This is a genomic window from Paraburkholderia tuberum STM678 (assembly GCF_902833905.1).
In the GTDB taxonomy this organism is placed as follows: Bacteria; Pseudomonadota; Gammaproteobacteria; order Burkholderiales; family Burkholderiaceae; genus Paraburkholderia; species Paraburkholderia tuberum.
Genome location: NZ_CADFGP010000022.1, coordinates 1 through 114,847, shown reverse-complemented (window position 1 = coordinate 114,847; position 114,847 = coordinate 1). Strand labels below are relative to the sequence as shown.

At 65.1% G+C, this 114,847-nt stretch carries 100 protein-coding genes (1 of these 100 cut by a window edge); 41 read left to right on the top strand and 59 right to left on the bottom strand.

Annotation, left to right across the window (positions count from 1 at the left end; all coding sequences use genetic code 11):
- On the top strand, nt 1–497 hold the 3' portion of the coding sequence (locus tag HWY30_RS20520) for an enoyl-CoA hydratase (RefSeq protein WP_090805587.1). It extends 274 nt beyond the left edge of the window; 497 of the gene's 771 nt are visible here — the last part of the coding sequence; its start codon lies beyond the left edge, outside the window; it ends in the stop codon at nt 495–497.
- 67 nt (nt 498–564) lie between these two features.
- Here HWY30_RS20520 and fdhD read toward each other — a convergent pair whose 3' ends face one another.
- Complete coding sequence (fdhD, locus tag HWY30_RS20515) at nt 565–1,449, bottom strand: formate dehydrogenase accessory sulfurtransferase FdhD (protein WP_090803018.1); 885 nt, start codon at nt 1,447–1,449, stop codon at nt 565–567.
- A gap of 158 nt (nt 1,450–1,607) precedes the next feature.
- Between fdhD and HWY30_RS20510 the strand changes: the two genes are divergently transcribed.
- Both HWY30_RS20510 and HWY30_RS20505 read left to right on the top strand, forming a co-directional pair.
- Nucleotides 1,608–2,084: a nitrate reductase associated protein gene (locus HWY30_RS20510; RefSeq protein ID WP_090803019.1), complete on the top strand. Its 477-nt coding sequence runs from the start codon at nt 1,608–1,610 to the stop codon at nt 2,082–2,084.
- 211 nt (nt 2,085–2,295) lie between these two features.
- Nucleotides 2,296–5,496 (top strand): sensor domain-containing protein, encoded by a 3,201-nt coding sequence (locus tag HWY30_RS20505; RefSeq protein WP_090803021.1) that lies wholly within the window; start codon nt 2,296–2,298, stop codon nt 5,494–5,496.
- 55 nt (nt 5,497–5,551) lie between these two features.
- Here the strand turns inward: HWY30_RS20505 and HWY30_RS20500 are convergent, their stop codons facing one another.
- Together HWY30_RS20500 and HWY30_RS20495 are read right to left on the bottom strand one after the other, a co-directional pair.
- Nucleotides 5,552–6,163, bottom strand: a complete 612-nt coding sequence (locus HWY30_RS20500) for a glutathione S-transferase family protein (RefSeq protein ID WP_090803022.1) — start codon at nt 6,161–6,163, stop codon at nt 5,552–5,554.
- A gap of 123 nt (nt 6,164–6,286) precedes the next feature.
- On the bottom strand, nt 6,287–6,682 hold the full coding sequence (locus tag HWY30_RS20495; protein WP_090803024.1) for an acyl-CoA thioesterase: 396 nt from the start codon (nt 6,680–6,682) through the stop codon (nt 6,287–6,289).
- Between the two features lie 206 nt (nt 6,683–6,888).
- Between HWY30_RS20495 and HWY30_RS20490 the strand changes: the two genes are divergently transcribed.
- Nucleotides 6,889–8,787, top strand: coding sequence for an ABCB family ABC transporter ATP-binding protein/permease (locus HWY30_RS20490; RefSeq protein ID WP_090803025.1), 1,899 nt, complete (start codon nt 6,889–6,891; stop codon nt 8,785–8,787).
- 3 nt (nt 8,788–8,790) lie between these two features.
- Here the strand turns inward: HWY30_RS20490 and murU are convergent, their stop codons facing one another.
- Nucleotides 8,791–9,498, bottom strand: a complete 708-nt coding sequence (murU, locus tag HWY30_RS20485) for an N-acetylmuramate alpha-1-phosphate uridylyltransferase MurU (RefSeq protein ID WP_425199388.1) — start codon at nt 9,496–9,498, stop codon at nt 8,791–8,793.
- A 9-nt stretch (nt 9,499–9,507) separates the two neighbouring features.
- On the bottom strand, nt 9,508–10,575 hold the full coding sequence (locus HWY30_RS20480; protein WP_090803028.1) for an aminoglycoside phosphotransferase family protein: 1,068 nt from the start codon (nt 10,573–10,575) through the stop codon (nt 9,508–9,510).
- A 224-nt stretch (nt 10,576–10,799) separates the two neighbouring features.
- Here HWY30_RS20480 and HWY30_RS20475 point away from each other — a divergent pair, with 224 nt between their 5' ends.
- From HWY30_RS20475 to rsmA, 4 genes are all read left to right on the top strand, one after another.
- Nucleotides 10,800–13,172 carry an LPS-assembly protein LptD gene (locus HWY30_RS20475; RefSeq protein ID WP_090805589.1) on the top strand — a complete coding sequence of 791 codons (2,373 nt, stop codon included), beginning with the start codon at nt 10,800–10,802 and terminating at the stop codon, nt 13,170–13,172.
- A gap of 65 nt (nt 13,173–13,237) precedes the next feature.
- On the top strand, nt 13,238–14,602 hold the full coding sequence (locus HWY30_RS20470; protein ID WP_176078922.1) for a peptidylprolyl isomerase: 1,365 nt from the start codon (nt 13,238–13,240) through the stop codon (nt 14,600–14,602).
- 13 nt (nt 14,603–14,615) lie between these two features.
- Nucleotides 14,616–15,626, top strand: a complete 1,011-nt coding sequence (gene pdxA / locus HWY30_RS20465; protein ID WP_090803030.1) for a 4-hydroxythreonine-4-phosphate dehydrogenase PdxA — start codon at nt 14,616–14,618, stop codon at nt 15,624–15,626.
- Nucleotides 15,627–15,734: 108 nt separating this feature from the next.
- The gene (gene rsmA, locus HWY30_RS20460) at nt 15,735–16,577 is read left to right on the top strand and encodes a 16S rRNA (adenine(1518)-N(6)/adenine(1519)-N(6))-dimethyltransferase RsmA (RefSeq protein WP_090803032.1); all 843 of its coding nucleotides are present in this window, start codon (nt 15,735–15,737) and stop codon (nt 16,575–16,577) included.
- Between the two features lie 41 nt (nt 16,578–16,618).
- Here the strand turns inward: rsmA and HWY30_RS20455 are convergent, their stop codons facing one another.
- Both HWY30_RS20455 and gloA read right to left on the bottom strand, forming a co-directional pair.
- Nucleotides 16,619–17,566 carry a DMT family transporter gene (locus HWY30_RS20455; RefSeq protein ID WP_090803033.1) on the bottom strand — a complete coding sequence of 316 codons (948 nt, stop codon included), beginning with the start codon at nt 17,564–17,566 and terminating at the stop codon, nt 16,619–16,621.
- 227 nt (nt 17,567–17,793) lie between these two features.
- Nucleotides 17,794–18,180: a lactoylglutathione lyase gene (gloA, locus tag HWY30_RS20450; protein WP_090803035.1), complete on the bottom strand. Its 387-nt coding sequence runs from the start codon at nt 18,178–18,180 to the stop codon at nt 17,794–17,796.
- Between the two features lie 351 nt (nt 18,181–18,531).
- Here gloA and HWY30_RS20445 point away from each other — a divergent pair, with 351 nt between their 5' ends.
- The 5 genes from HWY30_RS20445 (at nt 18,532) to HWY30_RS20425 (ending at nt 22,401) form a co-directional block, all read left to right on the top strand.
- Nucleotides 18,532–19,368, top strand: a complete 837-nt coding sequence (locus tag HWY30_RS20445; protein WP_090803036.1) for an ABC transporter substrate-binding protein — start codon at nt 18,532–18,534, stop codon at nt 19,366–19,368.
- Nucleotides 19,369–19,419: 51 nt separating this feature from the next.
- Nucleotides 19,420–20,136, top strand: coding sequence for an amino acid ABC transporter permease (locus tag HWY30_RS20440; protein WP_090803038.1), 717 nt, complete (start codon nt 19,420–19,422; stop codon nt 20,134–20,136).
- Nucleotides 20,137–20,157: 21 nt separating this feature from the next.
- Nucleotides 20,158–20,802 (top strand): amino acid ABC transporter permease, encoded by a 645-nt coding sequence (locus HWY30_RS20435; RefSeq protein ID WP_090803040.1) that lies wholly within the window; start codon nt 20,158–20,160, stop codon nt 20,800–20,802.
- A complete protein-coding gene (locus HWY30_RS20430; protein ID WP_090803041.1) occupies nt 20,799–21,551 on the top strand; it encodes an amino acid ABC transporter ATP-binding protein in 753 nt (250 codons plus the stop codon). The genes HWY30_RS20435 and HWY30_RS20430 overlap by 4 nt, the downstream gene beginning before the upstream one ends.
- Nucleotides 21,552–21,651: 100 nt before the next feature.
- Nucleotides 21,652–22,401: an IclR family transcriptional regulator gene (locus HWY30_RS20425; RefSeq protein WP_090803043.1), complete on the top strand. Its 750-nt coding sequence runs from the start codon at nt 21,652–21,654 to the stop codon at nt 22,399–22,401.
- Nucleotides 22,402–22,410: 9 nt separating this feature from the next.
- Here the strand turns inward: HWY30_RS20425 and HWY30_RS20420 are convergent, their stop codons facing one another.
- The 8 genes from HWY30_RS20420 to HWY30_RS20385 form a co-directional block, all read right to left on the bottom strand.
- Nucleotides 22,411–23,304: a M48 family metallopeptidase gene (locus HWY30_RS20420; protein WP_090805591.1), complete on the bottom strand. Its 894-nt coding sequence runs from the start codon at nt 23,302–23,304 to the stop codon at nt 22,411–22,413.
- Between the two features lie 48 nt (nt 23,305–23,352).
- Nucleotides 23,353–24,111 carry a lysophospholipid acyltransferase family protein gene (locus tag HWY30_RS20415; protein WP_090803045.1) on the bottom strand — a complete coding sequence of 253 codons (759 nt, stop codon included), beginning with the start codon at nt 24,109–24,111 and terminating at the stop codon, nt 23,353–23,355.
- Between the two features lie 39 nt (nt 24,112–24,150).
- Nucleotides 24,151–24,705 (bottom strand): D-glycero-beta-D-manno-heptose 1,7-bisphosphate 7-phosphatase, encoded by a 555-nt coding sequence (gene gmhB, locus HWY30_RS20410; protein WP_090803046.1) that lies wholly within the window; start codon nt 24,703–24,705, stop codon nt 24,151–24,153.
- Between the two features lie 10 nt (nt 24,706–24,715).
- Nucleotides 24,716–26,815 (bottom strand): glycine--tRNA ligase subunit beta, encoded by a 2,100-nt coding sequence (gene glyS / locus HWY30_RS20405; protein WP_090803048.1) that lies wholly within the window; start codon nt 26,813–26,815, stop codon nt 24,716–24,718.
- Between the two features lie 15 nt (nt 26,816–26,830).
- Nucleotides 26,831–27,838, bottom strand: coding sequence for a glycine--tRNA ligase subunit alpha (gene glyQ, locus HWY30_RS20400; protein ID WP_008921090.1), 1,008 nt, complete (start codon nt 27,836–27,838; stop codon nt 26,831–26,833).
- A 181-nt stretch (nt 27,839–28,019) separates the two neighbouring features.
- Entirely contained in the window at nt 28,020–29,630 is a 1,611-nt protein-coding gene (locus HWY30_RS20395; RefSeq protein WP_090803050.1) for an FMN-binding glutamate synthase family protein, read from the bottom strand.
- A gap of 264 nt (nt 29,631–29,894) precedes the next feature.
- Complete coding sequence (mnmA, locus tag HWY30_RS20390) at nt 29,895–31,148, bottom strand: tRNA 2-thiouridine(34) synthase MnmA (RefSeq protein ID WP_090803052.1); 1,254 nt, start codon at nt 31,146–31,148, stop codon at nt 29,895–29,897.
- A gap of 58 nt (nt 31,149–31,206) precedes the next feature.
- Nucleotides 31,207–31,686, bottom strand: a complete 480-nt coding sequence (locus HWY30_RS20385; RefSeq protein WP_090803053.1) for an NUDIX hydrolase — start codon at nt 31,684–31,686, stop codon at nt 31,207–31,209.
- 251 nt (nt 31,687–31,937) lie between these two features.
- Between HWY30_RS20385 and HWY30_RS20380 the strand changes: the two genes are divergently transcribed.
- From HWY30_RS20380 to HWY30_RS20370, 3 genes are read left to right on the top strand one after another with little or no spacing between them, the layout of a single operon-like run.
- Nucleotides 31,938–33,080 (top strand): Re/Si-specific NAD(P)(+) transhydrogenase subunit alpha, encoded by a 1,143-nt coding sequence (locus HWY30_RS20380; RefSeq protein ID WP_090803055.1) that lies wholly within the window; start codon nt 31,938–31,940, stop codon nt 33,078–33,080.
- Nucleotides 33,081–33,093: 13 nt separating this feature from the next.
- Nucleotides 33,094–33,420, top strand: a complete 327-nt coding sequence (locus HWY30_RS20375) for an NAD(P) transhydrogenase subunit alpha part 2 (RefSeq protein WP_018419437.1) — start codon at nt 33,094–33,096, stop codon at nt 33,418–33,420.
- On the top strand, nt 33,421–34,872 hold the full coding sequence (locus tag HWY30_RS20370) for an NAD(P)(+) transhydrogenase (Re/Si-specific) subunit beta (protein WP_090803056.1): 1,452 nt from the start codon (nt 33,421–33,423) through the stop codon (nt 34,870–34,872).
- A 445-nt stretch (nt 34,873–35,317) separates the two neighbouring features.
- On the opposite strand, the gene HWY30_RS20365 is transcribed toward HWY30_RS20370, so the two are convergent.
- The 7 genes from HWY30_RS20365 to HWY30_RS20335 form a co-directional block, all read right to left on the bottom strand.
- Complete coding sequence (locus tag HWY30_RS20365; RefSeq protein ID WP_090803058.1) at nt 35,318–36,061, bottom strand: helix-turn-helix transcriptional regulator; 744 nt, start codon at nt 36,059–36,061, stop codon at nt 35,318–35,320.
- Between the two features lie 40 nt (nt 36,062–36,101).
- Complete coding sequence (locus HWY30_RS20360; protein ID WP_090803059.1) at nt 36,102–36,485, bottom strand: VOC family protein; 384 nt, start codon at nt 36,483–36,485, stop codon at nt 36,102–36,104.
- A 228-nt stretch (nt 36,486–36,713) separates the two neighbouring features.
- The gene (locus tag HWY30_RS20355; protein ID WP_090803061.1) at nt 36,714–38,000 is read right to left on the bottom strand and encodes a THUMP domain-containing class I SAM-dependent RNA methyltransferase; all 1,287 of its coding nucleotides are present in this window, start codon (nt 37,998–38,000) and stop codon (nt 36,714–36,716) included.
- A 180-nt stretch (nt 38,001–38,180) separates the two neighbouring features.
- Complete coding sequence (locus tag HWY30_RS20350; RefSeq protein ID WP_090803063.1) at nt 38,181–38,942, bottom strand: PqiC family protein; 762 nt, start codon at nt 38,940–38,942, stop codon at nt 38,181–38,183.
- Nucleotides 38,939–40,600: a PqiB family protein gene (locus HWY30_RS20345; protein WP_090803064.1), complete on the bottom strand. Its 1,662-nt coding sequence runs from the start codon at nt 40,598–40,600 to the stop codon at nt 38,939–38,941. Before HWY30_RS20345 ends, HWY30_RS20350 begins: the two co-directional genes overlap by 4 nt.
- Nucleotides 40,593–41,243 carry a paraquat-inducible protein A gene (locus HWY30_RS20340; protein ID WP_090803066.1) on the bottom strand — a complete coding sequence of 217 codons (651 nt, stop codon included), beginning with the start codon at nt 41,241–41,243 and terminating at the stop codon, nt 40,593–40,595. Before HWY30_RS20340 ends, HWY30_RS20345 begins: the two co-directional genes overlap by 8 nt.
- 7 nt (nt 41,244–41,250) lie before the next feature.
- Nucleotides 41,251–42,042, bottom strand: a complete 792-nt coding sequence (locus tag HWY30_RS20335; RefSeq protein WP_090803068.1) for a paraquat-inducible protein A — start codon at nt 42,040–42,042, stop codon at nt 41,251–41,253.
- 448 nt (nt 42,043–42,490) lie between these two features.
- Between HWY30_RS20335 and HWY30_RS20330 the strand changes: the two genes are divergently transcribed.
- The 4 genes from HWY30_RS20330 to HWY30_RS20315 all read left to right on the top strand — a co-directional run bounded on the left by HWY30_RS20330 (nt 42,491) and on the right by HWY30_RS20315 (nt 45,847).
- Nucleotides 42,491–43,051 carry a cytochrome b gene (locus tag HWY30_RS20330; protein ID WP_090803069.1) on the top strand — a complete coding sequence of 187 codons (561 nt, stop codon included), beginning with the start codon at nt 42,491–42,493 and terminating at the stop codon, nt 43,049–43,051.
- An 8-nt stretch (nt 43,052–43,059) separates the two neighbouring features.
- Complete coding sequence (locus HWY30_RS20325; RefSeq protein WP_090803071.1) at nt 43,060–43,623, top strand: YceI family protein; 564 nt, start codon at nt 43,060–43,062, stop codon at nt 43,621–43,623.
- A 111-nt stretch (nt 43,624–43,734) separates the two neighbouring features.
- Nucleotides 43,735–44,304 carry a YceI family protein gene (locus HWY30_RS20320; RefSeq protein WP_090805592.1) on the top strand — a complete coding sequence of 190 codons (570 nt, stop codon included), beginning with the start codon at nt 43,735–43,737 and terminating at the stop codon, nt 44,302–44,304.
- A gap of 265 nt (nt 44,305–44,569) precedes the next feature.
- Nucleotides 44,570–45,847 carry an MFS transporter gene (locus tag HWY30_RS20315; protein ID WP_090803073.1) on the top strand — a complete coding sequence of 426 codons (1,278 nt, stop codon included), beginning with the start codon at nt 44,570–44,572 and terminating at the stop codon, nt 45,845–45,847.
- A 96-nt stretch (nt 45,848–45,943) separates the two neighbouring features.
- On the opposite strand, the gene secF is transcribed toward HWY30_RS20315, so the two are convergent.
- The 5 genes from secF to queA form a co-directional block, all read right to left on the bottom strand.
- Nucleotides 45,944–46,894, bottom strand: a complete 951-nt coding sequence (secF, locus tag HWY30_RS20310) for a protein translocase subunit SecF (protein WP_090803074.1) — start codon at nt 46,892–46,894, stop codon at nt 45,944–45,946.
- Nucleotides 46,895–46,912: 18 nt separating this feature from the next.
- On the bottom strand, nt 46,913–49,012 hold the full coding sequence (gene secD, locus HWY30_RS20305) for a protein translocase subunit SecD (RefSeq protein WP_090803076.1): 2,100 nt from the start codon (nt 49,010–49,012) through the stop codon (nt 46,913–46,915).
- A gap of 116 nt (nt 49,013–49,128) precedes the next feature.
- Nucleotides 49,129–49,458: a preprotein translocase subunit YajC gene (gene yajC, locus HWY30_RS20300; protein WP_090803078.1), complete on the bottom strand. Its 330-nt coding sequence runs from the start codon at nt 49,456–49,458 to the stop codon at nt 49,129–49,131.
- A gap of 195 nt (nt 49,459–49,653) precedes the next feature.
- A complete protein-coding gene (gene tgt, locus HWY30_RS20295; RefSeq protein ID WP_090803080.1) occupies nt 49,654–50,844 on the bottom strand; it encodes a tRNA guanosine(34) transglycosylase Tgt in 1,191 nt (396 codons plus the stop codon).
- Nucleotides 50,845–50,958: 114 nt separating this feature from the next.
- Nucleotides 50,959–52,029, bottom strand: a complete 1,071-nt coding sequence (gene queA, locus HWY30_RS20290; RefSeq protein WP_090803081.1) for a tRNA preQ1(34) S-adenosylmethionine ribosyltransferase-isomerase QueA — start codon at nt 52,027–52,029, stop codon at nt 50,959–50,961.
- 189 nt (nt 52,030–52,218) lie between these two features.
- On the opposite strand from queA, the gene recG reads away from it, so the two are divergent.
- The 6 genes from recG to ubiA all read left to right on the top strand — a co-directional run bounded on the left by recG (nt 52,219) and on the right by ubiA (nt 59,515).
- Complete coding sequence (gene recG / locus HWY30_RS20285; protein WP_090803083.1) at nt 52,219–54,555, top strand: ATP-dependent DNA helicase RecG; 2,337 nt, start codon at nt 52,219–52,221, stop codon at nt 54,553–54,555.
- 102 nt (nt 54,556–54,657) lie between these two features.
- The gene (locus tag HWY30_RS20280; RefSeq protein WP_090803085.1) at nt 54,658–55,617 is read left to right on the top strand and encodes a LysR substrate-binding domain-containing protein; all 960 of its coding nucleotides are present in this window, start codon (nt 54,658–54,660) and stop codon (nt 55,615–55,617) included.
- A gap of 411 nt (nt 55,618–56,028) precedes the next feature.
- The gene (locus HWY30_RS20275) at nt 56,029–57,483 is read left to right on the top strand and encodes a catalase (protein ID WP_090803086.1); all 1,455 of its coding nucleotides are present in this window, start codon (nt 56,029–56,031) and stop codon (nt 57,481–57,483) included.
- A 107-nt stretch (nt 57,484–57,590) separates the two neighbouring features.
- Entirely contained in the window at nt 57,591–57,767 is a 177-nt protein-coding gene (locus tag HWY30_RS20270; RefSeq protein WP_167368619.1) for a hypothetical protein, read from the top strand.
- 153 nt (nt 57,768–57,920) lie between these two features.
- Nucleotides 57,921–58,418 (top strand): Dps family protein, encoded by a 498-nt coding sequence (locus HWY30_RS20265; protein ID WP_090803087.1) that lies wholly within the window; start codon nt 57,921–57,923, stop codon nt 58,416–58,418.
- A 233-nt stretch (nt 58,419–58,651) separates the two neighbouring features.
- A complete protein-coding gene (gene ubiA, locus HWY30_RS20260) occupies nt 58,652–59,515 on the top strand; it encodes a 4-hydroxybenzoate octaprenyltransferase (RefSeq protein ID WP_090803089.1) in 864 nt (287 codons plus the stop codon).
- Nucleotides 59,516–59,646: 131 nt separating this feature from the next.
- On the opposite strand, the gene proC is transcribed toward ubiA, so the two are convergent.
- From proC to HWY30_RS20230, 6 genes are all read right to left on the bottom strand, one after another.
- Nucleotides 59,647–60,462 (bottom strand): pyrroline-5-carboxylate reductase, encoded by an 816-nt coding sequence (proC, locus tag HWY30_RS20255; RefSeq protein WP_090803091.1) that lies wholly within the window; start codon nt 60,460–60,462, stop codon nt 59,647–59,649.
- A 76-nt stretch (nt 60,463–60,538) separates the two neighbouring features.
- On the bottom strand, nt 60,539–61,237 hold the full coding sequence (locus HWY30_RS20250) for a YggS family pyridoxal phosphate-dependent enzyme (protein ID WP_090803092.1): 699 nt from the start codon (nt 61,235–61,237) through the stop codon (nt 60,539–60,541).
- A gap of 36 nt (nt 61,238–61,273) precedes the next feature.
- Complete coding sequence (gene glcF / locus HWY30_RS20245) at nt 61,274–62,500, bottom strand: glycolate oxidase subunit GlcF (protein WP_090803094.1); 1,227 nt, start codon at nt 62,498–62,500, stop codon at nt 61,274–61,276.
- An 8-nt stretch (nt 62,501–62,508) separates the two neighbouring features.
- A complete protein-coding gene (gene glcE, locus HWY30_RS20240) occupies nt 62,509–63,597 on the bottom strand; it encodes a glycolate oxidase subunit GlcE (RefSeq protein WP_090803095.1) in 1,089 nt (362 codons plus the stop codon).
- A 182-nt stretch (nt 63,598–63,779) separates the two neighbouring features.
- On the bottom strand, nt 63,780–65,273 hold the full coding sequence (locus HWY30_RS20235; protein ID WP_090803097.1) for an FAD-linked oxidase C-terminal domain-containing protein: 1,494 nt from the start codon (nt 65,271–65,273) through the stop codon (nt 63,780–63,782).
- A gap of 153 nt (nt 65,274–65,426) precedes the next feature.
- On the bottom strand, nt 65,427–66,845 hold the full coding sequence (locus HWY30_RS20230) for an FAD-linked oxidase C-terminal domain-containing protein (RefSeq protein ID WP_090803098.1): 1,419 nt from the start codon (nt 66,843–66,845) through the stop codon (nt 65,427–65,429).
- Nucleotides 66,846–67,116: 271 nt separating this feature from the next.
- Between HWY30_RS20230 and HWY30_RS20225 the strand changes: the two genes are divergently transcribed.
- Nucleotides 67,117–67,671 carry a cob(I)yrinic acid a,c-diamide adenosyltransferase gene (locus HWY30_RS20225; protein ID WP_090803100.1) on the top strand — a complete coding sequence of 185 codons (555 nt, stop codon included), beginning with the start codon at nt 67,117–67,119 and terminating at the stop codon, nt 67,669–67,671.
- Nucleotides 67,672–67,725: 54 nt separating this feature from the next.
- On the opposite strand, the gene HWY30_RS20220 is transcribed toward HWY30_RS20225, so the two are convergent.
- The 6 genes from HWY30_RS20220 to HWY30_RS20195 all read right to left on the bottom strand — a co-directional run bounded on the left by HWY30_RS20220 (nt 67,726) and on the right by HWY30_RS20195 (nt 76,926).
- Nucleotides 67,726–68,058, bottom strand: coding sequence for a helix-turn-helix domain-containing protein (locus HWY30_RS20220; RefSeq protein WP_090803102.1), 333 nt, complete (start codon nt 68,056–68,058; stop codon nt 67,726–67,728).
- Nucleotides 68,055–68,399, bottom strand: a complete 345-nt coding sequence (locus HWY30_RS20215) for a type II toxin-antitoxin system RelE/ParE family toxin (RefSeq protein ID WP_090803103.1) — start codon at nt 68,397–68,399, stop codon at nt 68,055–68,057. The genes HWY30_RS20220 and HWY30_RS20215 overlap by 4 nt, the downstream gene beginning before the upstream one ends.
- A gap of 203 nt (nt 68,400–68,602) precedes the next feature.
- Entirely contained in the window at nt 68,603–69,676 is a 1,074-nt protein-coding gene (aroG, locus tag HWY30_RS20210; RefSeq protein WP_090805593.1) for a 3-deoxy-7-phosphoheptulonate synthase AroG, read from the bottom strand.
- Nucleotides 69,677–70,092: 416 nt separating this feature from the next.
- A complete protein-coding gene (gene tldD, locus HWY30_RS20205) occupies nt 70,093–71,559 on the bottom strand; it encodes a metalloprotease TldD (RefSeq protein ID WP_090803105.1) in 1,467 nt (488 codons plus the stop codon).
- Nucleotides 71,560–71,646: 87 nt separating this feature from the next.
- Complete coding sequence (locus HWY30_RS20200) at nt 71,647–72,510, bottom strand: carbon-nitrogen hydrolase family protein (protein WP_090805595.1); 864 nt, start codon at nt 72,508–72,510, stop codon at nt 71,647–71,649.
- Nucleotides 72,511–72,663: 153 nt separating this feature from the next.
- Entirely contained in the window at nt 72,664–76,926 is a 4,263-nt protein-coding gene (locus tag HWY30_RS20195) for a YhdP family phospholipid transporter (RefSeq protein ID WP_090803107.1), read from the bottom strand.
- Nucleotides 76,927–77,190: 264 nt separating this feature from the next.
- Between HWY30_RS20195 and glnE the strand changes: the two genes are divergently transcribed.
- Complete coding sequence (gene glnE / locus HWY30_RS20190) at nt 77,191–79,986, top strand: bifunctional [glutamate--ammonia ligase]-adenylyl-L-tyrosine phosphorylase/[glutamate--ammonia-ligase] adenylyltransferase (RefSeq protein WP_090803108.1); 2,796 nt, start codon at nt 77,191–77,193, stop codon at nt 79,984–79,986.
- A 105-nt stretch (nt 79,987–80,091) separates the two neighbouring features.
- Here glnE and recN read toward each other — a convergent pair whose 3' ends face one another.
- Nucleotides 80,092–81,759, bottom strand: coding sequence for a DNA repair protein RecN (gene recN, locus HWY30_RS20185; RefSeq protein WP_090803110.1), 1,668 nt, complete (start codon nt 81,757–81,759; stop codon nt 80,092–80,094).
- Between the two features lie 66 nt (nt 81,760–81,825).
- Nucleotides 81,826–82,728, bottom strand: a complete 903-nt coding sequence (locus HWY30_RS20180; RefSeq protein WP_090803112.1) for an NAD kinase — start codon at nt 82,726–82,728, stop codon at nt 81,826–81,828.
- A gap of 210 nt (nt 82,729–82,938) precedes the next feature.
- On the opposite strand from HWY30_RS20180, the gene hrcA reads away from it, so the two are divergent.
- The 3 genes from hrcA (at nt 82,939) to HWY30_RS20165 (ending at nt 85,626) form a co-directional block, all read left to right on the top strand.
- Nucleotides 82,939–83,958, top strand: coding sequence for a heat-inducible transcriptional repressor HrcA (gene hrcA / locus HWY30_RS20175; protein ID WP_090803113.1), 1,020 nt, complete (start codon nt 82,939–82,941; stop codon nt 83,956–83,958).
- A gap of 181 nt (nt 83,959–84,139) precedes the next feature.
- Nucleotides 84,140–85,210 carry a ferrochelatase gene (hemH, locus tag HWY30_RS20170; protein WP_090803115.1) on the top strand — a complete coding sequence of 357 codons (1,071 nt, stop codon included), beginning with the start codon at nt 84,140–84,142 and terminating at the stop codon, nt 85,208–85,210.
- A gap of 8 nt (nt 85,211–85,218) precedes the next feature.
- Nucleotides 85,219–85,626 (top strand): RNA-binding S4 domain-containing protein, encoded by a 408-nt coding sequence (locus HWY30_RS20165; protein ID WP_018419480.1) that lies wholly within the window; start codon nt 85,219–85,221, stop codon nt 85,624–85,626.
- Here the strand turns inward: HWY30_RS20165 and HWY30_RS20160 are convergent.
- The gene (locus tag HWY30_RS20160; protein ID WP_167368620.1) at nt 85,598–85,759 is read right to left on the bottom strand and encodes a hypothetical protein; all 162 of its coding nucleotides are present in this window, start codon (nt 85,757–85,759) and stop codon (nt 85,598–85,600) included. The two genes, HWY30_RS20165 and HWY30_RS20160, sit on opposite strands and share 29 nt — an antisense overlap.
- 364 nt (nt 85,760–86,123) lie before the next feature.
- Here HWY30_RS20160 and grpE point away from each other — a divergent pair, with 364 nt between their 5' ends.
- The 4 genes from grpE to pabB all read left to right on the top strand — a co-directional run bounded on the left by grpE (nt 86,124) and on the right by pabB (nt 92,310).
- Nucleotides 86,124–86,711: a nucleotide exchange factor GrpE gene (gene grpE, locus HWY30_RS20155; RefSeq protein ID WP_090803117.1), complete on the top strand. Its 588-nt coding sequence runs from the start codon at nt 86,124–86,126 to the stop codon at nt 86,709–86,711.
- A gap of 332 nt (nt 86,712–87,043) precedes the next feature.
- Nucleotides 87,044–88,996: a molecular chaperone DnaK gene (gene dnaK / locus HWY30_RS20150; protein ID WP_090803118.1), complete on the top strand. Its 1,953-nt coding sequence runs from the start codon at nt 87,044–87,046 to the stop codon at nt 88,994–88,996.
- Nucleotides 88,997–89,265: 269 nt separating this feature from the next.
- Entirely contained in the window at nt 89,266–90,405 is a 1,140-nt protein-coding gene (gene dnaJ, locus HWY30_RS20145) for a molecular chaperone DnaJ (protein WP_018419484.1), read from the top strand.
- Between the two features lie 18 nt (nt 90,406–90,423).
- Nucleotides 90,424–92,310, top strand: a complete 1,887-nt coding sequence (gene pabB / locus HWY30_RS20140) for an aminodeoxychorismate synthase component I (protein ID WP_090803120.1) — start codon at nt 90,424–90,426, stop codon at nt 92,308–92,310.
- A gap of 48 nt (nt 92,311–92,358) precedes the next feature.
- On the opposite strand, the gene panB is transcribed toward pabB, so the two are convergent.
- From panB to HWY30_RS20105, 7 genes are all read right to left on the bottom strand, one after another.
- On the bottom strand, nt 92,359–93,174 hold the full coding sequence (panB, locus tag HWY30_RS20135) for a 3-methyl-2-oxobutanoate hydroxymethyltransferase (protein WP_090803121.1): 816 nt from the start codon (nt 93,172–93,174) through the stop codon (nt 92,359–92,361).
- A 37-nt stretch (nt 93,175–93,211) separates the two neighbouring features.
- Nucleotides 93,212–93,892, bottom strand: a complete 681-nt coding sequence (locus HWY30_RS20130) for a deoxynucleoside kinase (RefSeq protein ID WP_090803123.1) — start codon at nt 93,890–93,892, stop codon at nt 93,212–93,214.
- Nucleotides 93,889–94,431 (bottom strand): 2-amino-4-hydroxy-6-hydroxymethyldihydropteridine diphosphokinase, encoded by a 543-nt coding sequence (gene folK / locus HWY30_RS20125; protein ID WP_090803125.1) that lies wholly within the window; start codon nt 94,429–94,431, stop codon nt 93,889–93,891. The genes HWY30_RS20130 and folK overlap by 4 nt, the downstream gene beginning before the upstream one ends.
- A 51-nt stretch (nt 94,432–94,482) precedes the next feature.
- Nucleotides 94,483–96,099 (bottom strand): polynucleotide adenylyltransferase PcnB, encoded by a 1,617-nt coding sequence (gene pcnB / locus HWY30_RS20120; protein ID WP_090803126.1) that lies wholly within the window; start codon nt 96,097–96,099, stop codon nt 94,483–94,485.
- Complete coding sequence (locus tag HWY30_RS20115; protein WP_090803128.1) at nt 96,096–96,782, bottom strand: histidinol-phosphatase; 687 nt, start codon at nt 96,780–96,782, stop codon at nt 96,096–96,098. Before HWY30_RS20115 ends, pcnB begins: the two co-directional genes overlap by 4 nt.
- Nucleotides 96,775–97,527, bottom strand: a complete 753-nt coding sequence (gene hda / locus HWY30_RS20110; protein ID WP_090803130.1) for a DnaA regulatory inactivator Hda — start codon at nt 97,525–97,527, stop codon at nt 96,775–96,777. The genes HWY30_RS20115 and hda overlap by 8 nt, the downstream gene beginning before the upstream one ends.
- 74 nt (nt 97,528–97,601) lie before the next feature.
- Nucleotides 97,602–97,805 carry a hypothetical protein gene (locus HWY30_RS20105; RefSeq protein ID WP_143037138.1) on the bottom strand — a complete coding sequence of 68 codons (204 nt, stop codon included), beginning with the start codon at nt 97,803–97,805 and terminating at the stop codon, nt 97,602–97,604.
- Here HWY30_RS20105 and purM point away from each other — a divergent pair.
- A complete protein-coding gene (purM, locus tag HWY30_RS20100) occupies nt 97,804–98,871 on the top strand; it encodes a phosphoribosylformylglycinamidine cyclo-ligase (RefSeq protein WP_090803131.1) in 1,068 nt (355 codons plus the stop codon). The two genes, HWY30_RS20105 and purM, sit on opposite strands and share 2 nt — an antisense overlap.
- 127 nt (nt 98,872–98,998) lie before the next feature.
- Here purM and miaA read toward each other — a convergent pair whose 3' ends face one another.
- Both miaA and mutL read right to left on the bottom strand, forming a co-directional pair.
- A complete protein-coding gene (gene miaA, locus HWY30_RS20095) occupies nt 98,999–99,940 on the bottom strand; it encodes a tRNA (adenosine(37)-N6)-dimethylallyltransferase MiaA (RefSeq protein ID WP_090803133.1) in 942 nt (313 codons plus the stop codon).
- Between the two features lie 47 nt (nt 99,941–99,987).
- Nucleotides 99,988–102,087, bottom strand: coding sequence for a DNA mismatch repair endonuclease MutL (mutL, locus tag HWY30_RS20090; protein ID WP_090803134.1), 2,100 nt, complete (start codon nt 102,085–102,087; stop codon nt 99,988–99,990).
- Between the two features lie 194 nt (nt 102,088–102,281).
- On the opposite strand from mutL, the gene HWY30_RS20085 reads away from it, so the two are divergent.
- Nucleotides 102,282–102,953: a VTT domain-containing protein gene (locus HWY30_RS20085; protein WP_176078921.1), complete on the top strand. Its 672-nt coding sequence runs from the start codon at nt 102,282–102,284 to the stop codon at nt 102,951–102,953.
- A 118-nt stretch (nt 102,954–103,071) separates the two neighbouring features.
- Here HWY30_RS20085 and HWY30_RS20080 read toward each other — a convergent pair whose 3' ends face one another.
- From HWY30_RS20080 to HWY30_RS20070, 3 genes are all read right to left on the bottom strand, one after another.
- A complete protein-coding gene (locus tag HWY30_RS20080; protein WP_090803136.1) occupies nt 103,072–103,896 on the bottom strand; it encodes a mechanosensitive ion channel family protein in 825 nt (274 codons plus the stop codon).
- 193 nt (nt 103,897–104,089) lie between these two features.
- A complete protein-coding gene (locus tag HWY30_RS20075; protein ID WP_090803137.1) occupies nt 104,090–104,464 on the bottom strand; it encodes a hypothetical protein in 375 nt (124 codons plus the stop codon).
- A 235-nt stretch (nt 104,465–104,699) separates the two neighbouring features.
- A complete protein-coding gene (locus HWY30_RS20070) occupies nt 104,700–105,359 on the bottom strand; it encodes a hypothetical protein (protein WP_090803139.1) in 660 nt (219 codons plus the stop codon).
- Nucleotides 105,360–106,089: 730 nt separating this feature from the next.
- Here HWY30_RS20070 and HWY30_RS20065 point away from each other — a divergent pair.
- Nucleotides 106,090–106,413 (top strand): hypothetical protein, encoded by a 324-nt coding sequence (locus HWY30_RS20065; RefSeq protein ID WP_090803141.1) that lies wholly within the window; start codon nt 106,090–106,092, stop codon nt 106,411–106,413.
- A 60-nt stretch (nt 106,414–106,473) separates the two neighbouring features.
- On the opposite strand, the gene HWY30_RS20060 is transcribed toward HWY30_RS20065, so the two are convergent.
- From HWY30_RS20060 to HWY30_RS20040, 5 genes are all read right to left on the bottom strand, one after another.
- Nucleotides 106,474–107,538, bottom strand: a complete 1,065-nt coding sequence (locus tag HWY30_RS20060; protein ID WP_167368621.1) for a YncE family protein — start codon at nt 107,536–107,538, stop codon at nt 106,474–106,476.
- A gap of 100 nt (nt 107,539–107,638) precedes the next feature.
- Nucleotides 107,639–108,367 carry a TonB family protein gene (locus HWY30_RS20055; RefSeq protein ID WP_090803144.1) on the bottom strand — a complete coding sequence of 243 codons (729 nt, stop codon included), beginning with the start codon at nt 108,365–108,367 and terminating at the stop codon, nt 107,639–107,641.
- 1 nt (nt 108,368) lies between these two features.
- On the bottom strand, nt 108,369–108,767 hold the full coding sequence (locus HWY30_RS20050; RefSeq protein WP_090803146.1) for an ExbD/TolR family protein: 399 nt from the start codon (nt 108,765–108,767) through the stop codon (nt 108,369–108,371).
- 2 nt (nt 108,768–108,769) lie between these two features.
- Nucleotides 108,770–109,459: a MotA/TolQ/ExbB proton channel family protein gene (locus HWY30_RS20045; RefSeq protein WP_090803148.1), complete on the bottom strand. Its 690-nt coding sequence runs from the start codon at nt 109,457–109,459 to the stop codon at nt 108,770–108,772.
- A gap of 14 nt (nt 109,460–109,473) precedes the next feature.
- Complete coding sequence (locus HWY30_RS20040; RefSeq protein ID WP_090803149.1) at nt 109,474–111,645, bottom strand: TonB-dependent receptor; 2,172 nt, start codon at nt 111,643–111,645, stop codon at nt 109,474–109,476.
- Nucleotides 111,646–111,932: 287 nt separating this feature from the next.
- Between HWY30_RS20040 and HWY30_RS20035 the strand changes: the two genes are divergently transcribed.
- From HWY30_RS20035 to HWY30_RS20025, 3 genes are all read left to right on the top strand, one after another.
- On the top strand, nt 111,933–112,400 hold the full coding sequence (locus HWY30_RS20035; RefSeq protein ID WP_167368622.1) for an acid phosphatase: 468 nt from the start codon (nt 111,933–111,935) through the stop codon (nt 112,398–112,400).
- Nucleotides 112,401–112,548: 148 nt separating this feature from the next.
- Nucleotides 112,549–113,271, top strand: coding sequence for a response regulator transcription factor (locus tag HWY30_RS20030; protein ID WP_090803152.1), 723 nt, complete (start codon nt 112,549–112,551; stop codon nt 113,269–113,271).
- Nucleotides 113,249–114,631, top strand: coding sequence for a sensor histidine kinase (locus HWY30_RS20025; RefSeq protein ID WP_167368623.1), 1,383 nt, complete (start codon nt 113,249–113,251; stop codon nt 114,629–114,631). The genes HWY30_RS20030 and HWY30_RS20025 overlap by 23 nt, the downstream gene beginning before the upstream one ends.
- Nucleotides 114,632–114,847: the final 216 nt, after the last annotated feature.

Sequence of the window (114,847 nt, the reverse complement as noted above, 5' to 3'; positions counted from 1 at the left end):
AAAAACCGGTGGTGGCGGCGGTCGCGGGGCCGGCGGTCGGCGTCGGCACGACGCTGCTGCTGCATTGCGATCTGGTCTACGCGGCCGACACCGCGAGCTTTTCGCTGCCGTTCACGCAGCTCGGGCTGTGCCCGGAAGCAGCGTCGAGCCTGTTGCTGCAGCGCGTGGCCGGCTACCAGGCGGCGGCGGAAAAACTGCTGCTCGGCGAGGCGTTCGACGCGGCCGAAGCGCACCGCATGGGCTTCGTGAATCGCGTGCTGCCGGCGGGCGAAGTCGACGCGTTCGCGGCGTCGCAGGCCGCGAAGCTGGCGGCGCTGCCGGCGTCGTCGTTGCGCGTGACGAAGAGCCTGATGAAGCGCGCGAGCCAGCAGGAACTGCAGACGCAGATGACCGAGGAAGCCGTGCATTTCGGCAAGATGCTGCTTGCGCCCGAAGCGCGCGAGGCGTTCAAGGCGTTCTTCGAGAAGCGCAAGCCGGATTTCCGGCCGTTCGACTGAGGGGTGTGCGACGCAGGCGGGCTTCGGGTGGGTTAGCCGTGAATCGTCGCTGCGCCGCTTCAATCGCTCAAGCTTGCTGCTGCCAGGTGTCGTAATCGACGTAGCTGCCTTCGCGGCAGAAGCTCACGAGCCGCACGCCCGCCTCACGCGCGATCGCAATTGCGAGCGACGACGGCGCCGAGATCGTCGCGACCATCGGCACGTCGACGCGCGCGGCCTTGCGCACCAGCTCGTAGCTCGCGCGGCTCGACAGAAACACGAAACCGTCGCGCGTATCGGCGCGGTCGAGCACGAGCTGGCCGATCAGCTTGTCGAGCGCGTTGTGGCGGCCGACGTCCTCGAACGCAGAGTGGATCGCGCCTTGCGCATCACACCACGCGGCCGCGTGGAGGCCGCCCGTCAAACGAGTGAGCGCCTGGTGCTCGGGCAGCGCGCGCGCGGCGCGTGCGATCGCATCGGGCGCGAGCCGCTGCAAGAAGCCAGTGTCGGGTACACGCTGCGGTTTCAGATCCAGCAGATCGATGCTTTCGATGCCGCACACGCCGCAGCCGGTGCGCCCGGCGAGCGCGCGGCGCTTTTCCTTCAAACCGGCGAACGCCTGCTGCACGACCTGCAATTGCACCTCGGCATGCGGCAGCTCGCCGTGCCCGTGCAATTCGACCTCGATGTCCTGAATGTCGCTGCCGCGCTCGACGATCCCCTCCGAAATCGCGAAGCCGACCGCGAACGCTTCGAGATCGCGCGGCGTGCACATCATCACCGCGTGCGAGATGCCGTTGAACACGAGCGCGACCGGCCACTCCTGGCCGACGTGATCGGTGGCGGTTTCAACCGCCGCGCCGCGATGGCGGCGCACTTCGAGTTGCACTACGCCGGGTTGTTCGTCGCTGTCGAGGGCGTGGGGCTGGCCGTCCGCCCGCCCGGTTTGGCGCCCGTTTTGCTGTCCGTTCAAGCTGCTTCACTCCTGTACCATGCCGCGCGTCAAAGGGTGCGCCGGGCTCGCCGTGTGCTTCGCGGCGGCCGCCGCGCAGGGCGCCGTCGCGCGAATAAGGTTCTAAAATACCTCAAGCGACGCCCGCACGCTGTCCGCCACCGACAAGGAGCACTGACATGGGACTCAACGAAGCACCGCTTCTGTTCGACTTCGAGGTCGCGTCTTCGGAGAATTTCACTTATATCCCGATGTCGGTGCGCTTCAATCTCGACCGTTTCGGGCTGCGCATCACGCTCGCGCAGTGGCAGCAACTGCCGCTCGAAGATCGCAAGCTGCTCGCGCGTTTCCCGGTCGAAGAAGACACGCAGATCGAACCGAATTTCGATCACGCGCTGTTCGAGATGCTGCGCACGCACTCGAACGTCGAACCGGAGTGGTTTACGCCGGAGGAGTCGCCGGCCTGGCGTCAAACCGACAGCGTGCCCGACGGTGTCGCGCATCAGGCGGGGCTGGCCGGTCTCGCCGCGCCGAGCGTCGCGCGCTGGGCCGAGCTCGATCCTTTCAAGCGCTATGTGCTCGCGAAGCTGTCGCGCAAGCCCGAGGCGAGCCACGATTTCGTCCCGGCGATGAAGGAATTTGAAGCGGCCGGCTAGGTGCGGCCGGTTAGCCGCCCCCAGCCAGGCGCCCCCACCAACTCGCAGCCTTCCCCCAAATCATCAGATTTTTTTCACGCCGACCCTCAACCCGCTTCCGATCGCTGCCGATATCCAAAGGATGGCGCGTAAAAGACTTGCATCGATGCGGCCCGACGCACCGGCAGCGAGCGCGCTCTCCCGCCCTCGGAACGATTGACGTTCGGAACCCATGAATCCTTTTCTATCGAAGCGACTGCTGATCAATATTGCGGTCGTGGTCGTCGCGGTCGGTGCAAACGCGTTCGTCGCGTACACGCAGATTCGCGGGCAGCGCGACGCCGATGCGCGCCTCGCGCGCTCGACCAGCGTGCGCCAGAACCTCGATGCGTATCACGCCGCGCTCGATAACGCGCTCGCCGCTCTGCACCGCCTGAAAGAATCGGGCAAGCCGGTGCCGCCCGACGCGGCCGCTTCGATGACGAACACACTCGCGAGCCGCGAGCAATCACTGCGCGAGGAGCTCGCGAGCGAGCCGTACATGTCGGGGGCGCTTGCCAGCCTGAGCGCGGCGCGGCACGCGTTGCAGCACGATCTCGAGGACACGCTGCGCAACCATGCGAGTGACCTGCCCGGAGCGGCAAGCGCGGCGTCGGGGGCGGCGTCGGGCGTGGCGCACGCGGCATCGACCGAAGCACCGGGGGCGGCCCCCCTCGACGCGCCATTCGAGGCATCCCTCGACCCTGCGCCGTCGAACTCGCATCTTGCCCCCGCGCTAGAGCGTGTCGAAGCCGCGCTCGCCACGTTGCGCAGCGAGGAAAACCGCTCGTTGCAGATCTCGCTCGCGGCATCGGCGAGCGACAGCGAGCGCGCGATGTTCGTGCTGCTCGTGACGATGCTCACCGGCAGCGTGCTGCTGTTCCTCACGTTCGGCGTGCGCGAGAACAGCGCGCGCGAAAAACTCCGCAGCGCCCGCGCGCTGGTGCGCAACGACGAGCGTTTTCGCAGCCTGTTCGACGATCACACCGTGCCGATGTACATCTTCGATCGCGACACGCTGTGCTTTCTCGCCGTCAACAAGGCCGCGATCCAGCAATACGGCTACACGGAAGACGAGTTTCTCGGCATGACGATCCGCGCGATCCGCCCGAACTCGGAAATCGGCCGCCTGGAGACGCATCTGCAGCGTAGCGCCGACCTCCGCCAGAGCCACACGATGGCGGGCATCTGGCGGCATCGGCGCAAGGACGGCTCGATCCTCAGCGTCAACGTGTCCTATCACGCACTGAACTTCATGGGCCGCGACGCCTTGTTCGTGTTGGCGGACGACGTGACCGACCAGATCAACGCCGAAGCCGAAGCGCAGCGCTCGAATCAGATGCTCGAAGCGGTGATCGACAACATTCCGCAGCGCATCTTCTGGAAGGACCTGAACTCACGCTATCTCGGCTGCAACATGGCATTCGCGCGCGATGCGGGGCTCGCGTATCCCGAACAGGTGGTCGGCAAGAGCGACGCCGACCTGGCGTGGCGCGCGTTCGCCGACCTGTTGACCGAGCACGATCGCGAAGTCGTGAGCACCGGCGTGCCCAAGATGAACTTCGAGGTCGACTTCGTGATCGACGGCTTGCACCGCACGACGGTCACGAGCAAGCTGCCCTTCACCGACGGCGGCGGTCAGGTGATCGGCGTGCTCGGCTCGTACACCGACATCACCGAGCGCAAGCGCGCCGATCTCGCGCTGCGTCTGCAAAGCCGGGCGCTCGACGCGAGCGTCAACGCGATCCTGATCACCGCGCCGTCGCCGTCGGGCAATCTGATCGAATACGTGAATCCGGCGTTCATGCGCATCACCGGCTACGATCCCGCCGAGGTGATCGGCCACGACTGCCGCGTGCTGCAACGCGACGACCGTGACCAGGAAGGCGTCGCGTTGATCCGCGAGGCGCTCGCGGCGAATCGCGAGGTCAGCGCGGTGTTGCGCAACTATCGCAAGGACGGCGCGCTGTTCTGGAATCAGCTGTTCATCGCGCCGGTGCCGAACGCGGAAGGCGTGATCACCCATCATATCGGCGTCATCAACGACGTGACCGAGCTGATCCGCTATCAGGAGCAGCTCGAATACCAGGCCAACTACGACGGCCTTACGCGGCTGCCGAACCGCAACCTGCTGCGCGACCGGCTCGAACATGCGCTCGTCGTCGCGCAGCGGCATCATTCGGGCGTCGCGGTCGTGTTCCTCGATCTCGACGGCTTCAAGAACGTCAACGACAGCCTCGGCCATAGCGTCGGCGACCGGCTGCTCGGGGTGGTCGCCGAACGGCTCGCGCGCTGCTCGCGCACCAGCGACACGGTTGCGCGTCACGGCGGCGACGAGTTCGTGATCGTGATGACCGACACCGTCGACGAGCAATCGCTGATCACGTGGATGGAGCGCGTGCGCGCGTCGATCGCCGAGCCGGTGTGGCTCGACGGCACCGAGCTGTACGTCGGCTGCAGCATGGGCGCGAGCCTGTTCCCGCAGGACGGCGAGGATGCCGAAACGCTGATGAAGAAGGCCGACGTCGCGATGTATCGGGCGAAGGACATGGGGCGCAACACGTTCCAGTTCTATCAGCCGGAGATGAACGCGAGCGCGGGCGCGCGCCTGAATCTCGAACGACGCCTGCGCCGCGCGCTGCGCGACAACGAGTTCCTGCTGCACTATCAGCCGCAAGTCGATATCGGCAGCGGACAGATCGTCGGCATCGAGGCGCTGGTGCGCTGGCACGATCCCGAGGTCGGGCTCGTGCCGCCGTCATCGTTCATTCCGCTCGCCGAGGAAAGCGGGCTGATCGGGCCGCTGTCGGAGTGGGTGCTGCGCGAGGCGTGCCGGCAGAACAAGGCGTGGCAGGATCAGGGCTTGCCGCCGGCGCGCGTGTCGGTGAATCTGTCGGCGCGGGTGTTCCAGCAGCGTGACATCGCGAAGCTCGTGATGCAGGTGCTCGACGAGACCGGACTCGAACCGAAGTACCTCGAACTCGAGTTGACCGAAAGCACGATCATGCGCAACGCGGAAGAAGCAGTGTCGATGCTCAACGAACTGCACGCGCTCGGCATCGGTCTCGCGATCGACGACTTCGGCACCGGCTATTCGAGCCTCAGCTATCTGAAGCGCTTCCCGGTGGACCGCTTGAAGATCGACCGCTCGTTCGTGTCGGATATCGGCGTATCGGGCGACGATGAGACGATCACGTCGGCGATCATCGCGCTCGCCCATTCGCTGAAGTTGCAGGTGATCGCCGAGGGCGTGGAAACGTCGGCGCAACTCGACTTCCTGAAGGAACGCGCGTGCGACGAAATGCAGGGCTTCTATTTCGCGAAGCCGCTATCGACGGAAGCGATTTCCGAACTGCTGCACGGCGGGTTGGTGCCGGAGCTGGAGCCGGCATGAGGGGAGCGAGCGACACGCGGCGACGGGTGTCGCCGCGTGCCGCGTCCAACGCCGGTCACTGAGCCGGCGTGTCCTTGAACACCGGCAGGCTTTCCGCGAACGCGGAAAACTTCTCGAGCCGCGGATGATCGGCCTTGCTGACCGCCTCCGGCAGCATCATGTGCGTGAACTGCCAGGCTACGGCGACGGCCACGTCCGCCGCGCTGAACTGCTGCTGCGTGTCGGGCAGCGGCCCTTCGCCCAACTCGCGTTCGAGTTCGGCATAGGCGGCGAGCAGTTGCGCGCGCACGCGCTCGACCCACGGTTCATGCTGCTTCTCCTGAGGCCGCAGATTGCGCTCGTAGACGATCTGCACGCTCTTTTCGCACGCGGCGAGCGCGAGCCCCGTCAGACGCGCGGCGCGCAACGCCGCGTCGGCTTGCGTCGGGAACAGCGGGGTGGGGCCGGCGAGCGTTGCCAGATACTGCAGGATCACCGTCGAGTCCATCAGGATCGCGCCGTTGTCGGCGACGAGCGTCGGCGCCTTGACGACCGGGTTGATCTTCGCGAACTGGTCGTAGGTGCGGAAAACCGAAATCGACTCGTGTTCGAAGTCGAGCGCGAGCAGCTTCATGCAGATGGCGACGCGCCGCACGTAGGGCGAGTCGAGCATACCGATCAGTTTCATCTCGTTTCCATGAGAAGAGCGACTATGGGGCGTCCCGGGCCTCGTGCGCTGATCGGCTGGAACGGCTAGCGGGTGGCGCGGCGCGTGACGCGTGGAATCGCTAGCTTAAGCATCCTCGCCGGCTCAGTCCAGCGCGGGCAGCGCGCGCGGACGGCGGTCGCTGTCGGTGGCGACGTAGGTGAGGATCGCTTCCGTGACCTTGACGACTTCCTGCGAGAGCCTCAACCGTTGCGCGTAGACCTCGACCGACACTGTCACCGACGTATTGCCGGTCTTCACGATATCCGCGTAAAAGCTCAGCAGATCGCCGACGAACACCGGTTGCTTGAACAGGAAAGAATTAACCGCGATCGTCGCGACCCGCCCATTCGCACGACGGCTTGCCGGAATCGAGCCGGCGATGTCGACCTGCGCCATGATCCAGCCGCCGAACACGTCGCCATGAATGTTCGCGTCCGATGGCTGCGGCATGACGCGCAGCGCGCACGGCTTGGACGGAAGTTGAAGAAGATCGGTCATCGGGACATCCTTGGGAAACGTGTTCGAGTGTATTGACGCGCATTGACGCAATGGCTGGGCCAGTTCGACAGTAGGCCATGCAAAGCGCCGCCAGTCGGCTTCTGCGACAATAGAAAGATCAGGAATTGTACGGGAAAGCACCCAGCGAAGCGCGCGAGCCGCGCGCCGCTGCGAACTCCGGCAGCTCCACACTCTCCCCACGATTTATGCGCCGCGCTCCTTCGTCCGAACCCTCGCCGATTTCCACCGCACCCCGCAACGACTGGCAAACGATCCTGTCGCTGCTGCCATACCTTGCCACCTACAAATGGCGAGTCGGCTTCGCGCTCAGCTGCCTGATCGGCGCGAAGGTCGCGAACCTCGGCGTGCCGATCGTGATGAAGCGCATCGTCGACAGTCTCGCGTCGGTCCGGCATCTGACCGCGCTCGGCCGCGCGCAGGACGCGCCCGGCATCGTGCTGCTCGGCGGCGTCGGCTTGCTGGTGGTCGCGTATGCGGTGGCGCGGCTGTCCACTTCGTTTTTCACCGAGCTGCGCGAAATCCTGTTTTCGAAAGTCACGGAAAGCGCGGTGCGCCAACTCGCGCTGAAAGTATTCCGCCATCTGCACGGACTGTCGCTGCGCTTTCATCTGGAGCGGCAGACGGGCGGCATGTCGCGCGATATCGAACGCGGCACGCGCGGCATCACGCAACTGATTTCCTATTCGCTGTACAGCATCCTGCCGACCCTCGTCGAAGTCGGTCTCGTGCTCGGCTTTTTCGTCGTCAAATACGAGGCCTATTACGCGATCGTCACGTTCGTCGCGCTCGCGGTGTACATCGCGTTCACGGTGAAGGTCACCGAGTGGCGCACGCACTTTCGCCGCACCATGAACGAGCTCGATTCGAAGGCGAATTCGCGCGCGATCGACTCGCTGCTCAACTACGAGACCGTCAAGTACTTCGGCAACGAGGAGTGGGAAGCGAGCCGCTACGACGAGAACCTGAAGCGCTATCGCGCGGCGGCGATCAAGTCGCAGCGTTCGCTGTCGGCGCTGAACTTCGGGCAGCAGGCGATCATCGGCACGGGGCTCGTGTTCATCCTGTGGCGCGCGACCCAGGGCGTGATGGCCGGGCGTCTGACGCTCGGCGACCTGGTGCTGATCAACACGTTCATGCTGCAGCTGTATATTCCGTTGAATTTTCTCGGCGTGGTCTATCGCGAGCTGAAGCAGAGCCTGACCGACATGGACCGCATGTTCTCGCTGCTCGGCGCACCGCGGGAAGTACCCGACGCGCCCAATGCGGTGGCTTTGCAAGTGAGCGGCGCGCAGGTGCGCTTCGACGACGTGAGCTTCGCGTACGAGCCTTCGCGGCAGATTCTGCACGGCGTGAGCTTCACGATCGCGGCCGGCACGACGACGGCGGTGGTCGGCCACAGCGGCTCGGGCAAGTCGACGCTCGCGCGGCTGCTGTTCCGCTTCTACGATCTCGACCGCGCGACGGGCGGCGCGATTCGCATCGACGGGCAGGATGTTCGCGACGTCACGCAGGATTCGCTGCGCGCGTCGATCGGCATCGTGCCGCAGGACACGGTGCTGTTCAACGACTCGATCTACTACAACATCGCGTACGGTCGGCCGTCGGCGACGCGCGACGAAATGATCGCGGCGGCGCGCGCCGCGCATATCCACGAGTTCATCGAGAGTCTGCCGAAGGGCTACGACACGCCGGTCGGCGAGCGCGGGCTCAAGCTGTCCGGCGGCGAAAAGCAGCGCGTCGCGATCGCGCGGACCATACTCAAGAATCCGCCGATCCTGTTGTTCGACGAAGCGACGTCCGCGCTCGATTCACGCTCCGAGCGCGCGATCCAGCATGAGCTCGACCTGATCGCGCGCGAACGCACGACGCTGATCATCGCGCACCGGCTGTCGACGGTCGTGCACGCGCAGCAGATCATCGTGATGGACAAAGGGCGCATCGTCGAGCGCGGCACGCACGCGGAGCTGTTGCGCGCGAACGGTTTGTTCGCGCAGATGTGGGCGCTGCAGCAGCGCGCCGCGCACACCACGGATGCGGTGGAAAGAGCGGAAGCAGTCGGGGCAGGTGAGAGCCCGGCGAAGTAAAGCTCAGCGCGCGCGCAGCAGCCGATCGAGCGCTTCCAGCTGCGCCTGGGTGCCGATGTTCTCCCACGAGCCTTCGTACAGCTCGCCGCTCGCGAGCCCACGCGCGATGGTCGCGCGGTAATACGGGCTTAGCGCGCGCCGCGTGCCGCGCGGCAGATCGCGGAACATGCGCGTGTCGTACAGACCGAAACTGCCGAACGTGAGGCGCGGCGGCGCGTCGAGCGACAGCACGCCATCGACGAGACCAAAGTCGCCGTTCGGGTGAAACGCCGGGTTCGGCACCATCACCAGATGCATGCCGGGCTCGGGCAGCGCCTTCAGCCGGCCGGCGTGCGCGTGCAGCGCGGCGTAGTCGTACTCGGTGTACACGTCTCCGGCCACCGCGACGAACACCTGATCCGCGCCCTCGTCGGTCAGTAGCGGCAGCGCCTGCGCGATGCCGCCCGCGGTCTCCAGCGCCTCGTGCTCGGGCGAATAGCGCAGCTCGACCTGCCAGCGCGAACCGTCGCCGAGCGCGGCTTCGAGCTGCGCGCCGAGCCACGCATGATTGATCACGATGCTACGGATGCCGGCCCGCGCGAGCCGTTCGATCTGCCATACGATCAGCGGCTTGCCGCCCACTTCGAGCAAGGGCTTCGGGCACGCGTCGGTCAACGGACGCATGCGCTCGCCGCGGCCCGCGGCGAAAATCATCGCTTTCTTTACGGACATCGTTATCGGTCAGAAGGTGTAGCCGATTTCCTGCGCGCGGCCGTCGAGGTCGTCGAGCAGTTTCGCGAACCCGCGCAGCGGCGCGTAACGCTCCGCCACCTTGCGCCCATAGCCGATGAAGCGCGGCAGGTCGTTCATGTAATGCGCCTTGCCGTCGCGGTAGTTGATGCGGCAGAACAGGCCGAGCACCTTGATGTGCCGCTGCAGCCCCATCCATTCGAGCTGGCGGTAGAACTCGCCGAAATCGGCATCGACCGGCAGGCCGGCTTTTTTGGCGCGCTCCCAGTAGTACGCGAAGCAGTCGAGCTCGAACTCCTCGTCCCAGCTGAGGAACGCGTCGCGCAGCAGCGACACGACGTCGTACGTGATCGGCCCGTACACCGCGTCCTGGAAGTCGAGCACGCCTGGATTCGGCTCGGCGATCATCAGATTGCGCGGCATGAAATCGCGCAGCATGAAGCTTTGCGGCTGCGCGCGCGCGCTCGCGATCAGCAGCGCGAACGTGCGATCGAGCAGCGCGCGCGTGGCGGCATCGACCTCGCGGCCAAGGTGCCGGCCGATGAACCACTCGGGCATCAGTTCCATCTCGCGGTGCAGGAACGCTTCGTCGAAGGGCGGCAGCACGTCTTCGCGCGAGCTGAGCTGCCAGCGGATCAGCGCGTCGAGCGCGTCGCGCATCAGCGCGCGAGCCGCGCGCGTGTCGCCCGCGGCCTGCGCGTCGGTCAGCGCGCCCAGATACGACGCGGTGCCGAGATCGGTGACGAGCATGAAGCCCGCGTCGAAGTCGACCTCGAGCACGCGCGGCACGTGCACGCCGGCGGCGGCGAGCAATTGCGCGATCTGTGCGAATTCGCGGCATTTTTCGGGCGGCGGCGCGTCGACGGCGATCAGCGTGGCCGCGCCGTTGCCTTGCGCCGCCTTACCGGCGAGCCGGAAATAACGGCGGAAACTGGCGTCGGACGAGGCCGGAACGAGGGTGTCGGGCTCGAGCGCATGGCGCGCCGCGTGGCTTTGCAGCCAGGCCTTGAGCAGGGAGAGACGGGTGTCGGTGAAATCTTGGGTGGAAGGCAGCGTCATGAAAAGCGGCGGCAAATTCTTGGGGACAACGTCTTGCCATATAATACCCCACGACTTTTTTGACGCGACTCACACGCCAGCTTTCGCGTGCTCCGTTTCACCGCCCGCCTTATCACTCGGCAAATTGGGAATCCAGACGTGCAGCCGACTCTAACGGTCGCGGTGTGCAGGCGGTGGATCGTGACGACGGAAGCTTGCGCACGGGTCGACTCGCCAAACGATACATGCCGCCCAGACAGCTTTCCGATACCACTCCTTCCTGTGCAGTAGTGCCGCGCAAAAGGCGGCTCGTCGCGGCGCTGATCGCCGTTCCGGGCCTGATGCCCGCGCTTGCGCACGCCCAACTGGTGGGGGAAGCTGCGCAACCGCAGGCGGTCTACCCGCCGTGGGGCATGCAGCTTGCGCCGCAGCTCGAGGATCATCCGTTGCAAACGGGCCAGCGGCCGGCCACCTTCGTGCTCGGTGACCACGCGAGCGGCACGATCGACCAGGATCTGGCCGCCAAGGGCTCGGCGGAAGTGCGGCACAACACGTCCGTGATCAAGGCCGACGCCCTGCACTACGATCAGGACACGGACATGGCCGATGCGTACGGCAATGTCCACGTGATCAATACCGGCAATACCTTCATCGGACCCGAAGCGCATCTGCGCGTCGATTCGACCGAAGGCTTCATGACCGCGCCGAAGTACCACTTCACGCTGACGGGCGGCTCGGGCAGCGCGCAGCGCGTCGACCTGCTCGACGCCGAGCGCTCCGTGTTCACGAAGGGCACCTACACGGCCTGCGCGTGCACGGACAATCCGGCTTGGTACATCAAGGGCAGCGAGTTCGATTTCGACACCGGCGCCGACGAAGGCGTCGCCTACAACAGCGTGCTGTTCTTCCAGGGCGTGCCGGTGTTCGCGTCGCCATGGCTGTCGTTCCCGCTGTCGGGCGATCGGCGCAGCGGCCTGTTGCCGCCCACGTTCTCGCTGAGCTCGACGAACGGTTTCGAGCTGTCGGTGCCGTATTACTTCAACATCGCGCCGAATCGCGATCTGACGGTCACGCCGCGTCTGATCTCGAAGCGCGGTGTGCAGTTGCAGAGCACGTTCCGCTATCTGTCGCCGACGTATTCCGGGTCGATCACCGGTGAATTTCTGCCCGACGATCGCCTGACGAAGACCAACCGCTACGCGCTGTACATCCAGCACAACCAGAATTTCGGTAACGGCTTCGGCGGCTACATCTATTACAACAAGGTTTCGGACAACACCTATCCGGAAGACCTGTCGTCGTCGGTCAACCAGTTCATGAACGGCACCCAGCTCCTGTATCAGCAGGAAGCCGGGTTGACCTACAACAACGGACCGTGGTCCGTGCTCGCGCGTGAGCAGCACTGGCAGACGCTGGAGCCGTCGGTCGCGCCGTACGGCCGCCAGCCGCAGTTGAACGTCAAGTACGCGAAGTACAACATCGGCGGCTTCGATTTCGGCGCCGAAGCCGACTACACGAACTTCCGCATCACCACCGCGGATCTGAGCGAAGGCCAGCGGGTGCTGTTCAACCCGTACCTGTCGTATTCGGTGGTGGGACCGGGCTACTTCGTCACGCCGAAGGTGCAGTGGCACTTTGCGTCGTACAACCTGAACAACATCGGCACCGATCTGGCGAACGTGCCGGGGGCGCAGAAGAATTTCACCGAGTCGATTCCGACCTTCACGTTCGACACGGGACTGACGTTCGAGCGCTCGGTGCGCATTTTCGGCGCGGACTATATCCAGACGCTGGAGCCGCGCCTGTACTACGTGTACACGCCGTACCGCAATCAGAACAACGCGCCGCTGTTCGATACCGCCGAATCCGACTTCGGTCTCGCGGAAATCTTCACGCCGAATACGTTCGTCGGTAACGACCGGATCGCCGATGCGAACCGCCTGACCGCCGGTCTCACCACGCGCTTCATCAACCCGTCCACCGGCGACGAGCGCGCGCGCTTCGTGATCGCGCAGCAGTATTACTTCCGGGATCAGCGCGTTACGCTGACGCCGACCCAGACCAGTACCCAGGCCACGCACTCGGACCTGATCGCGGGAGCGTCGATCAAGCTGGGCGCCGGTTTCGCTTCGGAAACGGCGTTCCAATATAATGCGGACAATAACCAGCTCACGAAGACGAGTGTCGGCTTCGGGTTCAGTCCGGCGAGCGGCAAGGTCGTCAACGTCGCGTACCGCTACACGCGCGCCAACACCACGCTCGACAACCAGCCGATCAATCAGGTGCTGATTTCGGGCCAATGGCCGCTGACGCACCGGATGTACGGTGTCGGCCGGTTCAACTACGATCTGGGTGGCCACCGTGTCGTCGACGGCCTGGTCGGCCTGCAATACGACGCGGACTGCTGGACGCTCGGCGCCGGCATCCAGCGCTACGCGAACGGCCTGAACTCGTCGGGACAGAATCAGTCGAGCACACGGTTTCTGGCGCAGTTGACGTTCAAGGGCTTGTCGAGCGTCGACAACGGGCTGATGACCGCGTTCCGCAGCAGTGTGGCCGGCTACATGCCGTTGCCGCCACCGCCACCGCCGGAGTCGCGGTTCACCAACTACGAATGACGCTTGCCCGGTCATTCACGGCTTGCGAAAAGACGGGCGAAGCGCCCGACATCATTGGAGTATCTGTGGCAATCATGAAACAGCTTCGCTTGGCAATACTCGCGGCGGGTCTCGTCGCCGCGGCGTCCTTCCTTCCAGTCGCGTCGGTACAGGCGCAGGCATTGGCCGGCAATAGCGGCGAGACGGTGGACACCATCGCCGCAGTGGTCAACAACGGTGTCATCACGCAGCGCGAGCTCGACGAGCGGGTCGGTCTGATCGCGCACCGGCTGAACCAGCAGAACGCTCCGGTGCCGCCGACGGACCAGTTGCGCCAGCAGGTGCTCACGCAGATGGTGCTCGAGCGCATCCAGCTGCAGAAGGCCAAGGAAGACGGCATCACCATCGACGACGCGGCCGTGCAGCGCACGCTCGAGCGTCTCGCGCAGGCGAACAACATGTCGCTCGCCATGTACCGCGCGCGCATCGAGGCGCAAGGCGTGCCCTGGACCACTTTCACGAGCGACGCGCGCACGGAGCTGACGCTGTCGCGTCTGCGCGAGAAGGAAGTGGACAGCAAGATCACGGTGACGGACGCCGAGGTCGCGAACTACATCGCCAGCCAGCGCGGTCCGGGCGCCGGCCAGACGAACGACCTGCACATGCAGCACATTTTCGTGAAGGCGCCGCTCAACGCCTCGGAGACCGACATCGAGGCGGCGCAGAAGAAGGCCGCGGCGCTGCTCGCCGAAGCGAAGGGCGGCGCGGATTTCGAAAAGCTTGCGAAAGCCAATTCGCAGGCGCCGGACGCGTCGAAGAACGGCGGCGATCTCGGCTTCCTCGCGCCGTCCAAGCTGCCGCCCGAGTTCGTGAAGGCCGCGTCGGCACTGCGTCCGGGCGAGATCGATCCGGATCTGATCCGCACCAACGACGGCTTCGAGATCGTGCGTCTGGTCGAGCGCCGTGCCGGCCAGGGCACCAGCGCGGACGCGCCGAAGCTCGTGCAGACGCACGTGCGCCATATTCTGCTGCGCGTCGGCGACGGTCAGTCCGAACCGCAGGCACGCCAGAAGCTGCTCGACATCCGCAACCAGATCGCCGCCGGCGGCGACTTCGCGAAGTTCGCGCGCACCTACTCGCAGGACGGCTCGGCGTCGCAAGGCGGTGACCTCGGCTGGGTCAGCCCGGGCGAGACGGTGCCCGAGTTCGAGCGCGCAATGAACTCGCTGCAGGACGGTCAGATCAGCGAACCGGTGCGCAGCGAATACGGCTACCACCTGATTCAGGTGCTCGGCCGCCGCGATGCGCAAGGCTCGATTGCGCAGCAGATGGATCTCGCGCGTCAGGCCATCGGCCAGCGCAAGGCGGAACAGGCGTATGCCGACTGGCTGCGCGAGCTGCGCGATACCGCGTACGTCGAAGTGAAGCCGGCCACGGCGAACGTGCAATAACAGAGTCAATGCGATGACGAGCGCTGCCCAGCCCACCCACCGCCCGCTGCAGATCGCGATCACGACCGGCGAGCCCGCCGGCGTCGGTCCCGAGCTGACCGCGCAGGCGCTGGCCGGCGCGGCGGCGCACTGGCCTCAGGCGCAGTTCACCGTGCTCGGTGATGCGCAACTGCTCGCTGAGCGCGCGCGCGCGGTCGGCGTCGATTGGGCGGCGCTGCTCGCGCCAGGCCCGCGCGTGCGGCTCGAACATCACTCGCTTGGCGCACCAGCGCAGGCTGGCAAGCTCGACGCCGCGAACGGCCGCTATGTGCTCGATCTGCTCGATGCGGCGATCGAGGGCGCGGTGGCCGGCAGGTTCGACGCGATCGTCACCGCGCCGCTGCAAAAAAGCACGATCAACGACGCCGGTGTGCCGTTTACCGGCCACACCGAATATCTGGCCGAGCGCACCCATACGCCGCGCGTCGTGATGATGCTCGCGGGCACCGGCAAGCGGCCGCTGCGCGTCGCGCTTGCGACCACGCATCTGCCGTTGAAGGACGTGTCGGCGGCTTTGACGATCGAAAGCCTCGTCGCGACGCTGCGCATCATCGATCACGACCTGCGTCACCACTTCGGCTTGCCCGCGCCGCGCATCCTCGTGACGGGGCTCAATCCGCACGCTGGCGAAAACGGCTATCTGGGCCGCGAGGAAATCGACGTGATCACGCCGGCGTTGCGGCAGGTGAACGGCGAGGGCGTCGACGCGCGCGGTCCGTATCCGGCCGACACGCTGTTCCAGCCGCGTTATCTCGACGAAGCCGACTGCGTGCTCGCGATGTTCCACGACCAGGGCCTGCCGGTGCTGAAATTCGCGACGTTCGGCGAAGGGATCAACGTGACGCTCGGCCTGCCGATCATCCGCACGTCGGTCGATCACGGCACCGCGCTCGATCTGGCCGGCACCGGCCGCGCCGACGCGGGTAGCCTGATGGCCGCTATCGACACGGCGGTGTCGATGGCGCAGCATCGTCGCGCGGGCTGAGGCGCGGGTAGCGTGAGCGGTCGCGGTGCTCGTGACGCGCCGCGTGGCGTCGTGTTTCCACCGTGACGTCTTTCATTCTCAAGCAGTTTTCTTTCTAGCGTTTCTCCGATGTCCACCAGCAGACAGCAAGGCCGGCACCAGGGCCATCTCGCGCGCAAGCGTTTCGGTCAGAACTTCCTGGTCGACATGGGCGTGATCGATTCGATCGTCGACGTGATCCGGCCGCAGCGCGGCGAGCGCATGGTCGAGATCGGGCCGGGCCTCGGCGCGCTGACCGAGCCGCTGATCGAGCGGCTCGCGACGCCCGACACGCCGCTGCACGCGGTCGAACTCGACCGCGATCTGATCGGCCGTCTGAAGACGAAGTTCGGCAACCTGCTCGAACTGCACGCGGGCGACGCGCTCGAGTTCGACTTCGGCTCGCTCGCGGCACCGGGCGACAAGGCGTCGCTGCGCATCGTCGGCAATCTGCCGTACAACATTTCGAGCCCGCTGCTGTTTCATCTGGCGACGTTCGCGGAGCGCGTGATCGATCAGCACTTCATGCTGCAGAACGAGGTGGTCGAGCGGATGGTGGCGGAGCCGGGCACGAAGGCGTTCAGTCGCCTGTCGGTGATGCTGCAGTACCGCTACGTGATCGACAAGCAGCTCGACGTGCCGCCCGAGTCGTTCCAGCCGCCGCCGAAGGTCGATTCGGCGATCGTGCGGATGATTCCGTACGAGCGGCACGAACTGCCGGTGGTCGACGAAAGCGTGCTCGGCGGGGTGGTGACGGCGGCGTTCTCGCAGCGTCGCAAGATGTTGCGCAACACGCTTGCCGCGCTGCGCGACACCGTCGATTTCGACGCGCTCGGCTTCGATCTGCAACGCCGCGCGGAGGACGTGCCGGTCGCCGAATACGTGAGTGTGGCGCAGGCGGTGGCGGCGCGCTCGGCCGCTGCGGCGGAATAGACTCGACGCTCGACGGCGGAGGGTGCCGTCGTCGAGCCCGCTTACCGTTTCGCCGGCGCGTTGACGAGCGCGATGCCGGTCAGCACCAGCAGCGCGGCGATCAGAAAGCGCGCGCTGAACGACTCGCCGAGCAGGAGCACGCCGAAGGTGACGCCGAACAGCGGCGTCAGAAACGAAAACACCGACAGCCTCGACGCGATGTAACGCGTCAACAGCCAGAACCACAACAGATAGCTGACGAACGCGACGATCACGGCTTGATACGCGAGGCTCGCGAGCGCGAGCGGCGTCACGCTTTCCACGCGCACCTCGCCGAGCCCCAGCGCCAGCGCGAGCAGCACCACCGCCGACACAGTCAGCTGATAGAACAGCGTCTTGCTCGCGCTCGTCCGCGCGAGCCGCGAGCCGCGCACGATCACCGTGGTCGCGGCCCACGCGATGCCGCCGAGCACGCCGAGCGCATCGCCGGCCGCGCCCGCGAGCGTCGAGCCGTAGGCCGCGCTTGCAGCCGTGCCCGCGTCCGTGCGCAGGAAGCCGTCCGCGAACGCGAGCGCCATCCCCGCGAACGCGACGACAATGCCGAGCCACTGGATGCGCCGCATGCGTTCGCCATCGACGAACCAGTGCAGGCCGAGTGCCGTGAAACACGGCGCCGTGTACAGAAAGACCGCCATGCGCGACGCGCTCGTCAGCGTCAGGCCGAGAAAGATGCAGACGAACTCGGCCGCGAACAGCACGCCCGCGAGCAGGCCCGCGCCGAGCGTGCCGTCATCGCGAAAGAGCGGCGTGCCGCGCGAGCGTGCCCATGCCCACACGAGCAGCGCCGCGATCGTCGAGCGCAGTCCCGCCTGAAAGACCGGCGGCACCGCCGCATTGGTGGTCTTGATTGCGACTTGCTGCAGCCCCCAGATTGCGCACAGGCCGATCATCAACAGGATCGCGAAGCTATCCGGGGCGCGGCGCGCGGGCAGGGCGGTGGTCGTGCTCATGGCGGTGTGGTGAAGAGGTGGGGAGTGCACGGCGAGCCGGTCGGTCCGGTGCGCGGCGAAAACGCCGAGCGTCAGTAGTCGGCGTTTTTTGATGGCGTCGGCACGAGGCAAGATTGCCGGGCGAATTCGCCCGGCGTCAATTCGCCGGGTGCAACGTGAAGCCGGGCTGTGTTTTCATCGTTCTGGCTGACAGCGCGACTCGTGCCCGCCACCGGACGTCAGTCGACTCACCCCTTCTTCTGTATCAGCTCGATCTTGTACCCGTCTGGATCGGCGACGAAGGCGATGACAGTCGTGCCGTGTTTCATGGGCCCAGCTTCGCGTGTAACGACACCGCCGCGTTTCTTCACTTCTTCGCATGCCGCATAGGCGTCGTCGACTTCGAGGGCGATGTGACCGTAGCCGGTTCCGAGGTCGTACTTGCTCGTGTCCCAGTTGTACGTCAGTTCGATCGCCGCGCCTTCGGATTCGTCCTCGTAACCGACGAATGCGAGGGTGAACTTCCCGTCCGGGTAGTCGTTCTTTCGAAGCAGGCGCATTCCTAGAACTTCGGTGTAGAACCGGATCGATGCGTCCAGATCACCGACTCGAAGCATGGTATGCAAGATTCGCATGAGGACTCCTTTGATAGTTTGTCGATAAATGCATCGACCTGCGGCAATTGTAAATGATTGCCGTATAGCTTGAGCCCGAAGCCGCGCCGCCCGCCCGGCCCACTGCGGACTCGATGCGCATCGTGGAATTCGATCGGACCTATTTGAACAAAAAAGTATGGGCAATAAGGGTTTCTGTGCGGTTGCCGGTTTGATATTAGTGTCCAACACTCAGCATCAATCCGGTTCGTCAGATAGCAGTCTGATATATCGGACAATCGATGCGTGACCCGGCGATTCGTTGAGCGTGCAGACAGGCGCTGAAGCCGATTCGTCCGCTCCGGACCACTCTTCTCCGCTTAGGACCCTGCCATGAAGCTTGCCAAACGAGGCGCCCAAGCCGCCCTTCTGTTCGCTGTTGCTGGATTGCTCGCCATCACCGGCTGCACCAAGGTTGCCACGCCAGGGCAGAGCGCAGCGGCATCCCCCTCGACGCTTCAGGCCGTGCTGCAGCGAGGCACGCTGCGCGTCGGCGACTGCCTGACGTTCGCGCCGTTCGGGTTCTATAACAAGGACGGCCAACCAGACGGCTATGACGTGGACCTCGCGAAGGAACTCGCGAAGCAGATGGGCGTGAAGCTCGAGGTCGTGAATACGACGAGCGCGAACCGGATTCCGAATCTGCAGACCAGCAAAGTGGATGTCGTGTTCTGCAACTTCACGCGTAATCTGGAGCGCGCGAAGGTAATCGAATTCACGACCCCCTACGTGGTTGCCAGCGAAGCACTGCTGGTCAGAAAAAATAGTGGCGTTCAGTCGATCAAGGACATGGGCGGTCGCACGATTGCGACGGTCAAGGGCTCGACCAATGGCGACGAAGTGCGCTCGCTGAATATCCCGATCAAGATCCAGGAATACGACAGCTCGCAGGCCGCGATTCTTGCCGTCAAGCAGGGGCAGGCCGACGCGATGATCGAGGACAACAACTTTCTCGCGTATCAGGCCAAGCTCGATCCTGAACTTGCCGTCACGAACGAAGCGCTGGTCCCGCTCGAATACAACGCGTTCGGTGTCAAGGCCGGCGATCAGGAATGGCTCAACTACCTGAATCTGTTCCTCTTCAACGTCAATGCGTCGAAGCTCAACGCGCAGCTCTACAACAAGTGGTTCGGCACCGATCCGCGCTACCCGCTCAATCCGCAGTTTTGAGGAGCGGGAGATGCCGATATCTATTGAAACCCGAACGATGCGGAGGGTGAGATGAGTTACGAGTGGCTCACTCTGTGGGGCTACGTGCCCGAGTTTTTGAGCGCGAGCTGGCTGACGTTGCAAGTGACCGTGCTGGCATTCGTACTGGCGCTAGTCCTCGGCTTGTTGACCGCGCTTGCCAGCGTTTCTGCGCTCGCGCCATTTCGGTTGATTGCTCGCGGCTACGTCGAAATCATCCGCAACACGCCTGTTCTCCTGCAGATTTTCATCGTTTTCTTCGGTCTGCCGTCGGCGGGTATTTCGCTCGACGCATACTGGGCGGGCGTCATTGCGCTCGGCGTCAACGTCGGTGCTTATCTGTCGGAAGTGTTCCGCGCCGGCATACAGTCGGTGCCGCGCGGCCAACTCGAGGCCGCCGGCATTCTCGGTCTCGAACGCGCGCAGATCTTCGTCGAGGTCGTGCTACCGCAGGCGACGCGCGCGGTCTATCCGGCCATCGTCAACTACCTGATCCAGTTGCTGCTCGGTACGTCGCTGCTGTCCGCCATTGCGTTGCCGGAGTTGACCGGCACTGCGACCGTGATCAACTCGCGGACGCTTCTCTACCTTCAGACGTTCAGCGTGACGCTCGTCGCGTATCTCGTGCTCAGTAACGTACTGTCCTGGCTTGCGGGCCAGCTCGGAGCGCGGATCTTTCATCCTCCCCTCGTCATGCCGGCGCGCACCGGTTTCGGGACCGGCTTTATGCGCCGGACGAAACGGGCCTGATTCCCGGATTGGAGTTGGATCATGTCAGTCGAATTGCTGAAAACCAGTTTCTCCATCCTGCTGCAGGGTCTGGTGACGACGCTGTTGCTTTCCATTGCGTCCATCGTGGGCAGCACGCTGATCGGCCTGTTCGCCGCGGTCTTGCGGTCGTTCGGACCGTGGGGCACAGCCCGCCTTGCCAGACTCTATACGGAGCTGTTTCGCGGCACGCCGGTACTCATCACGCTGATGTTCATCTATTTCGGCGTGTCGTACTTCGGTTACGCGATCGACGTCTTCGCAGCCGGCGTCATCGGCTTGAGCGTCTATCAGGGCGCTTACATCGCCGAAATCTTCCGCTCAGGAATCGAGGCGGTACCCAAAGGTCAATGGGAGGTATCTCAGATCCTCGGCCTCACGCGGGCTCAGTCGTTCTCGTTCGTCGTGCTGCCTCAGACGGGAAAGATCGTGTTGCCGCCTCTCGTCGGTCAGTATCTGTCGCTCATCAAGGACACGTCGATCGTCAGCATGATCGGAATGTCCGAGTTGATGCATGGTGGCCAGGCCATCGTCGACCGGGTCGGAAAGCCCGTGGAAATCTACGGACTCGTCGCACTCATTTACTTCGCCGTGTGCTTCCCGCTCTCGCAATGGGTGCGCCACCATGACCGCAGGAGATTGTCGTGAGTAACCAAAGCCAAATCAGACCCATCATTTCACTGACGGGCGTCAGCAAAGCATTCGGTTCGACTCGGGTGTTGAACGAAATCAATCTCGAGGTTCGCTCGGGCGAGGTGCTGGTGCTCATTGGCGCGTCCGGCTCGGGTAAGAGCACGGTCTTGCGAATCATGGCGGGATTGGAGACCACCGATTCCGGCGAGGTCTGGGTCAACGATGTGCCCATGCATGATCCGCGCCGAGCGCGAGAGATTCGTGGCCATGTCGGCATGGTCTTCCAGCAGTTCAATCTGTTTCCTCACAAGACCGCGCTCGGCAATGTCACGCTCGCGCTTATCAAGGCACGCCGCATGAGTCCGGACGACGCGCGCAAGCGCGCCATGGAGACACTCGACCGTGTCGGGCTCGCGGACCGCGCGGCACACTATCCAAGCCAGTTGTCGGGCGGTCAGCAGCAACGCGTGGCAATTGCGCGAGCGCTCGCGGTCGAGCCCGGCATCATGTTCTTCGACGAGGCGACGTCCGCGCTGGATCCGGAGCTGGTCGGCGAGGTCACCGAGGTGATGCGTGGGCTCGCGCGCGACGGCATGACGATGGTCGTCGTCACGCATGAAATGGGCTTTGCCCGCAAGACCGCCGACCGCGTGGTCTTCATGGACAAGGGCGTCATCGCCGAGCAGGGCGATCCGGAACAGATCTTCGTCAATCCCGCGAACGAACGCACGCGGCAATTTCTGCACAGAGTCCTCGACCATTGATCTGTCACGGCCTGAAAGTCGCTTTCGCGGGTCTGCCGCGCGATAAACTCACGTCGCTTGAAAGACAACCGGTCGGATGAACGCTTTACGGAGTGAACGCATGGCTGTAACAGAATCGTCTCGGGCGAGAGGCGTGGATCGCGTGATCGCGATGTTCCGGCAATTGCACGTCGCCCAACGCCCGCTGACCATGCGCGAATTAATCGAGGCGACCGGCGCGCCGCGTTCGAGCATTTACGAGCTGGTCGCGATTCTCGCGGAAGTGGGCTGGCTCGAGACGGCCGCGGATGGGAGCGTGTTCTTCGGGCGCGAGATGCACTACTACGGGTCCGACTATGCAACGCACAACGATCTGATTAGCCGCGCGCATCAATCCATTCTGGCATTGGTACGGAAGTACGACGAGACCACGCAGCTGTGCATGCTGGAAGGCAACAAGTACACGGTCGTGTTATCCGAGAACAGTGCCCGGCCATTCAACATCAGTTCGGACATCGGCGTGAGAGTGCCGATTCCGTGGACCGCCACGGGACGTCTGCTGCTAGGTCACCTGAATGCCGACGAGATTCGCGCGCTCATTCCGGCCGAAGATTTCATCCTCGACAACGGGGTGAATATCGAATTCGACGAATTCCTGAACGACGTGCAGGCCGCGAAAGAACGAGGCTACTGCTGCACCGAAGGACTCTCGAATGCGTTCAGGCTTTGTATGGCAGCGCCGATTCGCGACCGTGCGGGACTGCCGATTGCGGCGCTGTGTTTCATGACCGGCCGCGACACGAGCCCGGACAGGCGCGGCGTGATGCTCGACGATCTGTTGCAGTCCGCGAAAGCGCTCTCGTATAGATAGCGCCCGGCCTCAAAGCGTCGGCAACAGCTCCGGCGGATGCGACTTCAGTGTCTGCCGCGCCTCGCGGAATTCCGGAAAAATCGATTCGACCGTCTGCCAGAAGCGCGGACTGTGATTCATCTCGCGCAGATGCGACAGCTCGTGCGCGACTACATAGTCGATGATCGACAGCGGAAAGTGGATGAGCCGCCAGTTCAGGCGGATTTTGCCGTCGCTCGAACAACTGCCCCAGCGCGTCGCCGCCGAAGACAAGGCATACGCGCGATAGTTGACGCCCAGCTTCTGCGCGTAGATCGCCAGACGCTCGCCGAACAGCCGCTTCGCTTCTCCTTGCAGCCAGCCCTGCACGCGATCCTTGATCTGCTGCGGGTCGGCTTGCAACGGCAGCGGCAATTGCAGCGCGCCGTGCTCGGCGCTGAACGCGAGCATGCCTTGCGGCGCGCCGAGCGTCACGCGCACCGGCTGACCGAGGTAGGGCACTTCGGCGCCGTCTTGCCAGTCGATCTTCGGCAATGCACGCTGCTCGACGCGCGTTTGCCATTCGATCAGCTTCGTAAAAATCCAACGCTGTTTTTCGGTGATCGCGGTTTCGATATCGGCGAGCGTGACCCAGCGCGGCGCGGTGATCGTGAGGCCGGTGCTGTCGATCGCAAAGCCGATCGAGCGGCGCGCGGAACGCTTGAGCGCGTAATGCAGCGTGCGTGAACCGATGGCGAGACTGCGCAGCTTGCTGCCGTCCGGCGCGAGCGGCGCGACGGGCGGCCGGGCCGGCGCTGAGCCCAATGAACCCGGCGCGGAAGGTGAAGGAGACGACGACGTCGACCCCGGCTCGGCGAAGAGCGGGAGATCGAGCTGCCGGTTTTCGAGCGCCGCGGCGGGCTGCGGCGTAGGAGACTTCTGCATCGGCTTCGCTTCGCGCAATACGCCTTCGGAGTTCGAGGGCGTGGCGCGTCAGATGGGCGCGGCGGCGGAATCGTTAGCCGCCGCGCTGTAGGCAGTCGGATCGATGCGGCGCATCTCGGCTTCGATCCACTGTTCGACGCGCGTGTTCACTTCGTCGGGCGTGAGCCCCGTCGTGTCGATCGGCTTGCCAATCGACACCGTGACTATACCCGGATATTTAAGAAACGAGTTGCGCGGCCACACGCGGCCCGCGTTGTGCGCGATCGGCACGACGGGGGCACCGCTCGCGATCGCGAAGCGCGCGCCGCCGGTCTTGTACTTGCCCTGCTTGCCGGTCGGCGTGCGCGTGCCTTCCGGAAACATGATGACCCATGCGCCTTCGGCCATGCGGGCCTTGCCCTGGTTCGTGACCGATACGAACGCGTATTTGCCTTCCTTGCGGTTGATGTGAACCATCTTCAGCATGCCGAGCGCCCAGCCGAAGAACGGCACATACAAGAGCTCGCGCTTGAACACGTAGCACAGCGGGCGCGGCATGATCGCCGGAAACGCGAGCGTTTCCCACGCCGACTGGTGCTTCGACAGCAGCACGGCCGGGCCGTTGGGCAGATTCTCGAAACCTTCGATGCGGTAGCGGATGCCGTTCAGGTAGCGCACCGTCCACAGCGTCAGACGACACCAGCCGGCCGCCATCCAGTAGCGGTTTTCCGCGCGCAGGAACGGAAACGCGATGAAGCACGCGGTCGCGTACGGCACCGTGAACACAACGAAATAAATCAGCAGCAGCAGGGAACGGATAAAGCGCATCGGCGTGGTCGGTGGGGGGTGGGAGCGCGGTGCGCGCGTTTATTCCTGAGCGTCGGCGAGAAAGTCGAGCGCGAACGCGCGCAGGTCGTCGTGCACGATCGTGCCTTCGGGCAAGCCGCCCGCGGCGAGGGTCTTGCGGCCCTTGCCGGTCAGCACCAGATGCACCGGGTGACCGAGCGCAGCGCCCGCCTGCAGATCGCGCAGAGAATCGCCGACCGTCGGCGTATGCGCCGGATCGACCTCGAATCGCTCGGTGATCATCTTCAGCATGCCGGGCTTCGGCTTGCGGCATTCGCAGTGATCTTCCGCCGTGTGTGGGCAGAAGAACACCGCTTCGATGCGCGCGCCGACCGCTGCCGCCATCCGGTGCATCTTCAGATGCATCGCGTTCAACGCATCCATGTCGAACAGACCGCGGCCGATGCCCGACTGGTTCGTCGCGACTGCGACGCGATAGCCGGCGTGGTTCAGGCGTGCGATCGCTTCCAGCGAGCCGGGCAGCGCGACCCATTCGTCCGGCGACTTGATGAACGCGTCGGAGTCGACGTTGATCACACCGTCGCGGTCGAGGATCACCACTTTCTTGATCGGCATGGCGCGGTGCTCAGGCGGCGAGTCGGGAAATATCGGCGACGCAGTTCATCTGCTGATGCAGCGCGCCGAGCAGAGCCAGACGGTTCGCGCGCAACGCGGGGTCTTCGGCGTTGACCATCACGTCGTTGAAGAACGTGTCCACCGGTTCGCGCAGCGCGGCCAGCGCCGTCAGCGCGCCGGTGTAGTCGCGCACGGCCAGTTGCGATTGCACGCGCGGCGTGACCTGTTCGAGCTGCGCGTTGAGCGCCTTCTCCGCTGCCTCGGTGAGCAAGCTGGGCTGCACGCTGCCGTTCGTCACGCCTGCCGACTTCTTCAGGATGTTCGAGATACGCTTGTTGGCCGCCGCGAGCGACGCCGCTTCGGCCAGTGACGCGAATTCGCGCACCGCGTCGAGGCGCGCGACGAGGTCGTCGAGCCGCGTCGGGTTCAGCGCGAGCACCGCGTCGATTTCGCCGGCCGCGTAGCCGCGTTCGCGCAGCAGGCCGCGCAGGCGGTCCATGCTGAACTCGTAGATCGCGTCGGTCGAATCGGCGACGTTCGGCACGCCGGCGAATTGCGCATAAGCGATGCGCAGCAGCTCGACGAAGTCGACGTTCAACTGTTTCTCGACCAGAATGCGCAGCACGCCGAGCGCATGACGGCGCAGCGCGAACGGGTCTTTCTCGCCGGTGGGCTGCAGGCCGATGCCCCAGATGCCGACCAGCGTTTCGAGCTTGTCGGCGAGCGCGACGACGGTGCCGGTCGCGGTGGTGGGCAAGGCGTCGCCCGAGAAGCGCGGCTGGTAGTGTTCCGAGCATGCGAGCGCGACTTCTTCCGGCTCGCCGTCGTGGCGCGCGTAGTACGTGCCCATCGTGCCTTGCAGCTCGGGGAATTCGCCGACCATGTCGGTGATCAGGTCGGCTTTCGCGAGGCGCGCGGCGCGCGTCGCGAGCGCGACGTTGGCGCCGGTCAGTGCGGCGATCGCGCCGGCCAGCCCTTCGAGCCGCTCCACGCGTTGCAGCGCCGAGCCGAGCTTGTTGTGATAAACGACGTTCGCGAGCAGTGGCACGCGATCCGCGAGCGGCTTCTTCTTGTCTTGCGTGAAGAAGAACTTCGCATCGGCGAGACGCGGACGCACCACGCGCTCATTGCCTTCGACGATCTCGACCGGCGTCGCCGTCTCGATGTTCGACACGATCAGGAAGCGCGAGCGCAGCTTGCCGTTCGCATCGGTCAGCGCGAAGTACTTCTGGTTCGTCTGCATCGTCAGGATCAGGCATTCCTGCGGCACTTGCAGGAATTCGTCCTCGAAGCGGCACTCATAGACAACCGGCCATTCGACCAGCGACGTCACTTCGTCGAGCAGCGCTTCGGGCATCACGACCTTGTCGTCACCGGCTTGCGCGAGCAGTTGCGAGCGGATCGATTCCTTGCGCTTCGCGAAGCTCGCGATCACGCGGCCTCTGTGTTCGAGCGTTTCGGCATACGACTGCGCATGCTGGATCTGCACGAAGCCTTCGGACAGGAAGCGGTGGCCGAGCGTGGTGTCGTCGGCGTCGATGCCGAGCACGCTGACCGGCACGACCTCTTCGCCGTGCAGCGTGGTCAGTCGATGCACCGGGCGCACGAACTGCACGCTCGAACCGTCCGGGCGCTGATACGTCATCGGCTTTGCGATCGGCAGCTTCGCGAGCGTTTCGTCGAGCGCGCCTTGCAGGCCGTCGGCGAGCGTCGCGCCCGGCGCCGCGTAGCGCAGGAAGAACGCTTCGGCTTTACCGTCCTGGGCGCGTTCGAGATCGTTCACCGTGAAGTCGGGGAAGCCGAGCGCGGCGAGTTTCTTCGCGAGCGGCGCGGTGGGCTGGCCGTCTTTATCGAGCGCGACGGAAACCGGCAGCACTTTTTCGCGCACGTGTTTTTCCGGCGCGAGCGCGCGCACGTTGTGAATCGTCACCGCGAGACGACGCGGCGTGGCAAAGCGTTCGAACGACGGCTCGCCGTCGATCAGGTCGCGCGCCGCGAGGCGCTGCGCAATACCTTCGGCGAAGGCGTCGCCGAGACGGGCGAGCGCCTTCGGCGGCAGTTCTTCGGTCAGCAGCTCGACGAGCAGGGTAGCGTGTTGAGATTGAGTCATTGATTGAAGTTCTCGTCAGTCCTGGTCGATCTTGCGTTCGACTTTCAGCGGCGGCGCCCACGCGGGCATCGCGGCTTCCTGCTCGTCGGTGGTGAGGCCGGGCACGCCGTGCACCGGATTGCCGAGCATCGGGAAGCCGAGCTTTTCGCGCGAGTCGTAGTAGGCCTGCGCGACCAGACGCGACAGCGCGCGAATCCGGCCGATGTACGCCGCGCGTTCCGTGACCGAAATCGCGCCGCGCGCGTCGAGCAGGTTGAACGTGTGGCCGGCCTTCAGCACGAGCTCATAGGCGGGCAGCGCGATCTGCGCATCGATCATGCGCTTCGCTTCCGCTTCGTAGCTGTTGAAGAAAGTGAACAGCAGATCGACGTTCGCGTGCTCGAAGTTGTAGGTGGACTGCTCGACCTCGTTCTGGTGATACACGTCGCCGTAGGTCAGGCGGCGCAGTTCGGGGCCGTTCGGGCCTTGTTCTTCCCACTCGGTCCAGACGAGGTCGTAGACGTTCTCGACCTTCTGCAGATACATCGCGAGGCGCTCGAGACCGTAGGTGATTTCGCCGAGCACCGGCTTGCAGTCTAGACCGCCGACCTGCTGGAAGTACGTGAACTGCGTCACTTCCATGCCGTTCAGCCACACTTCCCAGCCCAGCCCCCATGCGCCGAGTGTCGGGTTTTCCCAGTCGTCCTCGACGAAACGCACGTCGTTCTGCTTCAGGTCGAAGCCGAGCGCTTCGAGCGAGCCGAGGTACAGGTCGAGAATGTTTTCCGGCGCGGGCTTGAGCACCACCTGATACTGGTAGTAGTGCTGCAGACGGTTCGGGTTCTCGCCGTAGCGGCCATCTTTCGGGCGGCGCGACGGCTGCACGTAGGCGGCGCGCCACGGCTCGGGGCCGATCGCGCGCAGGAACGTATGGACGTGGGACGTGCCCGCGCCGACTTCCATGTCGATCGGCTGGAGCAACGCGCAGCCCTGCTTGTCCCAGTAGGACTGCAAGGTCAGGATGATTTGCTGAAACGTGAGCATGAAGTGCCTTTCGGGCATGGGGCCATGCCGCGCGCGCCTAAGCGCGCGAGGGGGTCGTGGAGCGAAGTGCTAAACCGGAGATTTTAACGGAAAGGAAGGGGGGCGGCCCGTTTTGCGGGGTCGGACGGGCCGCGATGCGGTTTTTGGGCGACAGGCGACGCGGCAAGGGCCGCGCGCACGTTCAGCTCGCCGCCAGCTCCGCCTTCGGCGAGAACGAATCGCTTTGCGCGATCGGCCAGTACGTCTCGAACAGGGTATAGCGATAGTTGCCGTTGAGCAGGTCGCTCGGTTCGAGATATTTGAGCAGATCCGACATCAGCCGCACCTCATGCGAGGACACGCGCCGCACGATGTGATGCGCGCGCAACTCAGCCGGATGCCGGAGCCCGGCGGCCTGGATGATTTCCTGCAACGCGTGCAGCGTGTTGTGGTGGAAGTTGAACACGCGATCGGCCTTGTCCGGCACCACCAGCGCACGCTGGCGCACCGGGTCCTGGGTCGCGACGCCGGTCGGGCAGCGGCCGGTATGGCAGGTCTGCGCCTGGATGCAGCCGACCGCGAACATGAAGCCGCGCGCCGCGTTGACCCAGTCCGCGCCGATCGCGAGCGTCTTCGCGATATCGAACGCGGTGATCATCTTGCCGCTCGCGCCGATGCGGATGCGTTGCCGCAGACCGATGCCGACCAGCGTGTTGTGCACGAGCAGCAGCCCCTCCTGCAACGGCACGCCGACGTGATCGGTGAATTCGAGCGGTGCCGCGCCGGTGCCGCCTTCCGCGCCGTCCACGACGATGAAGTCCGGCAGAATGCCCGTTTCCAGCATCGCCTTCGCGATACCGAAGAATTCCCACGGATGCCCGATGCACAGCTTGAAGCCGGTCGGCTTGCCGCCCGACAGCGTGCGCAGCCGCTCGACGAATTCGAGCAGCTCGCGCGGCGTCGAGAACTCGGAGTGCGTCGCCGGCGAGATGCAGTCGCGGCCCATCGGCACGCCGCGCGTCTCGGCGATTTCGGGCGTGATCTTCGCGCCCGGCAGCACGCCGCCGTGACCGGGCTTCGCGCCTTGCGACAGCTTCACCTCGATCATCTTCACCTGCGGTTCGGCGGCCTGCTTCGCGAACTTCTCCGCGTTGAAGGTGCCGTCGTCGTTACGGCATCCAAAATAGCCGGACGCGATTTCCCAGATGATGTCGCCGCCATGTTCGCGATGATATTTCGACATCGAACCTTCGCCGGTGTCGTGCGCGAAGTTGCCTTTCTTCGCGCCGAGGTTCAGCGCCATGATCGCATTGGCCGATAGCGAGCCGAAGCTCATCGCCGACACGTTGAAGATCGACATCGAATACGGCTGCCCGCGATCGGGGCCGACGACGATGCGAAAGTCGTGACCATCGAGCGTGGTCGGCGCGAGCGAGTGGCTGATCCATTCGTGCGCGACCGCCTTCACGTCGATCCGCGTGCCGTATGGGCGGCTGTCGACATCGTTCTTCGAGCGCTGATAGACGATGCTGCGTTGCGCGCGCGAGAACGGCTTCTCGTCGGTATCGTCTTCGACGAAATACTGACGGATTTCCGGGCGGATGGATTCGAAAATGAAACGCAGGTGGCCCCACAGCGGGTAATTGCGCAGGATTGCATGGCGCTGTTGGCTCAGGTCGAACACGCCGAGCGCGACGAGCGCGGCCGGCACGAGGATCCAGAACCATGACAGGTGATGCGTCGCGGCGAGCGCGGCACATACCGCGGTGAGGGCGATTGCGCACCACATGGCCAGATAGCGTTGAGAAAACATGGGGACTCCAGTGCAGTGAAGATCATTGCGGCGGCATCGTCCGCACGGGAGCGCGGGCGGTATCGGTCGCGAAGGAAAGCTGGCGGTTGCGGGTCACGGTGCGACGCGGACCGGCGAAGCCCGAAGATAAGGCCTGCGAATGGAAGCCAAGCGTCGCACGCGAAGGTGAAGTGTGTGTGAATGCGCGCCAGGCGGGGCAAACATGGTGAACGGCGCGAACCTGCCGGAATGGTACGACCCACCGCGCCCGCCGTTATGCATCGCTCAACGCGCGCCGAGCAGAGCCGCTTTTTGCCGCGGGGTTTGCGGCTCGTCCTGCGCCTGGCCTTGCGGCTGCTTTGGCTTGTGCGCCTGCTTGCGACGCTGCGCGCGGGTTTGCTTCGGCGCCTGATCCTGCGGCAGCTCGGCCGGTTGCCCGGTCATCGCGCGTTCGATGATGCCGCCGCCGAGGCACACGTCGCCGTCATACAGCACCGCCGATTGGCCCGGCGTGACGGCCCATTGCGCGGCGTCGAAGGTCAGTTCGAAGAGGCCTTCGCCCGAACCGCCTCCCGCCGAGGCGTTGAACGTGCACGCCGCGTCGGCCTGCCGGTAGCGCGTCTTCGCGCCGCACGCGAAGCCGTCGGCCGGCGGCTCGCCCGCGACCCAGCTCGTGTTGCCCGCCGACAGCGTATGGCACAGCAGCCACGGATGGTCGTGTCCCTGCGCGACGTACAGCGTATTCGTCGGAATATCCTTGCCGGCGGCGAACCAGGGCTCGCCGCTGCCGTCCTTGCTGCCGCCGAGACCGATGCCCTTGCGCTGGCCGAACGTGTAGAACGCGAGGCCGATGTGCTCGCCGACGATCTTGCCGTCGGTGGTCTTCATCGGGCCCGGCCTGGTCGGCAGATAGCGGTTCAGGAAGTCGCGGAAAGGCCGCTCGCCGATGAAGCAGATGCCGGTCGAATCCTTCTTCTTCGCGTTCGGCAGGCCGATCTGCGCGGCGATCTCGCGGACCTTCGTCTTGGGAATTTCGCCGAGCGGGAACAGTGTTTTCGACAGCTGCGCCTGGTTGAGCCGATGCAGGAAGTACGACTGGTCCTTCGTTTGGTCGAGCGCCTTCAGCAACTCGAAGCGGCCATCGTTCTCGCGCACGCGCGCGTAGTGGCCGGTCGCGATCGTTTCCGCGCCGAGCGACATCGCGTGATCGAGGAAGGCCTTGAACTTGATCTCGGCGTTGCACAGCACGTCCGGGTTCGGCGTGCGGCCGGCCGAATACTCGCGCAGGAATTCGGCGAACACGCGGTCCTTGTACTCGGCCGCGAAGTTGACCGCCTCGACGTCGATGCCGATCAGGTCAGCCACCGACACCACGTCGATCCAGTCCTGGCGCGTCGAGCAGTATTCGCTGTCGTCGTCGTCTTCCCAGTTCTTCATGAACAGGCCGACCACGTCGTAGCCCTGTTCCTTTAGCAGCCACGCGGTGACCGACGAATCGACGCCGCCCGACATGCCTACTACGACTTTACGCTTGCTCATAAGGTACTCACTGGGTGCTGCATGACTGCATGGATCTATGGGGCCGCTCGTGACGGCCCTATTGCTTCGGCCCAACCGAATGCGTATGGACGAAGTCGAGCGGGAAACGCCGGCCGGCCAGGTAATCGTCGATGCACCGCATCACGAGCGGCGTGCGATGCCGCTCGGGGCACGCGCGCAACTCATCGGCGCTCATCCACAGCGTGCGGACGATGTCGGGATCGAGCGAACTCGCCGGGTCCGGTTCGCCGCCCGCGCCGCAATAGGTGAAGCGCAGGTACGTGGTGCCCGCGCGGTCCGGCCGCTCGAAGTGGGTCATGTACATGCCGACGAGCGCCTCGGGCGCGAACGGATGCGCGGTTTCCTCGAACGTTTCGCGGATCACCGCTTCCAGCAGCGTTTCGCCCGCCTCGAGGTGGCCGGCGGGCTGGTTCAGGCGCAGGCCGGCGGCAGTGTGTTCCTCGACTAGCAGGAAGCGCCCGTCACGCTCGACGATCGCCGCGACGGTCACGTGCGGCCGCCAGGTTTCCGGTTTCATGGGTGCGCATTTTACCGGTTATGCGCGCCGGCTGCCTGGTGACCGCTGGCAGCCGGTTCGCAGCGTGTTCGAGGTGGCATCGCGACCGATTCGTAACAGTTTGGCGGTCTGTCGCGCATTCGCATCGACCCCGATATTTGTGATGTGGCGGTTTCCGGTTAAAGTGGGGCCTGCGTTAGCCGTTGCATGTGCAAGCCGGCGAGCCTCGTCGGCAGGTCTGTCGTCAAACAGGAAGTCGAGGAGGAACAACGATGCACATCGGAGTGCCAGCCGAGACGCGCGCGCATGAAACCCGCGTTGCCGCGACGCCCGAGACGGTCAAGAAGTACGTGGCGCAAGGCCACCGGGTCACGCTCCAGAGCGGCGCCGGCGCCGGCGCGAGCTTTCCCGATGACGCCTATACGGCCGTGGGCGCGGAAATCGTCGATGCCGCCACTGCATTCGGCGCAGATCTCGTCCTCAAAGTCCAATCCCCCACCGATTCCGAACTGCCGCTGCTCAAGCGCGGCGCGACGCTGGTCGGCATGCTCGATCCGTTCAACGCCGACAACGCGGGCAAGCTCGCCGCGGCCGGCGTCACCGCGTTCGCGCTCGAAGCCGCGCCGCGCACCACGCGCGCGCAGAGCCTCGACGTGCTGTCGTCGCAGGCGAACATCGCCGGCTACAAGGCGGTGCTGCTCGCGGCGACGCTCTATCCGCGCTTCATGCCGATGCTGATGACCGCGGCCGGCACCGTGAAGGCCGCGCGCGTGCTGATTCTCGGCGCGGGCGTGGCTGGCCTGCAGGCGATCGCCACCGCGAAGCGCCTCGGCGCCGTGCTGGAAGCGTCCGACGTGCGCCCGGCCGTCAAGGAGCAGATCGAGTCGCTCGGCGCGAAGTTCCTCGACGTGCCCTACGAGACCGACGAGGAGCGCGAGGCCGCGCAAGGTGTGGGCGGCTATGCACGGCCGATGCCGCCGTCGTGGCTCGCGCGCCAGTCGGCGCTGGTGCACGAGCGCGCAAAGCAGGCCGACATCGTCATTTCGACCGCGCTGATTCCAGGCCGCCCCGCGCCGACGCTGCTGTCGGTCGAAACCGTGCAGGCGATGAAACCGGGCTCGGTGCTCGTCGACCTCGCGGCCGGCCGCGGCCCCGAAGTCGACGGCCGGCGCGGCGGCAATTGTCCGCTGACCGAGGCGGACCAGGTGGTGGTGCGCTATGGCGTGCAGATCGTCGGCTACACGAATCTCGCCGCGATGGTGCCCGCCGACGCGTCGTCGCTGTACGCGCGCAACGTGCTCGACTTCCTGAAGCTGATTATCGCCAAGGAAGGCACGCTGAACATCGATCTCGCGGACGACATCGTCGCGGCCACGCTGCTGGCTCGCGACGGCCAGGTCACGCGCAACGCATAGGGGGAAGCCGAAGATGGAAGTCATCAATCACACGGTGATCAACCTGATCATCTTCGTGCTGGCGATCTACGTCGGCTATCACGTGGTCTGGAACGTCACGCCCGCGCTGCATACGCCGCTGATGGCGGTGACCAATGCGATCTCGGCGATCGTGATCGTCGGCGCGATGCTCGCGGCGGGTCTCACCGTCGGCAGCGCCGGCAAGTTCTTCGGCACGATCGCGGTCGCGCTCGCGGCCGTCAACGTGTTCGGCGGATTCCTCGTCACACGGCGAATGCTCGAGATGTTCAAGAAGAAAGAACCCAGGAAACTACCGGCTGGCGGCAAGGAGGGTACGTAAATGAGCCTGAACGTCGTCACGCTGCTGTATCTGGTCGCGTCGGTCTGCTTCATCCAGGCGCTCAAGGGGCTGTCGAATCCGAAGACCGCGCGCGTCGGCAATACCTTCGGCATGGTCGGCATGGCGATCGCGATTCTGACGACCATCGCGCTGATCTCGCGGCAGGCCGAAGTACTTGGCTCCAATCTCGGTCTCGGTCTCGGCCTGCTGCTGTTCGGGCTCGTGATCGGGGGCGCGATCGGCGCGTTCGTCGCCGCGCGCGTCGAGATGACCAAGATGCCTGAACTTGTCGCGGCGATGCACTCGCTGATCGGTCTCGCGGCCGTGTGCATCGCGTATGGGGTGGTGTCGGAGCCCGCCGCGTTCGGCCTCGTCGATCCCGACGTGCCGATCGAGGGCTTCCTGCCTTACGGCAACCGCATCGAACTGTTCATCGGCACGTTCGTCGGCGCGATTACTTTTAGCGGCTCGGTGATCGCGTTCGGCAAGCTGTCGGGCAAGTACAAGTTCCGGTTGTTTCAGGGTGCGCCGGTCGTCTACGGCGGCCAGCATCTGATCAACCTGATGCTCGCGCTCGCGATGCTCGGCTTCGGCGTCCTCTTCTTCCTCACGCAGTCGTGGCTGCCGTTCATCATCATGACGATCATCGCGTTCGTGCTCGGCGTGCTGATCATCATTCCGATCGGCGGCGCGGACATGCCGGTCGTCGTGTCGATGCTGAACTCGTACTCGGGCTGGGCGGCGGCGGGCATCGGCTTTTCGCTGAACAATCCGATGCTGATCATCGCCGGGTCGCTGGTGGGGTCGTCGGGTGCGATCCTGTCGTACATCATGTGCCGCGCGATGAACCGCTCGTTCTTCAACGTGATCCTCGGTGGCTTCGGCAACGAGCCGGGCGCGGCCGCGGGCGGCGCGGCGGAGCAGCGTCCGGTGAAATCGGGTTCGGCCGATGACGCGTCGTTCATGATGGGCAACGCGGAAACGGTCGTGATCGTGCCGGGCTACGGGCTGGCCGTCGCGCGCGCGCAGCATGCGTTGAAGGAGTTGACCGACAAGCTGGTCGAGAAGGGCATCGAGGTGAAGTACGCCATTCACCCGGTGGCCGGCCGCATGCCGGGTCACATGAACGTGCTGCTCGCCGAGGCCGAAGTGCCGTACGACATGGTGTACGAGATGGAGGACATCAACGGCGAGTTCGGCCAGGTCGACGTGGTGCTCGTGCTCGGCGCGAACGACGTGGTGAATCCGGCCGCGAAGAACGATCCGAAGTCGCCGATCGCGGGCATGCCGATTATCGAGGCGTACAAGGCGCGCACCGTGATCGTCAACAAGCGCTCGATGGCCGCGGGCTACGCCGGGCTCGACAACGACCTGTTCTACATGGACAAGACGATGATGGTGTTCGGCGACGCGAAGAAGGTGATCGAGGATATGGTGAAGGCGGTCGACTAGATCGCTAGCGGTGAACGACGCTTTACACGCTTTTCACTGAGCAAGTGAAGAAATTGGATACGCTCCAGCTCTTGCGACGCGAGCTGGAGGACCACCTTGCGTTGCTCGCTCTCGATAAGGAGAGCGAGCATAAGTGAGCCGCTGTCGGGGGATTTTTCGCGGACGCGAAAAATTTCGCGTCGGGTCAATGCCGGTAACTGGACTTACCGGAATGCGTTTTACCTGCGATAACCGCCTGGATCGCCAGGCACCCCGGCCGTAAGCCTGATGCGGCGGGCTTTCATAGTGAGCTTGACCCAATGACCATCAACGCATCTACATGGACAAGACGATGATGGTGTTCGGCGACGCGAACAAGGTGATCGAGGATATGGTGAAGTCGGTCGAGTAGCTCGTTAGCGGTAAACAGACCCTGAGATCGCGGTGCGTCGCGCCGCGATCCTTTTCATATTTTCGGCCTCGCGGTTACGTGCCGCAGCAGATCCGCGAGCCGCCTGCCTTCCTGATCCGGATACGTCTCGAGCACTTCGAGATCGCGCATCTTCTCCAGTCCGAAGTTGCGGAAATCAGCACGCAGCTCGCACCATGCGCCGAGCGTCCAGCGCGCGCCCCAGTACGCGAGCGCGAGCGGCCAGACGCGGCGCTCGGTGTCGGCGCCGTTGGCGTCGGTGTACGCGAAGCGCACCACCTGGCGCGCATCGATCGCGCGATGCAGCGTGTCGAGCTGCGTCGAAAAATCCCCCTTGATGTGAAACGACGGCGCGAAGATCGCGAGCCGTTCGAGCGTCGCGCGCTTGTCGGCGGGCATCGCCGATGCGATTTTGGCCAGCGCGCCCCGCGCGCCGCTCGCGAAGCCCGCGCCACCCCATGATTCGAGCATGCGCGCGCCGGCGGCGAGCGCGGCGAGTTCGTCGGCGGTGAAGGTCAGCGGCGGCAGACTTGCCGAGCGCGACAGTCGATAACCGATGCCCGCTTCGCCTTCGATCGGCACCCCTGACAATTGCAGATCGCGCACGTCGCGATAGACCGTGCGCGGCGAGATGTTCAGCCAGTCGGCTAGTTGCTGCGCGGTGGTCAGGCGCCGGCCGCGCAGCAGCTCGGCGATCTGGAACAGGCGGTCGGCGCGGCGCGTCATCGTGGGCGTCGGGTAGAGGAGGAAGGGGACGGTCCCGCGATGATAGCGCCGCATGGCGGCCTTCGGTCGGGGCGCGGCGACTTCAGGTGCGCGCTTAGCCGTTGGTGCGCGAATGCAGGCCGAGGCGGTTGCCTTCGGTATCGGTGAAGAACGCGATATAGCCGATGTCCTGCGGCAGCTTGATCACCGGGCCGTCGGTCTTGCCGCCCGCCCGTTCGATGCGCGCAAGCGCCGCGTCGACGGTGGGCAGCGCGTTCAGGTAGACGGTGACGCCGTCGACGCCGGGTGTCATCGACGGATTGTGGACGATCGCGCCGCCAGTCGCGGGCTCCTCGTAGCTGAACACGGCGATCGGCTGGCCGCCGGTCTCCTGTCGATTCAACGGGGCGTCGAGCGCGGCTTCGTAAAAGCGCACCGCGCGATCGAAATCGACCGACGGGATTTCGAACCAGGCAACGAGTTTGGGCAATGCGGACATGACACTCTCCTTCGGTTGGCAGTAGGCCGTTCAAGCGCCGGATGGCGTGAGAAGGAGTGTGCGGGGGTGCTGCTGACAGCGAGGTGGCAGTAGGGTGCGAAGACGCGACCGCTTCACCCCACCAGCAACTGAAACACGCCGACCACATCGCTCATGCGCGTGGCCTGCTTTTCGAGCGACGCGATGACGACAGGGCGACGACAGCGCGCCGCCCCGCTAGAAACAGCCTCAAGCCGCCGGCGTATCGCCCTGCGGACGCTGCCGCACGCTGCCCGCGATCAGATCGAAGCGGAACAGCCGGCATTCGAGCGCACCGTTGAACAGCGGCGTCTTCGTCGATTCGCGCAGCCGCAGTTGCCCCGGAAGCTTGCGATCCGATGTCAGGATAAACGCATGCCATCCGGCAAAGCGCTGCTTCAGCGCATTGCCGAGCAACTGGAAAAACTCGCTGTCCGGCGCTTCTTCCTGAATGCGGCGGAAGCCGTCGTCGTCGCGATTGCCGCGGCCTTCGCGAAGCTCGCCGCGCGCATTGCGGCCGCGCACTTCGATCCGCTCGCCATACGGCGGATTCGCGACGAGGATGCCCGGCGCCGAGCCAGGCGGCGTCATGTCGCGCGCATCGAGCTGCTTGAGCGAAATGGGCGGCAAGCCGGCGCGCTCGAAGTTCGCGCGCGCTTTTTCGAGCATGTCGCCGGAGATGTCGCTGCCGAAAATCTCCAGATCCGCGCCGCGCGAGCCGCGCGCCGCATTTTTCGCCTCGAGCGCGGCGCCCTTCAGCGCTTGCCAGCTCCGCGCGTCGAACTGTTTGAGCTTCTCGAAGCCGAAGCGCCGCTCGACGCCCGGCGCGATGTTCAACGCGACCTGCGCCGCTTCCGCGAGGAACGTGCCGCTGCCGCACATCGGATCGTAGAGCGGCGTGCCGGCCTGCCAGCCAGTCAGACGCAAAATGCCAGCCGCGAGGTTTTCGCGCAGCGGCGCCGCGCCCTTGTCGAGACGCCAGCCGCGCTTGAATAGCGGATCGCCGGAAGTGTCGAGGTACAGCGTGCAGTCGGTCGCGCTCAGGAACGCGAATACGCGCACGTCGGGCATCGCGGTGTCGACGCTCGGCCGCGCGCCGCTTTTTTCGCGCAGACGATCGCAGATCGCGTCCTTCACGCGCAGCGTCGTGAACTCGAGACTGCGCAGCGGCGACTTGATCGCGGTGACGTCGACGCGCAGCGTCTCGTGCGCGGAGAACCACTGCTCCCAGCGCTGCTCGAGCGCGAGCGCATAGATGTCCTGCTCGCTGCGGTAAGGCCGCTCCGCGATTTTCAGCAGCACGCGGCTCGCGAGACGCGAGTGCAGATTGGCGGCCATGCCGGCGGCCCAGCCGCCGCGAAAATGCACGCCGCCCGGTACCTGGGCGCCGGCCGTGAAGGCGGCGCCGTTCAGATGTTTGACGGCAATTTCGGCGAGTTCGGCCGCGAGCGGAGCTTCGAGCCCGCGCGGGCAAGGAAGGAAGAAATCGAAGGACATTGAGGTTGCCGCAAGGCGTTGGATAAGGCGCTATTGTACGCGGTCGAGATCGACGGGCCGGCGCGATCGGCGCGCCGGGCCGTCGTCTGTCGTCGCGTCATCTCGCCTCGCGTCCCGCTTTGGCCGGCGACGCCCGCCGGCATGCGGACACCGTTGAGCTCGCCGCGCCAGCCGGGCCTGTCAGGCGCCGGCTCCCGCGGCCGTTCCCGCCGAAGGACAGGGCGGCACGGCCGGCGCCGCGGCCGGTCTGGCCGAAGACGAAGGCCGGCCCGTCGTGTTCGTGGAAGCGACGGCAGTTGCCGCCATCGCGCGCACGCCCATCGCGATCTGTGCCGACACTTCCGCGAGCGCGCGCCGATGTCCATCGACGAGCGCGTCGTACCCGCCGCCAACCGTCTCGCGGACCACGCTGCGACAGGTCATCACCGCATTGCTGCGCACGGCCCGCACGCTCCACACCGCATCGATCAACACATGCGTGCCGGGCCACGACTCGAAGCGCTGCACGTTCATGGCGATCCGGTAGACGGCCGCGTCGTCGGGGTGCGCGGTGCCGAACGTATCGATGGTGCCGAGCTGCTGCGTCAGATTCGTCGACAGCGCGCGGCGGATTTCATCGCCGGGCAGCGACGCCCAACGCTCCTGTTCGAGCAACTGCACCTGAGTCGGCCCGGTCTGCACGACCAGCTGATTTCTGGCCACCTGCGGCGGCACGTTGACCGGCGCGACTTCGATCAGCCAGGCAGGCGCGGCGCTCGTGCGCGCGACGGCCGGCGCGGCGCCGTTCGCGGCGGTGCTGGCGCTATCCGCGCCACCCAGCGTATAGAAACGGCTCGACGGCGACGAGCACGCCGCGATGGCGAGAGCCGCAGCCAGTGCGGTGCCGTACGCGACGCCGCGTACGAGCGCGCGCGGCGGACGGGGGAGCCGGGCAAACATCATGGTTTATCTCCTGATTTACCGCGCAACAGCGATTCGGGATGACGCTCGAGGTAGTCCGACAGCGCGTTCAGCGACTGCAACGTGCGCGTCAGTTCCTGCAACGCCTGATGAACGTCGGACTGCATCGGCGAATCCTGCTGCAAGGTTGCCTGGGCCGAACTGAAGGTCTGCTTCGCGGCCGTCAGCGTGTCGCGCGCCTGCGGCACGACTTCCTTGTCGAGACGCGAGAACAGCTGGTCGGCGTTCTTCAGCGCGGTGTTCAGATTCGCGCCGATCTGGTCGAACGGCACCTTGTCGAGCTTCTTCGCGATGTCGGCGACCTGCAGCTGCAATTCGTCGAGCGTGTTCGGAATGGTCGGCAGCTCGAGCGGATCGGTCGTCACGTCGACCTTGGCCGGCGGCGCTTTCGGGAAGATATCGAGCGCCACGTACAGCTGGCTCGTGATCAGGTTGCCGGTGCGCAACTGGCCGCGCAGGCCGTGCCTGACGAGTTCCTGCATCAGGTTCTCGCCGGCGAGCGTGCCCGGCTGCGGCGAGCTCTCGCGGAAGCGCTTGCCGAGGCGGTCCGGGTACACGTTCATCGTGACCGGCATCGTGAAGCTCTGCGTCTTCGGATCGTAGTCGATGCCGATATTGGTCACCTGGCCGAGCACGATGCCGCGGAAATCGACCGGCGCGCCGATCGACAGCCCGCGCAGCGACTGGTTGAAGTTCATCACGACGCGCAAGGGCACGCCGTCCGGTTCGCGCATCGCGTCCGCTTCGTCCGAGCCGAGGCGGAAGGTCTGGTTGTTCGGCGCCTGCGGGCCCATGTTCTGGCCGGGCGGCGACTGGAAAGACAGACCGCCGACGATCACCGTCGCGAGCGACTGCGTATTCAGCTTGAAGCCGCTCGAATCGAGCCGCAGATCGACGCCGCTCGCATGCCACCAGCGCGTATTGGTGCCGACGTACTGGTCGAACGGCGCCGACACGAACACCCGCATCGTCACGCCGGTGCCGTCCCTGTCGAGCGAGAAGCCGACCACCTGACCGACCTGCACGCGCCGGTAGAAGATCGGCGAGCCGATGTCGATCGAGCCGAGCGAATCGCCGTGCAGCGTGTACTGGTGGCCTTTCTGGTCGCCGGTGATGGGCGGCGGCGTTTCGAGGCCGACGAAGTTGCTCTCGCTTTCGGTCGAGCGGCCCGCGTCGGCGCCGATGTACGAGCCCGACAGCAGCGTGGTCAGACCCGACACGCCGCTCGCGCCGATGCGCGGACGCACCACCCAGAAGCGCGAGTCCTTGACCGCGAACTTTCCGCCTTCCTTGGTGAGCTGCACCTGCACGAGCACGTGCGACAGATCCGGCGACAGCGTGATCGTCTTCACCGCGCCCACGTCGACGTCCTTGTACTTGACCTTGGTCTTGCCCGGCTCGAGGCCTTCCGCGCTGATGAAGCTGATCGTGATCACGGGTCCGCGCTCGGTCACCGACCTGATCACGAGCGCGATGCCGATCAGCGCGGCGATCAGCGGAATCACCCAGACGAGCGACGGCAGCCAGCGGCTGCGTGGCTCGATCTCGGGGTCGGGCAGTTGGGGCGGCAGTCTGGGTCCGTTCGAATCGTTGCGCGGCGCGTCATCGGAGGCGGGCGTCGGTCCTTGCGGGCTAGTCATGGTCGAGATCCTGAGGTGTTGGGGTACGGCTTTCCACGGGGTCCCAGATGAGGCGTGGATCGAATTGCATGGAGGCCAGCATCGTCAGGATCACGACCGAGCCGAACGCGATCGCGCCCGGCCCGGCCGTGATCTCGGCCAACGATTTGAAACGCACGAGCGCCACGGTGAGCGTGACGACGAACACGTCGAGCATCGACCAGCGGCCGATCCGCTCGACCATCCGGTACAGCGTCGTGCGCTGTTGCGGACGCCAGCGCGAGCGGCGCTGCGCGGTGGCGGTGAGCAGCACGAGCACCGAGAGCTTCAGCATCGGCACCAGGATGCTGGCGATGAATACGATCATCGCGAGCGGCCAGTCGCCGGAGGTCCAGAAATAGACGACGCCGCTCATGATGGTGTCGTCCTCGGAGCCGAGCAGCGACGACGTGTGCATCACCGGCAGCAGGTTCGCCGGGATATACAGCAGCGCCGCGGCGATCAGCAGTGCCCATGTGCGCATCAGGCTGTCGGGGTTGCGCGAGTGCAGATGCGCGCCGCAGCGGCCGCAGTGCTGCGGCGTGACCGAGCGGATGCACGGTTCGACGCGCCCGCACGAATGGCAGGACAGCAGGCCCGCGCGTTTCGCGGTGACGTATTTCATCGCGGGCTCATCCTTCGCGCGGCGTGGGCGGCAAGCCGGGCGGGGTGCCGTCCGCCGTGCTGTTGGTTGCGCCACCAGCGCTGCCGCTGGTCGAGCCCGCGACGCGCGCGGACGGCGACGGCGGACCGGCGAGCGAGCCGACCGCGACCGCCGCGCTGTCGGCCGACGTGCGCGGCAACGGCCGCTCGCCGCTCGCGTCGATCTCGTCGGCGACATCCCACAGCACGCGCGGATCGAATGTGACGACGACCGCGAACATCAGCGTCAGCGCGCCGAACGCGAACAGCGCCGCCTCGGGAATCACGCGCGCGAGGCTCACCATCTTCACGATCGTGATCAGCACGCCGAGCATGAACACTTCGATCATGCCCCACGGCCGCACAAACTGGATCGCGCGCAGCACGCGATTGAAGTGCGCGGGCACGTAGCCGGCGCGTAGCGGCACCAGCACGTACAGCAGCGCGACGAGTTCGGTGAACGGAAAGAGGATCGTCGAGCAGAACACCATCACGGCGACGATCTGCATGTCCTCGCCCCACAGCGCGACGAGCGCGCCGAACAGCGTAGTCTGTGACGTGATGCCGTTGGTTTCGAGTTCGACGATCGGAAAGCCCTGCGCGATCACGAACGTGATCAGCGCGGCGAGCGTCAGTGCGCAGATCGCGTCGAGCTTGCGCGAGACGCCGCGATAGAGCGTCGCGCCGCAGCGCGGACAACGCGCGGCGACGCGCCCGACAAGCCGTGGCTTGCGGAACAGCGTATCGCATTCATGGCACGCGATCAGGTTGTCATGTTCCATGCGGCAGATGGGCTAACGACGTAGTGGCGGCGTGCAAGGCCTGCTCGTTACGAGGGGTCGGAGGGCGGTGAGCAGCAATAGTACCAAACGCGGCCTCGTGACCGACGCGGGCCGCGCGCGGCGCGGGGCGTGGCGCCGTCCCCCGCGCGCTGGTCCGGGCCTGAGATGGCGTCGCTTCGGGGCTTTCGGTCCCCGAATCGTTCAACGCAAGGGCGGTGACGCGGCGCCCTGGGGCCATTGCAGCGCAAAATTCGGGCCCGTTCCGCCGACGCGCTCCAGCCAGCTTTTCGCGCTTGGGGTAGCATGGCGCCCGTGGCATGCCCGGTGGCCTTTTGTGGCGATGATGTCCGCCGCATCGGCCGCGCACGCCGCGCCGATGCGCGGCGGCGATCGCGGAATAGCTGGCCGCGGCGCGCCGTTAACTTCTAACTGCCTGCGTTGATCTGTCATGACACTCAATCCATCGTTCGGTACCCGGGAGTCGTACACGCGGACCGCCATCGCGTTTCACTGGCTGATCGCACTGCTGATCGTCTGCGGCTTTGCGCTCGGCTGGGTGATGACCGACATCCCGGGCTTCACGCCCACCAAGCTGCGCTATTTCTCGTGGCACAAATGGATCGGCGTGACCGTGTTCGCGCTCGCGATCGTGCGCATCCTGTGGCGCGCGACCCACGCCTCGCCGCCGATGCCGCGCCGCATGCCCACCTGGCAGCGTGGCGCCGCGCATCTCACACATCTGTTGCTGTACGTGCTGATGATCGTGATTCCCGTGTCCGGCTATCTGTATAGCTCGGCGGCGAACGTGCCGGTCGTCTACCTCGGGCTGATTCCGCTGCCGCGGATCATCGCGCCCGATCCGCACCTGAAGGAAGTGCTGAAGAACCTGCACATCGCGTTGAATTACACGTTGCTCGTGCTGGTCGCGCTACACACCGCGGCGGCGCTCAAGCATCAATGGCTCGATCGCGACGGCCTGCTGTCGCGCATGATCCCCTTCCTCAAATAAGGACAACCATGAAGGGTTCGTTTTATCGCTACATGCTGGCCGCGTTCGCGGCGGCGTCGCTGAGCGCCGCGGGCGCGGCGCTCGCGCAGGTCGACGTTGCGAAGAGTTCGGTGACGGCTACCTCGAAGCAGATGAACGTGCCGGTCGAAGGCAAGTTCAACAAGTTCACGGCGCAGGTCAGCTTCGATCCGGCCAAACCGACGGCCGGCAGCGCGCAGCTCAACATCGACGTCGCCAGCTACGATCTCGGCGACGAGAGCTACAACGAGCAGGTGCGCGGCAAGGAATGGTTCGACGCGAAGACCTTTCCGAGCGCGACGTTCGTGTCGAGCGCGATCGCGCCGGCCGGCGGCAACCAGTTCAAGGTGACCGGTAAGCTGACCATCAAGGGCAAGTCGGAGACGGTCGCGGTGCCGGTCACGGTCGGCCAGCAGGGCGCGATGCAGACCTTCGACGGCGCGCTGCCGATCAAGCGCTCGCAGTTCGACATCGGCACCGGCGAATGGAAGGACACATCGGTCGTCGCCGACGAGGTCGTGATCAAGTTTCATATCGTCGCCGCGCGCAAGTAACGCGCTCGGCGCTCGCGAGGTCCGCCGCGCCACATGGGGCGCGGCCGCTTTCCCACCGCAGGTTGCACCGCGATTTTCAACGCAATACAGGAGCACGAATTGAAATCGTCCATATTGATCGCTGTTGGCGCGCTGGCTTCGTCGCTATCGCTCGGCGCCTTCGCCGCCGATACCTATCTGCTTGATCCGATGCATACGTTTCCGAGCTTCGAGGCCGACCACTTTGGCGGTCTGTCGATCTGGCGCGGCAAATTCACGAAGACCACGGGAACGGTGACGCTCGATCGCGCGGCCAAAACCGGCACCGTCGACGTCACCGTCGATCCCGCTTCGGTGCAGACCGGTAACCCGAAGCTCGACGATCACCTGAGGGCCGCCGAGTTCTTCGACGTCGAGAAGTATCCGACCGTGACCTACAAGGGCACCGAGATCAAGTTCGACGGCGACAAGCCCGTCGAGGTGATCGGCACGCTGACGATTCGCGGCATCACGAAGCCGGTGAATCTGAAGATCGATTCGTTCAAGTGCATGCAGCACCCGGTCCTCAAGCGCGAAGTCTGCGGCGTCGAGGCGAGCACCGAATTCAATCGCGCCGATTACGGCATGGACTTCGGCGCGAAGTACGGCTTCAGCATGCAGACGCGCCTGCATATCCAGTCGGAAGGTATTAAGCAGCAGTAGGCGCGCCGCTGTTGCGATTCGATCCGCGCTGCGCTGCAATACGAAAACCGCTTTGGTCGTTCACCGACGAAGCGGTTTTTTGTCGCCCGTTGCAAACGCCTCGGCCATGGTGGCGCGCCTCGGCCATTTGTCGCTCGCATCGCCTTTATTTTTTCAGTTAAATAGAGCGCAAGCAGTCATGCCGGTGCTGCGCGTTGCCGGGATGGCCTGGGCGGACGTTATGCGTTCGTGTCGATAAATATTTCGCGCAGTACAGGAGATCTGGATGAATGCAACGACAGCAGCAAGCGTCGCGGGAGGCCGGCAGAATTCGTGGCGCGCGGTGGTGGCCGCCTCGATCGGCAACGCGCTCGAATGGTTCGATCTCGTGGTGTACGGCTTTTTCGCCGTGACCATCTCCAAGCTGTTTTTTCCGGTCGGCAACGAGACCGTATCGCTGCTGCTCACGCTCGGCACGTTCGGCGTGTCATTCTTCATGCGGCCGCTCGGCGCGATCGTGATCGGCGCGTACTCGGACCGCGCCGGGCGCAAGGGGGCGCTCACGCTTTCCATCCTGCTGATGATGAGCGGCACGCTGATCATCGCGATTTTGCCGACCTACCAGAGCATCGGTCTCGCCGCGCCGCTGATCCTCGTGCTCGCGCGGCTGATGCAAGGCTTCTCGGCCGGCGGCGAATTCGGCAGCGCGACTGCGTTTCTCGCCGAGCACGTGCCGGGCCGGCGCGGCTTCTACGCGAGCTGGCAGATGGCGAGCCAGGGTCTGACGACGCTGCTCGCGGCCGGTTTCGGCGCGTTGCTGACCGGCCAGCTGTCGCCGGAACAGATGGCATCGTGGGGCTGGCGCGTGCCGTTCTTCTTCGGTCTGCTGATCGGGCCCGTCGCGTTCTACATCCGCACCAGGCTCGACGAGACGCCCGAATTCCTCGCCGCCGAAACGACGCAGACGCCGCTGCGCGATACGTTCGCGACGCAGAAGCTGCGGCTCGTGATCGCGATGGGCGTGGTGATCCTCGGGACCGTGTCCGCGTATCTGATGCTGTTCATGCCGACCTATGGCGTGCGGCAACTGGGGCTCGCGCCGTCGGTCGCGTTCTCGGCGATCGCGGTGACGGGTCTGATCCAGATGGTGTTCTCGCCGGTGGCCGGGCATTGGTCGGACCTGCATGGACGCACACGCATCATGCTGGGCGCGGCCGTGCTGCTGTTCGTGCTCGTCTATCCGGCGTTCGCGTTCCTGATCGCGCATCCGAGCTTCGGCACGCTGATCGTGTGGCAGATCGTGTTCGGTTTTCTCGTCAGCGGCTACTTCGGCGCGACGCCGGGACTGCTGTCGGAGATATTCCCGGTGCAGACGCGCACGACCGGCATGTCGCTCGCGTATAACATCGCGGTGACGATCTTCGGCGGCTTCGGGCCGTTCATCATCGCGTGGCTGATCAGCGCGACCGGTTCGAAGGCAGCGCCGAGCTACTACGTGATGTTTGCCGCGCTGCTCAGCATCGCGGCGCTGATCGGCGCACGGCGCAAGCTGGGGTTCCGCTAGGAACGAGGCGGTAACGACGGCGTACGTCAACGCAAAAGGCCGGTTCGACAGAACCGGCCTTTTTCATTCCGCGCATCCTCAGCGGTTACGCGCGCATCAAACCTGGGCGCCCGCGTTCGGATCGTCCGGATCGACGCGTTCCTTCTTGTCCTTGATCAGGTCTTCGCGCTTGACGCCGAACCACATGGCAAGAGCCGCGGCGACGAACACCGACGAGTAGATACCGAACAGAATACCGACCGTCAGCGCGAGCGCGAAGTAGTGCAGCGTCGGGCCGCCGAACAGGAACATCGACAGCACCATCATCTGCGTACAGCCGTGCGTGATGACGGTTCGCGACATCGTGCTGGTGATTGCGTGGTTGATCACTTCGATCACGGTCATCTTGCGTTCGCGGCGGAAGGTTTCGCGAATCCGGTCGAAGATAACGACCGACTCGTTGACCGAATAGCCGAGCACCGCGAGCACCGCGGCCAGCACCGACAGCGAGAACTCCCACTGGAAGAACGCGAAGAAGCCGAGAATGATGACGACGTCGTGCAGGTTGGCGATCACGCCGGCGATCGCGTACTTCCATTCGAAGCGGAACGACAGGTAGATCACGATGCCGGCCACCACGCAGGCGAGTGCGAGCAGACCGTCGGTGGCGAGCTCCTTGCCGACCTGCGGACCGACGAACTCGACGCGCTGCAACTGCACTTCCGGCGTGTCGGCCTTCAGCGCGCCCATCACCTGGTCGCTCTGCTGCGCGGACGTGTAGCCCGTCTTCAGCGGCAGACGGATCAGTACGTCGCGCGAGGTGCCGAAGTTCTGCACCTGCGCGTCGGCATAGCCGAGCTTGCCGAGCGTGTTACGCACCGGGTCGAGCGGCACCGCGCCCGGATACTGCACCTCGATCACGGTACCGCCGGTGAATTCCACCGACAGATGCAGCCCGCGATGCACGAGGAAGAACACGGCGGCGAGGAAGGTGATCAGCGAGATCGCGTTGAAGATCAACGCGCGCTGCATGAACGGAATGTCTTTACGGAAACGGAAAAATTCCATGGTCTTGTTCTCCGGGACTCAGCGGGATGAACCCGGTTTTTGCCGCGTCGAGTCATTCGACGTCGGCGTGCCCGGCGCATTGCGGCGACGCACGGTCGGTTTCGAGCGACCCTGCGCGCCGGCCGCGGCCGGTGCCTTCGAGCTTGCCTTCGCTTTCGCCTTCGCCTTCGCCGTGGCGATGGCCTGCGCGGTGTCGGTCGCGGCGTCGCTGCCGCCGAGGGTGTTGCCGGCATACGCGGCCGAGCCTGCCGCCGCCGTTTGCGGACGCCACACCTGGCCGATCGACAGCGACTTCAGCTTCTTCTTGCCGCCGTACCAGAAGTTGACCAGGCCGCGCGAGAAGAACACCGCCGAGAACATCGACGTCAGAATGCCGATACAGTGGACGATCGCGAAGCCGCGCACCGGACCGGAGCCGAACGCGAGCAGCGCGAGGCCGGCGATCAGCGTGGTCACGTTCGAGTCGAGAATCGTCGCCCATGCATGCGCGTAGCCGTTCTGGATGGCCAGTTGCGGCGGCGCGCCGTGGCGCAGTTCCTCGCGCACGCGCTCGTTGATCAGCACGTTCGCGTCGATCGCCATACCGAGCGCGAGCGCGATAGCGGCGATACCCGGCAGCGTGAGCGTGGCCTGCAGCATCGACAGCACCGCGACCAGCAGCAGCAGGTTCACGGAAAGGCCGATCATCGAGATCACGCCGAACAGCATGTAGTACGCGCTCATGAATACGGCGATGGCCGCGAAGCCCCACACGACCGAGTGGAAGCCCTTCTTGATGTTGTCGGCGCCGAGGCTCGGGCCGATCGTGCGTTCCTCGATGATTTCCATCGGCGCGGCGAGCGAACCGGCGCGCAGCAGCAGCGCGAGGTCGGCGGCCGCTTGCGGGGTCGGCTGGCCGGTGATCTGGAAGCGGTCGCCCAGTTCCGACTGAATCGTCGCGACGGTCAGCACTTCGCCCTTGCCGTGCTCGAACAGCACCATCGCCATTGGCTTGCCGATGTTGTCACGCGATACCGCGCGCACCGCGCGGCCGCCGGCCGAGTCGAGACGGATATTGACCGTCGGACGCTGATGCTCGTCGAAGCCCGCCGACGCGTCGATGATGCGGTCGCCGGTGAAGATCACCTGCTTGCGCAGCAGCACCGGCGTCTGGTTGCCTTGCGTGAAGAGTTCATCGCCCGGCGGCACCGGCTCGTTCGGGTTCGGATGCGTGTTGACCGGATCGGCGAGGCGCGCTTCGAGCGTCGCCGTACGGCCGATGATGTCCTTCGCCTTCGCGGTGTCCTGCACGCCCGGCAGCTCGACGACGATGCGGTCCGTGCCCTGTTGCTGGATCACCGGCTCGGCCACGCCGAGTTCGTTCACGCGGTTATGCAGCGTCGTGATGTTCTGCTTGAGCGCGGCCTCCTGCACCTCGCGCTGCACGGCCGGCGTAAAGGTGCCGACGAGCTGCACGCCGCCGTCCGCCCCGGTGTTCGGCTGCGACGCCCACTGAAGTTCGCTGACGCTGCGGCTGAGCAGCTTGAGTGCCGCGTCCGCCGTGGCCTGGTCGGCCAGATTCACCACCACCGACTGGTTCACGCGATTCACGCCGCCGTCGCGCACGTTGTTGTCGCGCAGGAGCGTGCGCACGTCCGAGGCGTCCGAGTCGAGCTTCTTGTTCAGCGCGCCGGCCATGTCGACCTGCAGCAGGAAGTGCACACCGCCGCGCAGGTCGAGACCGAGGTACATCGGCAGCGCGCGCAGCGCGGTCATCCAGGTCGGCGACGCGCTTTGCAGGTTCAGTGCGACGACGTACTGCGGATCGTTCGGGTCGCTATTGAGCGACTTCTGCAGCAGGTCTTTCACGCGCAACTGCGTGTCCGTGTTCGTCAGGCGCACGCGGATGTTCGCGTTGTTCTGCGAGTTGTCGAACGTGATTGCGGTCGGCTTGATGTGATTGGCCGCGAGCGCGGCTTCGATCGACGCTAGCGTGGCGGCGTCGAGTCTGACCGTGGCCTTGCCGCTCGACACCTGCACCGCCGGCGCTTCGCCGTACAGATTGGGCAGCGTGTACACGAGGCCGATGACCAGAGCCACCAGCATCACGGCGTATTTCCAGAGGGGGTAGCGATTCATGAGTGGTCCAACGGGAAGGTTGGCTTGGATGCGATGCGTCCGGCGATGAGCGCGGGCCGTTCAGCGAACTGCCTGAACCGCCGGCGAGGCCGCACCGGACGCGGGGAGTGCAGGCCTTACAGCGACTTGATCGTGCCCTTCGGGAGAATTGTCGTGACCGACGCCTTTTGCACGGTGACTTCCGTGCCTTCCGAGATTTCGATGCCGACGTAGGCTTCGCCCACCTTCGTCACCTTGCCGACGATGCCGCCGTTCGTCACGACTTCATCGCCCCTGGCCATCGCTGCGAGCATGGTGCGATGTTCCTTCTGACGCTTCATTTGCGGGCGAATCATGATGAAGTACAGTACGCCGAACATCAGGATCAGCGGCAGGAAGCTCATCAGGTTCGATTCGATACCACCTGCTGCTGCGCCTTGCGCGAAGGCATTGGAAATGAACGACACGTTGGTCTCTCCGTTATCAGTCAAACGATCAAAAAAATCAGCCGATTATTCTACCACCGGCCACACGCGCGCCGGCGCGGCGAATCGGCTTTGCGATCAACCGTTTAAAGGTCCGATTCGGGGCAAATTCAGCGGCCGGTGAAAGTAAATTGTAAGTTGTCCGCGTGCGGCATGCGCAATCCATGTGGCGGGCCGTCAGGACGACGGTTCGACGCCGCGCGCGCGGTCTTCGTGGAAACGCTTGCGGAATGTCTCGAACAGTTTCGCCTCGATCGCATCGCGCATTTCCTGCATCAGTTCCAGGTAGTAATGCAGGTTGTGGATCGTGTTCAGCTGCGCGCCGAGAATTTCGCCGACGCGATGCAGATGGTGCAGATAGCCGCGCGTGAAGTTGCGGCAGGTGTAGCAGCCGCATTGCTCGTCGAGCGGGCGCAGCGAGTTCCTGTGCGTCGCGTTGCGGATCTTGATGTCGCCGAAACGCGTGAAGAGCCAGCCGTTGCGCGCGTTGCGCGTGGGCATCACGCAGTCGAACATGTCGACGCCGGCCGCGACGCCGGCCACCAGGTCTTCCGGCGTGCCGACGCCCATGAGGTAGTGCGGCTTGTCGGCCGGCAGCTTCGGGCCGATGTGGTTCAGGATCCGCATCATGTCTTCCTTCGGCTCGCCGACCGACAGACCGCCGATCGCGAGGCCGTGGAAGTTCTTCTGCGCGAGGCCGGCGAGCGACTCGTCGCGCAGATCCTCGAACATGCCGCCCTGCACGATGCCGAATAGTGCATTCGGATTGCCGAGGCGCTCGAATTCGTCGATCGAGCGTTGCGCCCAGCGCATCGACATGCGCATCGATTCGGCGGCTTCCTTGTGCGAGGTCGGGATGTTGTCGGTCGCGTACGGCGTGCATTCGTCGAACTGCATCACGATGTCCGAGTTCAGCACCTTCTGGATCTGCATCGACACTTCCGGCGACAGGAATAGCCGGTCGCCGTTGATCGGCGACGCGAACGTGACGCCGTCCTCGGTGATCTTGCGCAGATCGCCGAGCGAGAACACCTGGAAGCCGCCCGAGTCGGTCAGGATCGGCTTCTTCCAGCCCATGAAGCGGTGCAGGCCGCCGTGCGCCTCGATGGTTTCGAGGCCGGGTCGCAGCCACAGGTGAAACGTATTGCCGAGGATGATCTGCGCGTGCATTTCGTCGAGCTCGCGCGGCTGGACCGCCTTCACGGTGCCGTAGGTGCCGACCGGCATGAAGATCGGCGTCTCCACCACGCCGTGGTTGAGCGTGACGCGGCCGCGGCGCGCGAGGCCGTCGGTGCCGAGCAGTTCGAATCTGAGGCCGTTCTGCGGGCGCTCATGGGCAGGCTGTTGCAAGGGATGACCAAGGGTCATGGGGATCACTCCTGGGCGACCGGAAAACAGTCCGGCGCAATCAATGAAAACCGCCACGAGGGATCGCGGCGGCTAGAAAAACTGCCGATACGCTGAAGCAGTGCTCGAACCGGCTCATGCATCGCGCCGCGTAAGCAGCATCGCGTCACCGTAGCTGAAAAAACGATAGCGCTCGTCGATCGCATGACGGTACGCGGCGCGAATCGTCTCGACGCCCGCGAACGCCGACACCAGCATCAGCAGCGTAGATTTCGGCAAATGGAAGTTCGTGACCAGCCGGTCGACCACGCGGAACCGGTAGCCCGGCGTGATGAAGATGTCGGTTTCCGCGCTCGCCGCGCCGAGCGGATGGCCGGCGGCTTCGGCGTCGCGCGCGGCGGCTTCGAGCGCGCGCATCGACGTCGTGCCGACCGCGATCACGCGGTTGCCGCGCGCTTTGGTCGCGGCGATCTTGTCCGCGAGCGCTTGCGGCAGGTGATACCACTCGCTGTGCATCTTGTGCTCGGCGATGTTTTCGACGCGCACCGGCTGAAACGTGCCCGCGCCGACGTGCAGCGTCAGCGTCGCGCGGTCGATGCCGAGGGCGTCGAGGCGGGCGAGCAGCGTGTCGTCGAAGTGCAGGCCGGCGGTCGGCGCGGCGACCGCGCCCGGGTTCTGCGCGAATACGGTCTGATAGCGGGTTTCGTCGGTCGCGTCGGGGTCGTGCTCGATGTACGGCGGCAGCGGCAGACGGCCGTACTGCTCGATCATCGTCAGACAGTCGTCGGGGAAATGCAGCGTGTAGAACTGATCGACGCGCTCGCCGACGGTGACGTCGAACGCATCCGCGAGACGGATCGTCGTGCCCGCCTGCGGGCTCTTGCTCGCCCGGATCTGCGCGAGCGCGCTGCGCTCGCCGGTCAGGCGCTCGACCAGCACTTCGATCTTGCCGCCGCTCGACTTCTGGCCGAAGAAGCGCGCCTTCAGCACTTTGGTATCGTTGAAGACGAGCAGATCGCCCGGCGCGAGGCACTCGGGCAGTTCGGTGAAGCGGCGGTCGATCAGGCGCGCGGCGCCGTCGGCGGCGCCGTCGGCGGCGCCTGCGGCGTCCACGTCGAGCAGACGGCTTGCGCTGCGCTCGGGCAGCGCGACTTGCGCGATCAGCTCGGGCGGCAGATCGAAATCGAAATCGGAAAGCGTAAACATGCGAACGACTGGAAGCGGGTTGGGACTGATTTGGGACTGAATTGAGCCGAAGCCGGAGCCGGGCGGCTATGATGGCGGGACGCCGAAGCGGCCCGCGCGCTTTGTGCCGCATCCTGCCTACGCTGGACGCGCGAAGGGCGGCACGACTTCTTTTCGACAGCACCCGATATTGTACTTGCGAAGCAGCCTATGCCTTTGTCCGACCGCCGATCGTCCGTTGCCACCCTCGAAGCGGGCGCCGAACCGCGGCGCCGCGGTGCGCGGGCGGAGGCGGGGGAGCGGGATGCGGCGCAAGCGGGCGCACAAGGCGGCATGATGGCCGCTGGCCACGATCTCGGGCGCGACGGTGACAAGCCCGGCGGCCACGCGGGCGACCCGCCGGATCAATTCGCCGCCGACCACGCGAGCGACGACAAACCCGCCGCCAAAACCAAAGGCGCGGCAAAAGCCGCCGCCAAAGCCCCGGTCAAAACCGCCGACAAGCTCGCCAAACTCGGCCTCACACGCGACATCGACCTCGTGCTGCATCTGCCGATGCGCTACGAAGACGAAACCTCGCTGACGCCGATCGGTCACTTGCTGCCCGGCGGCATCGCGCAAACCGAAGGCGTGGTGTTCGACAATGAGATCGCCTATCGCCCGCGCCGGCAGCTGCTCGTGAAGCTGCGCGACGCCGACGGCGACGAACTCGTGCTGCGCTTTCTGAATTTCTACGGCTCGCAGGTCAAGCAGATGGCGCCCGGCGCGCGCCTGCGCGTGCGCGGCGACGTGCGGGGCGGCTTCTTCGGCATGGAGATGGTGCATCCGAGCGTGCGCGTCGTCGATGAAGACACGCCGCTGCCGCAGGCGCTGACGCCGGTCTATCCGAGCACCGCGGGCGTGTCGCAGGCGTATCTGCGCAAGGCGATCGACAACGCGCTCGCGCGCACGTCGCTGCCGGAGCTGCTGCCCGCGCCGGTCGCGCGCGCGTTTCTCGAACCGCTCGGCGTGCCGGCGCTGATGGACGCGGTGCGCACGCTGCATCATCCGGGCCCGCAGTCGGACGAAACGGCCCTGATCGACGGCACGCATCCGGCCTGGGTGCGCATCAAGTTCGAGGAGCTGCTCGCGCAGCAGATGTCGCTGAAGCGCGCGCACGACGAGCGGCGCACGCGCGCCGCGCCGGCCATGCCGCGCCGCAAGCTCGGCGACGAGTCGGCGCTGGTCGCGCGGCTGCTGAAGGCGCTGCCATTTTCGCTGACGGCCGCGCAGCAGCGCGTCGGCGGCGAGATCGCACTCGATCTGACGCAGCCGCATCCGATGCAGCGGCTGTTGCAGGGCGACGTCGGCAGCGGCAAGACGATCGTCGCGGCGCTCGCCGCCGCGCAGGCGATCGACGCCGGCTACCAGGCCGCGCTGATGGCGCCGACCGAAATTCTCGCCGAGCAGCACGCGCGCAAATTGCGCGGCTGGCTCGAGCCGCTCGGCGTGAGTGTCGCGTGGCTCGCGGGCAGTCTGAAGACGAAGGAGAAGCGCGCCGCGATCGAAGCGGCCGCGCTCGGCACCGCGCAACTCGTGATCGGCACGCACGCGATCATTCAGGACGCGGTCGAGTTCGCGCGCCTCGGACTCGTGATCGTCGACGAGCAGCATCGCTTCGGCGTCGCGCAACGGCTCGCGTTGCGCGCGAAGGCGCAGGGCGCCGCCGACGGCGCGGCCGACTTCCAGCCGCATCAACTCATGATGTCGGCGACGCCGATTCCGCGCACGCTCGCCATGACCTACTACGCGGACCTCGACGTCTCCACGATCGACGAACTGCCGCCCGGCCGCACCCCGATCCTCACGAAGCTCGTGTCCGATGCGCGCCGCGAAGAGGTGATCGGCCGCGTGCGCGAGGCGGCGTTGACGGGGCGCCAGGTGTACTGGGTGTGTCCGCTGATCGAGGAAAGCGAGACCCTGCAGTTGCAAACCGCGGTCGAGACCTACGAGACGCTGGTGGCCGCGCTGCCCGAGCTGAAGGTCGGGCTGGTGCACGGGCGCCTCGCGCCCGCCGAAAAGGCCACGGTGATGGACGCGTTCTCGCGCAACGAGATCCAGCTGCTGGTCGCGACCACGGTGATCGAAGTCGGCGTCGACGTGCCGAACGCATCGTTGATGGTGATCGAGCATGCGGAGCGCTTCGGTCTCGCGCAGCTGCATCAGTTGCGCGGACGCGTGGGGCGCGGCAGCGCCGCGTCGGTCTGCGTGCTGCTCTACACCGGACCGCTGTCGATGACCGCCCGCGCGCGCCTGCAAACGATGCGCGAAACCACCGACGGCTTCGAGATTGCCCGCCGCGACCTCGAAATCCGCGGGCCTGGCGAGTTCCTCGGCGCGCGGCAGTCTGGCGCCGCGATGCTGCGTTTCGCCGACCTGCAGAACGATCAGCACCTCATCGAGCCGGCGCGCGAAGCTGCCGCGACGTTGCTCGACCAATATCCGGACGTGGTCATTCAGCATCTGGCGCGCTGGCTCGGCGCGCGCGAGCAGTATCTGAAGGCCTGAGCGCCGTCCCCGCCGCAAGCACAACGGCTAAAAAGTTGGCGAACCGACCCTATAGGTGTATAACTAGAACCTATCGAATCCATCAGACTGATTGATCCCCGAATGACGCTCACCGAATTGAAATACATCGTGGCGGTGGCCCGCGAGCGGCACTTCGGCCGTGCCGCCGAAGCGTGTTTCGTCAGCCAGCCCACGCTGTCCGTCGCCATCAAGAAGCTCGAAGACGAGCTGAACGTGCAGATTTTCGAGCGCGGAACCAGCGAGGTCAGCGTGACGCCGATCGGCGAACAGATCGTTACGCAGGCGCAACGCGTGCTCGAGCAGACGCTCGCGATCAAGGAAATCGCCAAGCAGGGCAAGGACCCGCTGCTCGGTCCGCTGCGCCTCGGCGTGATCTACACCATCGGACCGTACCTGCTGCCGACGCTCGTCAAGCAGATGATCCGGCGCGTGCCGCAAATGCCGCTGATGCTGCAGGAAAACTACACGCTGAAGCTGATCGAGCTGCTCAAGCAGGGCGAAATCGACGTGGCGATCATGGCGCTGCCGTTTCCCGAAACCGGGCTGATGCTGCGTCCGCTGTACGACGAGCCGTTCGTCGTCGCGCTGCCGTCCGGCCACGCATGGGAAAGCCGCCCGAAGATCGACCCCGACGACCTGAAGCAGGAAACCATGCTGCTGCTCGGCAGCGGGCACTGCTTCCGCGATCACGTGCTCGGCGTGTGTCCCGAGCTGATGCGCTTTTCGCAGAACGCCGACGGCATCCAGAAGACCTTCGAGGGCTCGTCGCTCGAAACGATTCGTCATATGGTCGCCAGCGGCGTCGGCATTACCGTGCTGCCGCGCATGTCGGTGTACGAGGTCAAGCCACATGCGGGCGGTATCGACGCGGGCCTGCTCAGCTATGTCGCGTTCGACGAGCCGGTGCCCGATCGCCGCGTCGTGCTGGCATGGCGCAAGAGCTTCACGCGCATGCCCGCGATCGACGCGATCTGTGACGCAATCGCCGCGTGCGACCTGCCGGGCGTCAAAAAGCTCGATCTGCCCGCCGCCGTCAACTGACTCGCCAGCATCCGCAGCCGCGCCGGACACCGGTGCGGCCTGCCGCAAAAAGGGCCCAAGCCCTATCTAATAGATTAAATTAATCAAATAAGAATATTCGATAGATGTTGCTATAGTTTCCTCCACGGATCGCCCGATCCCTTTATTCGATAAGGCTCAGCGCCCGGACTCCGAGTCGGGGCGCGAGACAAGCCAGGAGGAAAACACCATGCACGCGCTTTCACAGCCCATCCACGCTTTTCCCGCGCAACCGGCCACGACGGCCGTCGCGCCGAGTATCCGTACGGTCGCCGTGTCGTTGCTGGCCGACCGGGTGCTGGCCGCCTGACGTGCCTACCCGTGACGGCGTCCGTCGCGCACGGATGCCGCATGCTTTGCCCCCGATTCGATAGAAACCACGCAGGAGTGTCCATGTCCGAACGTAAGCTCACCAATGCCGCCGGCGCGCCCGTCGCCGATAACCAGAACTCGATGACCGCCGGCCCGCGTGGCCCCGTGGTGCTGCAGGACGTCTGGCTGCTCGAAAAGCTCGCGCACTTCGATCGCGAAGTGATTCCCGAGCGGCGCGTTCACGCGAAGGGTTCGGGCGCGTTCGGCACGCTGACGGTGACGCACGACATTTCGCGCTACACGAAGGCGAAGGTATTCGCGCAGGTCGGCCAGGAAACGCCGCTGTTCATGCGCTTTTCGACGGTGGCCGGCGAGCGTGGCGCGGCCGACGCCGAGCGCGACGTGCGCGGCTTCTCGATCAAGTTCTACACCGAAGAAGGCAACTGGGACGTGGTCGGCAACAACACGCCGGTGTTCTTCATTCGCGATCCGCTCAAGTTTCCGGACTTCATTCATACGCAGAAGCGTGATCCGTACACGAATCTGCGCAGCAACGTCGCCGCGTGGGACTTCTGGTCGAGTCATCCGGAGTCGCTGCATCAGGTGACGATTCTGATGAGCGATCGCGGCATTCCGAAGAACTACCGGCAGATGCACGGCTTCGGCTCGCACACGTACTCGTTCATCAACGCGAGCAACGAGCGTTTCTGGGTCAAGTTCCACTTCAAGTCGCTGCAAGGCATCGAGAACTTCACCGACGCCGATGCCGCGCAGGTAGTCGCCAATGACCGCGAAAGCGCGCAGCGCGATCTGGTGAACAGCATCGACGCGGGCAACTTTCCGAAGTGGCGCTTCGCAATTCAGGTGATGCCGGAAGCGGATGCGGCGAACTACCGCTTCAATCCGTTCGACATCACGAAGGTGTGGTCGCAGAAGGACTATCCGCTGATCGACGTCGGCACGCTCGAACTGAATCGCAACGCGGCGAACTATTTCGCGGACGTCGAGCAGGCGGCGTTCACGCCGGCGAACGTAGTGCCGGGCATCGGATTTTCGCCGGACCGTCTGTTGCAGGGGCGGCTGTTCTCGTACGGCGATACGCAGCGTTACCGGCTCGGCATCAATCATCACCAGATCCCGGTGAATGCGCCGCGCGTGCCGAACCCGCATTCGTTTCATCGCGATGGCGCGATGCGCACCGACGGCAATCGCGGCGGCAATGTGAATTACGAGCCGAATCGCTTCGGCGACTTCGTGCAGGACGCGAACGCGTCCGAGCCGCCGCTCGCGGCGGGCGCGGTCGCGCGTTACGAGCATCGCGAGGACGACGACTACTACACGCAGCCGCGCATGTTGTTCGCGCTGTTCGACGACGCGCAACGTGAGCGTCTGTTCGGCAATATCGCGCGACATATCGACGGCGTGCCGCAGGAGATCGTTGCGCGTCAGATCGAGCATTTCCGCCGCGCCGATCCGGCTTACGCGGAGGGTGTGATCGCGGCGCTCGCCGCGTTGCGGGAAGGCAGGAACCGCTAGGCGTCATAGACGCGGCGGATGGTAAAGCAGTGGCAAAGCATTGGCAAAGTCATCGACGGCGCGGCGCATTGCTGCGGTCCGTCACGAGACGAACCCGGAGTACGATCATGATTCGGATGATGATGGCGAGCATTGGCGGTCGGGCCGCCGCGCCGAGCATGCAGGCGCAATGGCAGGCGCAATGGCAGGCGTTGATGTTTCGCAAGGCGCTGGGCTTTGCGATCGTCGCGAGCGGCTTTGCGGTAATCGCCGCGCAGGCGTTGCAACACGCGCTGGGCGGCTGAGCGCCGTACCGCCAGAATGGCTGCGCAGCAAGGCTCTCGGGCACGCGTTGCGCAAACCTTGCGGCATTCACGCTACACTGTCGAACGTTTTATTCGTGTTTTCGCTGACCGTCATCTGCCGACCGGTTCGTATCACTCTTCAAAGGAGTCATCATGGCCAAGAAAGAAGCCGCCGCAGCAGTACAGCACGTCAACATCGGGATCAGCGACAAGGATCGCAAGAAGATCGCCGAAGGGCTGTCGCGTCTGCTCGCCGACACCTACACGCTGTACCTGAAGACCCACAACTTCCACTGGAACGTCACGGGTCCGATGTTCAATACGCTGCATCTGATGTTCGAAACGCAGTACAACGAACTCGCGCTCGCGGTCGACTCGATCGCCGAACGCATCCGTGCATTGGGCGTGCATGCGCCGGGCAGCTACAAGGATTTCGCGAAGCTGTCGTCGATCCCCGAAGCGGACGGCGTGCCGGTCGCGGAAGACATGATCCGTCAGCTGGTCGAAGGTCAGGAAGCCGTGGTGCGCACCGCGCGCGCGATTTTCCCGTCGACGGAAGCCGCCAACGACGAGCCGACCGCCGACCTGCTCACGCAACGCATGCAGACACACGAAAAGACCGCATGGATGCTGCGCTCGCTGCTCGCCTGATTTGGCGCAGCTGAGCCGGTCGAGTCAAGTCCGATGCCGGCGCCGGCATCGCGCGCGCCGTGTAAAAAGCGCACAAGCCTCCCTGCACGGGAGGCTTTGTTTTTTGCGCCGCTGCCGCACGACGCACAGATTCGAGCGCGTGGCACTTCGATACGCGGCCGCGCGAATCCTGGGCCGCCGTGCGCTTCCCGTAAAATAGGCGCACCGTGTTCGCACTTCACCGAATTCGTCCCATGTTCGCCCGACTTCCCCTGTATCTGCGCCTCGTGCGCATGGACAAGCCGATCGGCAGCCTGCTGCTGCTGTGGCCGACGCTCAACGCACTGTGGATCGCGTCCGGCGGTCATCCGTCGTGGCAATTGCTGGTGATCTTCACGCTCGGCACGGTGCTGATGCGCTCGGCCGGCTGCGCGATCAACGACTACGCGGACCGCGATTTCGACCGTCACGTGAAGCGCACCGAGAACCGGCCGATCACGTCCGGCAAGATCAATGCGTGGGAAGCGGTCGTGTTGGCAACCGTGCTGTCGCTGGTCGCGTTTCTACTGATTCAGCCGCTCAATGCATTGACCAAGGAGTTGTCGGTGGTCGCGCTGTTCGTCGCGGGCACGTATCCGTTCGTGAAGCGCTTCTTCGCGATTCCGCAGGCGTATCTGGGCATCGCGTTCGGCTTCGGTATTCCGATGGCGTTCGCCGCTGTGCAGGATCACGTGCCGCTGCTCGCGTGGTTGATGCTGGTCGCGAATATCTTCTGGGCCGTTGCGTACGACACCGAATACGCGATGGTCGATCGCGACGACGACATCAAGATCGGCATCCGGACGTCGGCGCTGACGTTCGGCCGTTTCGACGTGGCCGCGGTCATGCTGTGCTATGCGGTGACGCTCGGGATTTACGTCGGCATCGGCGTGACGCTCGGGTTTGGTCCGCTGTACTGGATCGGCTGGGCGGTCGCGGTGGGTTGCGCGATCTATCACTACACGCTGATCCGCCATCGCGAGCGCATGCCGTGCTTTGCCGCGTTCCGTCACAACAACTGGCTCGGCGGCGCGTTGTTCGCGGGGATCGCCGCGCATTACGTGGTGGCTTCGTTTTAATTCGCGTCAGCGCTTTTCTGGCTTCAGACCGCTGCGTTTCTACACGCCGTAGGCGCCTGCCCTGATGAGAAGAGGGACAGTCGCGCTACGGCGTGTCTGTTTCCGCTGTTTCTTTTCGACGCCGGTTCGCGTTACTGCTTGCCGAATTCGTCGCCCATCTCGCGCGCCCGCGCGTCGGCGGCCAGTGCGCCGCGCACGATCGCGTCCTTGATGCCGCTCGCTTCGAACGAGGCGAGTGCTGCCGCGGTCGTGCCGCCTTTGGATGTCACGCGCTCGCGCAGCACGCTCGGCGGCTCGTCGGAATTGGCCGCGAGTTGCGCGGCGCCCGTGAAGGTCGCGACCGCCAGCGCGCGGCCCTGCGCTTCGTCCATACCGAGCTGGCGCGCGGCTTCCTGCAGCGCTTCGATGAAATAGAACACGTAGGCCGGCCCGCTGCCCGAGATCGCGGTGACCGCGTCGATCTTCGCTTCGTCGTCGAACCAGACGGTTTCGCCGACCGCGCCGAGCACCTGCGAGGCGAGCTCGCGGCCCGCTTCGTCGACGCTGCCGCTGGCGACGAGACCCGTGACGCCCCTGCCGATCAGCGCCGGCGTATTCGGCATCACGCGCACGATGCGGTTGTGGCCAGCGAGCCAGCGCGACATGTCGCCGATCCGAATGCCCGCGACGATGCTGACGACGAGTTGCGACGCGCGCAGATGCGGCGCCAGCGTCCCGGCGACGCTCTTCAGGATCTGCGGCTTCACCGCGAGCACGACCGCGTCGTAGTCGGCGAGCGTGACGTCGGCGGCCGCGCCGGTGCGGATGCCGAATTGCTGCTCGTTGCGCTGGCGCGCGTCTTCGTTCGGATCGACCGCGTACAGGTCCGCGGGCGCGACGCCCCGCTTGATGAGGCCGCCGATCAACGCCGCGGCCATGTTGCCGCCGCCGATAAACGCAATTTTCATGATGGTCCGGGTAGGTTCAGATGAGATGCGGTGAGGGCTTCGCGCAGCCAGGTTCGCGCAAGGCCCGTGGAAATGCTCAGCGCGAATAATCGCGTGCGCCGAAGATCGCGGTGCCGACGCGCACGATCGTCGCGCCTTCGAGCACGGCTGCTTCAAGATCGGCCGACATGCCCATCGACAGCGTATCGAGCGCGAGCCCGTCGTTACGCAAGCGCTCGAACAACTCGCGCAATTGGCGATGCGGCGCGCGTTGTTCTGCGAGATCGCCGCCCGGTTCGGGAATCGACATCAGTCCGCGCAGCTTCAGCTTCGGCAGCGCGGCGATCTGCTGCGCGATAGCGGCCGCCTCGGCGATGGCGACGCCACTCTTCGACGCTTCACCGCTGACGTTGACCTGCAGGCACACGTTGAGCGGCGGCAGGTGGTCCGGGCGCTGCTCCGACAGCCGCTGCGCGATCTTCAGCCGATCGACCGAATGTACCCAGTCGAAATGCTCGGCGACGGGTCGCGTCTTGTTCGATTGCAGCGGCCCGATGAAATGCCATTCGAGCGACGCGCGCAGATCGGCAAGTGCCTGGATCTTGTCGAGCGCTTCCTGCACGTAGTTCTCGCCGAATGCGCGCTGACCGGCCGCATGAGCGGCGCGCACGGCATCGGCGGGAAACGTCTTGGAGACCGCGAGCAGCGTCACGGACTGCGCGTCGCGGTGGGCCGCTTGCGCGGCCCTGGCGATGCGCTCGTGCACGTCGGCGAGATTGTGAGGCAGATCGGACATGGAACGAACCGGTGTTCAGCGAAGACGATGCCCCGATTATACGGACAGCATGTGCTCGACCAATTCGATCCAGTGCGCGACCGGCGTCGACGTACCGCTTTGCAGATGCGCGATGCAACCGACGTTCGCCGACACGATCACCTGCGGCTCCTGCGCCTGCAAACGCGCGAGCTTCTGGTCGCGCAGCGCGTACGACATGCGCGGCTGCAGCAGCGAGTAGGTGCCGGCCGAGCCGCAGCACAGATGGCTGTCGGCGGGCAGGCGCACTTCGACGCCGAGCGCGCCGAGCAGTTGCTCGACCTTGCCGCGGATCTGCTGGCCATGCTGCAGCGTGCAGGGTGGATGAAACGCGACCGTGTGTACCGAGCGGCGGCGCGTGATGGCGACGAGCTGTTCTTCGAACTCGGGCAGGATCTCGGAGACGTCGCGCGTCAATTCGACGATGCGGCGCGCCTTCTCGGCATAGTTCGGATCGAGGCGCAGCAGGTGCGCGTATTCCTTGACCGTCGCGCCGCAGCCCGACGCGTTCATCACGATCGCTTCAACGCCCTGTTCGACGTAGGGCCACCATGCGTCGATGTTCGTGCGCAGGTCGTCGAGCGCTTCGTCGTGGTAGCCGAGGTGCAGGCGGATCGCGCCGCAGCAGCCGGCGTCGGGCGCGATCAGCGTTTCGATGCCGAGCGCATCGAACACGCGCGCGGTCGCGATGTTGACGTTCGGCATCATTGACGGTTGCACGCAGCCCGCCAGCATCAGCACCTTGCGTTCGTGTTTTGCGCTCGGCCATTCGAGCGGGTGCTGGCGCGCGGGCACCTTGTCGCGCAGCTTCTTCGGCAGCAGGCCGCGCACGTGCTGACCCAGCCGCATCGCCGGCGTGAAGATCGCGCTGTTCGGCAGCACGCTCGCGAGCAGGCGCCGCATCAGCCGCTGATTGAGCGGACGCGTGACTTTCTCTTCGGTGAGCTTGCGGCCGATTTCGACGAGCCGCCCATATTGCACGCCCGACGGGCAGGTCGATTCGCAATTGCGGCAGGTCAGGCAGCGGTCGAGGTGAACCTGCGTGCTGCGCGTGACCGGCGCGCCTTCGACCATCTGCTTGATCAGATAGATGCGCCCGCGCGGGCCGTCGAGCTCGTCGCCGAGCAGTTGGTAGGTTGGGCAGGTGGCGGTGCAAAAACCGCAATGCACGCATTTGCGCAGGATGGCGTCCGCTTCGTTGCCATCGGGCGTATTACGAATGAAGTCCGCGAGGTTGGTTTGCATCGCGTCGCTCAGAAGTCGGAGTAGAGACGGCCGCGGTTGAAGATGCGGGCCGGGTCGAATGCATGTTTGAGGCCGCGATGGATTTTCATCAGCGGCGCGGGCAGCGGTGTGAATACGCCGGCGCCACGATCGTAGCCGTGGCCGCTGCGGAAGATGGTCGCGTGGCCGCCGGCCTGTTTCGCGCTGATGCGCACGGTTTGCGCGTCGGTGTCAGTGATCCACCAGCGCTGGCCGCCGCCCCATTCCATCAGTTGCGCGCCGGGCAGCTGCAGCGGCTCGGTGATCGACGGTAGCGCGAGACGCCACAGCGCGGCCTTCGGTGGAATGCCCGCGAAAAACGAATCGGTCTGTTCGCGCAGGCCGGCCCAGAAGCGTTCAGCTTCGACCGCATCGACGACTTCGCCGCCGAGCCCGGTGCGCGCTGCCTTGACCGCGGCTTCCGCGCCGCCCAGGCGCACCGCGAGCGTGCCGTTGCGCCATGCGCTCGCGGTGATCGGCAGGGGCCGGCCGCCCCATTCGTTGAGCTTGCGTACCGCGTCGGTGCCGTTCATGTCGAACTTCAGCGTGGCTTCGACCTGCGGCCGCGGCAGCACTTTGACCGACAGCTCGAGGATCAGCCCGAGCGTGCCGAGCGAGCCCGCGAGCAGCCGCGACACGTCGTAACCCGCGACGTTCTTGACGACCTGGCCGCCGAAGTGCAGCACCTGCCCCTGGCCGTTCATCACGACGGCGCCGAGCACGAAGTCGCGCGCGGCGCCGACGGCCGGCCTGCGCGGCCCCGAAATGCCAGCGGCGATGCAGCCGCCGAAGGTGGCCTGCGGCCCGAAGTGCGGCGGCTCGAACGGTAGCATCTGGTTGTGCTCGGCGAGCGCGGCTTCGATTTCCAGCAGCGGTGTCCCCGCGCGCGCGGTGATCACGAGCTCGGCCGGATCGTACGCGATGATGCCGCGATAAGCGCGCGTGTCGAGGATCTCACCTTCCAGCGTCTGGCCATACCAGTCTTTGGTGCCGCCGCCGCGGATGCGCAGCGCGCGTCCCTCGGCGCTGGCCGAACGCACGCGTTCGGACCATACGGCGACGATGTCGTCCTCTTCCATGGTGGCCTGCTCGTTGTGTTTCGTTTGATTGTACCGGGCGGCGGCTCGCTGGCAAGCCGGAGCGCACCCGCATGACGGGGCGCGGCATCGGTCTGGAGGGGAGGGCGCAAAGCGCCGCGCAGGCCGCGCCAGCATCAGCGCGGGCGGGGCCAACGGTGGATGCGCGCTGCAAACGCCAGCCGCTAGAAGCGCGGCAGCTCGGGATGAGGCAGCAGGCCGCCGCGCACGTGCATCTTGCCGTATTCGGCACAGCGCGCCCGCGTCGGGATGCCCTTGTCGGGGTTCAACAGGCCGGGCGCGTCGAATGCTCGCTTGACCGCGTGGAACGTGTCGCGCTCTTCGGGCGAGAACTGCACGCACATCGAATTGATCTTCTCGATGCCGACGCCATGCTCGCCCGTCACCGTGCCGCCCAGCTCGACGCAAGCTTCGAGGATGTCGCAACCGAACAACTCGGCGCGATGCCACTCGTCCTGGTCGTTGCCGTTGAACAGGATCAGCGGGTGCATGTTGCCGTCGCCGGCATGGAATACGTTGATGCAGCGCAACTGGTAGGTCTTCTCCATCTCCTCGATGCGCGCGAGCAGCGGCCCGATACTGCGGCGCGGCACGGTACCGTCCATGCAGTAGTAGTCCGGCGAAATGCGGCCGGCGGCCGGAAACGCGTTCTTGCGCCCGGACCAGAAGCGCAGGCGCTCGGCTTCCGTGCGTGAAATCTGGATACGGGTCGCGCCGTGCTCGCGCAGCACCGCGGTCATGCGCACGATCTCGGCTGCGACTTCCTCGGGCGTGCCGTCCGATTCGCACAGCAGGATCGCCGCCGCGTCGAGGTCGTAGCCGGCGTTGACGAACTCCTCGACCGCGCGCGTGGCGGGCTTGTCCATCATCTCGAGGCCGGCCGGAATGATGCCCGCCGCGATGATGCCCGCAACGGCGTCGCCGCCTTTGACGACGTCGTCGAAGCTGGCCATGATGACCTGCGCGGTTTGCGGCTTCGGGATCAGCTTGACGGTGACCTCGGTGACGATCGCGAACATGCCCTCGCTGCCAATCAGCACCGCGAGCAGATCGAGCCCCGGCGCGTCGGGCGCGAGCGAGCCGAATTCGACGATCTCGCCTTCCATCGTGACCGCGCGCACGCGCAGCACGTTGTGCACGGTGAGGCCGTACTTCAGGCAATGCACGCCGCCCGAATTCTCTGACACGTTGCCACCGATCGTGCAGGCAATCTGCGACGACGGATCCGGCGCATAGTAAAGACCATACGGCGCCGCGGCTTCGGAGATCGCCAGATTGCGCACGCCCGGCTGCACGGTCGCGATGCGCGCGTACGAGTCGACTTCGACGATCTTGCGAAAGCGCGCGAGCGATACCACCACGCCGTGCCGAATCGGCATCGCGCCGCCGGACAGCCCGGTGCCCGCGCCGCGCGGCACGATGGGCACCTCGAGGCGATGGCAGATCTGCACGATGCGCTGCACCTGCGATTCGGTTTCCGGCAACACGACCGCGAGCGGCAGACGCCGGTACGCGGCGAGCCCGTCGCATTCGTACGCGACGGTGTCTTCTTCGCGATACAGCAGACAGTGGGTCGGCAACACGGCCATCAGCGCCTGCACGACTTCGCGCTGACGCTGCGCGAGGACTTCGGCCGACAGTTCAGCGGGTGCGTTCATGTGAGTTGTCTCCTCGTGGCTTGCGCCGGTCCGGCTTGCTGGTTCGAGCCGGCTGTTTCGTGCTGCCTGCTTCGAATCACTTGCGTGTTCAGCTTGGCGCGGTTGCCGCCGGGCGCGTCAGCGGTTTGTCGCGGCCGGTATGCGCAATGTCGATCAGGCCGCCGCCCAGGCGAAAATCTTGCCCGGGTTCATCAGATTGCGAGGGTCTAGCGCGTGCTTGATGGAGCGCATCGTGTCGACCGCGACGTCGCCGTGCTCCTCGAGCAGAAAGCCCATCTTGTGCAGGCCGATGCCATGCTCGCCGGTGCAGGTGCCGTCCATCCGCAGCGCGCGCTGCACGATGCGGTGGTTCAGGCGCTCGGCTTCCTCGAGCTCTTCGGGCTTGTCGGGATCGATCAGGATCGCGACGTGGAAGTTTCCGTCGCCGACATGGCCGACGATCGGGCAGGGCAGCGGCGAGGCCAATAGGTCCTGCTCCGTTTCGACCACACACTCCGCGAGACGCGAGATCGGCACGCAGACGTCGGTGGTGACCGCGCGCGAGCCGGGCTTCAGTTGCAGCATCGCGAAATACGCGTTGTGACGCGCGTTCCACAGACGGCTGCGGTCTTCGGGGCGCGTCGCCCATTCGAAGCCTTCACCGGCATTCTGTGCGGCGATTTCCTGCACGAGTTCGGCCTGTTCCTTGACGCCGGCCTCGGTGCCGTGAAATTCGAAGAACAATGTGGGCGCTTCGCGCAGTGTCAGATTCGAATGGCGATTGATCGAGCGGATCGCAAGTGCATCGACGAACTCGACACGCGCGATCGGCACGCCGATCTGGATCGTCTCGATGACCGCGCGCACCGCATCGCCCATCGACGGGAACGTGCATACCGCGGCCGACACCGCCTCCGGCTGCGGATAGAGGCGCAGCGTGATTTCCGTTATCACGCCGAGCGTGCCTTCCGAGCCGACGAACAGGCGCGTGAGGTCGTACCCCGCCGACGATTTGCGCGCGCGCGAGCCGGTCTTGATCACGCGGCCATCGGCGAGCACGACCGTCAGGCCGAGCACGTTCTCGCGCATCGTGCCGTAGCGCACGGCGTTAGTACCCGACGCGCGGGTTGCCGACATGCCGCCGATGCTCGCGTCCGCGCCGGGGTCGATCGGGAAGAACAGGCCGGTGTCGCGCAGCGCTTCGTTCAGTTGCTTGCGCGAGATGCCGGGCTCGACGGTGACGGTCAGGTCTTCGGCGTTGATCGACAACACCCGGTTCATTTCCGACAGATCGATCGACACGCCGCCTTGCACGGCAAGCAGATGTCCTTCGAGCGACGAGCCATTGCCGTACGGAATGATCGGCACGTCGTACTGGCCGCACAGCTTGACGGCGGTTTGCACGTCTTCGCTTGTACGCGCGAACACGACGGCGTCAGGCAGTTGCGGATCGAACGGTGATTCGTCGCGGCCGTGGTGCGCACGCACGGCTTCGGCAACGGAAACGCGATCGCCGAAAGCGGCTTTTAGCTGGTTCAGCAATTCGGCGGGAAACGGCCGGCGTAGCGGCGCCGGCGGCACGGGATGGTTCACGCATGTCTCCTGTGTCGACCGGAGTTAGCGCTACAGCGCTTACTCCGGTCCCATGCTTTAGCTCGATCGGAGTTGGCGCTTCAACGCTTGCTCCGGTCCCATGAAAGTTTCTTTAAATAACGGTCTGTTTGCAGCAAGTGTTTCATTTTACGCCGTTCGCCCGCCAGGCAGCGCTGGGTCGGCTTGCGCTCATATAATGGCGGCGATTTCGCGATGCGTGCAATATGGACAAACCAGCTGGCAGCATCGTCACTAATACATGGGAGACGTCATGGGCAATCGCCTCAGCAAGATCGCCACTCGCACCGGCGACGACGGCACCACCGGTCTCGGCGACGGTCGCCGCGTGCGCAAGGACAGCGCGCGTATCGCCGCGATTGGCGACGTCGACGAACTCAATTCGAATCTCGGCGTGCTGTTGTGCGAGAACCTGCCCGAGAACGTACGCGCGGCGCTGGTCGCAATCCAGCACGACCTGTTCGATCTGGGCGGCGAGCTGTGCATTCCCGGTCACACGATGATTACCGAACAGCATCTCGCGCAGCTCGACGGCTGGCTCGCCGACTACAACGCCACGCTGCCGCCGCTGAAGGAATTCATTCTGCCGGGCGGTTCGCGCGCGGCCGCGCTCGCGCATGTGTGCCGTACCGTTTGCCGCCGCGCGGAGCGGGCGATCGTCGCGCTTGGCGAACACGAGGCGCTGAACGCGGCGCCACGTCAGTACGTGAACCGGCTGTCCGATCTGCTGTTCGTGCTGGCGCGCGTGCTCAATCGCGCGGACGGCGGCACCGACGTGCTGTGGCAGCACGATCGCGGCGCGCCTTGAATGGCGACGCACATGTGCGCATGGACACGCACGGTGCTTCGCACGAGCCGACGCTCAACCGACGGCGAGCGTGACCGGCTTGCCGATGCGGCTCAGCATTTCCACGAGCGTGTCGATCGTGAACTTGGTGGTTTTCTTGTTGACGACGTCGGACACGCGCGGGCGCGACACCATCAGGATTTCGGCCGCCTCGGCCTGCTTCAGATGATGCTGTTCGATCCACGTGGACAGCTCGGTCATCAGCTGTTCCTTGAGCAGCCGCGTGTCGTTGATCTGCTTTTGCGACGCCGCGTGAAGGCGCTTCGCTTCATCGGCGGAAAAACCGAGTTCGAGGAACACGTTCGCGCCGGCTCGCGTTACGTGACGAATGTTGGTGTCGATCGTCATGGCTGGGTGGTCCTGTAATGGGTGATGGCGCGGTAGCGCGTTTCGGCAATTCTTCTGTCGTGCGGTCCGAGCCTCTGCGTTTTCTTCTGAAAGCAATGCAGCACGTACAGCGCTTCGGCGTATTTGGCGACGTACATCACGCGAAAAATGCCGTCCTCGTCTCTGATGCGAATTTCGCGCGTTCCCGCGCCGATAGACTCGAACGGTTTCCAGTCGTCAGGGTCGAGTCCTGACTGAATCTTGTGAAGCTGAAACCCTGCGAGACGACGCGCTTCGTTGGGAAAAGCGAGCAAATCACGGTAGCTGGAGCCTAACCAGCGAATTTCTTTTTCCTGCTCCATCGCCACCTCATGTATAAAATCTTATACGCATTCTCCGGCCTGGTCAAGCGTGTAAGCGACCAGGCAACGAGCTATGACGATATCGAGGCAGCAGGCTGAGTACCATTCGTCCGAATGGCCAATAAAAAAACCCGGTTCGATATTGAACCGGGTTTCTTCTACGGACTGCCGACAAGCCCCCGCAGTGGCGGCGGGGCAGGTGTTCAGTTGCCGCTGCCGCGCGCGACGCGGCGCTGCCTGACCGCTTCGGCAAGGCCTTCGAGCACCGCGACGCTTTCGTCCCAGCCGATACACGCATCGGTAATGCTCTGGCCGTACGTGAGCTCGCAGCCTTCCTGCAGATCCTGGCGACCCGCGACGAGGTGCGACTCCACCATCACGCCGACGATCCGCTCGTCACCCGCGGCGATCTGACGGCCGATGTCCGCGCACACCGGAATCTGGTTCTCGTGCTTCTTCGAACTGTTCGCGTGGCTCGCATCGATCATCAGACGCGCGGCGAGACCCGCCTTGCCGATGTCCGCGCAGGCCGCGTTGACGTTGTCGGCGTCGTAGTTCGGCGTTTTGCCGCCGCGCAGAATCACGTGGCAGTCCTCGTTGCCCGCGGTCGATACGATCGCCGAGTGGCCGCCCTTCGTGACCGACAGGAAATGGTGCGGCTGCGAGGCGGCCTTGATCGCGTCGACGGCGATCTTCACGTTGCCGTCCGTGCCGTTCTTGAAGCCGACCGGGCACGACAGTCCCGAAGCCAGCTCCCGGTGCACCTGCGATTCGGTCGTGCGCGCGCCGATGGCACCCCAGGAGATCAGATCCGCGATGTACTGCGGGCTGATCATGTCGAGGTACTCGGTGCCGGCCGGCAGGCCGAGTTCGTTGATGCGCAGAAGCAGTTCGCGCGCGGTGCGCAGACCTTCGTTGATCTTGAAGCTGTTGTCCATATGCGGGTCGTTGATGAGACCCTTCCAGCCCACCGTCGTACGCGGCTTTTCGAAGTACACGCGCATCACGACTTCGAGTTCGCCGGCAAAGCGCTTGCGCTGCTCGATCAGACGCCCCGCGTATTCGATCGCGGCCTTCGGATCGTGAATCGAGCACGGGCCGATCACGACGATCAGACGATCGTCCATGCCGTGCAGAATGCGATGCATCGCGGTGCGCGAGTCGTAGATCACGTTGGAAACCGTCTCGTCGCAGGCAAATTCGCGGATCAGGTGAGCGGGCGGCGTGAGTTCCTTCAATTCGCGAATGCGGACATCATCGGTATTGTGCGGGGGCATGTTGTTCTCCTGAATCGGTTCGTAGCGTGTTCGCGCGGGCAACGGGGGCGATCAGCCAGTGATCAAACAGCGAGGCCAGAGCGGACGACGATCAAAAAATGGTCAACGACAAAATGTCAGTCAGGTATCGAAAAGCGTGAGACGAAAAAAAACCGCCAGGCTAGCTGGCGGTTTTTCGGGAATTCTCGGTGTCCTGCGTGCACTAACACCCCTCTCGATCCGCCAGCGGTCTGAGATACCAAAAAAAGTAAAAATAAAACTTGGCGGACATGGCGAAGTGAATGCGTCGCTGGTCAAAAAGGGTGAGTGAGTTTATAACCCGGTACAGGCTCGGCTGACAAGCTGGGGCGTCGAAAAATGCGGAAAACCCGCACGCTTCGCGCCTTGCGTGCGCGAAGCGTGCATCCGTGACGAAATCAGGCCGTGCCGCCGACCGTCATCCGCTCGATGCGCAGCGTCGGTTGACCGACGCCCACCGGCACGCTCTGGCCTTCCTTGCCGCACACGCCCACGCCCGAATCGAGCTTCATGTCGTTGCCGATCATCGTGACGTACTTCAGCGATTCCGGTCCGCTGCCGATCAGCGTCGCGCCCTTGACCGGATACGTGATCTTGCCGTTCTCGATCATGTACGCCTCGGAGGCCGAGAACACGAATTTGCCGTTCGTGATGTCGACCTGACCGCCGCCGAAGTTCACCGCATACAGGCCGTTCTTCACGGACGCGAGGATTTCTTGCGGGTCCTTGTCGCCGTTCAGCATGTACGTGTTGGTCATGCGCGGCATCGGCAGCGCCGCGTACGATTCGCGCCGAGCGTTGCCGGTGACCGGCATCTTCATCAGACGCGCGTTCAGGGTGTCCTGGATGTAGCCCTTCAGGATGCCGTCCTCGATCAGCGTCGTGCACTGGGTCGGATTACCTTCGTCGTCGATATTGAGCGAGCCGCGACGATTCGGCAGCGTGCCGTCGTCGACCACGGTGACGCCCTTCGCGGCGACCTGCTCGCCGATGCGTCCCGCGAATGCCGACGACCCTTTGCGGTTGAAGTCGCCCTCGAGCCCGTGGCCGATCGCCTCGTGCAGCAGCACGCCGGGCCAGCCCGGCCCGAGCACGACGGTCATCGCACCGGCCGGCGCCGGACGCGCGTCGAGATTGACGAGAGCGGCGTGCACCGCGTCGTCGACATAGCGCGACAGCACTTCATCGGTGAAATAGCCGTAGTCGAAACGCCCGCCGCCGCCGCCGCTGCCGATCTCGCGGCGGCCGTTCTGCTCGGCGATCACCGTCACCGAGACACGCACGAGCGGCCGGATGTCGGCCGCGAAGCCGCCGTCGCTGCGCGCGACCAGCACCACGTCGTATTCGCCGGCGAGGCCCGCCATCACCTGCTGGATGCGCGGGTCGCGGCCGCGCGCCATCTGCTCGATGCGCTCGAGCAGTTTGACCTTGGCGGTGGCGTCGAGCGAATGCAGCGGGTCGGACGGCAGGTACAGATCGCGCCCGGCGATGCCGGTCAGCGACGACGCCACCTGGATCTTCTGCTTGCCGCCGCCTGCCTTGGCGATCGCGCGCGTGGCGATGGCCGCCTGGCGGATCGCTTCGGGCGACAGATCGTCCGAGTAGGCGAATGCGGTGCGCTCGCCCGACACGGCGCGCACGCCGACACCCTGATCGATGCTGAAGCTGCCCGACTTCACGATGCCTTCCTCGAGACTCCACGCTTCGCTGCGGGTGGTCTGGAAGTACAGGTCCGCGTAGTCGACGCGGTGCGTGAAGATTTCGGCGAGCGTGCGCGTGAGCAGCGATTCGTCGAGACCATAGGGCGTGAGGAGGATGTCCTTGGCGGCGGCGAGATTACGGATACCGGGTTCGATGATGTTCATGCGAAGTATGTTCTGCTCGATACGAAGGGGTCGGGGAGCGCCTGCGTCGCTATATGCGTGGCAGGCGCCGCAGTTTCAATGTCGGTTTCAGGTCAGCACGCGATGACGCCATGCCGGCAGGCTCTGCCGCACTTCGTCGATGCGCGCGCGTTCGAGGTTGCCCGCGACCACGCCGGCGCCCTCGTCGCGCACCGCGACGATCTCGCCCCACGGGTCGATCAGCATGCTGTGGCCCCAGGTGCGGCGGCCGTTTTCATGTTTGCCGCCTTGCGCCGCGGCGAGCACATAGCACTGGTTTTCGATCGCGCGAGTGCGCAGCAGCAGCTCCCAATGCGCGCGGCCGGTCGTGTAGGTAAACGCCGACGGCACCACGATCAGCGCGCAGTCGCCCATGCGCCGGTACAGCTCGGGAAAGCGCAGATCGTAGCAGACCGACAGGCCGACCCGGCCGAACGGCGCCTCGAAGCTTTGCACCGAGGTGCCGGGTCGAATCGTGCGCGCTTCGTCGAACGATTCTTCGCCCTTTTCGAAGTTGAACAGGTGGATCTTGTCGTAGCGCGCGGCCTCGTTGCCGTTCGGGTCGAACACCAGCGTCGTGTTCAGTACGCGCGACGGCTCCGGTGCGTTCAGCGGCAGGGTGCCGCCGATCACCCAGATCTGGTGGCGGCGCGCGGCGTCGGCGAGAAAGCGTTGGATCGGGCCGTCCTGATGTGGCTCGCGCACGGCGAGCTTGTCGGTGTCCTTGAAGCCCATGAAACAGAAATACTCGGGGAGCAGCACGAGTTGCGCGCCGTCGGCGGCGGCTTCGGCGATCAGGCGCTCTGCGTCGGCGAGATTGCGATCGCGATCCGGCGAGCTGACCATCTGCAGCGCGGCGACCCGGAAGGGGCTGGCTACAAGGCCGCTGGAGGTTGCGGCGGATGCGGTTGAAGTGACGTGTGTTTCGCTCATGAGCGTGTCGAAAGACTCCCGGCGGGCGGCGGTGTGAAGCGCGGGCGCCGCATGCATGGTTCTGGGCTGGCTCGGCCCCGTTGGCGCATTGAGTCGATAGAGCGGCACGAGCGGCCGCGTGGTTCGAGACGGCGGCGCCAGGGAAACCGGAGCTCAGTGCGCTTGCACGGTCGAAGCCGGAGCGTCAATCTTACCCCGTTCGCCCGTCACCCGCTCGACGTGCGGTTTCGACCACGAGCCGGTGATCGCGTAGTCGCGCGCGAATACGTGCGACACCCCATGCGTGAACGCGATATCGGCGATCAGTGCGCCGAGGCCGATCAGCGGATTGATGACCGTCGCGGCGATCACCGCGGAGCCGGCGCTGACGGTCGGCACTACGTGCAGGTGCAGGTCCTGGCTCTTCTGCGCGATGTCGACCGAGCCCACCATCTCGGCGCGGGCCGGCGCGGTCACCATCCTGAAGTTGTCGGTGCGGGCGATGCCGTCATGAATCTGCGCGGTACCCGTCACGCTCGAGAACGGCAGGCCCTCGCCGATCACATCGTGGAAATTGAGTGTGGCGATGCGCGCGAGGCTTTGCAGGCTCAGCACGCCGAGCAGCGTCGCGACGCCCGGATCGACCTTCAGGATCTGACCGTGGCGTAGATCCAGCGCGAGGTTGCCGTTCAGCGTCGAATAGTCGATCGTGGTCGGGCCGCCCTGCCACACGGCCTTGCCCTGAATCGAGCCGGTGCCGCCCCTGAGCGTCCTCGGCAGACCGAAGCGCTCGAGCATCGCGCCGGCATCCTTGATGTCGAGCTTGAAATCGAACACGGTGCGGCGCGGCATGGCTTCGTCGGCCGAGATGGGCAGTTCGGTCGAGGTGCGCCAGTTCGCGGTCGCGCTCAGCGTCGCGGTGGGGTTCGTCACGTCGAGCTTGTCGAGCTGCCAGACCGGCACGCCGTTTTCTTCGAAGTTGTGCGCGTCGACCTCGAGCCGGCCGACGTTGCGATCGTGCACGATCAGTTCGTCGACGACCAGATCGATCGACGGCATGTTCAGCGCGGGCGCCGACATCGCCGGACCGAGCAGGTCCTTGTCCGCGACCGACGGAATCACGACGCGCGCGAAGCGCGCCTGCAGTTCGCCAGGCGATTCGCGGGTCGCTCCCGGCAGCCACGACACGTGGCCTGACACCTGATTCGACGCGATGTTCGCCTGCCACGTACGGTCCGCGTGCGACGCGCCGACGATCACGTTGTCCCAGTGACGCTTGAGCAGCGTAAGCATGTCGATGTGCAGCGCGAAGCGGTTCGGCAGGAACTGCGTGAGCATGGGATTCGGCACGGCCGTAGGCGCGGCCGCGGGTGTGGCCGCGCTGCTGGCGGTATTGCCGCCGTTCGCAGCGCCGTTCACGCCATTCGCCCCGCCCGCGCTCACGCCCGCGCGCAGCTGCGCGGCGAGCGCGCGCCAGGCGTCGGCATCGATCTCCTTGATGTCCGCCGCGGCGACCACGCCCTCGGACGGCAGGTCGACCGGCCGGTTCACGCCGATCGCGCCGCGCACGACGGTCGGTGACGTACGCGGCTGCGCGTTCGGCCGATAGCGCAGCAGATACGCGGCGGCGACCGGCCCCAACGTCAGGTCGGCGCGTTCGAGGCCGGCTTCGCCCGGCAGCGTCGACGGATTGACCGAGAAGTGCAGCGGCATCGGCGTGCCGGCAGTCTTTTTGAACGGCGCTGGAAAATCGAGCCCGAGGCCGCTCAGATCAGAGTTGGCGCTGACCTCCGGCAGGCGGCCCTTCGCGCCGGTGACGCGCAATGCATAAGGCGCGCTGCCGCTCATATGCGTGAGCACCTGTGCGGCCGGGCCATGCAGATGCAGTTCGCGCGCGGCATCGACGGCGATGTGGCCGTTGAGCGCGAGCGCGTACGTGCCGTCTTGCCGCAAGCCGCCGTTCGCATGCACGTCACCGCCGAGGAACTGGCCGGAGAGCCGCTCGACCTCGGCCGTTCGTTCGGTGAAGCGCACCCGGCCGTTCAGCTGCGACAGCGACGGCGCATTGCTCACGCTCAGGCGATTGTTCTGGAAGCCGAGCGCACCTTCCACGCCGATATGCGGCTTCGGCGTGCGCGGGATCGTCAGCTTCAGCGCGAGCGACGCGGGCCCTTGCGCGCGAATCTTTTCGGTCTGGTGCCGCGCCATGATGCCGAGCGAGCTGCCGTTCACGTAGTCGAGCATATCGGCGAGCGGGCCGCGGCCGTTGCCCTCTATGGTGAGGTTCGAGCCTTTGGTGCCGAGGTCGTCGATGCGGCCGTTCACGCCGGTCAGCGCGACGCGCTTGTAACGGCCGCGGTCGATGTCGAAGCGCAGCACGTTCTGCTTGAGCTCGAACACGCCGTCGATGCCGTCGAGCGGCGGCCAAACGTTTGGCGTGCCGTTGCGCATGTTGCGCGGCGGGAACGGTGTCGGATCGAACTTGCCGCCGGTGAACGGCGCGACGATGTGGAAGATGCCGGCGTCGGGGTCGCGCGCGTAGGGGAACTTGGTCAGGTCGCCGTGCACTTCGATCGTGCCGCCACGCGACACGCCAGCCTGCAAGCCGTGGCCGAGGTAAATGCGCAGCTTTTCGCTGACCGCGGTCGGCAGATAGCGGGCGATGTGCGTCACCTGCGCGCGCTGGAAGTCGGCTTTCAGGTCGAGCGAGCCGCGGCCGTGGCCGGGATTGCTGTAGCTCGCAGTCGCGCTCGCCTCGACGTCAGGGTTCGATACGCTGAAATCGTTGAGCTTGAGCGCGAACGCGGGACGCGTGTCGCCCGGTGCCTTCGTGCCCATCGTCCAGTCGGCGCGGCCGTGCAGACGCGCAAGCGTGAGACGCGGATCGTCGAATACGCCCGGCAGCGTGATCGCCACGTTGGTCGTATCGAAGTTCGCGTGGCCGCCTTTTTCATCGGCGTCGACGTTGCCCCACAGGTTTTCGATGCCGGGAACGCCGGCGCGCGGGTGGCCGCGCGGCGTCAGGCCCGGCCCCGGCTCCTGGGCGGCAAAGCTGATGCCCTGCAAATCGCCCTTGAAGCGATAACGCTCGATCGGTTCAGCACCCGTCGGCCGACGGTCGCTGCCCACTTCTCCGGATTCCGGCTTGCCGCGCTCGAGGTCGATCACGTAGTTCGCGACGAGCCCGCGCGGATTGATGCGCACGAGTTCATTGAGAAAGTGCCGCGGCAGCGGCAGCGCGCGGCTGAATTCGGCGAGGATGCCGAGATCGACGCGATCGCCGCTGACGCTCAAAAGCTGCCCATGCTGCTGCGACGCCATCCGGTAGCGGCTGTCGAGGGTCCGGAAGCGCAGGATGCGCGTGAGCGGCGTGCCGTCTTCGAGCGGCGGCTGGCCGAGCTCGGCACGCAGGTCCGACAGCTGCAGCCGGTACTCGCCTTCGTTTGCCTCGACGCGCCACAGAAAGTGGGTGATCGGCACGAGCAGCCTTGGCTGGGTCGGGCGCACGCGCATCGCGACGTCGTAACCGCTCAACTGGCCGGTCGCCTGGGTCATGCGGCCTTCGCTGAAGTCGATCCAGATTGCATTGTCGATGCGGCCGGCGAACGTCTCGATCGGGAACTGGATGTAGCGCGCGAGCGTCGGCAGATCGACCGGGCCCGTCGACATGTACACCTGCCCGCTCCAGTTGATCGGCTTGCCGAGCGCCGAGAGCGGCGCGTGGCGGAAGTGCGTGCGGAAGTCGAGCGGGCCTTTCAGCACCTGGCCGTCGGGTGGCGCCTGCAGCGCCATGCGGTGGTCGCGGCCGTCATTGAGGATCGCGATGCGGATGTCGCGCAGCGCCAGTTCGGGTTCGTTGCGCGTCGCGTCGCGCCAGCGCAGCACGCCGCCGCGCACGACGATCGCCTGCTGACGCAACAACCAGGTGGACAGCGCGTCGTTGCCGCTGTGGCGCGTCGGCACCGGCACGCCCGCGACCGACAGCACGCCGTCCTCGCTGCGCGACACCAGCACGTCCGGCTGATCGACGATCAGGCTCGACAGCGCCAGATGAAACTCCCACAGCGAGCGCCAGGACACCGACGCGGTGGCGTGCGGAATCGTCAGCGCGGGTTGGCCGTCGTGATCGCGGATGACGAGATTCGTGACATCGAGCCCTGGCTGGAAGCCGCTCCAGTGCGGCGCGAGCCGGCCGATCGTGAATTGGGTGCGCAGCTTGTCGGAGACCGCGGCTTCGATGCGCGGCCGGAACATGTCGGCGCGCGGCAGCACCACGTAGCGCAAACCCAGAAACAGTCCGCCCGCGATGAAATAGAGGACGAGCGCGAGCGCGGCGAGCACGCGCAACGTCCGACGCAGCACGATGTGGTCGCTTCCGCTCACATGCCGGACCTGCGGTGGGGTTTGCGGGTCGGCGGATTCGTTTCGCTCGGACATGCTGCGGCGGCTGGGCGTATGGTAGTTTTGCGTGTTAACGACGAAATGTATCACACGGGAAAGCGTCGGCGGACCTCCTGCAAACCCTGTCCGACGGCCCGTGACGGCGATTGGCGAGGCCGTCCGGCACGGGGGCCGGCACGCTTGTCGCCGCATGCCGATGGCACGACGGAACGACACGACAACGACCCCGGAACGACACCCGGACACCGTCAGAATACCGCCGGACAAATCCGATCAAGCAACGAGCGAGCCAGATTTTTGATGACTGACGCCACCCTCCTGAGTTCCAGCTATTCGCACTATGCCGCGCGCGCCGCCGCGGCCCGCCCGCAACTGGTCGCGCATGTCGGCGCGCTGGCCGACGAACCGCTGACGCGCGAGCGCATCGACGCGCGTCTCGACGAACTGTGCGCCGAGGCGGCGGGCCCAGCCGGTGCGCCGGTCGACGAAGATGCGCTGAAGCGCGCGCTGCGCCAGCTGCGCACCGAAGTATTCTGCGCGGTGATGGAGCGCGACCTGGCCGGCGAGGCCGATATCGCCGAAGTCACCGGCGCGATGACCGATCTCGCGGAAACGACGATCCAGCGCGCGCTGACGGTGCTGAGCGCCGAGCTCGAAGCGCTGTATGGCGAGCCGCGCGACCAGCAGGGCGAACGGCTCACGCTTGGCGTGGTCGGTATGGGCAAGCTCGGCGGGCGCGAGCTGAACGTGTCGTCGGATATCGACCTGATCTTCGTCTATGAGGACGACGGCGAGACCGCCGGCGGCCAGCGCTCGCCGCTCGCGACCCAGGAGTTCTTCACGCGGCTCGGCAAGCGGCTGATCGGCGCGCTCGCCGAAGTCACCGCCGACGGCTACGTGTTTCGCGTCGATATGCGTCTGCGGCCGAACGGCGATTCGGGGCCGCTCGTATGCAGCCTCGGCATGCTCGAAGAGTATTTCTATGTGCAGGGCCGCGAGTGGGAGCGCTACGCGTGGATCAAGGGCCGGCTCGTGTCCGAGGGCGCGAGCGCCTCGGCGCAGCGGCTGCAGAAGCAGCTCGGGGCGATCGTCACGCCGTTCGTCTATCGACGCTATCTGGATTTCGGCGTGATCAGCGCGATTCGCGCGCTGCATCTGCAGATCCGCCAGGAGGCGCAGCGCCGCGCGTCGATGCGCCCCGACAAGGCCGACGACATCAAGCTCGGCCGTGGCGGCATCCGTGAAATCGAATTCAGCGCGCAGGTGTTCCAGCTGATCCGCGGCGGCCAGGACGCCGGCTTTCGCGTGCGGCCGACGCTCGCCGTGCTGCGCCACGCGGCCACGAATGGGTTGATGGATCCGTCGGTGTGCGTGAAGCTGTCGCAGGCGTATCGCTTTCTGCGGGAGCTCGAGCATCGTTTGCAATATCGCAACGACGCGCAGACCCACGCGATGCCCGTCGATGCCGAAGACCGCATGGCGCTCGCGCGCGTGATGGGCTGCGACGACTACCCGCAATTGATGACGAAGCTCGACGCGCATCGCGAGTTCGTCGAACAGCAGTTCGACCAGATTTTCGCCGACAAGGTGGGCGGCCGCGACGGTTGCGGCGCGCCCGAGGACGGCGCGGCCGCGTGGGTGTGGAGCAGCGCGCTCGCCGACGATAGCGCCGACGACGCACTGCGCGCGCGCCTCGTCGAACTGGGGGTGGCCGAGCCCGGTGAGCTGCTCGCCCGGCTGCAGGCGGTGTGGCGCTCGTCGCGCTACACGGGCCTGAACGAGCGCAGCCGGCAGCGTTTCGACATCGTCGCGCAGCGCGCGCTCGAAGCCGCGCGCACGCTGGAGCCGGCCGGGCGGCGCGGCGATACGGTCGCGCGCCTGTTCGATCTGCTCGAAGCGGTGAGCCGGCGCGGCGCGTATCTGGCGCTTCTGACCGAGTATCCGCAGGCGCTGCACCAGGTGCTGTCGGTGCTGGGCGGCTCGCGCTGGGCGGCCGGCTATCTGATCCGCCATCCGCAGCTGCTCGACGAGCTGCTCGACGTCGAGGCGATCAACAGTCCGTTCGACTGGGCTGAATTCAAGCGTACGTTGCGTTTGCGGCTCGCCGCCGCCGATGGCGTCGAGCAGCAGATGGATCTGCTGCGTCACGCGCATCAGGCCGAGGTGTTCCGCATTCTGCTGATCGATCTTGCCGGCAAGCTGTCCGTCGAGCACGTCAGCGACCGGCTGTCCGAGCTCGCCGACGCAGTGCTCGACGTGACGATCGAAGCCGTGTGGAAGCAGTTGGCCAAACGTCATCGCGACGTGCCGCGCTTCGCGGTGATCGCCTACGGCAAGCTCGGCGGCAAGGAGCTCGGCTACGCGTCGGACCTCGACGTGATCTTCCTGTACGACGATCCCGGCGATGCCGCCGCCGACGTCTACGCAACCTACACACGGCGTCTGATCACATGGCTGACCACCGCGACCGGCGCCGGCACATTGTTCGACATCGACCTGCGGCTGCGGCCCAACGGCGAGTCGGGCCTGCTCGTCACCGACCTCGATGCGTTCCGCCGCTACCAGCTGCGCGAGGGCGACGCGGCGAATACCGCGTGGGTGTGGGAGCATCAGGCGCTGACGCGTGCGCGCTACTGCGCGGGCGATCCGGAGATCGGCGCGAAGTTCGAGGCGATCCGCGAACAGGTGCTGACGACGCCGCGCGAAGCGGCGCCGCTCGCGAAAGAGATCGTCGAGATGCGCGCGCGTGTCGAGGCGGGACACCCGAACCATACGCCGGCGCTGTTCGACCTGAAGCACGACCGCGGCGGCATGGTCGATATCGAGTTCACCGTGCAGTACTGGGTGCTGCTGCATGCGGCGCGCGATCCCGAGCTGATCCGCAATACCGGCAATATCGCGCTGCTGCGTGAGGTGTCGCGTTTCGGGCTGATGAGCGAAGCGGAAGCGGAGACGGTCGGCGCCGCCTATCGGCGCTATCGCAAGCTGCAGCACACGCTGCGGCTCGATGGGATGGAGAAGGCGCGGGTCGATCCGGCGCTGGTCGCGGCCGAGCGCGAGGCGGTGCTGGCGTTGTGGAAGAGGGTGTTTGGGTAAGGGCGCTCACGCACTTCGCGTCGCGCATCATGCGCGGCCGGGATCGGTGTGACGTCCCGGCCAGGCCGACTCAGCCGTGTGCGGCCGCCTATGCGCGGCGCAATTTCAGGCGGCCAGCATTTCCTTCGCGTGCTTGCGCGTGGTCGCCGTGATTTCGAGGCCACCGAGCATGCGCGCGACTTCCTCGATGCGGCTCGCCTTGTCGAGCGAGCTCACGCTGCTGAGCGTGCCGCCGGTGCCGTTGCTCATCTTTGCGACCTGGAAATGATGATCGCCGCGCGCGGCGACCTGCGGCAGATGGGTCACGCACAGCACCTGGCGCGCCTCGCCGAGCTGATGCAATAGCCGTCCGACCACTTCGGCCACGCCGCCGCCGATGCCCGTATCCACTTCGTCGAAGATCAGGGTCGGTGTCGGGCTGGCCGCGCTCGCGATCACTGCGAGCGCCAGACTGATACGCGCGAGTTCGCCGCCCGACGCAACCTTCGCGAGCGGCCGCAGCGGCACGCCGGCATGACCGGCGACACGGAACTCGATCTGCTCGAGCCCGTGCGCGCCACCTTCGGGCAGCGGCACCAGCGCGACCTCGAAGCTGCCGCCTTTCATCGACAGTTCCTGCATGCCGGTCGTGACCGCCTCGCCGAGCGCCTTGCCTGCTTTCGCGCGTGCCTTCGACAGCTTTTTCGCCTCGGCGACGAACACTTCCTTCGCTTGCGCCTCGGCGGCGCGCAGGCCGTCGAGGTCGGCGGCGGCGTCGAGCGCGGCCAGTTGCTTGCGCCGCTCTGCGTGTTCTTCCGGCAGCGTCTCGGGCCGCAGGCGGAATTTGCGCGCGGCCGAGTGCAGCGCGTCGAGGCGTTTTTCGACCTGCGCGAGCCGCTCCGGATCGAGCTCGAGCTTCTGCGCGTAGTGGCTCAGCGAATACGCGGCTTCCTGCAACTGGATTTCAGCCGGTTCGAGCGCGGCGAGCACGTCGTTTAGCGCGGGGTCGATCTCCGCGAGGTCGCGCACCTTCGACACGATCGAGCCGAGATGCGTGATCATCGCGTCGTCCGATTCGGACAGCGCGCCGAGCGCTCCCTGCACGCCGTCGATCAGATTCGCGGAATGCGACAGCCGCCGATGCTCGGTGTTGACTTCTTCCCATTCGCCCGGCTGTGGCGCGAGCTTGTCGAGTTCGGTGAGTTGCCACGCGAGTCGCTCGCGTTCGAGTTGCAACTCGCGATCGCGCGTTTGCGCTTGCTCGACGGCCTGCGCCTTGTCGCGCCACGTGCGCCACGCGCGGGTGACGGCGGCGGCCAGGTCGGACAGGCCCGCGTGCGTGTCGAACAGCTCGCGCTGCGCGTCCGGGCGCATCAGCAACTGGTGCGCGTGCTGGCCGTGAATATCGACGAGCATCTCGCCGACCTCGCGCAGCTGCGCGAGCGTGGCCGCCGTACCGTTGATGAACGCGCGCGAGCGGCCGTTCGCGTCGACCACCCGCCGCAGCATCACGGTGCCGCCGTGCTGGCCGTCGTCGGCCGCGCCGAGCGCCTGCGTGTCGAGCCATTGATCGACCTGTGCGTGCGTCTCGAACTCCGCGGTGATGTCGGCGCGGCTCTCGCCGGTGCGCACGACGCTCGCCTCGGCGCGCGCGCCTAGTGCCAGCGCGAGCGCGTCGATCAGGATCGATTTGCCGGCGCCGGTTTCGCCCGAGAAAACGGTAAAGCCGCTGTCGAATTCGAGGTCGAGCGCGGCGACGATGACGAAGTCGCGTATCGAGAGGTGGCGAAGCATGGAGGTGGTCGGGTGAGCTTGGGATTCGGGTGGCGGCCGCGGCGGCGTGCGAAATCAAAGTGCCGCTTACGGCCTCGGGTCTTCTTCGTGCGACGGGTACTCGTGCCAGTGCAGCTTCTGGCGTAACGTCGCATAGTAGCTGTAGCCGACCGGATGCAGCATCGGCACCGTGTGGCGCGAACGGCGCACCTCGATCGTGTCGCCGAGCTCCAGCGACGTGAACGACTGCATGTCGAAATTGACGTTCACCTCGCGCCCGGAAACGATCTGGATGCTGACCTTCGATTCGTCCGGCAGCACGATCGGCCGGTTCGACAGCGCGTGCGGCGCGATCGGCACGAGCACGATGCCCTGTAGTTGCGGATGCAGGATCGGCCCCTGCGAGGACAGCGAATACGCGGTCGAGCCGGTCGGCGTCGCGACGATCAGGCCGTCCGAGCGCTGGTTGTACATGAAGCGGCCGTCGACCGACACGCGCAATTCCGCCATGCCCGAGAAGCCGCTGCGGTTGACCACCACGTCGTTGAACGCGAGCGCGTGGTAGATCGGCGTGCCGTCGCGCACGATGCGCGCTTCGAGCAGCACGCGCTCCTCGCGCTCGAAATTGCCGGACAGCATCTGCGGCACGATCTCGCGCATGTCGGAGATCGGAATGTCCGTGATGAAGCCGAGCCGCCCGTGGTTGATGCCGATCAAGGGCGTGCGATACGGCGCGAGCTGGCGGCCGATGCCGAGCATCGTGCCGTCGCCGCCGAGCACCACGGCGACGTCGGCGCGCGCGCCGATCTCGGCGAGACGCAGCGCCGGATAGTCGGTCACGCCGATTTCGGCGGCGGTGTCTGCTTCGAACACGACTTCCAGGCCGAGCTTCGCGATGCAGGCGGCGAGCGCGGTCAGCGGCTCGCCGATGCCTGGCGTATTGCTGCGCCCGACGAGCGCGACGGTCTTGAACTGGCTGGTCACTTGCATGCCGGCATTACACCATAGGTAGGGCCTGAAAAGAACCGCAGACCAACCCGGTTGTGGGGCGGCGCACGCAGGGCGTCTGCGTATGTCGCGATTATCGTTAGAATGGTGAAGACCCGATGACATGCGAGCCCGCCGACGGCGGTGCATTCGCCGGGAGCGGGCGCCGCGGGCGCTCACGGCTGCGATGCCATTGAGCTAAAATTTTTCGTCATGCTAGATCCTCGCGCACAAACCCTCCTCAAAACGCTGATTGAGCGCTACATCGCCGAAGGTCAGCCGGTCGGCTCGCGCACGCTGTCACGTTATTCGGGCCTCGAACTGAGTCCGGCCACGATCCGCAACGTGATGTCGGACCTCGAGGATCTGGGGCTCGTGATCAGTCCGCATACGTCGGCAGGGCGCATTCCGACGCCACGCGGCTACCGCCTGTTCGTCGACACGATGCTGACCGTCGAATCCGCCGCCGACGAGGAGGCGGTGACGCGCACCGTCAAGACCACGCTGCAGGTGGGCGAGCCGCAGAAGATCGTCGCCGCGGCGGCGAGCGTGCTGTCAAATCTGTCGCAGTTCGCCGGCGTCGTGCTCACGCCGCGTCGCAGCCACGTGTTCAAGCAGATCGAATTCATGCGCCTGTCCGACCAGCGCATTCTGCTGATCATCGTGACGCCGGAAGGCGACGTGCAAAACCGCATCCTCGCCACCCAGCGCGACTTTTCGCCTTCGCAGCTGGTGGAAGCCTCCAATTACATCAACGCGCACTTCGCGGGCCTCTCGTTCGACGAGGTGCGCCGCCGCCTGCGCGAGGAAATCGACGAGCTGCGTGGCGACATGACCTCGCTGATGCACGCGGCCGTCACCGCCAGCACCGACGAATCCGACACCGGCGAGACCGTGTTGATCTCGGGCGAGCGCAATCTGCTCGAAGTCGCCGATCTTTCGTCGGACATGGCGCGCCTGCGCAAGCTGTTCGATGTGTTCGACCAGAAGACCAGCCTCCTTCAGTTGCTCGACGTGTCGAGTCACGCGGCGGGCGTGCAAATATTCATTGGCGGCGAATCGAATCTGGTACCGATCGAGGAAATGAGCGTCGTCACCGCGCCGTACGAGGTGAACGGCAAGATCGTCGGCACGCTCGGTGTGATCGGACCGACCCGCATGGCCTACAACCGCGTGATTCCGATCGTGGACATAACCGCGCGGCTGTTGTCCATGACGCTCAGCCAGCAGTAGTCCTCGGGCTCCGCAGAACTGGCGTCATCGCAGTTCGTGGCGATCATGATGCGCGAACGCGCGGCGTCTGCCAATCGTCCGAATGGCCAGGGGTCTCTGGCGGCGCCGGGCAGAACCCGCGCCGCTATAATGAATCTCCATTGAATCGACTCGCCGCAAAATGCGGTGATTTCTGCTACCTATGCGCTTCGACCTCGAGCGGCCTTCACAGAACGCCACGTCGCATCGCGTCGCCGTGTTGCTGATCAATCTCGGCACGCCCGACGCGCCGACGCCGCGCGCGGTGCGCCGCTACCTCGCGCAGTTCCTGTCCGATCCTCGCGTGGTCGAAATTCCGGCGCTGCTGTGGCAGCTCATTCTGCGTCTGCTGATTCTGCCGTTGCGCGGCCGCAGCTCTGCGAAGAAGTATGCGGCGGTGTGGATGCCCGAGGGCTCACCGCTGCGCGTCCACACCGAAAAGCAGGTCGAGGGCCTGCGCCATCTGCTGCAACTGAACGACTACACGGTGCTGGTCGACTACGCGATGCGCTACGGCACGCCCGGCATTCCGGCAATGCTGAACCAACTGAAGCTCGCGGGCGCCGAGCGCGTGTTGCTGATGCCGATGTATCCGCAGTATTCGGCGTCGACCACCGCGACCGCGTTCGACGAAGCCTTTTCCGCGCTCAAGCGCATGCGCAACCAGCCGGAAGTCCGCACCGTGCGCCAGTACGCCGATCACCCGGCGTACATCGCGGCGCTCGCCGCACAGGTGCACCACTACTGGCATCTGCACGGCCGCCCCGATTTCGCGGCGGGCGACAAGCTCGTGCTCAGTTTCCACGGCGTGCCCAAGCGCACGCTCGACCTCGGCGACCCGTACCACGAGCAATGCCAGCAGACCGGCGCGCTGCTGATGCAGGCGCTCGATTTGACGTCGGTCGAATGCCGCATCACGTTCCAGTCGCGCTTCGGCAATGCCGAATGGCTGCAGCCCTACACGGCGCCGACGTTGAAGGAACTCGGCGCGGCAGGCGTGCGGCGTGCTGACGTGTTTTGCCCGGGTTTCACCGCCGACTGCCTCGAAACGATCGAGGAAATCGGCATGGAAGTGCGCGGCGAATTTCTGCAGGCGGGTGGCAAGGAGTTTCACCGGATCGCCTGTCTGAACGCGTCGCAGCCGTGGGTTGCCGCGCTTGGCGAAATCGTTGCGCAGCATCTGCAGGGCTGGCCCGTGCAGGCGGTGCCGGTGCCGCACACGACAGGAGCTTGAAGACGCAGATGAACTACCGCATTTCAACCGAACCGGGCGCGAAACTGCGCATCGACAAATGGCTGTGGGCCGCGCGCTTCTTCAAGACGCGTTCGCTGGCCGCGGAGGCGGTCGACAAGGGGCGGGTGCGTATCGGCGGCGTCGCCGTGAAGCCGGCGAAGGACGTGCGTGTCGGCGATCTGGTCGAAATCGAGATCGAGCGCTACGTGTGGCAGGTGGAGGTGCTGGGCGTATGCGACGTACGCGGTCCGGCGAGCGTCGCGCAGACGCTTTATGTGGAAACCGCGCAGAGCAAGGCGAAGCGGCAGGTCGAGCAGGAACGGCGCAAGGTCTACCACGAGCCGGCCGCCGCGCTGCACGGCCGACCGACCAAACGCGACCGGCGCACTATCGACAGATTTTCAGGTGGGGATTGAGAAACTGCTCCACGGTGGCGTGTGCGCCGCCGTACTCGGTGGTGTGGTCGTTGACCGCACCGGACATGCAGATGGTCGTGGTGCCCGCGATCAGTACCAGTGCGACCACCCCGATTGCAAAGGTCAGTTTCACGGTACTCCCTTGATGGGCTGAAACAGGCTATCGGAACGACTGTCAGGTGTCGGTAACGCTTACGTCAGATTAGGGTTAACGTGGCGTTGCCGCTCCATGACTGGAGAATAGGTCAGTTGCGGGCTGCACTCAATCTCTATCTGATTGCGCCACGTTGAGGCTTGTTACGGCGCATTTCGCCTGCACGTCGGTGGTGCGAAAAAACCCTCGACCCGCTTGAAACGGCTTTTTCAGGCCCCATCTGGGGTCCGGTCTGGCGGATCGGCGCGAAGACGCCTGTCGCGATTTTGCAAAGCATGAATCGTACTGTGTCGGAACGGCTTGCACCGCCTTTGGCTTTTACTTTTTAACGACTTTCAGCGACATGGAAAACACGCAAGAGAACCCGACGAGCCAGAATCCCACGCCCGCCGACGAAGCCGCGCGCCAGGCCGCCGAGGCGGCTGGGGCCGCTGCTCAACAGCCGGACACCGGCGCCCCCGCGGAACCGGCCCAGGGTGCCGCCGAGCAGGCGCTGGCCGACGCTCAGGCGAAGATCGCCGAGTTGCAGGAAAGCTTCCTGCGCGCGAAGGCCGAAACCGAAAATGTACGCCGGCGCGCTCAGGAAGACGTCGCCAAGGCGCACAAGTTTGCGATCGAGAGCTTCGCCGAGCATCTGCTGCCGGTGGTCGACAGTCTCGAGGCGGCCGTCGCCCATTCGTCCGACGACTTGCAGAAGGTCCGCGAAGGCGTCGAGCTCACGCTGCGGCAGTTGAGCGGCGCGCTCGAGAAGGGTCGCGTCGTGGCGATCAATCCGGTCGGCGAAAAGTTCGATCCGCATCGCCATCAGGCCATTTCGATGGTGCCGGCCGACCAGGAGCCGAACACCGTCGTCGCGGTGCTGCAAAAGGGCTTTGTGATCGCGGATCGCGTACTGCGTCCCGCGCTCGTGACCGTCGCGGCGCCGAAGTAATCACGTCGACACTCGCTCCGGGCGTTTGCGCCGGTGGCGTCTGCTGCGTCGCTTCGCCTCGCTACGTGCCGCAAAGATCCCATCGATTCAGGCACTTCCGGCGAACCACGCCGGGGGCGCCGCGCAGACTGACGGAGCGGGCTCGCAGCGAAGATTCAGGCGCCTCGCCCCGTGATTGAAAAAAATTAAAGACCGCATCGCAAAAGAGGTCTTGAAAACGATGTGGCCGCACTTATTTTGAGTGCAGGTATGAATTGAGAGCGGATCGTCCCGCCGCCAGATGGGTCAACCGGGCGCTTTCCGCAGCGATCAAAGTCAGGAGATTTGTAAAAATGGGCAAAATCATCGGTATCGACCTCGGCACGACCAACTCGTGCGTGGCGATCATGGAAGGCAACTCGGTCAAGGTCATCGAGAACTCGGAAGGCGCGCGCACCACGCCGTCGATCATCGCTTACATGGATGACAGCGAGATCCTGGTCGGCGCGCCGGCCAAGCGTCAGTCGGTCACGAACCCGAAGAACACGCTGTTCGCGGTCAAGCGCCTGATCGGCCGACGCTTCGAAGAGAAGGAAGTGCAGAAGGACATCGGCCTGATGCCCTACAAGATCATCAAGGCCGACAACGGTGACGCGTGGGTCGAAGTGCGCGACCAGAAGCTCGCGCCGCCGCAAATCTCCGCCGAAGTCCTGCGCAAGATGAAGAAGACCGCTGAGGACTACCTTGGCGAGACCGTCACGGAAGCCGTGATCACGGTGCCGGCGTACTTCAACGACAGCCAGCGTCAGGCAACCAAGGACGCCGGCCGCATCGCCGGTCTGGAAGTCAAGCGGATCATCAACGAACCGACCGCCGCGGCTCTCGCGTTCGGTCTGGACAAAGCTGAAAAGGGCGATCGCAAGATCGCGGTGTACGACCTGGGCGGCGGTACGTTCGACGTGTCGATCATCGAAATCGCGGACGTCGACGGTGAAATGCAGTTCGAAGTGCTGTCCACGAACGGCGATACGTTCCTCGGCGGCGAAGACTTCGACCAGCGCATCATCGACTACATCATCGGCGAGTTCAAGAAGGAGCAGGGCGTCGATCTGTCGAAAGACGTGCTCGCGCTGCAGCGCCTGAAGGAATCGGCTGAAAAGGCGAAGATCGAACTGTCGTCGAGCCAGCAGACCGAAATCAACCTGCCGTACATCACGGCGGACGCATCGGGTCCGAAGCACCTGAACCTGAAGATCACGCGCGCCAAGCTGGAAGCGCTGGTCGAAGACCTGATCGAACGCACCATCGAGCCGTGCCGCGTCGCGATCAAGGACGCGGGCGTGAAGGTCGGCGAAGTCGACGACGTGATCCTGGTCGGCGGTATGACCCGTATGCCGAAGGTGCAGGAAAAGGTGAAGGAGTTCTTCGGCAAGGATCCGCGCCGTGACGTGAACCCGGACGAAGCCGTGGCCGTTGGTGCCGCGATCCAGGGCCAGGTTCTGTCGGGCGACCGCAAGGACGTGCTGCTGCTCGACGTGACCCCGTTGTCGCTCGGCATCGAAACGCTCGGCGGCGTGATGACGAAGATGATCAACAAGAACACGACGATCCCGACCAAGCACGCGCAGGTCTACTCGACGGCTGATGATAATCAAGGCGCCGTGACGATCAAGGTGTTCCAGGGCGAACGCGAAATGGCAGCGGGCAACAAGCTGCTCGGCGAGTTCAACCTCGAAGGCATTCCGCCGGCACCGCGCGGCGTGCCGCAGATCGAAGTGAGCTTCGACATCGACGCGAACGGCATTCTGCACGTCGGCGCGAAGGACAAGGCGACCGGCAAGGAGAACCGCATCACGATCAAGGCGAACTCGGGTCTGTCCGAAGCCGAAATCGAGAAGATGGTGAAGGACGCCGAAGCGAACGCGGAAGAAGATCACAAGCTGCGTGAGCTGGCCGACGCCCGCAACCAGGGTGACGCGCTCGTCCACAGCACGAAGAAGGCGCTGACCGAGTACGGCGACAAGCTCGAAGCTGGCGAGAAGGACAAGATCGAAGCCGCGTTGAAGGACCTCGAAGACACGCTGAAGAGCAACTCGAGCGACAAAGCCGCGATCGAAGCGAAGATCGAAGCGGTGGCCACGGCCTCGCAGAAGATGGGCGAGAAGATGTACGCCGACATGCAGGCTGCGCAAGGTGCCGAAGCGGCGGCGGGCGCGGCGGGCGGCGGTGCCGGTGCATCGGCGGGTGCGAGCCAGCAGGCCGACGATGTGGTCGACGCTGAGTTCAAGGAAGTGAAGAAAGACTAAAGCCAGGTCGGCATCCGACCGTAAAGCCGTGCACAGCGATGTGCACGGCCCGGCTGCACGAGAACGGCGCCCCCGGGGCGCCCAAAGTGCAAGAGCGGTTTTCGCGCCTGGCGAGCCTTTTTGGGGCTCTCCGGGCACGTTCGTTTTATGGAGGGCGTTGTTTTGAACCGTGCCCTGGCGCGGCGCAGACAGCGGCCGGACGAGTCGTGAGACTCCACAGCATTCACAAGGAGCTACCGCGTCGCTTTGCGCGGCGGCGTTGAACCGATATGGCGAAACGGGATTACTACGAGGTTCTGGGCGTCGCAAAGAACGCGAGCGACGACGAAATCAAGAAGGCTTATCGCAAGCTCGCGATGAAGCACCACCCCGACCGCAATCCGGGTCACAAGGATGCGGAAGAGCATTTCAAGGAAGTGAAGGAAGCCTATGAAATGCTGTCGGATTCGCAAAAGCGCGCCGCGTACGATCAGTACGGTCACGCGGGCGTCGATCCGAACATGGGTGGGGCCGGCGCGCAAGGTTTCGGCGGCTTTGCCGATGCATTCGGCGACATCTTCGGCGACATCTTCGGCCAGGCGGCCGGCGGCGGCGCACGCGGAGGCGGCCGCGCGGGCCCGCAGGTGTATCGCGGCGCCGATCTGCGCTACAGCATGGAAATCACGCTCGAGCAGGCCGCACACGGCTACGACACGCAGATTCGCGTGCCGAGCTGGGTTTCGTGCGAAGTCTGCCATGGCTCGGGCGCGAAGCCGGGCACCAAGCCGGAAACCTGCCCGACCTGTAGCGGCTCGGGTTCGGTGCGCATGTCGCAGGGCTTCTTCAGCATCCAGCAGACTTGCCCGAAGTGCCACGGCACCGGCACCTACATCCCCGAGCCGTGCAATCACTGCCACGGCGCGGGTAAGGTGAAGGAAACCAAGACGCTCGAAGTGAAGATCCCGGCCGGTATCGACGACGGCATGCGCATCCGCTCGGCCGGCAACGGCGAGCCGGGCATCAACGGCGGTCCGTCGGGCGATCTGTACGTCGAGATTCATATCAAGCAGCACTCGGTGTTCGAGCGTGACGGCGACGATCTGCATTGCCAGATGCCGATCCCGTTCACTACCGCGGCGCTCGGCGGCGATATCGAGGTGCCGACGCTCGCCGGTCGCGCCAGCTTCACGGTGCCGGAAGGCACGCAGTCCGGCAAGACGTTCCGTTTGCGCGGCAAGGGCATCAAGGGGCTGCGTTCGAGCATCGCCGGCGATCTGTACGTACACGTGCAGGTTGAAACGCCGGTCAAGCTCACCGAAGCGCAGCGCGATCTGCTCAAGCAGTTCGAAAAGGCGCTCGTGGAAGGCGGTTCGCGGCATAGTCCGCAAAGCAAGAGCTGGTTCGATCGCGTAAAGAGCTTTTTCGATTGATTTGATTCGGCGGTCAGTATGACGGTGGTCAGTCGCGGCGCGGCGTTCGCGCTGCTCGACGATTGCGGTGCAACGGCGGCGCTTCCGTCGAGCCGCTTGTACACGGGTTTCGTGCGCGAGCGGGTCTGCACGGAGGCGGCGCAGCTCGAAGCCGTGTGCGACAGCGTCGCGGCGGATACCCGGAGCGGTTTGCACGCCGTTGTGCTCGCCGATTATGAATTTGGCCGCGCGCTGATGGGTTTCGATGCGCGCCGGTCTTCTGAAACGCAGCGCGGCAATGCCACGCTGCGTTTTTTATTGTTCGAACGTTGTGCGAAGCTTTCGCGCGACGAGGTCGACACGTGGCTGACGGCGCGGGACAACGGCGCTTTCGAGCCGTCGGTCGCGGGCACCGCGAACGTGCGCGAGAGCGTCGATCGCGCCGAGTTCGACGCGGCGATCGACGCGATTCACGCCGCCCTGCGCGCGGGCGATTCCTATCAGGTCAACTACACGTACCGCCTCGGCTTCGACGTGTTCGGCTCGCCGCTCGCGTTCTATCGGCGGTTGCGCGCGCGCCAGCCCGTGTCGTTCGGCGCGCTGATCGCGTTGCCGGACGATGCGTGGGTGCTGTCGTGTTCGCCCGAACTATTCGTCGAAAAGCACGGCCCGACGTTGCGCGCGCGGCCGATGAAGGGCACGGCGCCGCGCTCGCAAGATCCTGCCGTCGACCGGGGTAACGCCGAGTTCCTCGCGACCGATCCGAAGAACCGCGCCGAGAACGTCATGATCGTCGATCTGTTGCGCAACGATCTGTCGCGAGTCGCGCGGATCGGCTCGGTCAGCGTGCCGGCGTTGTTTTCGGTCGAGCCATATGCGTCGGTGTGGCAGATGACGTCGACTGTCGAGGCGACGTTGCTCGACGGCACCTCGTTCGCGACGATCCTGCGCGCGCTGTTTCCCTGCGGCTCGATTACCGGTGCGCCGAAGCATCGCACGATGCAGTTGATCGACGAACTGGAAAGCACGCCGCGCGGGCTCTATACCGGCGCGATCGGCTGGCTCGATGCGCCGGGCGATGATCACGATTGCGGCGACTTTTGCATGTCGGTCGCGATTCGCACGTTGACGTTGACTGCGTCGACCGCGCAAGCCGGCGGCACGGATGGTCTGCGCGGCAGCATGGGCATCGGCGCGGGCATCGTGCTCGACAGCGTGGCCGCCGACGAGCACGAGGAGTGTCGATTGAAAGCACGTTTTCTGATGGGCGCCGAGCCGGGTTTCGAACTGTTCGAAACGATGTACGCGACGCGGGAAGACGGCGTGCGGCACGTCGAGCGGCATCTGCGGCGCTTGTCGTCGAGCGCCGCGACGCTTGGCTTCGGGTTCGACGAAGCGCGCATTCGTGGGGAGATTTCAGCGCGGTGCGCCACGCTCCCGGCGCAGATGCCGCATCGAATGCGGCTTGCTTTGAGCAAGAGCGGGGTGACCCAGATCTCGGCCGCGATACTTGCGCCGTTGGCGGATGCGATCGTTGGTGTTCTGCTCGGCCCCGAAGCGCAGTTCGCGCCGACCCACGCCGCCGATCCGCTGCTGCGCCACAAGACCACGCGCCGGGCAGACTACGACCGCGGCTGGCGCGAAGCCGAAGCGAAGGGCGCCTTCGATACGCTGTTTTTCAACGAACGGGGCGAACTGACCGAAGGCGGCAGGTCGAACGTGTTCGTGAAGCTCGCGGGACAATGGTGGACGCCGCCGCTCGCGTCAGGCGTGCTGCCGGGTGTAATGCGAAGCGTGTTGCTCGACGAGGCCTCGGGCTTGCGGGCAGGTGAAAAAGTGCTGACGCGGTCGGATGTGCTGAACGCCGAAGCGCTGCTCGTGTGCAACGCGTTGCGCGGCGCGGTGCCGGCACGGCTTGTTGGTTAGACCACTGAAAAATACGGGAATGCCGCGCGCTCGCGCGGCAATGAAGCATCAGAACGTGTGCTCGGCGCCGGGAAACGTGCCGTCCTTTACCGCCCGCACATACGCCTCGACGGCCGCCTGAATATTCGGCTGTCCCTGCATGAAATCCTTCACGAAGCGCGGTCGCTTGCCAGGAAAAATCCCGAGCATGTCGTGCAGCACCAGCACCTGACCCGAGCAGCCGAGGCCCGCGCCGATACCAATCGTCGGAATGCGCAGCTGCTGCGTGACTTCGCCCGCGAGTTGCGACGGGATCGCTTCCATCACGATCAATTGCGCGCCGGCTTCCTGCACGGCGAGCGAATCGCGCAGCAGCTGGCTCGCGCCCGCTTCGGTCCTGGCCTGCACCTTGAAGCCGCCGAACGCATGCACCGACTGCGGCGTAAGACCCACATGCGCGCACACCGGAATCGAGCGCTCGACCAGAAACCGCACCGTGTCGGCGAGCCATTCGCCGCCTTCGAGCTTGACCATCTGCGCGCCCGCGCGCATCAGTTCGACCGAGCTCCTGAATGCGTCTTCGCGCGTGCCGTAGGTGCCGAACGGCAGGTCCGCGACGATCAGCGCCGACGGCCGCGCGCGCGCGACGCTCGCCGTGTGATACGCGATGTCGGCAAGCGACACCGGCAGCGTGGTCGCCTGGCCTTGCAGGACGTTGCCGAGCGAGTCGCCGATCAGCAGCACGTCGACGCCCGCGCGATCGAGCAGCGCGGCGAAGCTCGCGTCGTAGCAGGTGAGCATGGCGATCTTTTCGCCAGCGTCGCGCATTGCCTGCAGTTTCGGCACGGTGATCGCGCTCCGGCTCGCTTCCTGCAAATAAGTCATGGTCAATCCAGTGAAGAAAATGAACTAGCCGCGCCGCTTACAGCGACGTGGCTTTGACAAAGAATTCCTTGCGGCCGCGCATCGTCTCGATGCGTTCGGCGAGCAGCGCAAGGTCCGCGTCGGAGTCGAGCGGATTCAGGTGTTCGGCGTTGACCGTCAGCACGGGCGTGCGGTCGTAGTGGTAGAAGAATTCGTTGTACGCGTCGCACAGCGCGCGCAGATAGGCATCGGAAATCTGCAGCTCCATCGGCACCGCGCGCTTCTGGATGCGCGCGAACAGCACCTCTGGGCTCGCCTGCAGATAAACGACGAAGTCCGGCTCCGGCGCGCTGACGTCGAGCCGCACGGCAAGCGCGCGGTACAACTGCCACTCGTCTTCCTGCAAGGTCAGACGCGCGAAGATGTCGTTTCGCTGCGTGATGAAGTCGGCGATCAGTGGCGTGCCGCTCGCCTGTGCGGCGCTGACTTCCTGCGCCTGCTGCGCGCGTTGCAGCGCGAAGTGCAACTGCACCGGTAGCGCGTAGCGCGTGGTGTCGCGATAGAAGCGTTCAAGAAACGGATTGTCTTGCGAGCGTTCGAACAGTTCGTGCATCGACCAGCGTTGCGCGAGGCGCCGCGCGAGTGAGGTTTTGCCGACGCCGATCGGCCCTTCGATCGCGATATAGCCGAACGGCGGGCGCAGCTGCGGCGCGGTGACCGTGAGCGGCGGCGAACTCATTCGCAACGGCCTTTCTCGGCGGAATTGCCGGTCAGCGCGTTGAGCATCGGGCACTGGCAGGGCGACTTTACTTTCTCGATGCGCTGATCGCTCACGCTGTCGAGCAACGCGGCGGCCCGGCCATGCAGCGGAATGACGATCGCCGCGTCGATCTCGACGAGCGGCACCAGCGCAAACGCGCGCTCGACGAGGCGTGGGTGCGGCACGATCAGATCGGCTTCGTCGATCGATTGATCGCCATACAGCAGGATGTCGAGATCGAGCGTGCGCGGCGCATTGCGGAACGGCCGCTCACGGCCGAACTGATGCTCGATCTTGTGGCACAGCGCGAGCAGATGCCGCACGGGGAGCGTCGTTTCCAGCTTCACGACGCAGTTGAAATAGTCGTCGCCGCCCGCGTCGATCGGGGCAGTACGATACAGGCTCGATTTGGCGAGCACGGTGATGGTGTGCTGTTGTGCGAGGCACACCACCGCGTCTTTCAGGGTCTGGCGCGCGTCCCCGAGATTCGCGCCGAGGCCGAGATAAGCAACCGTCATGGCATAACTTCCTGCAGCTATCGTTGTGACGGCTTTTCCGCGAACGCCGCGTCAGTCTTCGTGCGAGCCTTCGAGGCCCGCGTCGTTGTCCGTGCGTTCGGCGGACGAGCCGCCCTCCACTCCGTCACCTGATTTGCGGCTTCTGGCGCCACCGCGCCGCCGTCGTTTTCTTGGGCTCCGGTCCTTCCCGCCTTGCGTGAGCAATGTCTCGCGCGCGGCGACGTCTCCTTCGATGAACTCCGTCCACCACGCACCGACCGACTCGTCGAGTTCGCCCGATGCGCAGCGCAACAGGAGGAAATCATACCCCGCTCTAAATCTTTGGTGTTCGAGCAGCTTCAGCGCGCTGCGCCCCGAGCGTTTTTCGAGGCGCAGCTGCAGGCCCCAGATCTCGCGCATGTCGGCCGAGAAGCGCTTGTGGATCGCGAGCTTTTCGGTCTGCATGTCGAGCACTTCGTCCATCGCGCGATGCAACGCGGGCACCGGATACTCGCCTTCGGCCTCGAACTTCTGCCAGCGCTGCTGCACGTCGTGCCACAACAGCGTCGCGAACAGGAAGCCCGGCGACACCGGCTTGCCGGCGAGCACGCGTGCATCTGTGTTAGAGAGTGCCAGAGAAATGAATTTTTCGCCGGTCGGCTGCTCGAGCACGACGTCGAGCAGCGGCAACAGCCCGTGATGCAGGCCTTCCTGACGCAGCCACTTCAGGCACGCGAGCGCGTGACCCGACAGCATCAGCTTCAGCATTTCGTCGAACAGACGCGCGGCGGGCACGTTGTTGATCAGATCGGCCATCTTCTCGATCGGCGCGCGCGTGGCGTCGTCGATGTCGAAGTCGAGCTTGGCGGCGAAGCGCACGACGCGCAGCATGCGCACCGGATCCTCGCGATAGCGCGTGGCCGGGTCGCCGATCATGCGCAACAGGCGCGCGCGCATGTCGGCCATGCCGTTGTGGTAGTCCAGCACGGTTTGCGTGGCCGGATCGTAGTACATCGCGTTGATTGTGAAGTCGCGGCGCGTGGCGTCCTCGTGCTGCTCGCCCCACACGTTGTCGCGCAGCACGCGGCCGCTCGCATCGACCGCGTGGGTGCGGCGGTCGAGCTCGTCGCGCTTCAGACGCTTCGGCGGCGGCGCGTCGGCCGCGGGCGGATCGACCAGCGCGCGGAACGTCGAGGTCTCGATGATTTCCTGGCCGAACTGCACGTGCACGATCTGGAAGCGCCGGCCGATGATGCGCGCGCGGCGGAACAGCTTCTGCACCTGTTCGGGGGTCGCGTCGGTCGCGACGTCGAAGTCTTTCGGCTTGACGCCGAGCAGCAGGTCGCGCACCGCGCCGCCGACGATGAACGCACGGAAGCCCGCCTGTTGCAGGCCCTCGGTCACGCGGATCGCATTGCGCGAGATCAGCGTGGGGTCGATGCCGTGCACGTCGTGCGGAATGATGACGGGTACGTCCGGCTCGCGCGGCGCTTGCGCGGCAGCAGCGGCACCTGCGGACTTGCGGCGCGGCCGCGCGGCCGTGCCGGAAGCGGTCGTGCCGGATACGGACTTGCCGCGCGCCGGCGGCTTGCCATTGGCATTGCCGTCGACGCTGGCGGCGGCGGAGAGCGTGTCGTCAGCGGTCGCCGTGTCCTGGCCGAATAGCTTGCGGATGAGTTTCTTGATCACGAGGGTTGGAAGAGTTCGAGGATGCGCCAGCCTTTGGCCTGCGCATGGGCGCGCAACGTGTCGTCCGGATTGGTCGCGATGGGATCGGTGACTTTTTCGAGCAGCGGGATGTCGTTGTGCGAATCGCTATAGAAATAGCTGTGCTCGAAGTCGCTCCAGCTCTTGCCGAGCGACGCGAGCCACATTTCGGTGCGCACGATCTTGCCTTCCTTGTAGCTCGGCGTGCCGGTGGGGCGACCGGTGTAGGCGCCGTGCGGCTCCCCGCCGACGGTCTCGGCCTCGCACGCGATCAGCGTGTCGACGCCGAACGCCTGCGCGATCGGCCGCGTGATGAACTCGTTGGTCGCGGTGACGACGCAGCACAGGTCGCCCGCTTCACGATGCTGTTTCACGAGTTCGAGCGCCACCGGCTGGATGGCCGGCGAGATGACCTCGTGCATGTACTGCGCGTGAAAGTCAGCGAGCTGCGCGCGTGTGTACTTCGCGAGCGGCGTCAGCATGGCGATCAGATAAGCGTGAATGTCGAGCTTGCCGGCCTTGTAGTCGGCGTAAAAGCGATCGTTTTCACGGGCGAAATTTTCGGCGTCGACCATGCCTTTTTTCACCATGAAGCGGCCCCATTCGTGGTCGCTGTCGGTGGGAATGAGCGTGTGGTCGAGATCGAAGAGTGCAAGGTTAGCCATGGGCGCCTATTTTACTTGAAGCGGGAAGAGCGGCGTGTGAACCCGGCGCGGCGGCGGGGTCGGGCGACGCGAGCATCGTTCGCAACAGCGGCAGCGTGACCGCGCGTTTCTGTTCGAGCGAGAAGCGGTCGAGCGCGTCGAGCAGCGCCATCAGGCTCGGCATGTCGCGGCGAAAGTGCGTGAGCAGGTAGGCCGGTACGTCGTCGGCGAGCATGATGCCGCGCTCGCGCGCCGCGCGTTTCAACACCGCGGCCTTCGCGTCGTCGGGCAACGGCGCAAGGTGAAACACCAGTCCCCAGCCGAGGCGCGTGCGCAAATCTTCGCGCACCGTCATGCCGATCGGCGCCGCGTTGCCCGCGGCGACAAGCGCGCTGGTCGGATGCGCGCGCACTTCGTTGAACAGGTTGAACACGGCGATCTGCTGCGCGGCCGACAGCGCGTCGCAGTCGTCGATCGCATAGAGCGCGACGCGCGGATCGAAGCCGAAGGCGGCGAGGCTGCTTTGCGGCCCGGCGAAGCGCGCATGCCCCGGCGGCGCTTCGTGCACGAGCGCCTGCAGCAGGTGCGTGCGGCCGCTGCCGGCTTCGCCCCAGATGTAGAAGGTGCGATCGGCGACCGGTCCGGAGGCGAGCGCGTCGTCGAGCTCACGCAGGCGCGTGACCAGCTCGGCGTTCGCGCCGGCGAAGAAATTGTCGAATGTCGATGGCGGCGGGGTGCCGAGATCGAGCGTCAGTTGACGAAGCACAGTAGGTTAATGCCGAAAATGAGGCTCAGGCCGCAAGTGGCCCGGACCTCGGGGCCTGGAAGGTTGCCAGGCGCTCAGTTGTCGTGAAGCGTGCTCGCCGGGTCGTGAGGCCGCGCGTCGCGAAGCACGGCTGGCGCAATTGCGCGGGTCGGCGGCGCCGGAATCGGGGTGTCGTGTAGCAATGTCGTTTCCAGGATATCGTCGGAACGCGTGAATTCCAGCCAGGCGACCAGCATCGGGTAAAATCGCATTTTACCGACCTTCGAGCTTTTCCCCATGAATCAACCGAAATCCGCCGAGCATTCAACCGATTCGGCCCAAGGTTTGTCGTATCGCGACGCCGGCGTGGACATCGATGCGGGTGACGCCCTCGTCGACGCCATCAAGCCCTTTGCCAAGAAGACCCTGCGCGACGGCGTGCTGGGCGGCATCGGTGGATTCGGCGCGTTGTTCGAAGTGCCGAAGAAGTACAAGGAACCGGTGCTCGTGTCCGGCACCGACGGCGTCGGCACCAAGCTGCGTCTCGCGTTCCAGCTGAACAAGCACGACACGGTCGGCCAGGATCTGGTCGCGATGAGCGTCAACGACATCCTCGTGCAGGGCGCCGAGCCGCTGTTCTTCCTCGACTATTTCGCCTGCGGCAAGCTCGACGTCGGCACGGCGGCGACCGTCGTGAAGGGCATTGCGCACGGCTGCGAGCTGTCGGGTTGCGCGTTGATCGGCGGCGAAACCGCGGAAATGCCGGGCATGTACCCGGACGGCGAATACGACCTGGCTGGTTTCGCGGTCGGCGCGGTGGAAAAGAGCAAGATCATCGACGGCAGCAAGATCGCGTCGGGCGACGTGGTGCTCGGGCTCGCGTCGAGCGGCATCCATTCGAACGGTTTTTCGCTGGTGCGCAAGATCATCGAGCGTGCGAATCCCGATCTGAACGCGGACTTCGACGGCCGCACGCTCGCCGACGCGCTGATGGCGCCGACGCGCATCTACGTGAAGCCGCTGCTCGCGCTGATGCAGCAGATCGAGGTCAAGGGTATGGCGCACATCACGGGCGGCGGCCTGGTCGAGAACATTCCGCGCGTGCTGCGCGAAGGCCTGACGGCCGAGCTCGACCATCGCGCATGGCCGCTGCCGCCGCTGTTCTCGTGGCTGCAGAAGCACGGCGGCGTCGCCGATGCGGAAATGCACCGCGTGTTCAACTGCGGTATCGGTATGGCGGTGATCGTGTCGGCCGCGGATGCCGAAGCGGCGATCGGTCTGCTGTCCGCGGCGGGCGAGCAGGTCTGGAAGATCGGCACGGTCCGTGAAAGCGCAGCGGGTGAAGCGCAGACGGTCGTGGTCTAAAGATTGACGAGGGCTCGCGTGGCGTGCCGCAATGGTGCGCCACGCGGGCTTCGAATCCTTTGCTTCACATTTCCCGCTTCAAATTCCCGCTTAACGTCCCTCCGATTCCACCACGCTGATCGGCGCCTCAAACCAGCGTTTCGATCAACTCCACCACCCGCGCCGTCGCGTGCGGATCGCAGCAATCCACCACCTGTCTTTCCGGCATGCTGCGCAGCCACGTGAGTTGCCGCTTGCAGAGTTGCCGCGTCGCGAAGACGCTCTTGTCGCGCATGGTCCGATAGTCGACCGCGCCATCGAGGTATTCCCACACCTGCCGATACCCGACGCAGCGCATCGACGGCATCTCGGGCAGCAGGTCGCCGCGCGCGCGCAGCTTCACCACTTCATCGACGAAACCGTGCGCGAGCATCGAATCGAAGCGCTGCTCGATGCGCGCGTGCAGCTCGCCACGCTCGGACGGCTCCAGCGCGACCGGCACGAAGCGTGCCGATGCGGCGTCGTCGGTGCGCGCGGGCGCGGCGAGCAGCGTCGACATCGGCTGGCCGGTCAGCATGAACACTTCCAGCGCGCGCTGGATGCGCTGCGAATCGTTCGGCGCGAGACGCGCGGCCGTGACCGGATCGAGCGCGGCGAGCCGCGCGTGAAGCGCTGGCCAGCCGTCGCGGGCGGCGTCGGCGTCGAGCCTCGCGCGTACTTCGGCATCGGCGGCGGGCAGGTCGTTGAGGCCCTGCGTGAGCGCCTTGTAGTAAAGCATCGTGCCGCCGACCAGCAGCGGCAGCCGCCCGCGCGCATGGATTTCTCCGACGAGCCGCAGCGTATCGGCGCGAAACTGCGCGGCCGAGTACGAGTCGGCCGGATCGACGATATCGATCAGATGATGCGGCGCGACCGCGCGTTCTTCCGCGGTCGGCTTCGCGGTGCCGATGTCCATCTCGCGATAGACGAGCGCCGAGTCGACGCTGATGATTTCGACCGGCCGCCGCGCGGCGAGCGCGAGCGCGGCGGCGGTCTTGCCGGACGCGGTCGGACCGAGCAGGCACGGGATGGGGGTAGGGTGTGACGTCATGGGCAAGCGGGCGCGCGGCGCAACGGTGTGATCGAAACGCAGCGCCGTTACTGCCCGCGCATGAACAGCCGATCGAGATCGGCCAGCGTCAGCTGATACCAGGTTGGACGCCCGTGGTTGCACTGATCGGCGCGCTCGGTCGCTTCCATCTGGCGCAACAGCGCGTTCATTTCGTCGAGCGTCAGACGCCGGTTCGCGCGCACCGCGTGATGGCACGCGAGCGTGCCGAGCAGTTCGTGCTGACGCTCGGTCAGCACGCGCGAGCCGCCGAATGCATGCAGGTCGGACAGCACCGCTCGCGCCAGCGCTTGCAGGTCGGCGTCCTTCAGCAGCGCGGGGACCGCGCGGATCGCGAGCGTGGTCGGCGACAGCACCGCGAGGTCGAAGCCGAGCGCATCGAGCGTATCGCGCTCTTCCTCGACCGTGCCGATTTCGACCGGATCGGCCTGCATCGTCTGCGGGATCAGTAGCGGCTGCACGGCGATCGCGCGGTCGGCGAGCGCGCTCTTGAACTGCTCGTACAGGATGCGCTCGTGTGCCGCATGCATGTCGACGATTACGAGCCCTTGGCGGTTCTGCGCGAGCACGTAGATGCCGTGGATCTGGCCGAGCGCGAAGCCGAGCGGCTGGTCGTCGGTGGCGTCGAATGCGGGGGAAGCCGGGCGCGGCGCGAACGGCGCTGCGTCGTATGGCGACGTCGTGTCGGTTGCGGAGTCGCGCGCTTCGAACAGCGACGCGCCTTCGACCCGGCCGGCAAGCGGATCCTTGCGGCCGAACAGCGCGTCGTAACCGGCGAGCGGTTGCGCGACCGGCAGCGTGCCTTGCGTCATGCGTGCCTGGCGCATCCACGTGTTGCCAGGCTGCGAGGCGCCCGGGGCGCCGAAGCTGCTGAAGCCGCTGCCGCCGCCAAGGACGCCGCGGTTTCCCGCGCCGAAGCCCGCGCCGCTCGAAAGACCGGCGCCCACGCCAATGCCGTCGGCTACGCCGCTTGTGACACCCGGCGGCGTCGAACCAGATGAAGCCGGTCCACCGGCCGACGGTTCCAGGTGCGCCGCATGCCCGCCCGCCGTCGTTTCAGGCGACGCGCCCGCGTGCCGCGCGAGCGCACGCTGTACCGCATGGAACACGAACTGGTGGATCGAGCGCGAATCGCGGAAACGCACCTCGATTTTCGACGGATGTACGTTCACGTCGACGCCTTCGGGCGGCAAATCGAGGAACAGCACGTACGACGGATAACGCTCACCGTGCAGCACGTCTTCATACGCGGCGCGCACCGCGTGCGTGAGCAGCTTGTCACGCACGAAGCGGCCGTTGACGAAGAAATACTGTTGATCGGCGCGACCGCGGCTCGCGGTCGGCAGACCGGCGCAGCCGTAGATCGCAAGCGGACCGGCGGATTCGCCGAGCCGCAGATGCGCGGTCGCGAACGTCTCGCCGAGAATCTTCGCAACCCGCGCGGGCGGCTCGCTCGCGTTCCAGTGCTCGACGGCCTTGCCGTTGTGCAGCACCGAGATCGCGACGTCCGGCCGCGCGAGCGCGGCGCGGCGGATCTGTTCAAGACAGTGGCCGAGTTCGGTCTGTTCGCTTTTCAGGAATTTGCGGCGTGCCGGGGTGTTGAAGTACAGCTCGCGGACTTCGATCGTCGTGCCTTGGGTGCCGGCGGCGGGACTCAGCACGCCGGTTTCCGCGTCGATGCGCACCGCGTGCGGCACATCTGCGGTGCGGCTCGTGATGCTCATCTGCGCGACCGACGCGATCGACGCCAGCGCTTCGCCGCGGAACCCGAGCGTCGCGACCGCTTCGAGCTCGGCAAGCGAGCGGATCTTGCTGGTCGCATGGCGCGTCAAGGCGAGCACGAGTTCGTTCTCGGGGATGCCGCAGCCGTCGTCGGTGATCGAGATGCGTTTGACGCCGCCTTCGTCGAGCAGGATGCGCAGCGTCTGCGCGCCCGCGTCGAGCGCATTCTCGAGCAGCTCCTTGACTACCGACGCCGGCCGCTCGACTACTTCGCCTGCGGCGATCTGGCTGATCAATTGATCGGGGAGCGGCTGGATGGCGCGCAACGGACGCGGCACGGGCGCCGCGCGGGAGGCGTCGGAAGGTGCGGCCGCGGTGCCCGCAGGCGTTTCGGAGAATTCGGACATGGCGAAATTATAGCGACTCGGCGCACGCCGCCCGCGCAGACGCCCAACCGGCAGATTTTCATTCGACCCGAGGCACTTTCGGTATCATGTCGCGGTCAATTCGCAGCGGTCGGCCCGCCGCTCGCTGCGCCTGTTGCAGGGTCGCGCGGCGGCCGTTTTCCCTCTACGCATACACTGGTTTAAAAGGACGTTCCTTGGATACGCTGCTACATTTCGCCAATCTTGTCCTGCACATCGACAAGTTTCTCGGAGACTTCATTCAGGTGTACGGTGCCTGGGTCTACGCGGTGCTGTTCGCGATCGTGTTCGCTGAAACGGGGCTCGTGGTGCTGCCGTTTCTGCCGGGCGATTCGCTGCTGTTCATCGGCGGCGCGTTCTGCGCGACCGGGCAGATGCATCTCGGACTGCTGATCCTGTTGCTGCTGGTGGCGGCGGTCTCGGGCAATACGACCAACTATCTGATCGGCCGCGCGATCGGACCGCGCGTGTTCAATACGCACATTCCGGTGCTCGAGCGCTTTCTCGATCGCGCCGCGCTGCAGAAGACGCACAACTTCTATGAGAAACACGGCGGCAAGACGATCGTGCTCGCGCGTTTCATCCCTGTCGTGCGGACGTTTGCGCCATTCGTCGCGGGCGCGTCGTCGATGACGTGGAGCCGCTTCCAGATGTTCAACGTCGTCGGCGCGCTGTTGTGGGTGCTGCTGCTGACACTGCTCGGCTATTTCTTCGGCAACATCCCGTTCATCCGTCAGTATCTGAACGTGATCGTGCTGGTCGGTATCGGCGCGGCGATCGTACCGATCGTGCTCGGCGCGCTGTGGAAGATGCTGCGCAAGAATGGCGCGAACGCGAGTACGCGTTGATGACGAGTTGTTTGCGGTATTTCGGGCCTTGAAAACACGAAAGGCGTCGCGAATCTCGCGACGCCTTTTTTCATGCCGCCATGCCGACGCCCCGTGTCGGGTGCGCGCGGAGGTTCGATCAGATCAAATCGCGCGTGATCGCGCGCGGTGCGAGTGGCGTTTCCGGCGTCGGATAGCCGGCTTCCTTGAAGGTCTGAACGATCGCGCGATTGGTGTCGAAGTAGACCTGCCAGTAGTTCTGGTTGGACGAGTAAGGGCGCACGCACAGCAGCGGTCCTTCTGGCGTGAAGCTCAAGACCTCGATATCGGGCGCGGGGTTTTCGGCCACGTTCGGAATCTTCGCGACGGCGGCTTTCAAACGCGCGATCGCATCGGTCGGATCGACGCCATTGGCGATCTTCGCGGTCAGCTCGACGCGCCGGAACGGCAGCACGCTGTAGTTCGAGATCGTGTCGGAGAAGATCTTGTTGTTGCCGATGATGGTCGTCACGTTGTCCGGCGTCACGATCGTGGTGCCGAACAGGCCCAACTCCGTGACGGTGCCGGTGACGCCCGCGGCCATGACGAAATCGCCGACCTTGAACGGCCGCAGCACCTGCATGAACACGCCGGCCGCGAAATGCGCGAGCAGGCCGCCCCACGCAGTACCGATCGCGAGGCCGAGGCCGGCGAGCAACGCGGCGAACGACGTCGTCTGCACACCGAAGATTTCCAGGATCGCGAGGACGAGCAGCAGGTTCAGCAACCCGGCGAGAATCGACGCGAGGTAGTGGGCGAGTGTCGGGTCGACCCGGCCGTTGCGTGCGAGCAGCTTGCGCGACAGGTTGGAGATCAGCCCGATGATCCAGCGGCCGACGAGCCACAGCACGATTGCGCCGATGACCTTGGTGCCGATGTCGATGCCACGGGTCATGACGAATGCACGTACGGTTTCGATATCCAAGATGTTTCCTCGTTATAGGTTGCCATCAACGGATTGAACGACGGTGGTGCCATGACCCACAACGCGCGGTCTTCGGGAGTTATAGCCGACGGCGCCCGCATGCGCAAGGACCGTTCCTGCCCTGCTCGCGGCGGCAATACAGAGATGAAACATGGCGGGGCGTCCGTGAAAAGCCGGTCGGGGCGTGCCGGGCTCACATGCGCAGCCGCGATTCGGAGTACGGTGACGTCTGGATGACAACCGCGTTGTCCGGGTCGCTTTTCACGGCGCGCCGGCGCCTCGACATCCGATGCCACGAGAACGCGATCCCGATCGCGAGCGCATACGCGCCAGCACGTTGAAGAAACGACGTCGGCAGGGCGAATTGTCCATAGCGGTTCTGCGCGTCGGCGAACACGACAAACGTCAACAAGCCGTCGAGCACGCATGCGGCCAGCGCGAGCACGATGAAAATCGCAGGGCCGCTCAGCGCGGCACCCGACCCGAACCGGTTATACAGTCGACAGGCCATCGATACGATGGCGAACAAGGCGAGGTTCGACAGCAGATCGAACAGAAAGGTGGTCATTATCGGTTCAATGAAAAAGCAATGCGCCGTGGGGTTGCCGGAACGTATGCTATCGCAAGGTTCAGACATGCTCCGTTGATTCGGCGGCGATCATTGCATATCTTTTCATCTCGATAAATAACCAGAAAAAGCGAAAGTCGTATCGCTCTCTCTTTCGTTTGTTTTTTTATGCAATCGGAATGTGAAAAGTCCTTCGCAAATTTATAGTACTGCGACGGTTTCCGTGCGCTGCGCCTCAGAAGCGATAAGAAATGCCGACCTGCAACGTCGGATACCATCGATAAGGCGAGACCTTATCGCGCAGTTGCTGCAATCCGGTGTTGATGATCTGCTGACTCATCTCCGGTCCCGCGGCCTGCGACAGCGCCGGCGACAGTGTGTACGAGGTCTTCGGAATGCCGTAGGCGACACCGAGATCCACCACGAGCCCCCAGCCTTTGGCTCCCGGGTGCAGGCCATAGCCGATGCCAAGGTAGGGCATCGCGGTCGGGTATCGGGCGGTCGCCGTCGCGTACTCGCCAGGAAAGGCCGGCGAGGCTTTGCCCTCGAATACGTACATGCCGTTGGTCGGAACCGAGTTGCCGCTGACTTCGTTGTCGGTCAGACGCAGGCCTGCTGTCGCGCGAAAGCCGGTGCCGGCCCACGGAAAGAAATCGCCGTAGAGACCGCCCTGACGCAGCCGTATGCCGTCTTCGTAGCGATTGCCGCCAACCTCGAAGTTGTGCGACAAATTGATCGCGTTGAAGTCCGCGTGCACGCCGAACCACGACGTGACGCTCCACGCCGCGCCAACCCCGATGCCCAGCGTGCCGCCTTGCAGATAGACCTCCTGCGCATGCGACGTTTCGATCAGACATGGCAAAGCCACTACCCAGATTACCTTTCCAGCTTTCATGGGTACCCCTGAGCGGCGGGCAGCCCGATCGTTGCGGGACGCGCTCGCCGTTTTGTCGTCTCTTCTTTGTTGCTCTGTTTGTCGCGAACGCTCGAAGGCGTCGTGAAGCGATCATGCGAGCAGAGGGCGTAGACGGTCTGTGAGGTGGCGAACCATACGGTCAATGAATGGGGTTGGAGTGCGCGACGATGTCGCCGCGTCGCCATTCAGTTCGAGCGACGGCAGATGTCAATCGCGGGGCCTTGGCGAGGAGCGCCGCCTCGCTTTGGGTGGGGCCGGTCGGTAAGGAAGCTTAGGGAACTGCGCATCGCCGATGACGCTTGCCCACGCCTTCATCCAGCAGGTGGCGAGTGTCTTTTCAGCTTCTGACTCAGCGCGCATAAGGCGGCTCGTGGCAAGACGCAAACGAGCCAACGCATATTCCTTGCGTGTGGATTCCCGACGCAAAAGCGAATGATTCTTCTGCATGGCCGGCCGCCGACAAATCAGCGAGAAGCGTGGCAAATTAAATCGGGCCGCATTGCATCGTACCCGACGAACGACCGTGCGGCGCAAGCGACGGACGGCTGTCGAGTAAGGATTCGCTGGGGCGTCGCGTCGCAACACCTGCCACTGTGGTGAAAACGCCAAATCAACCTTGTTTAATTTTGACAAGTCGCGCCGTGCGTTTATCCGTGCGAGGATGAAATCGTCAATGTTCCTGACATGAAGATCCAGTTACGGGGGCTCCATGAGTAGCATTCCGCTTATCTGGGCAGCGGTGCCGCACAACAGCGACGGTGTTGTCTTTCAGATCCGGCTTGGCCGCGGACTTCAGCGTTTTCACGTGTCGCGGCGCGTGCTCGAGGATGTGTTCGAGCTCCAACGAAAAGCGTCCGACGCGCGCCAACTCGAATTCTTCTATGTGAACGAGCAGCGCATCCTCGCGCGCGCTAGCGCGAAGCGTGCGACGGCCTGCTCGGCCACCGTTTCACTACGGGCCGCCGATTTCGGCGTGTCGAACGACAGCGAGCGCTGGGCGATGCCGAGCGGCGTCGCGCACGGCCTCATCTAGGCGAACCGATGTTTGACGCGCCGCCGCGATCAACGGGCGGCCGTGCGTCGATGCCGCGCGTCAGCGTGCCTTGAGCTGCGCCTCGAGCACTTCGAACGTACCGGGGATGACCGTCGCGCGCGGATGAGAATTGGCAGCCGTGGCCGGGTCGGCCGCGCCGAACTTCGACGATACCAGATAGATCCGGTGCTGCTGTTCATCGAGCGCCATCGTTTTCGCGCCTTCCAGCGTTGGCATGTTCTGCGCGACCGTGTAATGGTCCGCATCGTCTTCATGCACGATCGTCAGCGTGCCGTCCGCGCCGTTCGAACTGAACGCGAGCTTCAAGGCCGGATCGAAAGCCGCCGCGTCGGGGTGACCCCCTATCAGCACCTCGGCCACGCGACGGCCCGACGTCGCATCGACGATCATCATGCGGTGATTGGCGCAAACCGAAAACAGGCGCTCGCTCGCCGGATCGATCGCGAGTCCGGTCGGCGACTCGCACCGTGCGAGTGGCCAATGCGCCAGCACCGTCGCGGACCGACCGTCCATCTCGACGATCCCGGCGCGATCTTCCACATTGACGAACACGTGCCCGTGGCTGTCCGCCGCGAGCGCCTCCGGCTTGCCGCCCACGCTCATCGTGGCGACCACCTTGCGCGTCGCGACGTCGATTGCGCTGACGCTGCCGTCGTGGCCATTGCTCACGAAGATGCGCCGCAAGGCCGGCACGTAGAGGATGCCGTCCGGGTCGGGGCCCGCGGCCTTGATGCTGTCGACGACCTTGAGTGTGTCGAGATCGACGACGCTCACCGTATTGGCGCGGCCGTTGGTGACGAAGCCGAGCTTGAGGTCCTCCACGAACGCGAAGCCGTGCACGCCGTCGGTGTTGGCGATCTCGCCGACCGGTTTGCCGGTGCGCGTATCGATCACCTGCACGTGCGTGTCGCGGCTGATGAAGAGGTGCTGGCGAACAGCGTCGTACGCCACGTAATCCCAACGCTCTCCGCCTTCGAGGCCATAGCGTTTCGCGATTTCGAATTGATCGGCGTTGGGGCCCGTCGCCGCATGGACGTTCGACGGCGCGAGCAGGGAAGCGACGCCGCCGGCGATCAAGGCGGACAGGATATTTTTCAGTTTCACGTTGAGTAGATTCTTATTGGTACTGCGGATGGATTGGGAAGAGGGACGCCATTCCGGTGGGCGGATGACGTCCCTCGTGCGGTTGGGCGTTAGCGGATCATCATTCGTGGTCGTCGAGTTTGAAGTCGACCCACAATTGCTCCGAGAGCGTTTTGCCCACGAATGCGGACTCGGGTTTCGGATAAGCGGCGTCGCGCACGGCTGCGAGCGCTGCGCGGTCCAGCAGTCCGATACCGCTCGACACCACGACGCTGAGGTCGGACACGACGCCGTCGCGATACCGGAACGCGACGCGTGTGCGGCCCGTCATGCCAGCCATGCGGGCCGACTCGGGATAGCGCAGCGCGGCCTGAATCGCCGCGCGCAGCGCACCCTCGAAGCTTGGCGTAGGCGCGGCTGCAACCGGCGCCGCAGCGGGTGCGGGCGGTTGCCCCGCGGGCTCGGCTGGCGGTTGCGGCGCGGGCGCGAATGGCGGCTCGGTCGGTGTCGCCGCGGGCTGCACCGGCACCGGAGTCGGCACGCGCTTCGGCACCGCGGCCGTCACGGGCTTCGCGGGCGTGTGCGCAGCATGGCGCACGGGTACGACCGGCCGCGCGGGAGGCGGCACGGGCTTCGCAGGCGGCTGCGGCGGTTGCGGCGCGGGAGCCGGTGCCGCCAGCGTCAGCAGTGTTGGGGGCGCTTCATGCGACACGGAAGCCACCCGGGTCGTATGCGTGAGCAGCGCAATCGTCGCGCCGAGCACCAGCGCTTCCGCGACGAGCGCGATGGCGGCGGCCGGCAATAGGCGCGTTCGTTCCTGCACGATCCCGCAGGCGGGTACGGTTGCCATATCAGTTCGCCACGGGCTGCGCGGCGAGCGCGATTTGCGATACACCCGCGGCGCGGCACGCGTCCATCACCGAGACGAGGTGCTGGATCTGCGCCTGCTTCGAGCCGGCAATCGTCACGACCGTATGCGCGACGTCCGTGCGGGCGGCGAGCAGGGTGGTCAATTGCGCAAGGCTCAGCGTTCGGCCGTCGACCGACAGACTGCCGTCGGTCGCGAGCGTTACCGTGACCTGCGGCGGCGGCAGCGCTTGCGCCGTGGCGCTCGACGGCAGCTGCGAGCGCAGCCCCGCGTTCGGGATCATGTGCAGCGTGATCATGATGAAGAACACCAGTAGAAAGAACATGATGTCGATCATCGGGATGATCTCGATGCGCGCCTTTCGCGCCTCGAAATACTTCATCGTCAGACTCCCTGCGAGGCGAATTTGCCGACCACCGGGCGCGGCACTTCATGCACCGGCTTGAGCGACTCATGCGCTCTGGCCGCAAGCCGGTTCACGAGCACCGCCTTCACGGTTTCGAGCTGATGGACGACGCCTCTTACGCGGTTGTGCAGACCGTTGAAGAACACGAGGCCGATCATCGCGACGAACAGACCCGACGCCGTCGCGATGAGTGCCTCGGCCACGCCGCCCGTAACCTGGGTCGGTGCGTTGCCCGGATTCGACAGCACCTGGAACGCGTTGAACATACCGACGATCGTGCCGAACAGACCGAGCAACGGCGCGAGCGTGACGATCGTGTCGAGCACCCACAGGAAGCGGTCGATGTTCGGTGCTTCGCGCATGATCGCTTCGTCGAGACACGCATCGAGCTCATCGCGCGACGTCTGACCGGCAAGCCGGCCGGCGACCTTCAGCAGGCTCGCCATCGGCAGCGCCTGAAACTGTTCGGCGCATGCCGTCAGCGAGGCGGCGTTCAGTTGTTCGAGGCGGTCGACCTGGTCGAGCACCGCGCGGCTGCCGCTCGATGCGCGCTGCAGGAACCACGAGCGCTCGATGATGATCGTCAGGGCAACGAACAGCATGGCGGCAATCACATACAACACGCCACCGGAATTGTTCGCGAGGTGCAGCAGGTTATCGACAGTCATGAAAGAAGCTCCGTTCAGAAATCGGTGGACAGCGTCGCGACGAACGCGCGGCCCGGGATGGTCCAGTAAAGCGGTGTGTTGTCCGCGGCGGTGTAGCCGGCCAGCGCATTGATGCTGGTGCGGTTGAAAAGGTTGTCGATCTGGAAGCCGAGGCGCGTGTCATGCGTCCACGGTGCGAGTCGGGCAAACGTGTACGAACTGGCGAAGTTGGTGATCGCATAGCCGCCGATCGGCTGGGTGTTGCCGGTATCGCCATACTGATGGCCGACGAACTTCATCAGCAACGAACCGTTGAGCGGCCCGCGTTCGTAGAGCACGCCGACGGCGGCCGTCGATTGCGGCGCGTTGGGCATCCACGTATTGGTGCTCTTCTGTTTTGCCGAATTGAAGGTCAGATTGCCGTACAGGCTGAAGCCGTCGCCGACCGACAAGGTCGCTTCGGTTTCGACGCCCTTGTAGGTCGCACCACCCGCATTCGAGAAGATCACGTTGTTGCCGACCGTGCGGCTCGTCACCGCGTTGCGGAAGTTGATGTAGTACAGATCGGCGGCGACGGTCAGACGCCCCGTTTTGTACGTCGTGCCGATCTGGTAGTTGTCGGTCTGTTCCGGATCGGGTTGTCCCGAAACGGTCGGATCGTTGACATAGAACACATTCAGGTTCGGTGCGAGAAAGCCCTGCGCGTACTGCGCATACGCGCTCCATTGCGGGGTGATCTGCTGGTGCAGCGTCAACGACGGCAGTACCTTGTCCCACGTGTGGCTGAAATCGAGCGGCTCACCGGTCTTCTGGTTCATCGGCGTATCGATGCTGCGGTTGAACGACACGTACTTGAGTCCCGGCGTAATCGTCAAACCGTTCTGCAGTTGCCAGGCGTATTGCAGATACGGCTGAAACGTCAGCATCGTGTCGTTCATCGTGAAGTTCTGCGAGATGAACGCGAAGTTCAGCGACGAATCGACATTGAAGTTGTCGCGGAAGTTGGACTGGTGCGCGATCCACATGCCGGTCTGCAGCTTGCCGGGACCGAGCTGCCGCTCGAGCGCGAGGACGTCGCCAAACGCGCGGTAGTTGTTGTTCATTTCCTGGCCCGGCACGTTGTTCGGGCCGAAGATCGTGCCGTTTGGCGTTTCACCGTTCGGGTCGAGTCCGTTGAAGCCGTTGTGGTAGTAACCGTACGTATAGAGCTTGTTGTCGATCACCCACTCGGCGACCTTCGTTTTCACGCCGATGTATTCGAAGTCCGTGTTGATCCTGTCGAAGTTGTAGCCGGCATAGGCCTGACTCGTCGGGTCGGCGCCAAGACCGAAGTTGGGACCGAACTGCTGGATCTGCGCGGCCGTCGCGCCGAGCGGCACGTTCTGGTGGATGTTGTTGTAAGTCGCGAACAGCGTGAGCAGCGTGTTGTCGCCGATCGGCTTGTCGAGCTTGAAGTAGACGTTCTGACGGCGCTGGTCCGCGTTGGTCAGATAACCGTCGCTGCTGCTCTGCGCATAGCCGACCATTGCGCGCGCATCGCCCCATTGCTGCAGATAGCCGGTATTGAACTCGGCGCCGGCCTGCCATGTGTCGAAGCTGCCGTACGAGCCGAGCACCGAGAATGCCGGCGATGCCGACGGAACCCTCGACTGCAGGCTGATCGTTCCGCCGAAGGTGGCGAAGCCGATCTGCGAAGCGTCGCCGGGACCGCGGTCGACGACGATATTGCCGAGCACCCGGTTCGAGAAAAACGACGTCGAATGATGGGTGAAGTCGTTGGTATCGCCAAACGGGATGCCGTCGAATGTCACGTTGTACTGACCGTCCTGAAGGCCGCGAATGGACAGGCTCTGCGATTCCATCAGGCCGGAGCCGTTCGGAGCAACATTCGACACGCTCGGCGCGATCTGCACGATCTCGCTGTAGTTCGCGGTCGGAGCGGTACTGTTTTCGATGTAGTGCCGGCTGATCACCGACTGCGGTTGGGTTGCGGTGAGCGAGCCTTGCGAAGGCGCCTGTGCCGGTGCCGACTGCACGTTGGTGCTGGTTGCCGTGCCGCTGTTCGATGATGAGACGGCCGTGCTTTGCACGGAGCCGAGATCGCCCGAGGTCTGGGCATGCGAGATCTGCGCGCCGGCCGCGCACAGTGTGGCAAGAACGAATTGCGTCAGCGGCTTCTTTCTAAGGGGAAAACTAACCCGTTGCATGGTGCAGCATCCTTTCGCGAGTGGGGCGATGAACTGGGAGTCGAACGAGGCGGGATGCTATCAACCGTCCGTTAATGCGAAGTGATCGGTATCTTACGAATCTAAAGTTGCTATTACGGATGCCCCACAACAGCGCGATCCGCACTGACGCTACGCGACGCGCTCAGGTTTGTAAGTTTGTGGACACCGCGCATTCATACGGCGAGTTACGCCGCACCGTCCGCGGAGGCGAGCTATCTCGACGCCCGTCAAATTCCGCTTGGCGTGCTGCTCGCGCCACCAAGTCCGTGTTCCGTTTCGCGGATGTGCTCGGACCGGACTTCAACGAAGCTGGTCTGCCGAAAACCGCTGCGCTGTTCGAAGCCGTCGATCACGATGCCGAGCGGGTCGCAAAAGGCGGCAAGCATTTCTTTAGCCGCGCGCGGCCCTTCATCGCGAGCCGCGACGTGCAACCGATCGTGCCGAAGCGGCCCGGCGACGACTACCACTCGTACCCGAGCGGTCATGCGACCTTCGGCTATCTGTGCGCGATCCTGCTCGCGCAGATGATCCCCGAGAAGCGCGATGCGCTATTCGCGCGTGGGCGCGAATTCGGCATGAACCGCGTCGTCGACGGCGTCCACTATCCGAGCGATGTCGAAGCGGGTCGCATCGACGGAACGCTCGTCGCGGCGGCGCTGATGGCCAATCCGGATTTTCAGCGCGACTTTGCCGATGCGAAGGCGCAAGTGCGAGCGGCACTGAAGCTCGACTAGTTGCACGTGTGAACGGTTTTCGGCTCCGCGCGGGACGCGTCATGAAGCAGCAACATGGCCATGTCATACTCCGCGCCCGCATAGGCGGCCCCCGCTATTGACGTCGCCGTTCATGCGGCGACGCACGACCACAGGAAACGACGTCCTCTTGGAAAGCAGAGCAGCGATCAACTACCCCGCGGGGCGCCGACCCCGCATTCTCGTCGTCGAAGATGACGAGCGCGTGAGGCTCGAAGTCTCCACCGCGCTCGAGGACTACGAATTCGCCGTGGAAAGCGTGCCGAGCGGCCATGCCGGCCTGCTGCGCGCGCTCAACGGCGATTTCGACGCCGTCGTGCTCGACCGGATGCTGCCCGACGTGGATGGCTTGTCGATTCTGTCCACGTTGCGCAACGTCGGCAAAGAGACGCCGGTGCTGATATTGAGCGCGCTGTCAGCGGTCGACGAACGCGTGCGCGGCCTGCGCACCGGCGGCGACGATTACCTGACCAAACCGTTCGACAGTCTGGAATTGACCGCGCGCCTCAATGCGCTGCTGCGCCGCCGCTCTTCCTCGGAGCAGCCGCTCATGCTGAGCGTCGGCGATCTCGTGCTCGATATTGGCACGCGCCAGGTCAGCCGGGCGGGCGAGTCGATCGAGTTGAAGCCCCGCGAGTACCAGTTGCTCAAATACCTGATGCTGCATACGGAGCAGCCTGTGACGCGCGCGATGCTGTTCGAGTCGGTCTGGAATTACCGCTTCAATGCGCAGACCAACGTGATCGACATGCATATCGGTCACCTGCGCCGCAAGATCAGTCTGAACGGACGGTTTTCGCTGATGATCCACACGGTTCGAAATGTCGGCTATGTCCTCCGTGCCGGCGAATAGGCGCTGGCTGCGCCTGCCGGCGAACAACGTCACATGGCTGCTGATGGTGTTCATCAGTTGCGCGGTCGTGCTGTTCGCGATGCTCTACTGGATGATGCACACGTATCTGCTGCACGAGGTCGATGAACGGCTGCGCGGAGAAGTGGCCGAGTTCAGCTCGATCGGCCGCGCCGAGGCGATCGCCAATATCGCGGCGCTGAGCCGGCGCGACATCGCGAGCAGCCGGCCCTATGGCGTGTTCGACGAAGAAGGCCGCTGGCTCGCCGGCAATATCCACGCGTTGCCGGCCGAGCGCGAGCGCCGGCCGTTCTACTACACGCAAGCAATGGACGACGGGCCGCCGTCGCTGGCCAGTCATTTTCGCGGCATCATCGTGCCGACGCGTAGCGGTCTGCGGGTGGTCGTCGGTCACTCGATCGACGAGATCATTCATTTCGACCATACGCTCGTGAAGATCCTGTGCCTCGGGCTCATGCTGACGATTCTGCTTGCCGTCGGCTGCGGCGCCGCGCTTCACGCGATGTCGAACCGGCGTATCCGCTCGATGAGTCTGACGGCGCGCGAGATCATGGCGGGCCAGTTGAGTCGGCGTCTGTCGAATCGCGGCACGCATCACGATCTCGACCGTCTGGCGGAAATCGTCAACCTGATGCTCGATGAAATCGAGCGGCTGGTGGCCGAAGTGCGCGGCGTGTGCGCGGGCATCGCGCACGATCTGCGCACGCCGATGACGCATCTGCGCGCGGGCCTCGAGCGCGCGCGGCGCCGCTCGCATACCGTCGACGACTACACGAGCGCCGTCGACACCGCGATCGCGCAATCGGACGTCGTGCTGAACCGTTTCACCGCGCTATTGAGGATCGCGGAGGTCAAAGCGGATGTCAGACGCGCGAGCTTCTGCGACGTGTCGCTGGACACCATCCTGCGCGACGTCGCGGAGTTGTACGAGCCGGTCGCGGAGAACCGTCGTTTGTCGGTCGCGGTGCTGGCGTCCGAACCAGTTTTCGCGCGCGGCGACGTGGATCTGCTGTTCGGCGCTATCGAGAATCTGCTCGATAACGCGCTGAAGTTCACGCCCGGTGGCGGCGCGGTGACGCTGCAAGCAACGCTTGAAGCGGGAAGGCCCGTCGTGCAGGTTGCGGATACTGGACCCGGTATCGAGGCAGGTGAGCGCGATGCTGTCCTGCGTCCGTTCTATCGCAGCAGAAACGGGCAGGAGGCGGCGACTTCGGGGCATGGCGTCGGCTTGAGTCTCGTGGCCGCGATCGCGCGGGTGCACGAGGCCGTCGTGGAGATTCACGACAACACGCCAGGCTGCAGGATCGTGTTGCGGTTCAATGCGGGACTGCCGGCGCGTTGAGGCGAGACGGCGATTGCTCGCGACGGATTTTACGTTGGAGCGTGCAAGAAAAAACGACCTGCCGGATGGCAGGTCGTTTCTTTTGGTGCGCCAGGCATGGCGCGTAGCGCCGTGACTGGCGCTGTCCGACCCGCTGTGGTGGCGAGCCGGATGACTTGGGGGTGAAAGTCCTCTGCACACCCGGCAAGGGGAAGTGCTAGCTGAACGGCAAGGGTG

Coding starts and splice junctions, on each gene's coding strand:
- HWY30_RS20510 (WP_090803019.1), top strand. CDS start 1,608: ATGGGACTCAACGAAGCACCGCTTCTGTTCGACTTCGAGGTCGCGTCT.
- HWY30_RS20505 (WP_090803021.1), top strand. CDS start 2,296: ATGAATCCTTTTCTATCGAAGCGACTGCTGATCAATATTGCGGTCGTG.
- HWY30_RS20500 (WP_090803022.1), bottom strand. CDS start 6,163: ATGAAACTGATCGGTATGCTCGACTCGCCCTACGTGCGGCGCGTCGCC.
- HWY30_RS20495 (WP_090803024.1), bottom strand. CDS start 6,682: ATGACCGATCTTCTTCAACTTCCGTCCAAGCCGTGCGCGCTGCGCGTC.
- HWY30_RS20490 (WP_090803025.1), top strand. CDS start 6,889: ATGCGCCGCGCTCCTTCGTCCGAACCCTCGCCGATTTCCACCGCACCC.
- murU (WP_425199388.1), bottom strand. CDS start 9,498: ATGTCCGTAAAGAAAGCGATGATTTTCGCCGCGGGCCGCGGCGAGCGC.
- HWY30_RS20480 (WP_090803028.1), bottom strand. CDS start 10,575: ATGACGCTGCCTTCCACCCAAGATTTCACCGACACCCGTCTCTCCCTG.
- HWY30_RS20475 (WP_090805589.1), top strand. CDS start 10,800: ATGCCGCCCAGACAGCTTTCCGATACCACTCCTTCCTGTGCAGTAGTG.
- pdxA (WP_090803030.1), top strand. CDS start 14,616: ATGACGAGCGCTGCCCAGCCCACCCACCGCCCGCTGCAGATCGCGATC.
- rsmA (WP_090803032.1), top strand. CDS start 15,735: ATGTCCACCAGCAGACAGCAAGGCCGGCACCAGGGCCATCTCGCGCGC.
- HWY30_RS20455 (WP_090803033.1), bottom strand. CDS start 17,566: ATGAGCACGACCACCGCCCTGCCCGCGCGCCGCGCCCCGGATAGCTTC.
- gloA (WP_090803035.1), bottom strand. CDS start 18,180: ATGCGAATCTTGCATACCATGCTTCGAGTCGGTGATCTGGACGCATCG.
- HWY30_RS20445 (WP_090803036.1), top strand. CDS start 18,532: ATGAAGCTTGCCAAACGAGGCGCCCAAGCCGCCCTTCTGTTCGCTGTT.
- HWY30_RS20440 (WP_090803038.1), top strand. CDS start 19,420: ATGAGTTACGAGTGGCTCACTCTGTGGGGCTACGTGCCCGAGTTTTTG.
- HWY30_RS20435 (WP_090803040.1), top strand. CDS start 20,158: ATGTCAGTCGAATTGCTGAAAACCAGTTTCTCCATCCTGCTGCAGGGT.
- HWY30_RS20425 (WP_090803043.1), top strand. CDS start 21,652: ATGGCTGTAACAGAATCGTCTCGGGCGAGAGGCGTGGATCGCGTGATC.
- HWY30_RS20420 (WP_090805591.1), bottom strand. CDS start 23,304: ATGCAGAAGTCTCCTACGCCGCAGCCCGCCGCGGCGCTCGAAAACCGG.
- HWY30_RS20415 (WP_090803045.1), bottom strand. CDS start 24,111: ATGCGCTTTATCCGTTCCCTGCTGCTGCTGATTTATTTCGTTGTGTTC.
- gmhB (WP_090803046.1), bottom strand. CDS start 24,705: ATGCCGATCAAGAAAGTGGTGATCCTCGACCGCGACGGTGTGATCAAC.
- glyS (WP_090803048.1), bottom strand. CDS start 26,815: ATGACTCAATCTCAACACGCTACCCTGCTCGTCGAGCTGCTGACCGAA.
- glyQ (WP_008921090.1), bottom strand. CDS start 27,838: ATGCTCACGTTTCAGCAAATCATCCTGACCTTGCAGTCCTACTGGGAC.
- HWY30_RS20395 (WP_090803050.1), bottom strand. CDS start 29,630: ATGTTTTCTCAACGCTATCTGGCCATGTGGTGCGCAATCGCCCTCACC.
- mnmA (WP_090803052.1), bottom strand. CDS start 31,148: ATGAGCAAGCGTAAAGTCGTAGTAGGCATGTCGGGCGGCGTCGATTCG.
- HWY30_RS20385 (WP_090803053.1), bottom strand. CDS start 31,686: ATGAAACCGGAAACCTGGCGGCCGCACGTGACCGTCGCGGCGATCGTC.
- HWY30_RS20380 (WP_090803055.1), top strand. CDS start 31,938: ATGCACATCGGAGTGCCAGCCGAGACGCGCGCGCATGAAACCCGCGTT.
- HWY30_RS20375 (WP_018419437.1), top strand. CDS start 33,094: ATGGAAGTCATCAATCACACGGTGATCAACCTGATCATCTTCGTGCTG.
- HWY30_RS20370 (WP_090803056.1), top strand. CDS start 33,421: ATGAGCCTGAACGTCGTCACGCTGCTGTATCTGGTCGCGTCGGTCTGC.
- HWY30_RS20365 (WP_090803058.1), bottom strand. CDS start 36,061: ATGCGGCGCTATCATCGCGGGACCGTCCCCTTCCTCCTCTACCCGACG.
- HWY30_RS20360 (WP_090803059.1), bottom strand. CDS start 36,485: ATGTCCGCATTGCCCAAACTCGTTGCCTGGTTCGAAATCCCGTCGGTC.
- HWY30_RS20355 (WP_090803061.1), bottom strand. CDS start 38,000: ATGTCCTTCGATTTCTTCCTTCCTTGCCCGCGCGGGCTCGAAGCTCCG.
- HWY30_RS20350 (WP_090803063.1), bottom strand. CDS start 38,942: ATGATGTTTGCCCGGCTCCCCCGTCCGCCGCGCGCGCTCGTACGCGGC.
- HWY30_RS20345 (WP_090803064.1), bottom strand. CDS start 40,600: ATGACTAGCCCGCAAGGACCGACGCCCGCCTCCGATGACGCGCCGCGC.
- HWY30_RS20340 (WP_090803066.1), bottom strand. CDS start 41,243: ATGAAATACGTCACCGCGAAACGCGCGGGCCTGCTGTCCTGCCATTCG.
- HWY30_RS20335 (WP_090803068.1), bottom strand. CDS start 42,042: ATGGAACATGACAACCTGATCGCGTGCCATGAATGCGATACGCTGTTC.
- HWY30_RS20330 (WP_090803069.1), top strand. CDS start 42,491: ATGACACTCAATCCATCGTTCGGTACCCGGGAGTCGTACACGCGGACC.
- HWY30_RS20325 (WP_090803071.1), top strand. CDS start 43,060: ATGAAGGGTTCGTTTTATCGCTACATGCTGGCCGCGTTCGCGGCGGCG.
- HWY30_RS20315 (WP_090803073.1), top strand. CDS start 44,570: ATGAATGCAACGACAGCAGCAAGCGTCGCGGGAGGCCGGCAGAATTCG.
- secF (WP_090803074.1), bottom strand. CDS start 46,894: ATGGAATTTTTCCGTTTCCGTAAAGACATTCCGTTCATGCAGCGCGCG.
- secD (WP_090803076.1), bottom strand. CDS start 49,012: ATGAATCGCTACCCCCTCTGGAAATACGCCGTGATGCTGGTGGCTCTG.
- tgt (WP_090803080.1), bottom strand. CDS start 50,844: ATGACCCTTGGTCATCCCTTGCAACAGCCTGCCCATGAGCGCCCGCAG.
- queA (WP_090803081.1), bottom strand. CDS start 52,029: ATGTTTACGCTTTCCGATTTCGATTTCGATCTGCCGCCCGAGCTGATC.
- recG (WP_090803083.1), top strand. CDS start 52,219: ATGCCTTTGTCCGACCGCCGATCGTCCGTTGCCACCCTCGAAGCGGGC.
- HWY30_RS20280 (WP_090803085.1), top strand. CDS start 54,658: ATGACGCTCACCGAATTGAAATACATCGTGGCGGTGGCCCGCGAGCGG.
- HWY30_RS20275 (WP_090803086.1), top strand. CDS start 56,029: ATGTCCGAACGTAAGCTCACCAATGCCGCCGGCGCGCCCGTCGCCGAT.
- HWY30_RS20270 (WP_167368619.1), top strand. CDS start 57,591: ATGATTCGGATGATGATGGCGAGCATTGGCGGTCGGGCCGCCGCGCCG.
- HWY30_RS20265 (WP_090803087.1), top strand. CDS start 57,921: ATGGCCAAGAAAGAAGCCGCCGCAGCAGTACAGCACGTCAACATCGGG.
- ubiA (WP_090803089.1), top strand. CDS start 58,652: ATGTTCGCCCGACTTCCCCTGTATCTGCGCCTCGTGCGCATGGACAAG.
- proC (WP_090803091.1), bottom strand. CDS start 60,462: ATGAAAATTGCGTTTATCGGCGGCGGCAACATGGCCGCGGCGTTGATC.
- HWY30_RS20250 (WP_090803092.1), bottom strand. CDS start 61,237: ATGTCCGATCTGCCTCACAATCTCGCCGACGTGCACGAGCGCATCGCC.
- glcF (WP_090803094.1), bottom strand. CDS start 62,500: ATGCAAACCAACCTCGCGGACTTCATTCGTAATACGCCCGATGGCAAC.
- glcE (WP_090803095.1), bottom strand. CDS start 63,597: ATGGAAGAGGACGACATCGTCGCCGTATGGTCCGAACGCGTGCGTTCG.
- HWY30_RS20235 (WP_090803097.1), bottom strand. CDS start 65,273: ATGAACGCACCCGCTGAACTGTCGGCCGAAGTCCTCGCGCAGCGTCAG.
- HWY30_RS20225 (WP_090803100.1), top strand. CDS start 67,117: ATGGGCAATCGCCTCAGCAAGATCGCCACTCGCACCGGCGACGACGGC.
- HWY30_RS20220 (WP_090803102.1), bottom strand. CDS start 68,058: ATGACGATCGACACCAACATTCGTCACGTAACGCGAGCCGGCGCGAAC.
- HWY30_RS20215 (WP_090803103.1), bottom strand. CDS start 68,399: ATGGAGCAGGAAAAAGAAATTCGCTGGTTAGGCTCCAGCTACCGTGAT.
- aroG (WP_090805593.1), bottom strand. CDS start 69,676: ATGCCCCCGCACAATACCGATGATGTCCGCATTCGCGAATTGAAGGAA.
- tldD (WP_090803105.1), bottom strand. CDS start 71,559: ATGAACATCATCGAACCCGGTATCCGTAATCTCGCCGCCGCCAAGGAC.
- HWY30_RS20200 (WP_090805595.1), bottom strand. CDS start 72,510: ATGAGCGAAACACACGTCACTTCAACCGCATCCGCCGCAACCTCCAGC.
- HWY30_RS20195 (WP_090803107.1), bottom strand. CDS start 76,926: ATGTCCGAGCGAAACGAATCCGCCGACCCGCAAACCCCACCGCAGGTC.
- glnE (WP_090803108.1), top strand. CDS start 77,191: ATGACTGACGCCACCCTCCTGAGTTCCAGCTATTCGCACTATGCCGCG.
- recN (WP_090803110.1), bottom strand. CDS start 81,759: ATGCTTCGCCACCTCTCGATACGCGACTTCGTCATCGTCGCCGCGCTC.
- HWY30_RS20180 (WP_090803112.1), bottom strand. CDS start 82,728: ATGCAAGTGACCAGCCAGTTCAAGACCGTCGCGCTCGTCGGGCGCAGC.
- hrcA (WP_090803113.1), top strand. CDS start 82,939: ATGCTAGATCCTCGCGCACAAACCCTCCTCAAAACGCTGATTGAGCGC.
- hemH (WP_090803115.1), top strand. CDS start 84,140: ATGCGCTTCGACCTCGAGCGGCCTTCACAGAACGCCACGTCGCATCGC.
- HWY30_RS20165 (WP_018419480.1), top strand. CDS start 85,219: ATGAACTACCGCATTTCAACCGAACCGGGCGCGAAACTGCGCATCGAC.
- grpE (WP_090803117.1), top strand. CDS start 86,124: ATGGAAAACACGCAAGAGAACCCGACGAGCCAGAATCCCACGCCCGCC.
- dnaK (WP_090803118.1), top strand. CDS start 87,044: ATGGGCAAAATCATCGGTATCGACCTCGGCACGACCAACTCGTGCGTG.
- dnaJ (WP_018419484.1), top strand. CDS start 89,266: ATGGCGAAACGGGATTACTACGAGGTTCTGGGCGTCGCAAAGAACGCG.
- pabB (WP_090803120.1), top strand. CDS start 90,424: ATGACGGTGGTCAGTCGCGGCGCGGCGTTCGCGCTGCTCGACGATTGC.
- panB (WP_090803121.1), bottom strand. CDS start 93,174: ATGACTTATTTGCAGGAAGCGAGCCGGAGCGCGATCACCGTGCCGAAA.
- HWY30_RS20130 (WP_090803123.1), bottom strand. CDS start 93,892: ATGAGTTCGCCGCCGCTCACGGTCACCGCGCCGCAGCTGCGCCCGCCG.
- folK (WP_090803125.1), bottom strand. CDS start 94,431: ATGACGGTTGCTTATCTCGGCCTCGGCGCGAATCTCGGGGACGCGCGC.
- HWY30_RS20115 (WP_090803128.1), bottom strand. CDS start 96,782: ATGGCTAACCTTGCACTCTTCGATCTCGACCACACGCTCATTCCCACC.
- purM (WP_090803131.1), top strand. CDS start 97,804: ATGAATCAACCGAAATCCGCCGAGCATTCAACCGATTCGGCCCAAGGT.
- HWY30_RS20105 (WP_143037138.1), bottom strand. CDS start 97,805: ATGGGGAAAAGCTCGAAGGTCGGTAAAATGCGATTTTACCCGATGCTG.
- miaA (WP_090803133.1), bottom strand. CDS start 99,940: ATGACGTCACACCCTACCCCCATCCCGTGCCTGCTCGGTCCGACCGCG.
- mutL (WP_090803134.1), bottom strand. CDS start 102,087: ATGTCCGAATTCTCCGAAACGCCTGCGGGCACCGCGGCCGCACCTTCC.
- HWY30_RS20075 (WP_090803137.1), bottom strand. CDS start 104,464: ATGACCACCTTTCTGTTCGATCTGCTGTCGAACCTCGCCTTGTTCGCC.
- HWY30_RS20070 (WP_090803139.1), bottom strand. CDS start 105,359: ATGAAAGCTGGAAAGGTAATCTGGGTAGTGGCTTTGCCATGTCTGATC.
- HWY30_RS20065 (WP_090803141.1), top strand. CDS start 106,090: ATGAGTAGCATTCCGCTTATCTGGGCAGCGGTGCCGCACAACAGCGAC.
- HWY30_RS20055 (WP_090803144.1), bottom strand. CDS start 108,367: ATGGCAACCGTACCCGCCTGCGGGATCGTGCAGGAACGAACGCGCCTA.
- HWY30_RS20050 (WP_090803146.1), bottom strand. CDS start 108,767: ATGAAGTATTTCGAGGCGCGAAAGGCGCGCATCGAGATCATCCCGATG.
- HWY30_RS20045 (WP_090803148.1), bottom strand. CDS start 109,459: ATGACTGTCGATAACCTGCTGCACCTCGCGAACAATTCCGGTGGCGTG.
- HWY30_RS20040 (WP_090803149.1), bottom strand. CDS start 111,645: ATGCAACGGGTTAGTTTTCCCCTTAGAAAGAAGCCGCTGACGCAATTC.
- HWY30_RS20025 (WP_167368623.1), top strand. CDS start 113,249: ATGTCCTCCGTGCCGGCGAATAGGCGCTGGCTGCGCCTGCCGGCGAAC.